This window comes from Pseudomonas sp. On1 (assembly GCF_033783325.1).
The window spans coordinates 1-112,929 of the sequence record NZ_JAWPOA010000003.1 but is presented as its reverse complement, the minus strand read 5'-3'; the positions used below and the strand labels follow the sequence as shown (position 1 = coordinate 112,929).

107 protein-coding genes, 2 tRNA genes and 3 pseudogenes (1 of these 112 only partly in view) are annotated in these 112,929 nt (G+C 63.3%); 75 read left to right on the top strand and 37 right to left on the bottom strand.

Annotation, left to right across the window (positions count from 1 at the left end; translation table 11 throughout):
• The 3 genes from R5C80_RS03885 to paaY all read right to left on the bottom strand — a co-directional run.
• Positions 1–770, bottom strand: the 5' portion of a protein-coding gene (locus R5C80_RS03885) for an RHS repeat-associated core domain-containing protein (RefSeq protein ID WP_319049818.1). 115 nt of this gene lie to the left of the window's left edge; the window shows 770 of its 885 coding nt (coding positions 1–770); its start codon is at positions 768–770; its stop codon lies off the left edge, out of view.
• A gap of 115 nt (positions 771–885) precedes the next feature.
• Positions 886–1,809, bottom strand: a complete 924-nt coding sequence (paaX, locus tag R5C80_RS03880; RefSeq protein ID WP_110604706.1) for a phenylacetic acid degradation operon negative regulatory protein PaaX — start codon at positions 1,807–1,809, stop codon at positions 886–888.
• A gap of 59 nt (positions 1,810–1,868) precedes the next feature.
• On the bottom strand, positions 1,869–2,468 hold the full coding sequence (gene paaY / locus R5C80_RS03875) for a phenylacetic acid degradation protein PaaY (protein WP_094009904.1): 600 nt from the start codon (positions 2,466–2,468) through the stop codon (positions 1,869–1,871).
• A gap of 340 nt (positions 2,469–2,808) precedes the next feature.
• Here paaY and paaF point away from each other — a divergent pair, with 340 nt between their 5' ends.
• The 16 genes and pseudogenes from paaF (at position 2,809) to R5C80_RS03795 (ending at position 18,692) form a co-directional block, all read left to right on the top strand.
• Positions 2,809–3,582 (top strand): 2,3-dehydroadipyl-CoA hydratase PaaF, encoded by a 774-nt coding sequence (gene paaF, locus R5C80_RS03870; protein ID WP_110604707.1) that lies wholly within the window; start codon positions 2,809–2,811, stop codon positions 3,580–3,582.
• Between the two features lie 31 nt (positions 3,583–3,613).
• Complete coding sequence (gene paaG / locus R5C80_RS03865) at positions 3,614–4,408, top strand: 2-(1,2-epoxy-1,2-dihydrophenyl)acetyl-CoA isomerase PaaG (protein WP_263158223.1); 795 nt, start codon at positions 3,614–3,616, stop codon at positions 4,406–4,408.
• Positions 4,409–4,410: 2 nt separating this feature from the next.
• Complete coding sequence (gene paaH, locus R5C80_RS03860; RefSeq protein ID WP_263158224.1) at positions 4,411–5,928, top strand: 3-hydroxyacyl-CoA dehydrogenase PaaH; 1,518 nt, start codon at positions 4,411–4,413, stop codon at positions 5,926–5,928.
• Positions 5,921–6,370 carry a hydroxyphenylacetyl-CoA thioesterase PaaI gene (gene paaI / locus R5C80_RS03855; protein ID WP_263158225.1) on the top strand — a complete coding sequence of 150 codons (450 nt, stop codon included), beginning with the start codon at positions 5,921–5,923 and terminating at the stop codon, positions 6,368–6,370. The genes paaH and paaI overlap by 8 nt, the downstream gene beginning before the upstream one ends.
• On the top strand, positions 6,363–7,583 hold the full coding sequence (pcaF, locus tag R5C80_RS03850) for a 3-oxoadipyl-CoA thiolase (protein WP_319049817.1): 1,221 nt from the start codon (positions 6,363–6,365) through the stop codon (positions 7,581–7,583). The genes paaI and pcaF overlap by 8 nt, the downstream gene beginning before the upstream one ends.
• Positions 7,584–7,677: 94 nt before the next feature.
• Positions 7,678–8,997, top strand: a complete 1,320-nt coding sequence (gene paaK / locus R5C80_RS03845) for a phenylacetate--CoA ligase PaaK (protein ID WP_263158227.1) — start codon at positions 7,678–7,680, stop codon at positions 8,995–8,997.
• A 214-nt stretch (positions 8,998–9,211) separates the two neighbouring features.
• Positions 9,212–10,201, top strand: a complete 990-nt coding sequence (paaA, locus tag R5C80_RS03840) for a 1,2-phenylacetyl-CoA epoxidase subunit PaaA (RefSeq protein WP_263158229.1) — start codon at positions 9,212–9,214, stop codon at positions 10,199–10,201.
• Between the two features lie 26 nt (positions 10,202–10,227).
• Positions 10,228–10,509, top strand: a complete 282-nt coding sequence (gene paaB / locus R5C80_RS03835; RefSeq protein WP_023631078.1) for a 1,2-phenylacetyl-CoA epoxidase subunit PaaB — start codon at positions 10,228–10,230, stop codon at positions 10,507–10,509.
• An 8-nt stretch (positions 10,510–10,517) separates the two neighbouring features.
• Entirely contained in the window at positions 10,518–11,276 is a 759-nt protein-coding gene (paaC, locus tag R5C80_RS03830) for a 1,2-phenylacetyl-CoA epoxidase subunit PaaC (protein WP_263158231.1), read from the top strand.
• A complete protein-coding gene (gene paaD, locus R5C80_RS03825; RefSeq protein ID WP_038706123.1) occupies positions 11,263–11,787 on the top strand; it encodes a 1,2-phenylacetyl-CoA epoxidase subunit PaaD in 525 nt (174 codons plus the stop codon). Before paaC ends, paaD begins: the two co-directional genes overlap by 14 nt.
• Before the next feature lie 15 nt (positions 11,788–11,802).
• Positions 11,803–12,879 carry a 1,2-phenylacetyl-CoA epoxidase subunit PaaE gene (gene paaE / locus R5C80_RS03820; RefSeq protein ID WP_263158233.1) on the top strand — a complete coding sequence of 359 codons (1,077 nt, stop codon included), beginning with the start codon at positions 11,803–11,805 and terminating at the stop codon, positions 12,877–12,879.
• Between the two features lie 77 nt (positions 12,880–12,956).
• Entirely contained in the window at positions 12,957–13,265 is a 309-nt protein-coding gene (locus tag R5C80_RS03815; RefSeq protein WP_023631978.1) for a DUF485 domain-containing protein, read from the top strand.
• Positions 13,256–14,824: pseudogene (locus tag R5C80_RS03810) on the top strand (cation acetate symporter); the annotation flags it as partial. The gene R5C80_RS03815 and the pseudogene R5C80_RS03810, both read left to right, overlap by 10 nt.
• Before the next feature lie 35 nt (positions 14,825–14,859).
• On the top strand, positions 14,860–16,092 hold the full coding sequence (locus R5C80_RS03805; RefSeq protein WP_319049816.1) for an OprD family porin: 1,233 nt from the start codon (positions 14,860–14,862) through the stop codon (positions 16,090–16,092).
• Between the two features lie 38 nt (positions 16,093–16,130).
• A complete protein-coding gene (gene paaZ / locus R5C80_RS03800) occupies positions 16,131–18,179 on the top strand; it encodes a phenylacetic acid degradation bifunctional protein PaaZ (protein ID WP_263158236.1) in 2,049 nt (682 codons plus the stop codon).
• 201 nt (positions 18,180–18,380) lie between these two features.
• On the top strand, positions 18,381–18,692 hold the full coding sequence (locus R5C80_RS03795; RefSeq protein WP_046855646.1) for a hypothetical protein: 312 nt from the start codon (positions 18,381–18,383) through the stop codon (positions 18,690–18,692).
• Positions 18,693–18,709: 17 nt separating this feature from the next.
• Here R5C80_RS03795 and R5C80_RS03790 read toward each other — a convergent pair whose 3' ends face one another.
• Complete coding sequence (locus R5C80_RS03790) at positions 18,710–20,329, bottom strand: hybrid sensor histidine kinase/response regulator (protein WP_110604717.1); 1,620 nt, start codon at positions 20,327–20,329, stop codon at positions 18,710–18,712.
• Between the two features lie 106 nt (positions 20,330–20,435).
• On the opposite strand from R5C80_RS03790, the gene R5C80_RS03785 reads away from it, so the two are divergent.
• On the top strand, positions 20,436–21,050 hold the full coding sequence (locus R5C80_RS03785) for a LuxR C-terminal-related transcriptional regulator (RefSeq protein ID WP_023632602.1): 615 nt from the start codon (positions 20,436–20,438) through the stop codon (positions 21,048–21,050).
• A gap of 146 nt (positions 21,051–21,196) precedes the next feature.
• The gene (locus R5C80_RS03780; protein ID WP_158659514.1) at positions 21,197–21,364 is read left to right on the top strand and encodes a hypothetical protein; all 168 of its coding nucleotides are present in this window, start codon (positions 21,197–21,199) and stop codon (positions 21,362–21,364) included.
• Between the two features lie 79 nt (positions 21,365–21,443).
• On the opposite strand, the pseudogene R5C80_RS03775 reads toward R5C80_RS03780, so the two are convergent.
• Both R5C80_RS03775 and R5C80_RS03770 read right to left on the bottom strand, forming a co-directional pair.
• Positions 21,444–21,662 (bottom strand): annotated as a pseudogene (locus tag R5C80_RS03775) (DUF6555 family protein); the annotation flags it as partial.
• A gap of 102 nt (positions 21,663–21,764) precedes the next feature.
• Positions 21,765–21,974, bottom strand: coding sequence for a general stress protein (locus R5C80_RS03770; protein ID WP_023632601.1), 210 nt, complete (start codon positions 21,972–21,974; stop codon positions 21,765–21,767).
• Between the two features lie 324 nt (positions 21,975–22,298).
• On the opposite strand from R5C80_RS03770, the gene R5C80_RS03765 reads away from it, so the two are divergent.
• Complete coding sequence (locus R5C80_RS03765; protein ID WP_263158240.1) at positions 22,299–26,429, top strand: CheR family methyltransferase; 4,131 nt, start codon at positions 22,299–22,301, stop codon at positions 26,427–26,429.
• Positions 26,430–26,475: 46 nt separating this feature from the next.
• Here R5C80_RS03765 and R5C80_RS03760 read toward each other — a convergent pair whose 3' ends face one another.
• The 3 genes from R5C80_RS03760 to R5C80_RS03750 are packed head-to-tail and all read right to left on the bottom strand — an operon-like array spanning position 26,476 to position 27,585.
• Positions 26,476–27,027, bottom strand: a complete 552-nt coding sequence (locus R5C80_RS03760; protein ID WP_160291366.1) for an ATP-dependent Clp protease proteolytic subunit — start codon at positions 27,025–27,027, stop codon at positions 26,476–26,478.
• A gap of 14 nt (positions 27,028–27,041) precedes the next feature.
• The gene (locus R5C80_RS03755; protein ID WP_038706118.1) at positions 27,042–27,437 is read right to left on the bottom strand and encodes a low affinity iron permease family protein; all 396 of its coding nucleotides are present in this window, start codon (positions 27,435–27,437) and stop codon (positions 27,042–27,044) included.
• Between the two features lie 13 nt (positions 27,438–27,450).
• Positions 27,451–27,585 (bottom strand): hypothetical protein, encoded by a 135-nt coding sequence (locus tag R5C80_RS03750; protein WP_023631811.1) that lies wholly within the window; start codon positions 27,583–27,585, stop codon positions 27,451–27,453.
• A gap of 157 nt (positions 27,586–27,742) precedes the next feature.
• Here R5C80_RS03750 and R5C80_RS03745 point away from each other — a divergent pair, with 157 nt between their 5' ends.
• The 6 genes from R5C80_RS03745 (at position 27,743) to R5C80_RS03720 (ending at position 32,872) form a co-directional block, all read left to right on the top strand.
• A complete protein-coding gene (locus R5C80_RS03745; protein WP_318864933.1) occupies positions 27,743–28,660 on the top strand; it encodes a DUF72 domain-containing protein in 918 nt (305 codons plus the stop codon).
• Positions 28,657–29,430, top strand: coding sequence for an endonuclease/exonuclease/phosphatase family protein (locus tag R5C80_RS03740; RefSeq protein ID WP_038706117.1), 774 nt, complete (start codon positions 28,657–28,659; stop codon positions 29,428–29,430). The genes R5C80_RS03745 and R5C80_RS03740 overlap by 4 nt, the downstream gene beginning before the upstream one ends.
• Positions 29,427–30,629 (top strand): cardiolipin synthase ClsB, encoded by a 1,203-nt coding sequence (clsB, locus tag R5C80_RS03735; protein ID WP_263158245.1) that lies wholly within the window; start codon positions 29,427–29,429, stop codon positions 30,627–30,629. The genes R5C80_RS03740 and clsB overlap by 4 nt, the downstream gene beginning before the upstream one ends.
• The gene (locus R5C80_RS03730; RefSeq protein ID WP_023631784.1) at positions 30,629–31,588 is read left to right on the top strand and encodes a lysylphosphatidylglycerol synthase domain-containing protein; all 960 of its coding nucleotides are present in this window, start codon (positions 30,629–30,631) and stop codon (positions 31,586–31,588) included. Before clsB ends, R5C80_RS03730 begins: the two co-directional genes overlap by 1 nt.
• Positions 31,589–31,615: 27 nt before the next feature.
• Positions 31,616–32,044 (top strand): hypothetical protein, encoded by a 429-nt coding sequence (locus tag R5C80_RS03725; RefSeq protein ID WP_318864930.1) that lies wholly within the window; start codon positions 31,616–31,618, stop codon positions 32,042–32,044.
• Between the two features lie 453 nt (positions 32,045–32,497).
• The gene (locus tag R5C80_RS03720; protein ID WP_023631697.1) at positions 32,498–32,872 is read left to right on the top strand and encodes a DUF2784 domain-containing protein; all 375 of its coding nucleotides are present in this window, start codon (positions 32,498–32,500) and stop codon (positions 32,870–32,872) included.
• Here R5C80_RS03720 and tam read toward each other — a convergent pair.
• A complete protein-coding gene (gene tam, locus R5C80_RS03715; protein WP_110605668.1) occupies positions 32,849–33,625 on the bottom strand; it encodes a trans-aconitate 2-methyltransferase in 777 nt (258 codons plus the stop codon). The genes R5C80_RS03720 and tam overlap by 24 nt on opposite strands.
• 138 nt (positions 33,626–33,763) lie before the next feature.
• A complete protein-coding gene (locus R5C80_RS03710) occupies positions 33,764–35,173 on the bottom strand; it encodes an amino acid permease (RefSeq protein ID WP_023631699.1) in 1,410 nt (469 codons plus the stop codon).
• Between the two features lie 438 nt (positions 35,174–35,611).
• Between R5C80_RS03710 and R5C80_RS03705 the strand changes: the two genes are divergently transcribed.
• Positions 35,612–37,036 carry a PLP-dependent aminotransferase family protein gene (locus R5C80_RS03705; protein ID WP_038705872.1) on the top strand — a complete coding sequence of 475 codons (1,425 nt, stop codon included), beginning with the start codon at positions 35,612–35,614 and terminating at the stop codon, positions 37,034–37,036.
• An 84-nt stretch (positions 37,037–37,120) separates the two neighbouring features.
• On the opposite strand, the gene R5C80_RS03700 is transcribed toward R5C80_RS03705, so the two are convergent.
• Genes R5C80_RS03700 through R5C80_RS03690 form a run of 3 tightly spaced genes read right to left on the bottom strand, consistent with a single transcriptional unit; the run spans position 37,121 to position 40,705 of the window.
• Complete coding sequence (locus tag R5C80_RS03700) at positions 37,121–38,143, bottom strand: histone deacetylase family protein (protein ID WP_319049815.1); 1,023 nt, start codon at positions 38,141–38,143, stop codon at positions 37,121–37,123.
• On the bottom strand, positions 38,143–39,384 hold the full coding sequence (locus tag R5C80_RS03695) for a Zn-dependent hydrolase (RefSeq protein WP_038705871.1): 1,242 nt from the start codon (positions 39,382–39,384) through the stop codon (positions 38,143–38,145). The genes R5C80_RS03700 and R5C80_RS03695 overlap by 1 nt, the downstream gene beginning before the upstream one ends.
• Before the next feature lie 16 nt (positions 39,385–39,400).
• Entirely contained in the window at positions 39,401–40,705 is a 1,305-nt protein-coding gene (locus tag R5C80_RS03690) for an MFS transporter (RefSeq protein ID WP_038705870.1), read from the bottom strand.
• A gap of 259 nt (positions 40,706–40,964) precedes the next feature.
• Here R5C80_RS03690 and R5C80_RS03685 point away from each other — a divergent pair, with 259 nt between their 5' ends.
• Positions 40,965–41,882, top strand: a complete 918-nt coding sequence (locus R5C80_RS03685; protein ID WP_023629914.1) for a LysR family transcriptional regulator — start codon at positions 40,965–40,967, stop codon at positions 41,880–41,882.
• A gap of 62 nt (positions 41,883–41,944) precedes the next feature.
• On the opposite strand, the gene R5C80_RS03680 is transcribed toward R5C80_RS03685, so the two are convergent.
• Positions 41,945–42,685 (bottom strand): hypothetical protein, encoded by a 741-nt coding sequence (locus tag R5C80_RS03680; RefSeq protein ID WP_038705869.1) that lies wholly within the window; start codon positions 42,683–42,685, stop codon positions 41,945–41,947.
• A 429-nt stretch (positions 42,686–43,114) separates the two neighbouring features.
• Between R5C80_RS03680 and R5C80_RS03675 the strand changes: the two genes are divergently transcribed.
• From R5C80_RS03675 to R5C80_RS03635, 9 genes are all read left to right on the top strand, one after another.
• A complete protein-coding gene (locus R5C80_RS03675; protein WP_319049814.1) occupies positions 43,115–46,510 on the top strand; it encodes an Ig-like domain-containing protein in 3,396 nt (1,131 codons plus the stop codon).
• Between the two features lie 169 nt (positions 46,511–46,679).
• The gene (locus R5C80_RS03670; RefSeq protein WP_023629912.1) at positions 46,680–47,642 is read left to right on the top strand and encodes an SCO family protein; all 963 of its coding nucleotides are present in this window, start codon (positions 46,680–46,682) and stop codon (positions 47,640–47,642) included.
• A gap of 202 nt (positions 47,643–47,844) precedes the next feature.
• Entirely contained in the window at positions 47,845–51,075 is a 3,231-nt protein-coding gene (locus R5C80_RS03665; protein ID WP_319049813.1) for a DEAD/DEAH box helicase, read from the top strand.
• 99 nt (positions 51,076–51,174) lie between these two features.
• The gene (locus R5C80_RS03660) at positions 51,175–52,452 is read left to right on the top strand and encodes a bifunctional O-acetylhomoserine aminocarboxypropyltransferase/cysteine synthase (RefSeq protein WP_023629910.1); all 1,278 of its coding nucleotides are present in this window, start codon (positions 51,175–51,177) and stop codon (positions 52,450–52,452) included.
• Positions 52,453–52,514: 62 nt separating this feature from the next.
• Entirely contained in the window at positions 52,515–53,279 is a 765-nt protein-coding gene (locus R5C80_RS03655) for a hypothetical protein (RefSeq protein ID WP_263158473.1), read from the top strand.
• Positions 53,280–53,551: 272 nt separating this feature from the next.
• On the top strand, positions 53,552–54,418 hold the full coding sequence (locus R5C80_RS03650) for a hypothetical protein (RefSeq protein ID WP_319049812.1): 867 nt from the start codon (positions 53,552–53,554) through the stop codon (positions 54,416–54,418).
• 223 nt (positions 54,419–54,641) lie between these two features.
• The gene (locus R5C80_RS03645) at positions 54,642–55,952 is read left to right on the top strand and encodes a hypothetical protein (RefSeq protein WP_181425918.1); all 1,311 of its coding nucleotides are present in this window, start codon (positions 54,642–54,644) and stop codon (positions 55,950–55,952) included.
• A 165-nt stretch (positions 55,953–56,117) separates the two neighbouring features.
• On the top strand, positions 56,118–57,872 hold the full coding sequence (locus tag R5C80_RS03640; protein ID WP_110605676.1) for a flavin monoamine oxidase family protein: 1,755 nt from the start codon (positions 56,118–56,120) through the stop codon (positions 57,870–57,872).
• Positions 57,869–59,548: an alpha-keto acid decarboxylase family protein gene (locus R5C80_RS03635; protein ID WP_094010384.1), complete on the top strand. Its 1,680-nt coding sequence runs from the start codon at positions 57,869–57,871 to the stop codon at positions 59,546–59,548. The genes R5C80_RS03640 and R5C80_RS03635 overlap by 4 nt, the downstream gene beginning before the upstream one ends.
• A gap of 84 nt (positions 59,549–59,632) precedes the next feature.
• Here the strand turns inward: R5C80_RS03635 and R5C80_RS03630 are convergent, their stop codons facing one another.
• Entirely contained in the window at positions 59,633–59,929 is a 297-nt protein-coding gene (locus R5C80_RS03630; RefSeq protein ID WP_181425919.1) for a DUF3077 domain-containing protein, read from the bottom strand.
• Between the two features lie 368 nt (positions 59,930–60,297).
• Here R5C80_RS03630 and R5C80_RS03625 point away from each other — a divergent pair, with 368 nt between their 5' ends.
• The 14 genes from R5C80_RS03625 to R5C80_RS03560 all read left to right on the top strand — a co-directional run bounded on the left by R5C80_RS03625 (position 60,298) and on the right by R5C80_RS03560 (position 76,159).
• Entirely contained in the window at positions 60,298–61,203 is a 906-nt protein-coding gene (locus tag R5C80_RS03625; RefSeq protein WP_023629779.1) for an AraC family transcriptional regulator, read from the top strand.
• Between the two features lie 236 nt (positions 61,204–61,439).
• A complete protein-coding gene (locus R5C80_RS03620; protein ID WP_094010387.1) occupies positions 61,440–62,750 on the top strand; it encodes an ABC transporter substrate-binding protein in 1,311 nt (436 codons plus the stop codon).
• A 71-nt stretch (positions 62,751–62,821) separates the two neighbouring features.
• Entirely contained in the window at positions 62,822–63,745 is a 924-nt protein-coding gene (locus R5C80_RS03615; RefSeq protein WP_038705865.1) for a carbohydrate ABC transporter permease, read from the top strand.
• A gap of 10 nt (positions 63,746–63,755) precedes the next feature.
• On the top strand, positions 63,756–64,589 hold the full coding sequence (locus R5C80_RS03610; protein WP_046856056.1) for a carbohydrate ABC transporter permease: 834 nt from the start codon (positions 63,756–63,758) through the stop codon (positions 64,587–64,589).
• Positions 64,590–64,643: 54 nt separating this feature from the next.
• Entirely contained in the window at positions 64,644–65,756 is a 1,113-nt protein-coding gene (locus R5C80_RS03605) for a sn-glycerol-3-phosphate ABC transporter ATP-binding protein UgpC (protein ID WP_319049811.1), read from the top strand.
• Positions 65,757–65,767: 11 nt separating this feature from the next.
• Positions 65,768–67,237 (top strand): mannitol dehydrogenase family protein, encoded by a 1,470-nt coding sequence (locus tag R5C80_RS03600; RefSeq protein ID WP_319049810.1) that lies wholly within the window; start codon positions 65,768–65,770, stop codon positions 67,235–67,237.
• Positions 67,238–67,253: 16 nt separating this feature from the next.
• A complete protein-coding gene (xylB, locus tag R5C80_RS03595) occupies positions 67,254–68,744 on the top strand; it encodes a xylulokinase (RefSeq protein ID WP_319049809.1) in 1,491 nt (496 codons plus the stop codon).
• A 41-nt stretch (positions 68,745–68,785) separates the two neighbouring features.
• On the top strand, positions 68,786–69,730 hold the full coding sequence (locus R5C80_RS03590; RefSeq protein ID WP_319049808.1) for a carbohydrate kinase: 945 nt from the start codon (positions 68,786–68,788) through the stop codon (positions 69,728–69,730).
• A 176-nt stretch (positions 69,731–69,906) separates the two neighbouring features.
• A complete protein-coding gene (gene hxsD, locus R5C80_RS03585) occupies positions 69,907–70,206 on the top strand; it encodes a His-Xaa-Ser system protein HxsD (protein WP_319049807.1) in 300 nt (99 codons plus the stop codon).
• Positions 70,203–71,690, top strand: coding sequence for a His-Xaa-Ser system radical SAM maturase HxsB (hxsB, locus tag R5C80_RS03580; RefSeq protein WP_319049806.1), 1,488 nt, complete (start codon positions 70,203–70,205; stop codon positions 71,688–71,690). Before hxsD ends, hxsB begins: the two co-directional genes overlap by 4 nt.
• 5 nt (positions 71,691–71,695) lie before the next feature.
• Positions 71,696–72,925 (top strand): His-Xaa-Ser system radical SAM maturase HxsC, encoded by a 1,230-nt coding sequence (gene hxsC, locus R5C80_RS03575; protein WP_263158486.1) that lies wholly within the window; start codon positions 71,696–71,698, stop codon positions 72,923–72,925.
• The gene (gene hxsA, locus R5C80_RS03570) at positions 72,922–73,530 is read left to right on the top strand and encodes a His-Xaa-Ser repeat protein HxsA (RefSeq protein ID WP_319049805.1); all 609 of its coding nucleotides are present in this window, start codon (positions 72,922–72,924) and stop codon (positions 73,528–73,530) included. Before hxsC ends, hxsA begins: the two co-directional genes overlap by 4 nt.
• A 311-nt stretch (positions 73,531–73,841) precedes the next feature.
• Positions 73,842–74,264, top strand: coding sequence for a hypothetical protein (locus tag R5C80_RS03565; protein ID WP_319049804.1), 423 nt, complete (start codon positions 73,842–73,844; stop codon positions 74,262–74,264).
• 71 nt (positions 74,265–74,335) lie between these two features.
• Positions 74,336–76,159, top strand: coding sequence for a hypothetical protein (locus R5C80_RS03560; protein WP_319049803.1), 1,824 nt, complete (start codon positions 74,336–74,338; stop codon positions 76,157–76,159).
• A 97-nt stretch (positions 76,160–76,256) separates the two neighbouring features.
• Here R5C80_RS03560 and R5C80_RS03555 read toward each other — a convergent pair whose 3' ends face one another.
• Positions 76,257–76,466: a hypothetical protein gene (locus R5C80_RS03555; RefSeq protein WP_319049802.1), complete on the bottom strand. Its 210-nt coding sequence runs from the start codon at positions 76,464–76,466 to the stop codon at positions 76,257–76,259.
• Positions 76,467–76,749: 283 nt separating this feature from the next.
• On the opposite strand from R5C80_RS03555, the gene R5C80_RS03550 reads away from it, so the two are divergent.
• Both R5C80_RS03550 and R5C80_RS03545 read left to right on the top strand, forming a co-directional pair.
• Positions 76,750–77,313 carry a hypothetical protein gene (locus R5C80_RS03550; protein ID WP_319049801.1) on the top strand — a complete coding sequence of 188 codons (564 nt, stop codon included), beginning with the start codon at positions 76,750–76,752 and terminating at the stop codon, positions 77,311–77,313.
• Positions 77,310–77,699 (top strand): hypothetical protein, encoded by a 390-nt coding sequence (locus tag R5C80_RS03545; protein WP_319049800.1) that lies wholly within the window; start codon positions 77,310–77,312, stop codon positions 77,697–77,699. The genes R5C80_RS03550 and R5C80_RS03545 overlap by 4 nt, the downstream gene beginning before the upstream one ends.
• 109 nt (positions 77,700–77,808) lie before the next feature.
• Here R5C80_RS03545 and R5C80_RS03540 read toward each other — a convergent pair whose 3' ends face one another.
• Positions 77,809–78,117, bottom strand: a complete 309-nt coding sequence (locus R5C80_RS03540) for a DUF3077 domain-containing protein (protein ID WP_203647240.1) — start codon at positions 78,115–78,117, stop codon at positions 77,809–77,811.
• Between the two features lie 76 nt (positions 78,118–78,193).
• Positions 78,194–78,430 carry a hypothetical protein gene (locus R5C80_RS03535; RefSeq protein WP_319049799.1) on the bottom strand — a complete coding sequence of 79 codons (237 nt, stop codon included), beginning with the start codon at positions 78,428–78,430 and terminating at the stop codon, positions 78,194–78,196.
• 472 nt (positions 78,431–78,902) lie between these two features.
• Here R5C80_RS03535 and R5C80_RS03530 point away from each other — a divergent pair, with 472 nt between their 5' ends.
• Positions 78,903–79,994, top strand: coding sequence for an HNH endonuclease signature motif containing protein (locus R5C80_RS03530; protein ID WP_319049798.1), 1,092 nt, complete (start codon positions 78,903–78,905; stop codon positions 79,992–79,994).
• A gap of 117 nt (positions 79,995–80,111) precedes the next feature.
• On the opposite strand, the gene R5C80_RS03525 is transcribed toward R5C80_RS03530, so the two are convergent.
• From R5C80_RS03525 to thrS, 11 genes are all read right to left on the bottom strand, one after another.
• Positions 80,112–82,391, bottom strand: a complete 2,280-nt coding sequence (locus R5C80_RS03525; RefSeq protein ID WP_319049797.1) for a DEAD/DEAH box helicase — start codon at positions 82,389–82,391, stop codon at positions 80,112–80,114.
• Positions 82,388–83,122, bottom strand: a complete 735-nt coding sequence (locus R5C80_RS03520; RefSeq protein ID WP_160291159.1) for a hypothetical protein — start codon at positions 83,120–83,122, stop codon at positions 82,388–82,390. The genes R5C80_RS03525 and R5C80_RS03520 overlap by 4 nt, the downstream gene beginning before the upstream one ends.
• Positions 83,123–83,334: 212 nt before the next feature.
• Positions 83,335–83,411 (bottom strand) — tRNA-Pro (locus tag R5C80_RS03515).
• 102 nt (positions 83,412–83,513) lie between these two features.
• Positions 83,514–83,870, bottom strand: coding sequence for a MerR family transcriptional regulator (locus R5C80_RS03510; RefSeq protein ID WP_023629031.1), 357 nt, complete (start codon positions 83,868–83,870; stop codon positions 83,514–83,516).
• Positions 83,851–84,153 carry an integration host factor subunit alpha gene (gene ihfA, locus R5C80_RS03505; protein WP_009394049.1) on the bottom strand — a complete coding sequence of 101 codons (303 nt, stop codon included), beginning with the start codon at positions 84,151–84,153 and terminating at the stop codon, positions 83,851–83,853. Before ihfA ends, R5C80_RS03510 begins: the two co-directional genes overlap by 20 nt.
• Before the next feature lie 4 nt (positions 84,154–84,157).
• Positions 84,158–86,539 carry a phenylalanine--tRNA ligase subunit beta gene (pheT, locus tag R5C80_RS03500; protein WP_319049796.1) on the bottom strand — a complete coding sequence of 794 codons (2,382 nt, stop codon included), beginning with the start codon at positions 86,537–86,539 and terminating at the stop codon, positions 84,158–84,160.
• A 31-nt stretch (positions 86,540–86,570) separates the two neighbouring features.
• Positions 86,571–87,587: a phenylalanine--tRNA ligase subunit alpha gene (gene pheS, locus R5C80_RS03495; RefSeq protein WP_023629191.1), complete on the bottom strand. Its 1,017-nt coding sequence runs from the start codon at positions 87,585–87,587 to the stop codon at positions 86,571–86,573.
• Between the two features lie 111 nt (positions 87,588–87,698).
• Positions 87,699–88,055, bottom strand: coding sequence for a 50S ribosomal protein L20 (rplT, locus tag R5C80_RS03490; RefSeq protein WP_003250671.1), 357 nt, complete (start codon positions 88,053–88,055; stop codon positions 87,699–87,701).
• A gap of 27 nt (positions 88,056–88,082) precedes the next feature.
• Entirely contained in the window at positions 88,083–88,277 is a 195-nt protein-coding gene (gene rpmI, locus R5C80_RS03485; RefSeq protein ID WP_003250667.1) for a 50S ribosomal protein L35, read from the bottom strand.
• Positions 88,278–88,340: 63 nt separating this feature from the next.
• A complete protein-coding gene (gene infC / locus R5C80_RS03480) occupies positions 88,341–88,892 on the bottom strand; it encodes a translation initiation factor IF-3 (RefSeq protein WP_023629190.1) in 552 nt (183 codons plus the stop codon).
• Positions 88,892–90,814, bottom strand: a complete 1,923-nt coding sequence (gene thrS, locus R5C80_RS03475; RefSeq protein WP_110605561.1) for a threonine--tRNA ligase — start codon at positions 90,812–90,814, stop codon at positions 88,892–88,894. The genes infC and thrS overlap by 1 nt, the downstream gene beginning before the upstream one ends.
• 336 nt (positions 90,815–91,150) lie before the next feature.
• On the opposite strand from thrS, the gene R5C80_RS03470 reads away from it, so the two are divergent.
• The 3 genes from R5C80_RS03470 (at position 91,151) to R5C80_RS03460 (ending at position 93,380) form a co-directional block, all read left to right on the top strand.
• Positions 91,151–91,453, top strand: coding sequence for a hypothetical protein (locus R5C80_RS03470; RefSeq protein WP_110605562.1), 303 nt, complete (start codon positions 91,151–91,153; stop codon positions 91,451–91,453).
• Between the two features lie 162 nt (positions 91,454–91,615).
• A complete protein-coding gene (locus tag R5C80_RS03465) occupies positions 91,616–91,828 on the top strand; it encodes a cold-shock protein (RefSeq protein ID WP_007956027.1) in 213 nt (70 codons plus the stop codon).
• 124 nt (positions 91,829–91,952) lie between these two features.
• Entirely contained in the window at positions 91,953–93,380 is a 1,428-nt protein-coding gene (locus tag R5C80_RS03460) for an ATP-binding cassette domain-containing protein (protein ID WP_319049795.1), read from the top strand.
• On the opposite strand, the gene thpR is transcribed toward R5C80_RS03460, so the two are convergent.
• Positions 93,344–93,889: an RNA 2',3'-cyclic phosphodiesterase gene (gene thpR, locus R5C80_RS03455; RefSeq protein ID WP_038705854.1), complete on the bottom strand. Its 546-nt coding sequence runs from the start codon at positions 93,887–93,889 to the stop codon at positions 93,344–93,346. The two genes, R5C80_RS03460 and thpR, sit on opposite strands and share 37 nt — an antisense overlap.
• 216 nt (positions 93,890–94,105) lie before the next feature.
• Here thpR and lpxO point away from each other — a divergent pair, with 216 nt between their 5' ends.
• From lpxO to R5C80_RS03430, 5 genes are all read left to right on the top strand, one after another.
• Positions 94,106–95,005, top strand: coding sequence for a lipid A hydroxylase LpxO (lpxO, locus tag R5C80_RS03450; RefSeq protein ID WP_023632669.1), 900 nt, complete (start codon positions 94,106–94,108; stop codon positions 95,003–95,005).
• A 139-nt stretch (positions 95,006–95,144) separates the two neighbouring features.
• The gene (locus R5C80_RS03445; protein ID WP_038705853.1) at positions 95,145–95,489 is read left to right on the top strand and encodes a carboxymuconolactone decarboxylase family protein; all 345 of its coding nucleotides are present in this window, start codon (positions 95,145–95,147) and stop codon (positions 95,487–95,489) included.
• A 78-nt stretch (positions 95,490–95,567) separates the two neighbouring features.
• Positions 95,568–96,137: a GNAT family N-acetyltransferase gene (locus R5C80_RS03440; protein ID WP_023633214.1), complete on the top strand. Its 570-nt coding sequence runs from the start codon at positions 95,568–95,570 to the stop codon at positions 96,135–96,137.
• A 142-nt stretch (positions 96,138–96,279) separates the two neighbouring features.
• Positions 96,280–98,109 carry an SLC13 family permease gene (locus R5C80_RS03435; protein ID WP_038705852.1) on the top strand — a complete coding sequence of 610 codons (1,830 nt, stop codon included), beginning with the start codon at positions 96,280–96,282 and terminating at the stop codon, positions 98,107–98,109.
• Positions 98,110–98,224: 115 nt separating this feature from the next.
• A complete protein-coding gene (locus R5C80_RS03430; RefSeq protein WP_094010413.1) occupies positions 98,225–99,643 on the top strand; it encodes a GGDEF domain-containing protein in 1,419 nt (472 codons plus the stop codon).
• A 1-nt stretch (position 99,644) separates the two neighbouring features.
• Here the strand turns inward: R5C80_RS03430 and R5C80_RS03425 are convergent, their stop codons facing one another.
• Positions 99,645–100,406 carry a sulfite exporter TauE/SafE family protein gene (locus tag R5C80_RS03425; protein WP_023631840.1) on the bottom strand — a complete coding sequence of 254 codons (762 nt, stop codon included), beginning with the start codon at positions 100,404–100,406 and terminating at the stop codon, positions 99,645–99,647.
• Between the two features lie 101 nt (positions 100,407–100,507).
• Between R5C80_RS03425 and R5C80_RS03420 the strand changes: the two genes are divergently transcribed.
• Positions 100,508–101,425 (top strand): LysR family transcriptional regulator, encoded by a 918-nt coding sequence (locus tag R5C80_RS03420; protein WP_094010414.1) that lies wholly within the window; start codon positions 100,508–100,510, stop codon positions 101,423–101,425.
• Between the two features lie 121 nt (positions 101,426–101,546).
• Here the strand turns inward: R5C80_RS03420 and R5C80_RS03415 are convergent, their stop codons facing one another.
• On the bottom strand, positions 101,547–101,738 hold the full coding sequence (locus R5C80_RS03415; RefSeq protein WP_031315428.1) for a hypothetical protein: 192 nt from the start codon (positions 101,736–101,738) through the stop codon (positions 101,547–101,549).
• Positions 101,739–102,348: 610 nt separating this feature from the next.
• Between R5C80_RS03415 and R5C80_RS03410 the strand changes: the two genes are divergently transcribed.
• On the top strand, positions 102,349–102,909 hold the full coding sequence (locus R5C80_RS03410; protein ID WP_319049794.1) for a cysteine hydrolase family protein: 561 nt from the start codon (positions 102,349–102,351) through the stop codon (positions 102,907–102,909).
• Here R5C80_RS03410 and R5C80_RS03405 read toward each other — a convergent pair whose 3' ends face one another.
• The 3 genes from R5C80_RS03405 to R5C80_RS03395 all read right to left on the bottom strand — a co-directional run bounded on the left by R5C80_RS03405 (position 102,910) and on the right by R5C80_RS03395 (position 104,585).
• A complete protein-coding gene (locus R5C80_RS03405) occupies positions 102,910–103,251 on the bottom strand; it encodes an SH3 domain-containing protein (protein WP_319049793.1) in 342 nt (113 codons plus the stop codon). It lies immediately after the preceding gene.
• A gap of 59 nt (positions 103,252–103,310) precedes the next feature.
• Complete coding sequence (locus tag R5C80_RS03400) at positions 103,311–103,802, bottom strand: GNAT family N-acetyltransferase (protein ID WP_023631241.1); 492 nt, start codon at positions 103,800–103,802, stop codon at positions 103,311–103,313.
• A 78-nt stretch (positions 103,803–103,880) separates the two neighbouring features.
• A complete protein-coding gene (locus R5C80_RS03395; protein ID WP_023631240.1) occupies positions 103,881–104,585 on the bottom strand; it encodes an SDR family oxidoreductase in 705 nt (234 codons plus the stop codon).
• A 103-nt stretch (positions 104,586–104,688) separates the two neighbouring features.
• Here R5C80_RS03395 and R5C80_RS03390 point away from each other — a divergent pair, with 103 nt between their 5' ends.
• From R5C80_RS03390 to R5C80_RS03360, 7 genes and pseudogenes are all read left to right on the top strand, one after another.
• On the top strand, positions 104,689–105,036 hold the full coding sequence (locus tag R5C80_RS03390; protein WP_319049792.1) for a LysR family transcriptional regulator: 348 nt from the start codon (positions 104,689–104,691) through the stop codon (positions 105,034–105,036).
• Positions 105,037–105,600 (top strand): LysR substrate-binding domain-containing protein, encoded by a 564-nt coding sequence (locus R5C80_RS03385; RefSeq protein WP_319049880.1) that lies wholly within the window; start codon positions 105,037–105,039, stop codon positions 105,598–105,600. It abuts the gene before it with no gap.
• Positions 105,601–105,716: 116 nt separating this feature from the next.
• Positions 105,717–105,857: pseudogene (locus R5C80_RS03380) on the top strand (alpha/beta hydrolase); the annotation flags it as partial.
• A gap of 298 nt (positions 105,858–106,155) precedes the next feature.
• Entirely contained in the window at positions 106,156–106,341 is a 186-nt protein-coding gene (locus R5C80_RS03375) for a hypothetical protein (RefSeq protein WP_102682584.1), read from the top strand.
• A gap of 531 nt (positions 106,342–106,872) precedes the next feature.
• The gene (locus tag R5C80_RS03370; protein WP_319049791.1) at positions 106,873–107,829 is read left to right on the top strand and encodes a nucleoside-specific channel-forming protein Tsx; all 957 of its coding nucleotides are present in this window, start codon (positions 106,873–106,875) and stop codon (positions 107,827–107,829) included.
• Between the two features lie 97 nt (positions 107,830–107,926).
• The gene (locus R5C80_RS03365) at positions 107,927–108,742 is read left to right on the top strand and encodes an alpha/beta fold hydrolase (RefSeq protein ID WP_023629164.1); all 816 of its coding nucleotides are present in this window, start codon (positions 107,927–107,929) and stop codon (positions 108,740–108,742) included.
• 108 nt (positions 108,743–108,850) lie between these two features.
• The gene (locus R5C80_RS03360; protein WP_319049790.1) at positions 108,851–109,180 is read left to right on the top strand and encodes a DHCW motif cupin fold protein; all 330 of its coding nucleotides are present in this window, start codon (positions 108,851–108,853) and stop codon (positions 109,178–109,180) included.
• Between the two features lie 221 nt (positions 109,181–109,401).
• Here the strand turns inward: R5C80_RS03360 and R5C80_RS03355 are convergent.
• Positions 109,402–109,489, bottom strand: a tRNA-Ser gene (locus R5C80_RS03355).
• Between the two features lie 146 nt (positions 109,490–109,635).
• Between R5C80_RS03355 and R5C80_RS03350 the strand changes: the two genes are divergently transcribed.
• The 5 genes from R5C80_RS03350 to R5C80_RS03330 form a co-directional block, all read left to right on the top strand.
• A complete protein-coding gene (locus R5C80_RS03350; protein ID WP_028692373.1) occupies positions 109,636–110,307 on the top strand; it encodes a Bax inhibitor-1/YccA family protein in 672 nt (223 codons plus the stop codon).
• A 212-nt stretch (positions 110,308–110,519) separates the two neighbouring features.
• Positions 110,520–111,899 carry a nucleobase:cation symporter-2 family protein gene (locus tag R5C80_RS03345; RefSeq protein ID WP_038705848.1) on the top strand — a complete coding sequence of 460 codons (1,380 nt, stop codon included), beginning with the start codon at positions 110,520–110,522 and terminating at the stop codon, positions 111,897–111,899.
• Between the two features lie 85 nt (positions 111,900–111,984).
• Entirely contained in the window at positions 111,985–112,377 is a 393-nt protein-coding gene (gene tusD / locus R5C80_RS03340; protein WP_023632843.1) for a sulfurtransferase complex subunit TusD, read from the top strand.
• A gap of 1 nt (position 112,378) precedes the next feature.
• Positions 112,379–112,738, top strand: coding sequence for a sulfurtransferase complex subunit TusC (tusC, locus tag R5C80_RS03335; RefSeq protein ID WP_023632844.1), 360 nt, complete (start codon positions 112,379–112,381; stop codon positions 112,736–112,738).
• The coding region (locus R5C80_RS03330; RefSeq protein ID WP_319049789.1) for a DsrH/TusB family sulfur metabolism protein at positions 112,738–112,929 on the top strand (192 nt) is incomplete at its 3' end. The genes tusC and R5C80_RS03330, both read left to right, overlap by 1 nt.

The window sequence follows — 112,929 nt, the reverse complement described above, 5'->3', positions numbered from 1 at the left end:
TGCCCGGAAGCATCGAGCTCCTCCAAGAGCTCGCTCAGAGCTATTGGGTTGTTGATAAGCGCAATGTCCACTCCCGAAGCCTTGGCCATACGTTTTACCGACATTCTGAAAGGTGCTCTTTCATAATCCTTGATAGGCTCGGCAGATCCCTTGTTCGGTACCAGTTCACGCAACTCATAGTTTCCAACACGCTTTCCCGATGGATAGCTCTGTACTACGGGCCGATCACCTTTTATGAACGATGGTATCGATTTCACACTTGCTGGATCATTCCTAACAACGGCAGTGAATCCGTTTTGGGTAAAGAAATTGATCTGAGCATTCCACGGAGCTACGAAATTCGCAGGTGCGTCGTAGCCCGACGCCATGGGACCAGCCACCCGTTTGCCATGTGAAATTACTTTCAGTTTTCCACTCGCCGCTCCCCCACCTGCGTACAGGGAGTAAGAGCCAGGCACATGACCGCTCGGATCGGTCCGATTGACTGGATCCCCACCACAGTACGCATAGGCATTGACTCCCCCTGCACCAAACGGGCTGAAACTGTCGGGTGAACCAAAGCGCATGAGCCGAGGGTTGTAATGCCTATAGCCGTTACCTAGCAAATAGACATCTACATTCATCTCACAATACTGGCCGGTGAAGCGCAGCCGAGAAACGCTCTGTTTATCGTCGCCGTAGACGGTGTATTGCTTAGGGTGATCGTCGGATAGCACGATCGAACCTTGCTGATCTGTGGCTAGAATCGAGGAGACGCTTTGACGGAGCATTGACCGAGCCCGACTCATCTTCGACATTCCACCTGCCATGGGTACGCAGGCAATCCTTGCAACAGATCGCAACACCGGCAACTGACAGAATTGCCAGGTCGCCATCGGTCACAATTCAACCAAGCCCGCCAAAGCGCTTGAAGTAACTCTCGTTGGCATCCGGCAACGGCCCATCCGCCGTTTCCAGCGCACTGGCCAGGTATTCCTCCGCCCTGCCCTGCACCAGCCGGTACAGGTTGCGGCACAGCTGCCGCGCCGCGCGCCCTTCCCAATCCCCCGGCAACAGCTCGTCCGGCAACTGCGGATCACGCAGCAGCAGGCGGCGGTACTCGTGGATCAGCAGCGTGCGCGCCAGGAAGCAGTCCTGCGGGCTTGGCGCGTCCAGGTCCTTCATCGCCTGCCACAACGGGCGGAACAGGCGGATGAACTCGCTGTAGTGCTGGCCCAGTTCCTCGATGTTCCAGCTTTCCCGCACCTGGGCGCGCAGGGCCTTGGAGGCCAGCACTTCCTGGGCGTGGGTCTCGAAGACGATGCAGTCGTCCTCGGCATCCTGCTCGCGCAGGGTGGCGGCCAGGTCGGCACGGTCGGTGCGCGGGCAGCCCAGCAGGTTCGCGCCCATGACGCCGAAGCCTTGCCACTCGAGCTCTTCACGCACGGCCTTGCGTTTGGTGGCGTCGAGCTGGGCCAGCAGCACCAGGGTCCAGGCGCCGTTCCAGGCCGGCAGGCTGGCGCTGTAGACGCGCTTGAAGGCTTTTTCGAAGCGCCGCCGGCCGGTGCCGGTGAGGCTGTAATAGCTGCGCCGACCGACCTTTTCGGCGGTCAGCCAGCCTTCCTTGGTCAGGCGGAAGATCGAGGTGCGGATCAGCCGCTCGTTAATGCCCATCGGCTCCAGCAGGTTGATCAGGCTGCCCAGCCAGACCGTGCCGCCATGGGGTTCGATGGCATCGCCGTAGAGAGTGATGATCAGGGAGCTGGCGCGGATCGGCGTCTGCTCTTGGAAACGGGTGATCAGGTGATTCAGGGGGGCAAGGCTGCTCATGGGGGAACGAGGCGCGGCTAAAGCCTCGACTATACCTGCCTGCCGCGACCGCGCAAGGCTCATGCACCGCCCTCGGCCTTGGGCCTGAAGCCGGAGTCGCCCATGCGCGGGCGGTCCTGCTCCGGCGCGGTCAATGGCGGGCATTCCACCAGCGCGCTCAGGCAACGCCGGGCGAGGCTGTGGTATTCGGCGGTACCGCGCTGTTTCCAGGCCAGTTCCTGGTCGCTGAGCGGGCGCTTGGCCACGGCCGGCGCGCCGACCACCAGGTGTTGCTGCGGGCATTCGAAGCCGGCCTTGACGAAGGCCGTGGCGGCGACGATGCAGCGCGGGGCGATATGCGCGGCGTCCATGACCACCGCGTTCATGCCGACCAGGGCATCCTCGCCGATCCGGCAGCCGTGCAGCACGGCGCCATGGCCGATATGGCCGTTGCGCTCGACCACCGTGTCGCCGCCGGGAAAACCGTGCATCACGCAGGTGTCCTGCAGGTTGGCGCCCTCTTCCAGGATGATTCGCCCGAAATCGCCGCGCAGCGAGGCCAAGGGGCCGATGTAGCAGTTTGCGCCGACCAGCACGTCGCCGATCAGCACGGCGCTGGGGTGTACGTAGGCGCTGGGGTGGACCACGGGGGTCAGGCCGTCGAGGCGGTAGCAGGGCATGGGTCTGGCTCTCGATATGATTTAGAAGACTTGGCGATCCTGTATCAGATCAAATCACTTAGTCAATGCCTTGCCGGTGTATCGCTTTCCTCACCAAGCTTCAGACCAGTGAAGACCTCATCACTGGGCAAAGCTGCCCCCAATATCAGCTATGAAAGCAAGGCGGCGTGGGAGCGGGCTTGCCCCGCGATAGCGTAACTCGCATCACATCAAGATACGAAATTATAATTTCGATGTTGATTTTATGTATCGCATTGAACATATACTTGCCCCAGCACCACGAACAATTCCAAGAAAAGCCGGCCCCAGCCGGCGCCGAACGTGCAGCCCGAGGTATCCCATGCCAAGCAACCTCATCGTGCAGGCCCCGGCGGACGGTGTCCGTCTGATCACCCTGCACCGCCCGCAAGCCCTGAACGCCCTGAACACAGCGCTGCTGGAAGAGCTGGCCGCAGAACTGAATGCCGCCGACCAGGATCCGCAGATCCGAGCCGTGGTCATCACCGGCAGTCGCAAGGCCTTCGCCGCCGGCGCCGATATCAACGAAATGGCCCAGCGCGACCTGGTCGGCATCCTCGACGACCCACGCGTATCCCACTGGCAGCGCATAGCCGGCTTCGGCAAACCCCTGATCGCCGCCGTCAACGGCTTCGCCCTCGGCGGCGGCTGCGAACTGGTGATGTGCGCCGATATCGTCATCGCCGGAAGCGACGCCCGTTTCGGCCAGCCGGAAATCAACCTCGGCATCCTCCCCGGCGCCGGCGGCACCCAGCGCCTGCTGCGCGCCGTGGGCAAGCCGCTGGCCATGCAGATGGTCCTCGGCGGCGAGGCCATCGGCGCCCGCCATGCCCTGCAGGCCGGCCTGGTCAGTGAAGTCACCGAGCCCGAACTCACCGTCGAGCGTGCCCTGCAGGTGGCCGTAGCGATCGCCGCCAAGGCGCCGCTGGCGGTGCGCCTGGCCAAGGAGGCGCTGCTCAAGGCCCAGGACATGGACTTGGCGAGCGGCCTGCGCTTCGAGCGCCACGCCTTCACCCTGCTGGCCGGCACCGCCGACCGCAACGAAGGCATCCGCGCCTTCCAGGAAAAACGCCCGGCCCGATTCCAAGGGCTGTAAGCCTTCCACCGACTGACGGAGCGAGCCAGTCATGTCTTTCCAGCACATCCTGTTTTCCATCGGCGACGACGGCGTTGCCCTCCTCTCGCTCAACCGGCCCGAGCAGCTCAACAGCTTCAATACCGCGATGCACCTGGAGGTGCGCGAGGCCTTGAAGCAGGTACGCCACAGCGAACGCGCCCGGGTACTGCTGCTGACCGGCGAAGGCCGTGGCTTCTGCGCAGGCCAGGACCTGGCCGACCGCAATGTCGCGCCCGGCGCCGAGCTGCCCGACCTTGGCCAGTCCATCGAGCAGTTCTACAACCCGCTGGTGCGCAGCCTGCGCGACCTGCCGCTGCCGGTGATCTGCGCGGTCAACGGCGTGGCCGCCGGTGCCGGGGCCAACCTGCCACTGGCCTGCGACCTGGTGTTGGCGGCACGCTCGGCGAGCTTCATCCAGGCGTTCTGCAAGATTGGCCTGGTGCCGGACTCCGGCGGCACCTGGTTGCTGCCCAGACTGGTCGGCATGGCCCGGGCCAAGGCACTGGCCATGCTGGGCGAGCGCCTGAGCGCCGAGCAGGCCGAGCAATGGGGGCTGATCCACCGGGTGGTGGACGATGCCGCGCTGCGCGACGAGGCACTCGGCCTAGCGCGTCACCTGGCGGCCCAGCCCCCCTACGGCCTGGCCTTGATCAAGCGTGCCCTCAACCAGAGTTTCGACAACCGCTTCGATGAACAGCTGGAGCTGGAGCGCGACCTCCAGCGCCTGGCCGGGCGCAGCGAGGACTACCGCGAAGGCGTCAGCGCCTTCATGAACAAACGCACACCCGTGTTCAAGGGGCGCTGATCATGGCCGCACTCGACAATGACGCCCTGGTGGCAGTGATCGGCGCAGGCGCCATGGGGGCCGGCATCGCCCAGGTGGCGGCCCAGGCCGGCCATCCCGTGCGTCTCTACGATACGCGCCCCGGCGCCGCCGAGCAGGCGATCGAAGGCATCGATCGCCTGCTCGGCAGGCAGGTGGAAAAAGGCAAGCTTGCGCCTGACAGCCGCAGCGCGATCCGCGACCGGCTGCAACCCGTGGACAGCCTCGACGCCCTGGCCGACGCCCATCTGGTGATCGAAGCCATAGTCGAACAACTGCCTGTCAAACAGGACCTGCTGCGTCGGCTTGAAGGCCTGTGCGCCACGGACTGCATCCTGGCCAGCAACACTTCCTCGCTGTCGATCACCAGCCTCGCCGCCGGGCTCAAACACCCGGAGCGGGTCATTGGCATGCACTTCTTCAACCCGGCGCCCTTGATGGCGCTGGTGGAGGTCGTCTCCGGGCTGGCCACCGCGCCGAGCCTGGCGGCCACGCTTTACGACACCGCCCGCGCCTGGGGCAAGCAACCGGTGCATGCCCGTTCGACGCCGGGCTTTATCGTCAACCGCGTGGCCCGGCCCTTCTATGCCGAAAGCCTGCGCCTGCTGCAGGAAGGCGCCGCCGACTGCGCCACCCTCGATGCCCTGCTGCGCGACGCCGGGGGCTTTCGCATGGGCGCCTTCGAACTGACCGACCTGATCGGTCACGACATCAACTACGCGGTGACCTGCTCGGTATTCGAAGCCTTCTATGGCGATTTCCGCTTTCAGCCGTCGCTGGTGCAGAAAGAGCTGGTCGATGCCGGGCGCCTCGGGCGCAAGACCGGCCAGGGCTTTTATGACTACGCCGAGGGTGCCGAACGGCTGCAGGCCGCGACATTGACCAGCCAGACGTCTGTCGAACGCTGCACGGTGGAAGGTGACCTGGGTACCCTGCAGCCCCTGGTCGAGCGCTTGCGCGCCAACGGTGTCGGCGTCACCGAACGCGCCGGCACCGGCCTGCTCCGTGTGGGAGATGCCACCCTGGCGTTGTCCGATGGCCGCCTGGCCAGCCAGCGCGCCCGCGAGGACGGCTTGCGCAACCTGGTGCTGCTGGACCTGGCCCTGGACTACGCCAGCGCCCCGCGCCTGGCCATCAGCCACGGCGCCGAATGCAGTGCCATGGCCCTGGACCAGGCCGTCGCCCTGCTTGCCCGGGCCGGCCTGAGCGCCTGCCCGGTGGCCGACCTGCCCGGCCTGGTGGTGCTGCGCACCGTGGCCATGCTCGCCAACGAAGCCGCCGATGCCGTGCTGCAAGGCGTCGCCACCCCCGGCGACATCGACCTGGCGATGCGCGCCGGGGTCAACTACCCGCGCGGGCCGCTGGCCTGGGCCGACCAGCTGGGCATCGGCTACACCCTGAACGTGCTCGACCACCTGCAACGCAGCTACGGCGAGGAACGTTACCGGCCGTCCCTGTTGCTGCGCCGCACCCACGCCGAAGGAGGCCGCCTGCATGGCTGATCAATCCGCACACGCTTTGGCCCGCGCCTGCGCCGAGGCCATGTTCGGCCGTGACGCCGCCAGCCAGGGCCTGGGCATCGAACTGCTCGAAGCCGGCCCCGGCAGCGCCCGCCTGGGCATGACCGTGCGCGCCGACATGATCCAGAGCCACGGCACCTGCCATGGCGGCTACCTGTTCGCCCTGGCCGATTCGGCCTTCGCCTTCGCCTGCAACAGCTACGATGAAGCGGCCGTGGCCCTGGGTTGCAGCATCGACTATGTGGCCCCGGCGCGGCTCGGCGACCGCCTGCAGGCCAGCGCCAGCGAACAAAGCCGCAAAGGCCGCACCGGCAACTACGACGTGCGCATCGAGAACCAGCAGGGCGAGCTGATCGCCCTGTTCCACGGCAAATCCTACAAAGTGCGCGGCACCGTGCTGTCGCCGGAGACCTCAAATGACTGACGCCAGCCTGCCCCACGCGCTGATCATCGATGCCGTGCGCACCCCCATCGGCCGCTACGGCGGCGCCCTGTCGAGCGTGCGCCCCGACGACCTTGCCGCGGTGCCGATCAAGGCGCTGATGGCGCGCCATCCCGGGCTGGACTGGGCGGCGCTGGACGATGTGATCCTCGGCTGCGCCAACCAGGCCGGCGAAGACAACCGCAACGTCGCGCGCATGGCCGCCCTGCTGGCCGGGCTGCCGATCGAGGTGCCCGGCACCACGATCAACCGCCTGTGCGGCTCGGGCCTCGACGCCATCGGCAACGCTGCCCGCGCCCTGCGCTGCGGCGAAGCCGGGCTGATGCTGGCCGGCGGCGTCGAGTCGATGTCGCGGGCACCCTTCGTCATTGGCAAGTCGGAACAGGCCTTTGGCCGCAGCGCGCAACTGTTCGACACCACCATCGGCTGGCGCTTCGTCAACCCGTCGATGCAGGCGCAATACGGCATCGATTCGATGCCCGAAACCGCCGAGAACGTCGCCGAGCGCTTCGACATCTCCCGCGAAGACCAGGATGCCTTCGCCCTGCGCAGCCAGCTCAAGGCCGCCGCCGCCCAGGCCAATGGCCGTCTGGCCCAGGAGATCGTCGCGGTGGAGATCCCGCAGCGCAAAGGCCCGCCCAAACGCGTCGAGCACGATGAACATCCACGAGGCGACACCACCCTGGAACAACTGGCGCGCCTGGGCACGCCGTTCCGTGAGGGCGGCAGCGTCACCGCCGGCAATGCCTCGGGGGTCAATGACGGCGCCTGCGCCCTGCTGCTGGCCAGTCCACGGGCCGCGCAACGCCACGGCCTCAAGGCCCGTGGCCGGGTGCTTGGCCTGGCGGTGGCCGGCGTCGAGCCACGCCTCATGGGCATCGGCCCGGTGCCGGCGACCCACAAGGTACTGGAGCTGACCGGCCTGGCGCTGGCCGACATGGACGTGATCGAGCTCAACGAAGCCTTTGCCGCCCAAGGCCTGGCCGTGCTGCGCGAGCTGGGCCTGGCCGACGACGATCCGCGGGTCAACCCCAACGGTGGCGCCATTGCCCTGGGCCACCCGCTGGGCATGAGCGGCGCACGACTGGTCACCACCGCCCTGCACCAGCTGGAGCAGACCGGCGGCCGTTACGCCCTGTGCACCATGTGCATCGGCGTCGGCCAGGGCATCGCCCTGGTGATCGAGCGCCTCTGATCAGCCGCCAGAGACGCCACGCGACGCGGGCAGTATGCTGCCTGCCATGACACTCAGGGCCCCGGCCCACGACAAGAACAACTCGAGTGAAACCATGAATCTCTACCACGATGCCGACCGCGCCCTGCTCGACCCGATGGAAACCGCCAGCCTCGACGCACTGCGCCAGCACCAGCTGGAGCGCCTGCGCTGGAGCCTGAACCACGCCTACGCCAATGTGCCGCTGTACCGTCAGCGCTTCGACGCCTGTGGCGCCCATCCCGACGACCTGAAATCGCTGGAGGACCTGGCCCGCTTCCCCTTCACCGGCAAGAACGACCTGCGCGACAACTACCCCTACGGCATGTTTGCCGTGCCCCAGGACCAGGTGGTGCGCCTGCACGCCTCCAGCGGCACCACCGGCAAGCCGACGGTGGTCGGCTACACCCAGAACGACATCGACACCTGGGCCAACGTGGTGGCGCGCTCGATTCGCGCCGCCGGCGGGCGCCGCGGCGACAAGGTGCATGTCTCCTACGGCTACGGCCTGTTCACCGGCGGCCTGGGCGCGCACTACGGCGCCGAGCGCCTGGGCTGCACGGTGATCCCCATGTCCGGCGGCCAGACCGAGAAGCAGGTGCAGCTGATCCGCGACTTCCAGCCGGACATCATCATGGTCACCCCCTCGTACATGCTCAACCTCGCCGACGAGATCGAGCGCCAGGGCATCGACCCGCACGACCTCAAACTGCGCCTGGGCATCTTCGGCGCCGAACCCTGGACCGACGAACTGCGCCGCGCCATCGAGCAGCGCCTGGGCATCGACGCCCTGGATATCTACGGGCTGTCGGAAATCATGGGCCCGGGCGTGGCCATGGAGTGCATCGATACCAAGGACGGCCCGACCATCTGGGAAGACCATTTCTACCCCGAGATCATCGACCCGGTCACAGGCCAGGTGCTGCCGGACGGCCGGCTCGGCGAGCTGGTGTTCACCTCGCTGAGCAAGGAAGCGTTACCGATGGTGCGCTACCGCACCCGCGACCTCACCCGCCTGCTGCCGGGCACGGCGCGGCCGATGCGGCGCATCGGCAAGATCACCGGGCGCAGCGACGACATGCTGATCATTCGCGGGGTCAATGTGTTCCCGACGCAGATCGAGGAGCAGGTACTCAAGATAAAACAGCTTTCCGAGCTATATGAGATCCACCTGTATCGTAATGGAAATCTCGACAGCGTCGAGGTGCATGTTGAACTGCGCAGCGACAGCCAGTACCTCGACGAGGGCCAGCGCAAGCAAGTGGTGGGTGAACTGGCGAAGCAGATCAAGACCTACATCGGCATCAGCACGCAGATCCAGTTGCAGCCGTGCGGCACGCTGAAACGCTCGGAAGGCAAGGCCTGTCATGTGTATGACAAGCGCCTGGCCAGCTGACCGATAGCGGTTACTGGAAAGCCCCGGCCAAGTTCCGGGGCTTTTTTTCGCCTGGCCGAACGTTATCGCGGGCAAGCCCGCTGCCACGCCCGGCCAACTCATGCGAAAGCGATACACAAATCGTATTTGATACATCAAATACTGTTTGATGTTGTGTTTTGTATCGCTTATAAATGACCCACGCCCCAAGCAGCCCATCAGCGGGAGCACGACCATGTACGCACAGCTCGTAGAAACCGGCGTCAAGCGCCTGAAGACCCTGGAAGAGATGTCGCCCGAAGAGCGCGTCTTCCAGGAGAAGATCGACGCCGAGATCAAGATCGAAGCCAAGAACTGGATGCCCGAGGCCTACCGCCAGACGCTAATCCGCCAGATTTCCCAGCACGCCCATTCCGAGATCGTCGGCATGCTCCCGGAAGGCAACTGGGTCACTCGCGCCCCTTCGCTCAAGCGCAAGCTGCAGTTGATGGCCAAGATCCAGGACGAGGCCGGCCACGGCCTGTACCTGTACAGCGCCATGGAAACCCTTGGCGCCGACCGCGACGAAGAGATCGCCAAGCTGCACAGCGGCAAGGCCAAGTATTCGAGCATCTTCAACTACCCGACCTTGAGCTGGGCCGACATGGGCGCGGTGGGCTGGCTGGTGGACGGCGCGGCGATCGTCAACCAGGTGGTGCTGCAGCGCACCTCCTACGGCCCCTACTCCCGCGCCATGATCCGCATCTGCAAGGAAGAAAGCTTCCACCAGCGCCAGGGCTACGAACTGCTGCTGACCATGATGCGCCACGGTACCCAGGCGCAGAAGGACATGGTCCAGGACGCCATCGACCGCCTGTGGTGGCCGGCGCTGATGATGTTCGGCCCCAGCGACGAACATTCGCCCAACAGCGCGCAATCCATGGCCTGGAAGATCAAGCGCCAGAGCAACGACGAACTGCGCCAGCGCTTCATCGACCAGACCGTGCCGCAGCTGGAACTGCTCGGCTGCACCGCTCCCGACCCTGAGCTCAGGTGGAACGCCGAACGCGGCCATTACGACTTCGGCCAGATCCAGTGGGAAGAGTTCTACGAGGTGCTCAAGGGCAACGGCCCATGCAACCAGGAGCGCGTCGCCACCCGCCGCAAGGCCATCGAAGACGGCGCCTGGGTACGCGAGGCCGCCGTGGCCTATGCGCGCAAGCAACACAACAAGAACGCCGCCTGAAGCGGCCATCGATGCGGAGATCGAGCATGTCTGACTGGACCCTCTACGAAGTATTCGTGCGCAGCAAGCACGGCCTGAACCACAAGCACGTCGGCAGCGTGCATGCCGCCGACGCCGCCATGGCCATCGAGAACGCCCGCGAGCTGTACACCCGCCGCAGCGAAGGCGTGAGCCTGTGGGTGGTGCCCTCGGCGCTGATCACCGCCTCTTCGCCCGACGAGAAGGACCCATTGTTCGCCCCGGCGGACGACAAGGTCTACCGCCATGCCAGCTTCTACGAGCTGCCCGCCGAAGTCGGACACATGTGAGGCCCGCCATGCACAAGCAAGCACTCATCCAATACCTGCTGCTGCTCGGCGACAGCGCCCTGGTCCAGGGCCAGCGCCTGTGCGAGTGGTGCGGCAAGGCGCCGGCGCTGGAAGAAGAACTGGCGCTGATGAACGTCGGCCTCGACCTGGTGGGCCAGGCGCGCAACTGGCTGGACTATGCCGCCGAACTGTTGGACGACGGCCGCGACGCCGATGCCCTGGCGTTCCGCCGCGACGAACGCGCCTATCGCAACCTGCTGCTGGTCGAGCAACCCAACGGCGACTACGCCGTCACCATGCTCAAGCAGTTCCTCTACGACGCCTGGCACCATGCCACGCTCGAAGGGCTCACGGCCTCCAGCGATGAACGCATCGCCGGCATCGCCGCCAAGGCCCTGAAAGAAGTCACCTACCACCTGCGCCGCTCCGGCGAGTGGGTGCAGCGCCTGGGCGGCGGCACTGAAGAAAGCCGTCGGCGCATGCTCGAAGCCATCCCGACACTGTGGCGCTTCACGGTCGAATTGAGCGTGGCCAACGACGGCGAAGTCCAGCTGGCCAATGCCGGTGTCGGCGCCGACCCGGCGCGGATCGCCCAGCACTGGCTGAACAACGTCACGGCCATCTTCGCCTCGGTCGACCTGCCCCTGCCCAAGGCCGCCAGCCACTTCTACCTGGACGGGCGCAAGGGCCTGCACAGCGAACACCTCGGCCTGCTGCTGGCTGAAATGCAGTTCCTGCCGCGAGCCTACCCCGATGCGACCTGGTGAGCTGATCGCCGGCGACCGCGGCGCCAGGGCCTTGCGCGATGGCGACCTGAGCCGGGCCTGGGCGGTGCTGGCCGAGGTGATGGACCCGGAAGTACCGGTAGTCAGCGTGGTCGACCTGGGTGTCGTGCGCGACCTCGACTGGCGCGCCGGCCACCTGCACCTGGTGGTCACCCCGACCTACTCCGGCTGCCCGGCCACCGAGGTGATCGAGAGTGACATTCGCCAGGCCCTGGAGCAGGCCGGTTTCGCTGAGCCTGCGCTGGAGCGTCGTCTCACCCCGGCATGGAGCACTGACTGGATCAGTGCGCAAGGCCGTGAGCGGCTGCGCGCCTACGGCATCGCCCCACCCGAGGGCAGCGCCAACCTGCGCGGTGCGGCACCCAGCGTGTGTTGCCCGCAGTGCGGCAGCGCCGATACCGAACTGCTCAGCCAGTTTGGCTCCACCGCCTGCAAGGCCCTGTACCGCTGCCGCGCCTGCCTGGAACCGTTCGACTATTTCAAATGCCTTTGAGCCGTGGAGAATGCCATGAGCCAGTTTCACAGCCTGACCATCAAGCAAGTGCGTCAGGAGACCCGCGACGCGGTGTCCATCGCCTTCGACGTGCCCGCGCACCTGCGCGATGAGTTCCGTTTCACCCAGGGCCAGTACCTGGTCATGCGCACCCAGCTCGATGACGAGGAAGTGCGCCGTTCCTATTCGATCTGCAGCGCAGTGCAGGATGGCGAGCTGCGCGTGGCGGTCAAACGCGTGCCTGGTGGGCGCTTCTCGGCCTTCGCCAACGAAGTGCTCAAGGCCGGTCAGCAGCTCGAAGTGATGCCGCCCTCGGGCAACTTCTTCGTACCGCTGGACCCGGCGCGCCGGGGCAACTACCTGGGCGTGGCCGCCGGCAGCGGCATCACCCCGATCCTGTCGCTGGTCGCCACCACGCTGGCCACTGAACCAGACAGCCGCTTCACCTTGCTGTACGGCAACCGCGCCAGCAACAGCGCGCTGTTCCGCGACCGCCTCGAGGACCTGAAGAACCAGTACCTCGAGCGCCTCAACCTGATCTTCGTGTTCAGCCGCGAGCAACAGGACGTCGACCTGTACAACGGCCGCATCGACGCCGACAAGTGCGGCCAGCTGTTCTCCCGCTGGCTCGACGTGACCTCACTCGATGCCGCCTTCATCTGCGGCCCCCAGGCCATGACCGAAACCGTGCGCGACAGCCTGCAGGCCAACGGCATGGACAAGGCGCGCATCCACTATGAACTGTTCGCCGCCACCGGCAGCGAAGCCCGCCGCGAGGCCCGTGAAGCGGCCCGCGAGCTGGATTCGGCAGTCAGCCAGGTGACCGTGATCAGCGATGGCCGCGCCCTGGCCTTCGACCTGCCGCGCAACACCCGCAGCGTGCTCGACGCCGGCAATGCCATCGGCGCCGAGCTGCCGTACTCGTGCAAGGCCGGGGTGTGCTCGACCTGCAAGTGCAAGGTGATCGAGGGCGAGGTGGAGATGGACAGCAACCATGCCCTGGAAGACTACGAAGTGGCCGCCGGGTACGTGCTGTCGTGCCAGACCTACCCGCTGAGCGACAAGGTGGTGCTCGACTTCGATCAGCTCTGACACCGAGGCGCCCTCAGCAACACCGCAACACCCGCGTGACCTGAAAAACAATTACAACAGCCAGAGAGAACGCTCCCATGACACCCGAACACATCGAAACCATCAGCAACCACCCCGCCTTCGTGCAACTGATCAAGCGCAAGCGCCGCCTCAACGGCAGCCTGACCCTGACCATGTTTGTCGCCTATTACGGCTTCGTCCTGCTGGTGGCCTTCGCCCCAGGCGTGCTCGGCCAGTCCCTCAGCGGCGGGGTGACCAGCGTCGGCATGTTGGTGGGCGTGCTGATGGTGCTGCTGTCCTTCGCCCTCACCGGCATCTACATGCACCGCGCCAACCGCGTCATCGACCCGCTCAACGAAGTGGTCAAGCAGGAGTGCGCGCGATGAACTGGACCGCCATCTCGATGTTCCTGGTGTTCGTCTGCTTCACCTTGCTGGTGACCCGCTGGGCGGCCCTGCGCACCCGCTCGGCCAGCGACTTCTACACCGCCGGCGGCGGCCTCACCGGCATGCAGAACGGCCTGGCAATCGCCGGCGACATGATCAGCGCCGCGTCCTTCCTGGGCATCTCGGCAATGATGTTCATGAACGGCTACGACGGCCTGCTGTATGCCCTGGGCGTGCTCGCCGGTTGGCCGATCATCCTGTTCCTGATCGCCGAGCGCCTGCGCAACCTGGGCAAGTACACTTTCGCCGACGTCGTCTCCTACCGCCTGGCCCAGGCTCCGGTGCGCCTGACCTCGGCCTTCGGCACCCTGGCCGTGGCGCTGATGTACCTGGTGGCGCAGATGGTCGGCGCCGGCAAGCTGATCGAGCTGCTGTTCGGCATCAACTACCTGTACGCGGTGATGCTGGTGGGTGCGCTGATGGTGCTGTACGTCACCTTCGGCGGCATGCTCGCCACCACCTGGGTGCAGATCATCAAGGCGGTGATGCTGCTCTCCGGCACCACCTTCATGGCGTTCATGGTGCTCAGGCATTTCGGCTTCAGCACCGAGGCAATGTTCGCCAGCGCCGTGGCCGTGCACGCCAAGGGCCAGGCGATCATGGCGCCGGGCGCGCTGCTGTCCAACCCGGTGGACGCCATTTCCCTGGGCCTGGGCATGATGTTCGGCACTGCCGGCCTGCCGCATATCCTAATGCGCTTCTTCACCGTCAGCGACGCCAAGGAAGCGCGCAAGAGCGTGTTCTACGCCACCGGCTTCATCGGCTACTTCTATCTGCTGCTGATCGTCATCGGTTTCGGCGCCATCGTCATGGTCGGTACCGAGCCGTCCTACCGCGACGCCACCGGGGCGATCATCGGCGGCGGCAACATGGTCGCCGTGCACCTGGCCCAGGCGGTGGGCGGCAACCTGTTCCTCGGCTTCATCTCGGCGGTGGCCTTCGCCACCATCCTCGCCGTGGTCGCCGGCCTTGCGCTGTCCGGCGCCTCGGCGGTATCCCACGACCTGTACGCCTGCGTGGTGCGCAAGGGCCAGGCCAGCGAGCAGGAAGAAATGCGCGTATCGCGCCTGGCCACCTTGGGGATCGGCCTGTTCGCGGTGCTGCTGGGGCTGCTGTTCGAGTCGCAGAACATCGCCTTCCTCTCCGGCCTGGTGCTGGCGGTGGCCGCCTCGGTCAACTTCCCGGTGCTGCTGCTTTCGATGTTCTGGAAGGGCCTGACCACCCGTGGCGCGGTGGGCGGCAGCCTGGCCGGGCTGGTCTCGGCGATCGTGCTGGTGGTGCTGGGCCCGGCGGTGTGGGTCAACGTGCTGCACAACGAACGGGCGCTGTTCCCCTACAGCAACCCGGCACTGTTCTCCATGTCGCTGGCCTTCCTCGCGGCCTGGGCCTTCTCGGTCACCGACGGCTCGCAGCGGGCGCACGAAGAGCGTGGGCGCTACCTGGCCCAATTCATCCGTTCGATGACCGGTATCGGCGCCGCCGGTGCCAGCAAGCACTGACTTCAAGAACAATAACAATGTCGGGTACAACAACAATGAACCGCATGCACCTCAAGTCAGCCGCCTGGCTGGCCACCCTCGCCCTGCCCTTGCCGGCCATGGCGGACTTTATCGCTGACAGTCACGCCCGCCTCGAACTGCGCAACCACTACATAAACCGCGACTTCCGCCAGAGCAACGCCCCGCAGAGCAAGGCCGAGGAATGGGGCCAGGGCTTCACCGCCCGCTTCGAGTCGGGTTTCACCGAGGGGCCGGTTGGTGTCGGGGTGGACGCCATGGGCCAACTGGGCATCAAGCTCGACTCCAGCCGCGACCGACGCAACACCGGCCTGCTGCCCTACGGGCCGAACAGCATGGAGCCGGTGGACGACTACAGCGAGCTGGGCCTGACCGCCAAGCTGCGGGTCTCCAAGAGCACCCTGCGCATGGGCACGTTGCAGCCGATCCTGCCAGTGGTGGTTTACAACGACACCCGCCTGCTGGCTTCGACCTTCCAGGGTGGCCTGCTGACCAGCCAGGAGCTGGACGGCCTGACCTTAAACGGCGGGCGCCTGACCAAGGCCAACCTGCGCGACTCGTCCGGGCGCGATGATATCGGCTACGGCGCCGCCAGCAGCGACCACTTCGACTTCGGCGGCGGCAGCTACGCCATCACCCCGCAGGCCAGCATCAGCTACTACTACGCCAAGCTCGAAGACATCTACCGCCAGCAATACCTCGGTTTTCTGCATACCCAGCCCTTGGCCGAGGGCATCAGCCTGCGCAGCGACCTGCGCTACTTCGACAGCCGCGGCGACGGCGCCGAGCGCGCGGGCAACATCGACAACCGCAACTTCAACGCCATGTTCACCCTGGGCGTGAAGGCCCACAAGTTCACCGCCACCTGGCAGCAGATGTCCGGCGACAGCGCCTTCCCGTTCCTCAACGGCGGTGATCCGTACACCGTCAACCTGGTCACCTACAACACCTTCACCCGCGCCGGGCTCGACTCCTGGCAGCTGCGCTACGACTACGACTTCGTGGCCATGGGTATCCCCGGGCTGAGCTTCATGACCCGCTACACCGACGGCCGCCACGCCGAAACCGCCACGCTCAGCAATGGCCGCGAGCGCGAACGCGACACCGACATCACCTACGTGATCCAGAGCGGTCCGTTCAAGGACGTCAGCCTGCGCTGGCGCAACGTCACCTTCCGTTCCGGCAATGGCCTGACCAATGCCGTTGACGAAAACCGCCTGATCATCGGCTACACCCTGGCGCTCTGGTAAGCGCGCCCCCTGTCTATCAGAACAGCAAGGAGAACAGCATGTCCGCCGCCCCTACCCTGCAAAGCTTCATCGCCGGCCGCTGGATCGGCCAGCACGGCGCCCAGGCCCTGCGCAGCGCCCTCGACGGCCACGTCCTGGCCTACAGCCACGAGGAACGCCCGGACTTCGCCGAGGCCGTGGACTTTGCCCGCGTCCAGGGCCTGAAGCAGCTGCTGGCCATGGATTTCCAGCAGCGCGCCGCCCGCCTCAAGGCCCTGGCGCTGTACCTGGCCGAGCGCAAGGAGCAGCTCTACGCCCTGTCCCATCACAGCGGCGCCACCCGCGCCGACAGCTGGATCGACATCGAAGGCGGCAACGCCACGCTGTTCGCCTATTCGAGCATGGGCCGCCGCGAGCTGCCCTCGGGTAACCTGGTACACGAAGGCCCGGCGATCCCCCTGGGCAAGCAAGGCCATTTCGCCGGCAGCCATATCCTGGTGCCGCGTGCGGGCGTGGCCGTGCATATCAACGCCTTCAACTTCCCGATCTGGGGGATGCTGGAGAAATTCGCCCCGACCTTCCTGGCCGGCATGCCGTGCATCGTCAAGCCTGCCACGTCCACCAGCTACCTGACCGAGGCCGTGGTACGGCTGATGAACGAATCGGGCCTGTTGCCGGCCGGCAGCCTGCAACTGGTGATCGGCAGCACCGGTGACCTGCTCGAGCGCCTGCAGGGGCAGGATGTGGTGACCTTTACCGGCTCCGCCGACACCGCAGCCAAGCTGCGCGTCACCCCGAACCTGATCCGCAACTCGGTGCCGTTCAACGCCGAGGCTGACTCGCTGAACTGCGCCATTCTTGGCCCGGACGTGAGCCCTGACAGCGAGGAGTTCGAGCTGTACATCAAGGAAGTGGCGCGGGAAATGACCACCAAGGCCGGGCAGAAATGCACGGCGATCCGCCGCGCCATCGTCCCGGCCAGGCACATCGACGCGGTGGCCACTCGTCTGCGCGAACGCCTGCGCAAGGTGGTGGTGGGCGATCCTTCGGTGGAAGGCGTGCGCATGGGGGCGCTGGCCTCCCATGACCAGCAGCGTGATGTCACCGAGCGCGTGCGCCAGTTGCTGGCCACCTGCGAGCAGCTGCTGGGCGCCAGTGACGGTTTCACCCCGGTCGGCGATGGCGTGGCCGAGGGCGCGTTCTTTGCCCCGACCCTGCTGCTGGCCCGCGACCCGCATGCCGAGGGCGGTCCCCATGATATCGAGGCGTTCGGCCCGGTCAGCACGCTGATGGCCTACGACGACCTCGACGAGTCCTTGGCCCTGGCCGCCCGCGGCAAGGGCAGCCTGGTGGCGAGCCTGGTCACCGCCGACCGCGCCGTGGCGGCCAAGGCCATCCCGGTGGCGGCGGCCTGGCACGGGCGGCTGCTGGTACTCGACAGCGAGGCGGCCAAGGAGTCCACCGGGCATGGTTCGCCATTGCCGCAGCTCAAGCACGGCGGCCCCGGTCGTGCCGGCGGCGGCGAGGAGCTGGGCGGCCTGCGCGCGGTCAAGCACTACCTGCAGCGCGCCGCGGTGCAAGGTTCGCCGAGTATGCTGATGGCAGTGACCGACGAGTACGTGCGCGGCGCCGAGGTGATCGAAACCGAAGTACACCCGTTCCGCCGCCATTTCGACGACCTGCGCATCGGCGAGTCGCTGCTGACCCACCGTCGCACGGTGACCGAGGCCGACCTGGTCAACTTCGGCTGCCTGTCGGGGGATCACTTCTACATGCACTTCGACGAGATCGCCGCCAGACAGTCGCAGTTCGGCAAGCGCATCGCCCACGGCTACTTCGTGCTGTCGGCGGCCGCCGGGTTGTTCGTCAGCCCCGGCGAAGGGCCGGTGCTGGCCAACTACGGGCTGGACACGCTGCGTTTCATCACCCCGGTGGGCATCGGCGACACAATCCAGGCGCGCCTGACCTGCAAGCGCAAGATCGACCAGGGCAAGACCAGCCCGCAGGGGCAGCCACAAGGGGTGGTGGCCTGGGATGTGGAGGTGACCAACCAGCTGGGTGAGCTGGTGGCCAGTTATGACATTCTGACCTTGGTGCTCAAGCGCTGACTGCCAGTGGGCGGCGAGATGCCTGCATGCAGTCAGGTGGAAGGCATCCCGCAACCCAATCAAGGCAAAATGCCACCTCGGACATCCGCCCTACATCGCGCAACGCCGCCTCAGCGCTATAGTCGGCCCAGCGTCCCACCGCCAGCCCCCTTCCTGGCGGCGCGGGCGCGGTACCGAGAACAATGCCAAGGAAGCAACGCGATGATCCTCAAGTCCTTCCCTTTCAAGTCCCTCGTCCTGCTCGCCGGCCTGGCCGCCGTGGCCGGCTGCCAGACCGCCAGCCCCAGCGCCGACACCCTCAAGCAACGCACCGAGGTCACCCTCGGCGTGCCCGTGAGCAAGGTCAGCAACCTGCGCAGCGACTCCAACACCACCTACTTCACCGCCAGCACCAGCAAGGGCCAGTACGACTGCCAGGTGCCCAGCGGCGGCCTGGTGGCCGTGGCCGGCATGGGTATCTACACGCCATCCCCCACCTGCTGGAAAGAAGGCCAGGCGCCGGTCTTCCAGTGATGGTCGAGGGCGCCGGCCTAGACCACCGGCGCCGCCACGCTCTCACGCAAACCCCGCAGCGCCGCACGCAGCTCCGCCGGTCGCACCGGCTTGGCCAGTACCGCGATACCCCGTGCCTGCAGGGCGCCCTGCAGCCTGTCGATATCATGGCCGGTCATGATCAGCGCCGGCACTTCGGCGCCGCGTTGCGCGCGCAACTGGTCGATGCAGTCGATGCCGGTGGCCTGTGGGCCCAGGTCGTAGTCGGCAACGATCACATCGCAGTCACTGGCCAGGCCAAAGGGCGAGCTCTCGGCCTGCACCTCGCACCCCCAGCGTTGCAGCAAGGCACTGGTGGCCTGCAGGACGTTGTGGTCATCCTCCACCAGGCACACCCGCAAACCGGTGAGCATGCCGGCCTGCACGGCCTGGTCGGCAACGGCCCGTGGCACTTGTGCCGGCACCTTGGGCAACCCTTGCAAGGTCAGCGTGGTGCCATGCCCCTGGCGCGAGCGCAGGCTGACCGCCAAACCCATCAGTTGCCCCAGGCGTTTGACGATGGCCAGCCCCAGGCCGACGCCCTCGACGTCCTTGTCACGTGCCTCGCGCACCCGGTAGAACTCTTCGAACACGTGACCCTGGTGCTCCTCGGCAATGCCCCGGCCCTGGTCGCAGACGACGATGGCCAGCCCCTCGCCGCGTGGCCGCACGCCGATCAGCAACGGGCGCCCGGCGGCGTACTTGAAGCTGTTCGACAAAACGTTCTGCACCATGGTCGCGAGCATCCCCGGGTCGGCGCGTGTCCAGTGGCGGCTGGGCACCAGGCGCATCTCGACCCCGGCCCAGCGCGCCGCCTCGCTGTTCTGGCGCAACAACTCGCGCAGGAAGCCGTCCACGGCGAAGGTTTCGCACTTCGGCTGTACGCGGCCGTTGTCCAGGGTGTACAGGTCGAGGATCGAGCGGAACAACTGCGAGACGTTGAGCAGCGAGCGGTCGATGCTGTCCACCAGGCGCCGCTCTTCCTCGCCCAGCCGCGCTTCGCGCAGGCAGGCGGTGAACAGGCCGATGGAATGGATCGGCTGGCGCAGGTCGTGGCTGGCCTGAGCCAGGAAGCGCGACTTCTCGCGGGTCGCCGCCTCGGCCAGGGCCGTGGCCTTGCGCGTGCGCTCGAGCAGCAGGTGGGCATAAAACGGAATCAGGGTGCTGGTGGTCAGCAGCATCGGCAGCAGGAACGGCTGTTCCTGCCAATAGGGGGTCAGCTGCCACACCACAACCAGCGCGGCCAGGGCCAGCACGGTGGCGATGGCCAGGTAGCGCGAGCCGAAGCGCATGCCGTTGCCCAGGTTGATCCAGACCATCACCGCATACAGCGGCAGCGCGGTTTCACCGCCGACCACTAGGCCGAAGCTGGTGCCGGTGTAATCGCCCAGCATGCCGAAGATGCGCCGCGCCGGGTAGTGCCCGGGCCAGCGCTTGATCGCCTGGCGCATGCCGATCGACACCACGACGAATCCAGCGTAGTAGAGCAGCACCGGCAGGTAGGTGGCAGGCGAGCGGCCCGGCAGGAAACCCAGCAACGCCACGTAGCTGATCGCACAGGAGGCGACGATGATGCGCAGGTTGGCCTGGTCCAGCTCGTTGTTCTTCTCGAACTTCATGGGTAACGTCCTTGTGCGCCAGTCGGCATTTGCGGCACGCTGCGTGGGAAAAAACCGCAGGTGACTGCTAAATTAGCATGTGTCGGCTGACAGGGAGTTCCACGACGTGAGTTGCCGCATCATCGTGGCGGATGACCATCCGCTGTTCAGGGAAGCCATGGTCAACACCGTGCGGCGCATCCTGCCCGAGGCGCGCCTGGAGGAAGCCGGCAGCCTGGCCGATGTGCTCAGGCTGGCCAGCATGGGCGAGACGCCCGACACCCTGATACTCGACCTGCGCTTCCCCGGCCTCACCTGCATCGGCCGCCTCGCCGAACTGCGCCGCCAACTGCAGCGCACCACGCTGATCGTCGTGTCGATGGTCGACGACCCGGAGGTGATCTGCGCAGTCATGGCCGCCGGCGTCGATGGTTTCATCGGCAAGAGCGTCAGCCCCGAAGCCATCGGCGCGGCCATCCTCGCCATTCGCGACGGCGAAGTGGTGGTCGACTACGCGCCCAGCGGGTTGCTACCGCAACTGGAAGCCCCCAGCGAGCTGGAACAGCTCACCCACCGCCAGCAGGACGTACTGCGCCTGATCGCCCAGGGCAAGACCAACAAGGAGATCGCCCGGGCACTGGACATCTCGCCATTCACCGTGCGCATCCATGTGTCGTCGCTGCTCAAGACCCTCAATGTGCCGACCCGCACGGCCGCCGCGGTGAAATATTCCGGAAACTGAGCGACCGCTGGTCGGCGCACCGTGGCATGCAATCGACCCTTCAAGCGCTTTGCAACCTCCCAATCCATGAGGGTGGCGATGTTCACGCCTGTGTTCGGCCTGCCCGAGCGTGGGCCGTTTTTTCACTCTGAGGAGAGGATGACGACATGAGCACTCAACACTGGATGGGCGGTGGCGATGTGCAGAGCGACTGGCCGGAACTCGAGCCAGACCGCCGCAATGATCAGGCCGACGACCCGGATGCCGACCCGAACCTGACCGAGGAAGAGAACCGCCCTGGGGTACCGGCCAGCGACCCGGAGTCAGGCGCCTGAGTGTGCATGGCAGTGAAAGAGCGGGCCAAGCCCGCTCTTTCACTGAAGTCTATTAGCTGGCCAGGTCCACGCCGGTTCACACCCTCCAGCGCACCTCGGTTATCCCATGCCGTTCGGCCATGGGCCGGCTGACTTTCTTGATGCGCTCGCGTCCGAACTTCGGAATGATCCCCAAACCCGCGTCGCAACTCGCCCAATGCCAGGCCTCGGCATTGTCCATGTGTTCCTGGCGGATGATGAAACGTCGTGGCTGACCGTGCAGCAGGTATTCGATGGTAAACAGCTGGGGACTTGGCATTGACGCAGGCCCTCCTCTTCTCCATGGATGACTTTCTGACAGATCACGTCGTTCCATGAAAATTCAAAAAATGTCCACAACAGCAAGGGAGGGCCCGCAAGGTCACGAACCGCTGGTGCTCCCGTGGCTGTTGCGACCACCCTTGCGGCCGGCCTCGGAGGCGCGGGCGCGGTCATTGGCGAAGTTGCCGCCAGAGTTGCGGCCACCCTTCTGGCCCGCCCGCGAGGCCCTTTCACGGTCGTTGGCGAAGTTGCCGGGGTTGGTTTCCTTGGTGCCGCCGCGTTGTCCGGTCTGATCCTGGTCACGAGCCATGACGTTTCTCCTTTACGCTGGATTGGACGTGCCGCGCGAAGATGCCGTGCACTTAATTACGAACAGGGGCGCAAGCCAACGGCTCATTTGTTGTACCGAGGTTCTGACCGACGGCACTTATCCGCCTGGCCAAGGGTCACAGCTCTGACTACTGACGGTGGACGAAGGAGACGCCCCCATGCACCGTGCTTGCCGACCGCTTACCCTCGTATACCGGCCCTTGCTCGGCGCCAACCGCTCGTCGCCGGGATGAACAGCAGCCTATAATCTGCGCCCAGTGCCCGACCAAGCGGGCCATTTCCAGGTCCGTACAAGGCTGATGCCATGAAGTCCTCCAGCAAAACGTCCCTCGCCTCGCCGCACAATCCGGCACTCAGCCCGAGCCACCTGGATTTCCCCGTGGTCGGCATCGGCGCCTCGGCCGGCGGCCTGGAAGCAATCCGCACCTTTTTCCGCCACACCCCGCAGGACTGCGACATGGCGTTCGTGGTGGTGCTGCACCTGTCGCCGGACCACCAGAGCCAGGCCGACCGGATCATCCAGGCGGTGACCGGCATGCCTGTGCGCCAGGTCAGCGAACCAGTACCGATCGAGCGCAACCATGTCTATGTGATTTCGCCGGCCAATCGCCTGTCGACCAACGACGGTTACCTGCGCGTCAGCCCGGCCAAGCGCAGCCGTGGCGACCATGTGGCCATCGACCTGTTCTTCCGCGACCTGGCCGATGTACACAAGGATCATGCATTCTGCGTGGTGCTGTCGGGCACCGGCAGCGACGGCGCCGTGGGCCTGTCGCGGATCAAGGAACAGGGCGGCGTGACCCTGGTGCAAGCCCCCGAGGATGCCGAATACCCCGAGATGCCCCGGGCGGCGCTGGCCACCGGCATGGTCGACCTGGTGCTGCCGGTGGCCGAGATGCCCGCCCGCCTGGTCGAGATGTGGCGCACCGCCCGCCAGGTGAAGTTGCCGCGCATCGACGACGACAGCCTGCCGCCCGCGCTGGGCGAGCGCGAGGGCGACCCGGCGGCGTGCGACCCGCTGCTCGACGAAATCCTGTTGTCGCTGCAGGACAACACCGGCCACGACTTCAGCCATTACAAGCGCGCCACCGTGCTGCGCCGCCTGGAGCGGCGCCTGCACGTGACCGGCCAGACCGACCTGGCCGGCTATCGCGACTACCTGCAATGCCATCCGGACGAATCACGGGCGCTGCTGGCCGACATGCTCATCGGCGTGACCAACTTCTTCCGTGACCGCGAGGCCTTCGAGGCCCTGCAGCGCCATGTGATGCCAGGCCTGGTGAACCGCGAAGGCAACGAAGAGCCGGCCAGCGAGGTGCGTGTTTGGTCGGCTGGCTGCTCGACCGGTGAGGAGGCCTACAGCCTGGCCATGCTGGTAAGCGAACAGCTGGGGATCGAACGACGCAGTGCCCAGGTGCAGATCTTCGCCACCGATCTTGACGACCGCGCCATCGGCATCGGTCGCGGCGGGCAGTATCCGGACGCCATCGCCACGGATGTGTCGCCGGCCCGGCTGCGCCAGTTCTTCCTCAAGGAGGACCAGCATTACCGGGTGCGCAAGGAAATCCGCGAAAAAGTCCTGTTCGCCCGCCACAACCTGCTGTCCGACCCGCCGTTCTCGCAACTGGACCTGATCGTCTGCCGCAACCTGCTGATCTACCTCGACCGGGAGGTGCAGCGCGATATCCTGCGCCTGTTCCACTTCGCGCTACGCCCGGGCGGCTATCTGTTCCTGGGCAGCTCCGAATCCACCGACCTTGCGGCCGACCTGTTCGTCGCCGTGGACAAGCGCAACCGCATCTTCCGCGCCCGTGAAGTGGCGGCCGTGCGTCATCCGGCGCGCCTGCAAGCCCCCGAGCCTGCGCTCGCTCCGGCGCCGGCCCGGGCACGCGCCGCCCGCAAACTGTCCTATGCCGAAATCCATCACCGCGCCCTCGCCCGCTGCACGCCGCCGAGCCTGGTGGTCGATACCGAGGGCAATATCTTGCACATGAGCGAGGGCGTGGGGCGCTATCTGCGCCATGCCGGCGGCGAGCTCAGCCACAACCTGCTCAACCTGGTCCTCACGCCGCTGCGTCCGGCCCTGCGCAGCACCTTGCTGCAGGCCCAGGGCAGCGGCCAGGCGGTAACTTCGCGCACAGTTTCCCTCGACCTCGACGAGCATACCGAAGGGGTACGCATCCTGGTCCAACCGCACCAGGACGAACCCAGTGGCAGCGAGTGCCTGCTGGTGGTTTTCCAGAGCGGCGAAGCCGACAACGCGATCACCCGGGCACCCGGCGTCGAACAGACCGAAGGGATGCTGTTGGGCAACCTGGAGCGCGAACTGCACCGCACGCGCCTGCAGTTGCAGGAAACCATCGAGCAGTCGGAGTTTTCCAGCCAGGAGCTGACCGCCTCCAACGAAGAGATGCAGGCGATCAACGAGGAGCTGCGCTCGGCCAGCGAGGAGCTGGAAACCAGCAAGGAAGAGCTGCAGTCGATCAACGAAGAACTGCTGACGGTCAACTACGAACTCAAGATCAAGGTCGAGGAAACCGACAAGGTCAACGACTACCTGAGCAACCTCATCGCGTCCACCGACATCGCCACGGTGTTCGTCGACCGCAACCTGTGCATCCGCTGGTTCACCCCGCGCGCCACCGATATCTTCAGCATGCTGCCGGTGGACACCGGGCGCTCGCTGCTCGACATCACCCATCGCCTCGACTATCCGGGCCTGGCCGACGACGCCCGGGCGGTGGTCGAACGCGAGACCACCATCGAGCGCGAAGTGGTCGGCCACAACCAGCACTGGTACCTGGCCCGCCTGCTGCCGTATCGGGCCAGCGAGCGCAACGTCGACGGCACCGTGCTGACCTTCATCGACATCAGCCAGAGCCGCGCCGCCGAGGAACGCCTGCGCCAGGGCGAGGAGCGCATGCGCCTGGTCGCCGAGAGTACCCATGATTTCGCCATCATCCTGCTTGATGAGCAGGGCCTGATCACCGACTGGAACACCGGCGCCGCGCTGATCTTCGGCTATGGCAAGGATGAGGTGCTCGGCCATCATTACCAACTGATCTTCACCGAGCAGGACCGGGCCAGTGGCTTGCCCGAGCGCGAACTGCGCAGTGCCCGCCTGCACGGTCGTGGCCAGGACGAGCGCTGGCATGTGCGCAAGGACGGCAGCCGCTTCTACTGCAGCGGTGAAGTGTCGCGCCTCAAGGGCAGCAGCCTGCGCGGCTACGTCAAGATTGCCCGCGACCTGACGGGGCACAAGCGTCTGCACGATGAACAAAGCAAACAGCTCGCTGAATCGCAGAACACCAGCCACATGAAGGACGAGTTCTTCGCGGTCATGTCCCACGAGCTCAAGCACCCGCTCAACCTGATTCAGCTAAATGCCGAAATCCTGCGCCGGTCCCCGTCGGTAAAGAGCAACGGTGTCGCCAGCAAGGCGGTCGGCACTATCTGTGAGGCGGTCTCGAGCCAAGCGCGAATCATCGATGACCTGCTCGATGTCGCGCGTATCCGCACCGGCAAGCTCAAGCTCAAGACCCAGGTGCTCGACCTGTGCGCGGTGCTGCAGGCCATCCAGGCCGTGCTGGCCAACGAGCAGCACGCCTGCGAGGTGCGCCTGGCGCTGCCCGCCGACGGCGCACCGGTGTACGTCGAGGCCGACAGCACCCGGCTCGAGCAGATCGTCTGGAACCTGCTCAACAATGCGCTGAAATTCAGCCCCGCCGGCAGCGAGATCCGCCTGGCGCTGGCCCGCCAAGGCAACCAGGCGCGCCTGGAGGTCATCGACCAGGGTATCGGCCTGACCGACGAAAGCCTGGAAAGCGTCTTCGACCTGTTTTCCCAAGCCGCGCCACAAGCCTCCGGCAACCACCGCGACGGGCTCGGTATCGGCCTGTCGCTGGTGCGCCAGCTGGTGGAAGCGCATGGCGGCACGGTCAGCGCGACGTCCGCCGGCCTGGGTTGCGGCGCCACCTTCACGGTGTGCCTGCCGTTGTCCGACCCCGGACAGCAGGCCCAGCCGGATACCAGCGACGACAACATCGAGGGCCGCTTGAACGGCGTCAGGGTGTTGCTGGTGGACGACTCGGTGGAAATCCTCGAGGTGATGCAGCAACTGCTGGAAATGGAAAGCGCCGAAGTCGAGGCCTACAGCAACCCGCAGGCCGCACTCGAGGCGGCCGCCCATGGCCGCTATGACATCATCCTCTCCGATATCGGCATGCCGGTCATGGACGGCCACGCCCTGATCAAGGCCCTGCGTGGCCTGGAGCACCTGCGCTATACCCCGGCCATCGCCCTGACCGGCTACGGGGCCAGCGCCGACCAGTACCGCTCGCGCCAGTCGGGCTTCGACCGGCACCTGAACAAGCCGGTGGGCTACGACGAGCTGATCGAGGCGATCGAGGGTCTGAGCGGCTCGCTACCCTACTGACGCCCTACCCGCCCCGGCCCGCCTGTGGCCGGGGCGCCGTCGTGCCTCAGGCATGGACGCTCCACTGCACGGCAGCGGTCTCGATCGGCAGTTCGTCCACGGCGTGGATCATCCCGCTGTCGAGCGCTTCCTGGGGGCCCAGGATCCGTGGATAGGCCATCAGGTAGCGCGGCACATCGAGCCGCTCGCTCGCACCCTCGGTGCGCTCGGCGACAATCTGCGCATACAGGCGCAGGTCATAGTCCAGGCTCATCGCGTATTCGGCCATCCGTGAGTGGTCCACCGAGCCGTGCAGGGTCCAGTGGAACGGGTGGAACAGGAATTTGCTGTAGGCGCAGGCGGTACGGTGGCTGCCGGCCAGGAACAGGATGTTGCCCATCGATTCGACCGTGCCCAGGTTGTGGGTGTGCACCGGCACCGGCAGTGAGCGCAGGAAGTTGTACAGGGTGAAACCGTAGCTGCATTCGCCGCCCATGGTGGCGATGTTGATCTGCAACACCTCGGCGCCCTGCTGCAAGGCCTTGGAACAGGTGTTGATGAGGTTGCCGCAAGTCGCGGAATTGATCGGGCCGGTGTAGTGGATGATGTGTCTGGCCATGCCGTCCTCCAGGGTCAGTCAAGGGTGTCCTTGGCCGGTGCGTCGTTGCCCGGCGCCGCTTGGTCGTGCTCGCCCAGTTGCTGGTACTGCTTGCGCAGCGCATGCAGTTCGGCCGGGCCCATGTCCTCGAGGTCGAGCAGGGCCTTGTGCGCCCGCTGGGTGGTGCGCAGCAGTTCGTCGATCTTGATGTGCAGTTCGTCGTTGTCGCGGTTCTGGGTGTTCTGGATCAGGAACACCATGAGGAAGGTGATGATGGTGGTCGAGGTGTTGATCACCAGTTGCCAGGTGTCGTTGAAATGGAAGAGCGGCCCGCTCACGCCCCAGGCGATGATCAGCATCAATGCGATGACGAAGCTCGCCGGGCGCCCGCTGCGGTTGGCCAGCCATTGGGCGAAACGATCGAATTTCATGGCTAGCGCTCCCTCAGGCCGGCTGCCGGGTTTCTCCGGGCAAGCCCTCGATGTCAGGGTCGTCCGGCAGCACCTCGGGTTCTTCATCGTCTGCCTCGGTCGGTGCTGGCGGCGCCTGCACGTCTCCCGGTTCTGTCTCGCTGTTCATCGGCGTTGCCTCCATTGGCTGCTTCCCTCTGTGGTGGAGGGCCGGATGGCAGGCAAAGTTCCAGATTTTGCGCCACCGGCCACTCGTCACTCCTGCTGAACCCTGACGCCGCGATGCCGGTCGCTAGTCAAGAGTGCACGAACGAAAGGGAGCCCTCGTGAGCGAGATCCGCATTGGCATATCCGGTTGGCGCTATGGCCCATGGCGCAAGGACTTCTACCCCAAGGGGCTGCGCCAGGACGATGAGCTGGCGTTCGCCTCGCGGGCGGTGAACAGCATCGAGATCAATGGCTCGTTCTACGCGTTGCAGACCCCCGAGCGCTACCGACAGTGGCGCGATGAAACACCGGAAGGCTTCGTCTTTTCGGTGAAGGCGCCGCGCTACATCACCCATGTGCGACGGCTGCGCGACATCGACGAGCCGCTGGCCAACTTCTTTGCCTCGGGGTCATTGCTGCTGGGTGACAAGCTGGGGCCATTCCTCTGGCAGTTTCCTCCGAACATGAAGTTCGACGCCGAGCGCATCAGCGATTTTCTCGCCCTGCTGCCCCGCGACCGTAAGGCCGCGCGCGCCTGTGCCCGGCAGGCCGCAGAACGCTTGCAGGACAACGGTGGTAGCGCCATCCGCGGCAATGCGCGCTTGCGCCATGCCGTGGAGATCCGCCATCCGAGCTTCCTCTGCGAAACCTTCATCAACCTGCTGCGCAAGCACAAGGTCGCGCTGGTGGTCGCCGACAGCGCCGGCAAATGGCCTTATGTCGAGGAAGTCACGGCCGATTTCGTCTACCTGCGCCTGCACGGCGATGTCGAGCTCTACAGCAGCGGCTACAGCGCCAGCGCCCTGCGCCGCTGGCGCCTGCGCATCCAGGCCTGGGCCGCGGGCGGCCAGCCGGAGGATGCCCAGCGCATCATCCGGCGCGCTCCGGCGAAACGCGCCTCGCGGGATGTGTATTGCTACTTCGACAATGACCAGAAGGTACATGCCCCCTACGATGCCCGCCGCCTGCTGGGCAAGCTGGGCCTGGACGGCGAGCTGGTGACCGAACCCGGCGTCGAGCCGCAGGAGTCGCTATGAACGGCACCCTGCCCGCCCCCGACCGCATCATCGACAACGTCACGGCCGTAAACCGTCTGACGGTGCTTACCCTTAACGTGCACAAGGGCTTCACCCTGTTCAACCGCCGTTTCATCCTGCCCGAGCTGCGCGAGGCGGTGCGTGCCACCGGCGCCGACCTGGTGTTCCTGCAGGAGGTGCACGGCAGCCATCAGCGCCATGCCGAGCGCCATCCGACCTGGCCGCAGACTCCGCAGTACGAGTTCCTCGCCGACAGCATGTGGCCGCAGTTCGCCTACGGGCGCAATGCGGTCTATCCCCATGGCGACCATGGCAACGCGCTGCTCTCCAAGTTCCCCATCCGCGCCTACGACAACCTCGATGTGTCCATCCATGGGAACGAGGAGCGCGGCCTGTTGCACTGCCAGCTCGAAGTGCCCGGCCATGAGCAGGTGCATGCGATCTGTGTGCACCTGGGCCTGCGCGAGGAGCACCGCCAGCGTCAGGTCGACTTGTTGCTGGCCTTGCTCGAGCGCCTGCCGCCGGAGGAGCCGGTCATCGTCGCCGGTGACTTCAACGACTGGCGCCTGAAGGCCGATGCGCGGCTGTCGGTATCGCTGAGCGAAGCCTTCGGCACGCCGGCGCGCAGTTTTCCCGCGCGCCTGCCGCTGCTGCGCCTGGACCGCATCTACCTGCGCAATGCCCAGGCGTGCGAGGCACGGGTGTTGTCCAGGTACCCCTGGTCGCACCTCTCGGACCATGCTCCGCTGGTAGCGCAGGTGACGCTATGAAGCAGGCCTGGAGCGACGGCAACCACGTCGAACTGCTGATCAACGGCGAGCAGTACTACCCGCGTGTGTTCGAGGCGATAGCCCAAGCCCGGGAGGAGATCCTCCTGGAAACCTTCATCATCTACGACGACAAGGTCGGCCAGCCGCTGCGCCTGGCGCTGATCGACGCGGCGCGCCGTGGCGTGCGGGTGGAGGTGGCGGTTGATGGCTACGGCACCGCCGACCTGCCTGACGAGTTCATTGCCTCGATGACCGAGGCCGGGGTGCGCTTCCATGCATTCGACCCGCAACCGCGCCTGGCTGGCATGCGTACCAACCTGTTCCGGCGCCTGCACCGCAAGATCCTGGTGATCGATGGCGAGCGCGCGTTCATTGGCGGTATCAACTACAGCGCCGACCATCTCGGCGACTTCGGCCCGCAGGCCAAGCAGGACTACGCCGTGGAAGTCACAGGCCCGGTGCTGGCCCAGGTGCACGCTTCCAGCTGCCGCATGCTCGCCCCCGTGCTGGGCGGGCCAAGCTCAGTGGTGCCAGGCGGTGACGTCGCAGGTTCGATCAGCGCCGTGCTGGTGGAACGCGACAATCGTCGCCATCGCACCGACATCGAGGCGTGCTACCTGCAAGTCTTCCGTGAAGCCCGGCAACGCATCGTCGTGGCCAACGCCTATTTCTTCCCCGGCTACCGATTGCTGCGCGAGCTGCGCAACGCTGCCCGGCGTGGCGTGGCGGTGACCCTGATTCTCCAGGGGCAACCGGACATGCGCTGGGTACGCGCATTGTCGCGCCTGCTCTACAACTACCTGTTGCGCGACAATGTGCAGATCCATGAGTACTGCCAGCGCCCGTTGCACGGCAAGGTGGCGCTGGTGGACGACGAATGGTCCACCGTGGGATCGAGCAACCTCGACCCGCTGAGCTTGTCGTTCAACCTCGAAGCCAACCTGATGATCCGCGATCGTGCCTTCAACGAGGGGCTGTACCGGCATTTAAGCGAACTGAGTGCCGCGCACTGCAAGCGTGTGACCTTGGAGCGTATGGTGCGTGGCTACTGGTGGCGCGCGCCGTTGATCTTCCTGGGCTTCCACATCACCCGCTACTTCCCGCGCATCGCCGGCTGGTTCCCCGCGCACCGGCAGCGTCTGCAGTCGCTGCAGGCGGACAACCAAGCGCCGGTGGACTTCAACGGGGGCAAGACCTGATGGCCAAGCCACGCTGGAAGACCTGGGGCATGCGGCTGCTCACCCTGCTATTCCTGGTATTGATACCGGTGCTGCTGTTCACCCTGGCACGCAACCTGGACTGGAACGAAGTCCGCCAGTCGCTGCTGGCCTACCGGCCCTCTACCCTGGCCCTGGGGCTGTTGCTGGCCCTGTGCAGCTACCTGGTGTTTGCCAGCTACGATCTGCTCGCTCGCGCCTACACCGGCCACCGCTTGCCGGCCCGCCAGGTGCTGCCGGTGGCCTTCGTCTGCTATGCGTTCAACCTCAACTTCACCACCTGGGTCGGCGGCGTGGCCCTGCGCTACCGCCTGTATAGCCGGCTGGGGCTGGACACCGCGACCATCACCCGCATTCTCACCCTGGGGCTGTTGACCAACTGGATGGGCTATGTGCTGCTGGCCGGCACGGTGTTCGCCCTGGGCTTGGTCAAGCTGCCGGCAAGCTGGGCGGTGGGCGCCGGCGGCCTGCGCCTGATCGGTGTGCTGATGGTGGCGGTTGCAGCCGCCTACCTGCTCGCCTGTGCCTTCGCCAAGCGACGTACCTGGCATCTGCGCGGACATGAAGTGACCCTGCCGAGCCTGCGCCTGGCGTTGTGCCAGGTGGCGCTGGGCGCGAGCAACTGGGCGTTGATGGCGGCGCTGATCCACCTGCTGCTGCCGCCGGAGCTGTTCTATCCGTCGGTACTGGGGGTGTTGCTGATCAGCTGCGTGGCAGGGGTGGTGGCGCATATTCCTGCCGGGCTGGGGGTGCTGGAGGCAGTGTTCCTTGCCCTGCTGCACGGGCAATTGGGCCAGGGCACGCTGGTGGCCGCATTGCTGGGGTATCGGACGCTGTACTACCTGATCCCGCTGTTGCTGGCGGTGATCACTTACCTGGTTCTGGAGAAGCGCGCCAAGGCCCTGCGCCGACAGGCCGGGCCAGCCCTGGACAAGCGTTGAGGGCCCTATCGGCCCGGGAGGTTCGTCATGCGGTTCATTCTGTGTGTGGCATTGCTGGGCAGCCTGCTCAGCGGGCAGGTGCTGGCCGAAGGTTGCGACGTGGTCACCCGCTCGTCCAGCGAGGCGGTCAAGCCGGTGCAGCAGCATACCTGCTACAGCTACGGCAACATGCCTGCCGAAGCGATTGCCTGGTCGTGCAGCAACGAGAGCAAGGAGATGCTCAACAGCCAGAAACGCAAGGTCGAGCGTTGCGCCGATGGCAGCGTGGGCAGCTGCATCGCCCCGCTGTCCCAGGAGACCCTGGCCAATCCTGATGCCGCAGGGCGCGGCGAGCCCTCGACCCGGCCGGCCGTGCCCAAGGATGCGCGGATCATCACCTACTACTACGACACCCCAAGCCTGGGGCAGGCGCGCAGTGATTGCGAACGCAACAATGGGATCTGGCAGACGCATTGACGCGAACGCGTGGGGCCGTCGCCGTTGCCGTTGCCGTTGCCGTTGCCGATCAAGAGTCTACCCCCGAAGCCCGCGAGCGACAGCTGCGCCAGCCCAGGCGCCGCCCGTAACTTCGCGACTTCAGGAGGCCGAACGCAGGTCTTGCGGAGGGAGGTGACGGGCATGGATGCCCGTCAAGCGCTGCGCCCCAGGATGGGGCGTTCAGCGCGGTCCTCCCGGGAGCAAGGCCGGAGTGAGGGAACCCCGGAGCGAAGCGTAGGGGCCGTATGAATGGAGCGAGCGGCTTTGCCTACTTTGGCCAAGACCAAAGTAGGCCGCCGTAAGGGCGGAAAGGTGAATAAGCGTCGACATAGCAAATGAATGCGCATACAACTATCAAAACAATCACCCCAAACTCAAGAACGAAAAACCGTGACACACTAACCCATCTCCCCCAGCAAGGCCCCACCCACCATGTTCCACCGCCTGGCCGCCGACACCCTGGTCCTGTTCCACCTCTCGTTCATCCTGCTCGTCCTGTTCGGCGGCCTGCTGGTGCTCTGGCGCCGCCGCGCCCTGCTGATCCACCTCCCCGCCCTAGCCTGGGGCCTGGCCGTGGAAGGCCTGCACCTGGAATGCCCCCTGACCGACTGGGAAAACCACCTGCGTAAAGCCGCCGGCGACGCCGGCTACCACGGCGGTTTCGTCGAACACTACATCTGGCCCGTGATCTACCCCGCCGGCCTGACCCCACAGATCCAGCTGTGGCTGGGCACCATCGTGCTGGCGCTCAACCTCGGCATCTACACCTATGTGCTCTGGCGCCTAACGCGTGGCCACCACAAATAGCCGCGGGAACGGCAACAACACCCGGCCGTCGCTGGCCGCCGGGTAGTCATGCTGCATGGCCTGCAGATACAACTGCAGAAAATCCGCCTGCTCCTGCTCATCCAGCCGCGCCAGGTAAGGCCGCAACGCAGAGCCCTTGAACCACTCCACCACCGCCTCGGCGCCACCGATCAAGGGGTGGTGATAGGTGGTGCGCCATACATCCACCCGCGCGCACAAAGGGCTGAGCAAATCGTAGTAGAAACCCGCGTTATGCCGCGGCGGCAGGCTGAAGTCAGCGAACCTGTCGGCCCAAGGCCCCTGGCTGGCAATCTCGCGCAAGCGGCGATGAGCCGGCTCGTCGAGGTTGTCCGGCGTCTGCACCGCCAGGCTCGCACCCTCGTTCAGCTGCCGCACCAGATGCGGATAGAGGCTGGCATGGTCCGGCACCCACTGCAGCGAAGCGTTGGCGAGAATCAGGTCCTGGGGCACCAGGGCCGTCCAGCCGGCGATCTCGCCAATCTCGCAACGCACGCGTGGAATGCTCAAGCGTGGCCGCTGCCGAGCCTTGTCGACCATGTCCGGATCGCTGTCCAGGGCGACGACCTGCGCATCGGGGCAACGTTGCAGCAACACTTCGGTGGAGTTGCCCGGACCGCAACCAAGGTCGGTGGCGTGGCGCACCGGGCGCGTCGGCACGGCGGCAAGCAGGTCACGTACGGCGCGGGTGCGTTCGTCTTCGAACAGCGAATACTGGGTGGCGGACCAGGACATGGGACGACTCCTTGTAGGGCAATTGCGTGCAGCATAAGCCATGTCGGCACCGCACAACGTAGGGATGATCCGATTGGCGAAAACGAAAACGGCCGGCCCCTTGACGGAGACCGGCCGTTGCGCGAGGCGCTACCGTATTCAGTGACGCTTGGCGGTACGCATCTGGTGCACCACGCCCATGGCCACCACGATGGCTGCGGCGATGCCGGTGGAGATCACCAGGATCTGGTAGTCAGGCATGAAAGCCATGGTCACCAGCGCCGCCACGATGAACACGATCACCAGGTAGGTCAGCCACGGGAACAGCCACATCTTCAAGCGCACTTCCTTGCCCTCGGCCACCAGCTTGCGACGCATGCGCAGCTGCGAGAAGGCGATCACCAGGTACACCAGCAAGGCGATCATGCCGGTGGTGTTCATCAGGGTTTCCAGTACGTCCTTCGGGCGCAGGGTGTCGCTGAAGTTGATCAGCGCGCAGAACACCGCCACCAGGCACGAGCCGATGATCGCGTTCACCGGTACGCCAGTGCCGGTACGGGTGAACTTGAACAGGCGCGGCGCATCGCCACGCTGGGCCAGGGAGAACAGCATGCGCGAGGCGGTGTAGTGGCCGGAGATCAGGCAGCTGCTCACCGAGGTCAGCACCACGAAGTTCATCAGCACTTCGGCATAGGGAACACCCAGCAGTTCCAGGGTGCGGCGGTAGGCGCCATAACCGGAGACGCCCAGGTGCGAGTCGTTCCACGGCACCAGGCAGACGATCAGGAAGATCGAGCCGACATAGAACAGGCACACCCGCCAGACCACCGAGTTGGTCGCCTTGACGATCTGGGTGGCCGGGTCCTTCGCTTCAGAGGCGGCGATGGTGACGATCTCGGCGCCGAGGAAGGCGAACATCACCCCCAGCAAGGCGCCGATTACCGTGGTGATGCCGTTGGGCATGAAGCCTTCGGCGGTCAGGTGGCTGATGCCGCGTACCTCGCCGAACTGCCAGACGTTCATCACCGCGGCGGTGCACACCACCAGGAAGCAGACGATCGCCACCACCTTGATCAGCGCGAACCAGAACTCGAACTCGCCGTAGTGCTTGACGTTGAAGAAGTTGACGGTGATCAGCAGCAGGGTCGTGGCCAGCACGAACACGTTGACGCTCACGTCGGGGAAGAAGCCGTGCAGGATCTTGCCCGCCACGTAGGCCTCCCAGGCCATGAGGATCACCCAGTACCACCAGTACAGCCAACCGATGGTGAAACCGGCCCAGCGGCCGATGGCGCGGTCGGCGTAGGTGGAGAACGAGCCGGTGTCCGGCGAGGAAGTCGCCATTTCACCCAGCATGCGCATGATCAGCACCACCAGGATGCCGCCGGCCAGGTAAGCCAGGACAGCGGCCGGGCCGGCGCTGTGGATCACGCTGCCGGAACCGACGAACAAGGCGCCGCCGATCACCCCGGCGATGGACATCATCGTCAGGTGGCGCGACTTGAGCGAGGCACTGAGCTTGCTCTCGTGCCCATCCTTCGCGGTGGTGGATGTGGATGTAGCGTCCATCAGTTATTTACCCCGTGCTTCTTTTTATCCAAGGAAAAACTGTGAAACCCCGATGGTTATCGGTCTCACCTGTACATCAGTGCTACTGCGGGCAGGGAGGTGTGCGCGAGCACACGCAGGCCATCCGTGGCGGCCTGCTTACGCGGCCAGAGGCGACCCTCTGGACGAACTGAACCATGCTGGGAACGGACGAGCAGCGTCCGGCCACGCGGGAAGAAGGTGCGAGGCGGACCTCGACGGTAAAGCAGCGATGTTGTGATTATTCATGGCGCTGTCATGTGCTGTGTTGGCTATATCTGACACGTAATGTAAAAATGTCGAACACATTGAGCCATGCACAGCGGCATGAAAAACGCACTGCACTGTACAGGCCGCCGATGCAATACACCCGCTGTGCCCCGCAGGCGCCTGGCGTCGCGCACACCTGAAGGCCCCCGAATGCTCCAGCTACACCCGGACTCCTCCACCCCGCTGGTCAACCAGATCATCGACGGCTTGCGCGCGCTGATCGACGACCAGACCCTCAAGCCCGGGGCGAAGGTCCCGTCGATCCGGGCGTTCGCCTCGACCTACTCGGTGAGCACCTTCACCGTGGTCGAGGCCTACGACCGCCTGGTGGCCCAGGGGTTGCTGGTGAGCAAGGGCAATGCGGGCTTCTTCGTCAATCGTGCGGCGAACGAGCTGCTGGACAAGCACAGCGTCGAGGCCGATACCAGCCGCCCCACCTTCAACTCGGAGTGGTACCTGCAGCAGATCTTCGAGATCCGCCAGCTGCCGTTCAAACCGGGTTGTGGCTGGCTGCCCAACGATTGGATGTACGAGGAAGGCTTGCGCCGCGGCCTGCGCCAGGTCGCCGGTAGCCCGCTGGAGCTGTCCGGCTACGGCGACCCCATGGGCCTGCCGGAATTGCGCGCATTGACTGCGCAGAACCTGCAGCAGGAACTGTCGATCGTCGCCAACCCGGCGCAACTCATGCTCACCCACGGTGCCAGCCAGGCCCTGGACCTGGCCGTGCGCACCCTGGTGCGCCCCGGCGACGTGGTGCTGGTGGACGACCCCGGCTACCCCAACCTGATGAGCATCCTGCGCACCCAGGGCGCCACCCTGGTGGGCGTGCCGCGGACCCCGGCCGGCTATGACCTCGACCAGCTCGAGCGCCTGCTGGCCCACCACCGCCCCACGACCTTCTTCACCCAGCCGCACCTGCACAGCCCGACCTGCTCGCGCACCCCGCTGGCGCAGCTGCACCGCCTACTGCAGTTGGCCAGCCAGCATGGCTTCCGCCTGGTGGAGAACAACCTCTACGCCGACATGATCGCCGACCCGCTGCCCTGCCTGGCGAGCCTCGACCACCTGCAGCAGGTGGTGTACGTGGGCAGCTATTCGAAAAGCATCTCGCCCAACGTGCGCGTCGGCTACCTGCTGGCCAACCCCGAGCTGACCCAGCAACTGCTGCACCTGAAGATGCGCTCGGGCCTGACCACCTCGCAGGTGATGGAGCGCGTGGTGTACGCCGCGATCATCGACGGCCGCTGGCGCAAGCACCTCAAGCGCCTGCGCCAGCGCCTGGCCGAGGCGCACCAGGATGTTGGCCGGCACCTGCATCGGCTGGGTTTCGAGCTGTTCATCGAGTCGGACGAAGGGATGTACATCTGGACCCGGCATCCGGCCATCCCCGACAGCGCCGCCCTGCTCGACGATGCGCTGGAGAAAGGCATCATGCTCGGGCCCGGGCAGTTGTTCATGGTCGATGCCAAGGCCACTGGGTGGATGCGCTTCAACGTGGCGTTCAGTACCGACCCGGCGATGTGGGAGTTGCTGGAGAAGGTGTTGGTGAAGCATGTGCGCCGGGGCGGGGTGTAATACCCATACCAACGCAATCGCGGGCCAAGCCCGCTTCCACCGTGGCGATTCAACCTGTGGAAGCGGGCTTGCCCCTCGACAGGCTTAACGCCAATCGCGCTCCTCGCCGAAGAATGCCCGAGCATTCGCCTCCAGGCTCTCCAGGTGGTACCCGCCCTCCTGCACGATCAGACACGGCAAACGCAACCCACGAATCTGTTCACCCAGCCGGGCGAACCCTTCGGTAGTCACCGCCACCTTGCTCTGCGGGTCCAGCTCGTAGATATCGAAGCCCAGCGAAAGCACCAGCACCTCGGCGCCGAAGTCCTTCAGCGCTTGCAACGCAACCTCCAGCTGCGCCATGAAGTCCGCTTCACTCGCCCCGTGGGCCATCGGCAGGTTGAGATTGCAGCCCTCTCCTGCTCCGCTACCGCGCTCGTCGGCAAAGCCCGCTACTCCTGGATAGAAATTGGTCGGGTCACCATGCACCGAGACGTACAGCACGTCGTCCCGCTCGTAGAAAATCTCCTGGATGCCCTGCCCGTGGTGCATGTCGGTATCCAGGATCGCCACGCGCTGGTAGCGGCCGCGCAACACCTGGGCCGCGACGGCGGCGTTGTTGACGTAGCAGAAGCCACCAGCGGCATCGTACCGGGCATGGTGCCCCGGCGGACGACACAGGGCGTACGCCGCGAGTTCGCCATCAAGGATGGCCTGGGCCCCGGCGACGGCGCTCTGTGCCGACCAGTAGGCGGAGCGCCAGGTATGCTCCCCCACCGGGCAACTGCCATCGGCCAGGTAACGTCCGGCCTGCGCAAGAATGCCGCGCAGCGCGTTGGGTTCGCGAACGAAGATGTTGGACATCACCTCGTCGCCCCAGTCCTCGGGCACCTCCTTCCAGCGCGCATGAGCTTCTTCGAGGAACGCCAGGTAGGCTTCGCCATGCACCGCCTTGAGCGGAGCAAGGCCGGCATCTTCGGGCTTGCGGATATCGAAGCCAAGGTCCTTGGCGGCCTGCAGCAGGCGCTGGGCGCGCTCGGGGACTTCCTGCGGGGTGCGCATGGCGCCGCGCGAGTAGTAGCTGCGCGGGTGGTGTAGCAATTGTTCCGGGTGGAAATAGCAGCGCATCAGGCTTCTCCTTCGACAACCTGGCCGGCACGGGCCAGCACGGCGTTGAGCAATACATCGGCGCCCTGGCGGGCATCCTCGGGCAGCACATCCTCGGCCTCGTTGTGGCTCAGCCCACCGACGCAGGGGATGAACACCATCGCCGTGGGGCAGTAGCGCGCCAGCAGGATCGCGTCATGGCCGGCGCCGCTGACGATGGACTGCTGGCTGTAGCCCAGGCCATCCACCGCCTGCTGCACGGCGGCCACGCAGTCGGCGTCGAACGGGGTGGCCGGGCTGACCCAGTGGCGCTCGATGCGCACCGCCAGGCCACGCTGGCTGGCGATGGCCTGCAACTGCAGGCTGATATCGCGCTCCATGGCGTCGATGGCCTCGTCGCGGTGATGGCGCAGGTCGAGGGTGAAGCGCACCAGGCCGGGAATGGTGTTGCGCGATGACTTGGCGATGCTCAGCTCACCCACCGTGGTCAGGCCCTCGGGGGCGAAGTCGCTGGCCAGTTGTTCGATGGCCTGGATCATCCGTGCCACGCCGTACAAGGCGTCCTTGCGCAGCTTCATCGGCGTGGTGCCGGCATGCGCGGCCATGCCCTCGACGGTGACATCGAGCCAGCGGATCGCCTGGCCGCCGCTGACCACACCGATGCTCCTGACGTTGTCCTCGAGGATCGGGCCCTGCTCGATATGCGCCTCGAAATAGGCGTCAACCTTGCCGCCCAGCGGGCGTTGGCCGGCATAACCGGTGCGCGCCAGTTCATCGGCGACGCTGATGCCGTCGGCATCGCGGATCGCCAGGGCCTGGGCCAGCGGCAAAGTGCCGGTGAACACCGCCGAGCCGAACATGGCCGGGGTGAAGCGGGCGCCCTCCTCGTTGGTCCACACCGCGATCTCCAGCGGCTTGCGGGTACGGATACCCAGGTCGTTCAGGCGGCGCACCACTTCCAGCCCGGCCAGCACGCCGTAGACGCCGTCGAAACGCCCGCCCTCGGGCTGGGTGTCCAGGTGGCTGCCCATCATCACCGGCGCGGCATGCGGGTCGCTGCCCTCACGGCGGGCGAACAGGTTGCCAATGGCATCCACGCTCAGGCTCAGACCTGCCTCGCGGCACCAGCGGCCGAACAGTTCACGCCCAGCCTTGTCCTCGTCGCTCAGGGCCAGGCGGCAGCTGCCGCCACGGGCGGTGGCGCCGATTTCGGCCATGGCCATCAGGCTCGCCCACAGGCGATCGCCATTGCTTTTCAACATTGCGGATACTCCAGATTCAGGCCAGCTCGAGCTGCCGGCCAAGGGCGTAGCGGCGCGCCAGCGCCAGCACGCAGACCAGGGAAGTGCAGGCGATCAGGCTGTAGAAGACCGCCATCGGCCACCATTGGCCGCTGAAACTGTGGGCCAGCCAGGTACCGATGAGCGGGGTCAGGCCACCGGCGATGGCGCCGCACACCTGATAGGCCAGGGAGATGGCGGTGTAGCGCACGCGGGTGGCGAACATGCCGCTGACGTAGCCTGCGATCACTGCATAGAACGACGCCATGCACGCCGCCGCCAGGGCGATGCCGAGCACGATCAGCGGGCCTTCGCCGCTGCTCACCAGCACGAACATCGGGTACGGCGAGGCCATCGCCAGCAGCGCCATCAGGGCCAGGAAGCGCGTGGCACCAAGCCGCTCCGACAGCCACGCCGCCAACGGCTGCACGCAGAACTGGATGATCGCCACGAAGAACAGGCATTCGAGGATCAGCGAACGCTCCAGGTGCAACTGCTGGGTGGTGTAGCTGATCATGAAGGTATTGGTGAAATAGACCCCGGCGATGCCCAGGGTGTTGGCGCCTATGCACAGCAGCAACGGCCGCCAGGCGCTGCGCAGCACTTCCAGCACCGGTGCCTGCTCCTTGCGCCGGGTCTGTTCGGCCTGCTCACGGCTGGCGAGGAACTCGGGCGACTCGTTGACCCCCAGGCGGATTGCCAGGCCCACCAGCAGCAACAGCGCGCTGGCCAGGAACGGCAGGCGCCAGCCCCAGCTCATCAGGTCGTCTTCCGGCAGGCGGGTGACCGCGCTGAAAGCCAGTAGCGACAGGATCAGGCCTGCCGGGCTACCCAGCTGGGCGAACGAGGCGAAGAAGTTGCGTCGGCCCTTGGGCGCATGCTCCCCGGCCATCAGCACCGCCCCTCCCCACTCGCCACCGACGGCGATGCCCTGGACCACGCGCAACAGGACCAGCAGGACCGGCGCGCTGGCGCCGATCTGCGCGTAGGTCGGCAGCAGGCCGATGGCGACGGTGACCACGCCCATCATCAGCAAGGTGATGATCAGCGATTTCTTGCGCCCGATACGGTCGCCGATATGGCCGAAGATGATGCCGCCCAAGGGCCGGGCGAAGAAGCCCACGGCAAAGGTGCCGAAGGCAGCCATGGTGCTGAACAGGCTGTTGTCGGAGGGGAAGAACAAGGCACCGAACACCAGCGCGGCGGCGGTGGCGTAGATGTAGAAGTCGTACCACTCGATCATGGTGCCGATGAACGCGGCGGCGGCGGCACGGCGCGGTTGTGGCGAAGCGGCGGGCTTCATGGGGTGGCTCCTTTGGTTGTTTTTCTGGCAGGAGTTGTCGGGTCACGGTGGCGCTCTGACGGCGCCTGGGCGGCCGCATCGCGGGGCAAGCCCGCTCCCACCAGGCCTGGGTCTCCGTCAAGATCTGGAGGCAGCTGTGGTAGCGGGCTTGCCCCGCAATGAGGCCTGCACTGCTGGAGATCATTCATCGCGGGCGCCTATAATTCAATTTTCTATTTATTATTCGAACTATTAACCACGCTTATCATCGAGCCCGACAATGCCCGACCGCCTGCTCAACGACCGCCTCGACTGGAACCTGCTGCGCACCTTCCGCGTCATCGGCCAGGAACTGTCGATCAGCCGCGCCGCCGCCCGCCTGCACCTCACCCAGCCCGCCGTGAGCCAGGCGCTCAAGCGCCTCGAGGAGCAACTCGGGCGCCAGCTCATCGCCCGCCGTGGGCCGCGCTTCGTGCTGACGGAGGTGGGCGAGCAGCTGTTCCAGCTGGCCGGCGAGGTGTACGGGCAGATGTCACAGATCGGCGGCCTGCTGGAGCAGCCGGCGGACGAACTGGTGGGCAAGGTGCGCCTGTTGATGATCAGCCGTATCGTCAACGAACGCTTCGACGACTTCCTCGCCGACTTCCACCGCCAGCACCCTCGGGTTGAGCTGGAGATCGACGTGATGCGCAGTTCCGACATCGTCGCAGCCCTGCAGGAAAAAACCGCCACCGCCGGCCTCAGCCTCAACCGCCGACCCCAGCCACGGCTGGAGCAGCGGTTGTTCCTGCGCCAGCGCTACGCGTTCTTCTGCGGCAAGCACCACGCGCTGTTCGGCCAGATGGAAGGCGACCTGCAGCGGGAGAATTTTGTCAGTTTCACCAGCGACCAGATCGGCGGCATGCTCTCGCCGCTGACCATCTTCCGCGACCAGCAGGGCTTCGCCGGGCGTATCGTCGCCTCGTCGCCGAGCCTGGAAGAAGTGCGCCGCCTGGTGATCGCCGGCTTCGGCATCGGCTGCCTGCCCGAGCATGTGGTGGCGCCGGATGTGGACGCAGGGTTGTTGTGGAAACTGCCGCCGCAGGAGGGCATTGCCGACGTCGACATCCACCTGTTGTGGAACAGGGACCAACGCATGAGCCGAGCGGAAAGCCTGTTCATAGAGGCCTTGCTGTCGGCCGCAACGGCGGTGATCTAGCGGGCAACCCTGTAGGCGGACAGCGGTCGAGCGTCAGGCCTGCCCAAGTTCGCGGTGATCGCCTACAGGCTCTGCGGTACCCCGGCCACCCGTGCCCGCCCCCACCAGGCATACGCAAGCGCCAGCCACCCCAGCCCCAGCGCGGCGAACATCGCCACCACCACCTGGCTGTAACGCGCCAGCAACGCCGGGAACCCCGTCACTTCGCGAACCACTTGGATATCGGCGCTGCCGTCGGCATCGCGAATACTGATTCCTGCCTGGCGAATCTGTGAATAATCGGCGTCGAAGTACACCCACACCTTGCTCTCGCTCACCCCGTCGATGGCCGGCAGGTCGATGCTGCTGGTCGGGGTCGGCACCAGCGTGTCGTTGCCGGCCGCATCGCGCACCTGCACCAGCCCCTTGGCCGGCAGACGTATGTGCACGGCCTTGAGCGGTACTCGGGCGGGGTTGGACAACTCGATCAGCAAGCCGGTGCGGTGATCCACAAGACCTGCTTCGAAGGGCCTGGCGAACAGTTGCAGGTAGGGGGCCTGGGCCAGATCCACCAACTTGTCGATCTGCGGATGGCTGAGTGTGCCGGCGCTGATTGCGCTGATCTGCGTGTGAAGCCGCTCATACTTGAGCAGGTCGTTGGCCTCGCTGATGCGTTCGCTGAATTGGCCCGGGTAGGTGAGATGGGCGTATGTCAGGCGCGCCTGCAGCCGGTCGTCCTCACGCAACGTCACATAGAGCGTGGCGGCGACGGCGACCAGGACCAGCAGGCCCACCATGGATTTACCGACTTTTTCCCAACTCACCTTGAGGTTCCTTAGTTTGGCGGGTGACGAGAGGCAATGGCTGGCAAGGGTGCCAAGAACAGGGGATTCGGGCAAGGGGCACTGCTGACGGCCCGCCAGCCACCGCGCCGCCAGCCTCAGCCGGGCCGCCCACCACCAACCGCGGGCTTGGCGATGACAGCGCCCAGGCCCATGAGGTAAAGCAGACCCCTTGCCCGGCCGCTTGGGCGGGAGGTGGGGCACATTCCCCACCCAGCCCTGGGTGTCTTCCCCCAGGTTTGCGGCAACTGCCTCAGCAGGCCTTTTTCGCGACCTTGCAACATCTTGAAACACGTGGCGTTTGGCCATTTTCCGCTTGGCACAGCCGTTGCTGGCCCCCTCTACAGGGCACATCGCCACTCACTGAAAGTGGCAATAGATGCCAGCCTGTACAACACGGGGCATACGGTAATGAAGAATTCAACTGCAACATCGACCCAAGTGTTCAGGTTGTCCGCCATCACGGCGCTGCTGCTCAGCCTGGGGCTGGCCAACGTGTTCGCCGGGTCGCTCGACGACGTGAGCCAACCGCCGCCCACCGATCCGTCCGCCTTCAGTGACCCAGCCGCCGATCCGCTGGCCCAGGCGGCGGCGCTGGAGACCTTGAAGAGCATGCCGGAAGCCAACGAGGGCTCGCTCGAATTGACCGACGGGGTCTACGGCACCCGCGCCACGGTGACCAGCAACAATGCCCTGCCCCCCGCGCAGCAGACTTCACGCAACTATCCCACGAACGGCAAACCCAGCCCCTTGTTCGGCGCCGAGCCCTTCACCCAGCAGTTGCTGCTGTTCGAAGAATTCGGCCCGGAGAAACTCGACCCGGCCACTGCGCCCTACACCCTCACCTTCCCGCCCCCCGTAATCGGTGCCGCGCCCGCGCAGGATCCGGATTATGTGGCGCGCAGCAGCCCCAACGGCAACGCCCTGGAGGCCTTCCTCACCCAGCCAGGGCTGACACCGTTCCCGTCACAGTACGCCAACGTACTCGACCGCAACCCGTGGAAGGCGCAGATCGAGATGTTCCTCAACCGCACCGGGGTCGGCTCGCCCGCCGAAGGCCGACCGCCAGGAAAGGGCTGGTCGCACCAGCGCTGGAACGAGTTCTACCCCCAGGCCGCGTTCAAGACCGCCCAGGCCGGGGCGCGCATCAACCAGGGCCTGCGCGACCGCAAGCAGTTGCACAACTATGCCAAGGGCGAGTTCGCCCCGGGCGGGCTGTACTACCAGACCTCCGACATCCCCACCACCCTCGGCACCACCAAGGGCATCGATACCCGCTTCCACCCGAAGATGCCCCTGCAGGGCCACAAGGCACTGTGGACCTTCGACGGCACATTCCCGGTCAAGCTGCTGATGGTGCGCTATGGCCAGCCGGTGCTGATGCGCCACTACAACGCCCTGCCGATCGACCTCTCGGCCAACAACGGTTTCGGCCTGCACACCATCTCCACCCACGAGCACAACGGCCATTCGCCGGCCGAGAGCGACGGCTTCGCCAACGCCTACTTCTTCCCCGGCCAGTACTATGACTACCGCTGGCCGATCCAGCTGGCCGGCTACGACACCATCAACACCCGCGCCCAGGACCCGCGCGCCGCCTTCCCCTGCGCGCCGGGCGAAACCCTGTACGTCAACGATGCCTCCCCGGGCCTCAAGACCTGCGAGAACGGCAGCATCAAGATCCGCGGCGACTGGCGCGAGACCATGAGCACCCACTGGTTCCACGACCACATGCTCGATTTCACCGCGCAGAACGTCTACAAGGGCAACGCGGTGATGATGAACTACTACTCGGCCATCGACCGTGGCAACGAGGCCCTGGAGGATGGCGTCAACCTGCGTTTCCCCAGCGGCGCGGCGATGCCGTGGGGCAACCGTGACTACGACGTCAACCTGGTGATCGCCGACAAGGCCTGGGACGCCAACGGCCAGTTGTGGTTCAACCCGTTCAACACCGACGGCTTCCTCGGCGACCAGATCCTGGTCAACTGGCAGTACCAGCCCAAGCTCAAGGTGCGCGCGCGCAGCTATCGCTTCCGCATTCTCAACGGCTCGGTGTCGCGCTATTTCAAGTTCGCCGTGGTCCGTGAAATCGCCGGCAACGCTGGCGAGTTCAAAGGCCCGAGCGGCTCCAACGTCTCCTATGCCCGCGTGCCGTTCCACATGATCGCCAACGACGGCAACATCATGGAACACGCGGTGCCGTTCGACGGCACCCTCGACCTCAACGGCGACGGCAACTTGCAGGACAACAACGCCATCCTGCCGCTGCAGGGCATCGCCGAGCGCTACGACATCATCATCAATTTCGCCAAGAACGGGATCAAGGTCGGCGACAAGCTGTACTTCGTCAACCTCATGGAACACGACACCGGCAAAGGTCCGAAACAGGCCATCGCCTTGGCCGACGTGCTGTCGCAAAAATACAAGGCCGTGATCAAGCAGACCAGCAAGGGCCCGGAATGGGATGGCGGCGACCCGGTGGTCGGCAAGTTCATGCAACTGATCGTGCAGCCCTACACCGGCCAGGACCTGAGCATGGACCCGAGCCTGTATGAACCGGCCAAGCCCGGCAAGGCTGCCGGCCTGGTGATGATTCCCCTGCCGATCAACCGCAATAGCGCCAGCGACCAGGTCAAGATCAAGGCCGCCCGCCACCGAGAGTTCATCTTCGGCCGCTCCGACGGCACCGACAGCGCGCCCTGGACCATCAAGACCGACGGTGGCTTCGGCTACAGCATGGACCCACGCCGCATCGGCGCCGCTCCGCAACTGGCCAACGAAGCCACCGACGGCGGTTTCAGCGGCGACGGCACCCTCGAGGTGTGGAAGATCAAGAACGGCGGCAATGGCTGGAGCCACCCGGTGCACGTGCATTTCGAGGAAGGGGTGATCCTCAGCCGTGACGGCAAGGCGCCGCCGGAATGGGAAAAATGGGCGCGCAAGGACGTCTATCGCATCGGCCCGGACGCTGATTCGTCGGAAGAAGTGGAAATGGCCATTCGCTTTCGCGAGTTCGCCGGCACCTACATGGAGCACTGCCACAACACCCAGCACGAAGACACCTCGATGCTGCTGCGCTGGGACCTGGAACACCCCGGCCAGTTCCAGATGATGCCAACGCCGCTGCCTGGTTGGGATGGCGTGGAATACGTCAATTCCGCCGCCCTGCCGACCTTCCGCACCTCGAGCAGTGGCTCGGGCAACGACAGCAACAAGCCGCCGGTGGCGGTCAACGACAGCGCCGCGACCATGGCCGGCAAGCCGATCGTGCTCAACGTGCTGGCCAACGACACCGACCCCGACGGCAACGTGCCGCTGAGCGTCAGCAGCCTGGCCCAGCCCGACTCCGGCCAGGGCACGGTCGCCAGCAACGGCACCCAGATCACCTACACCCCACCGGCCACCGTGACCACGGGATTCACCGCCAGCTTCACCTACGCCGCACGCGACGCCAAGGGCCTCGAGTCGCTGGCCCCGGCTACGGTAAACATCGCGGTTTCGCCCGCAGTGCCAATGGACGAGATCCAGGTCAGCAGCGCTTCGGTGCAGTTGCGCAGCAACAACCGCTGGACCTGGGAGGTTTCGGGCACCACCTCGGTGGCTGCCGGCAACAGCATCCGGGTGACCAGCAACACCACCAGCGGGCCGCTCGACCTGGGCCTGGCCACGTTGAGCGCCAGCGGTTCCGGGGCGCGCTGGAAATTGTCGGTGACCACCACCGGCAGCGGCCCGGTCTCGCCACCGGCGGTAACGGTCAAATCGGCGCTGGGGCAGAGTGTGACGGTACCGTTGAGCATCAAGTGAAAGAAGGCCGGGGGCGCGCTGCGCCCCTTTCGCCGCGGTTCGTCGCCACGACAAGCCGGCTCCCACAGGTATTGCGCATGCCTTGTGATCGGCGCTGTACATGTGGGAGCTGGCTTGCCAGCGATGGCCTGCATCGCAGGCCCCATCAGATATCCAAGAGGGTAAGACCATGCCCCACACCTGGCGTCTGCTGCTCCCCCTGCTGATCATCCTCAGCCTGCCTTGCGCCCTGCCCCCGACCAGCGCCAGCGCTGACCCCGACACCCCCTGGGGCGCCGATTACTTCCCCAACATCCCCCTGCTCACCCAGGACGGCCAACAGGTGCGCTTCTTCGACGACCTGATCAAGGACAAGGTGGTGGCCATCAACTTCATCTTCACCGGCTGCGGCGACTCCTGCCCGGTGGAAACCGCGCGCCTGCGCCAGGTACAGAAGCTGCTGGGCGAACGCGTCGGCCAGGACATCTTCATCTACTCGATCAGCATCGACCCCTACAACGACACCCCTGCCACCCTCAAACGCTACGCCGAGAAATTCGCTATCGGCCCGGGCTGGACACTCCTCACCGGCGAGGCCGCCGACATCGAACAACTGCGACGCAGCCTGGGCCTGTACATCGAGGGCCTGGAGAATGGCCGCAGCAAGGACCACAACCTCAGCCTGATCATCGGCAACCAGGCCACCGGCCGCTGGATGAAGGCCTCGCCCTTCGAAAGCCCGTACATCCTCGCCGACCGCCTGGCCAACAGCCTGCACAACTGGAAAACCGCCAGCGCCCAACACCGCGACTACACCCAGGCCCCCGACATCCGCCCGCCCAGCACAGGCGAGCAACTGTTCAGGACCCGCTGCTCGTCGTGCCACACCCTGGGAGACGCCGAGCCTGGAGCCACCCATGGCATCGGCCCGGACCTGCTCGGGGTGACCCGGCAGCGTGAAGAGGCTTGGCTCAAGCGCTGGCTGATGGAGCCCGACCAGATGCTCGCGGAGAAAGACCCCTTGGCGATGCTGCTGTTCGCGCAGTACAACCAACTGGCGATGCCCAACATGCGATTGGGGGAAACAGAAGTGGCGGCGCTGATCGGCTACCTCGAAGAGGAAACGACACGCTTGCAGCGCCCCGCTCAGTGACCACCGACCTTAGCGTAAAGCCACTACCAATATCATATGGCTACCAATACACGCTAAGCTTGCGGCCAGCCTGAGCATCCGCGCAAGCAGGCGGGACGCCTGTTCATTGCTGCGGATGCCTTCAAGCGCTGAAACTACCGCCACTCACTTTGAACCACCATCGCTTGGCGCAAAGCCAAACAAATCGCTGACAAGGATGTTGATGAACTCTTCAAGCATCGTGCGTTATTGGCACGCCGTCGAGCTCCTGCAGCCGCAGGCCGCCCCGAAGAAAAAGAAGCGTAACAAGGATTACGAACCATTCTTCCAGGACCTGCCGATCACCGCCCGCTCGCTCCCCTGGTCAGCGACGAACGTGCTGGGTCGACAGCGGCTGCCAAACAAGCGGGTCTGGAGTCACACGCTTTACGCCCATCTCTACGACAGCCTGCACGTCGCTCGCCGACTCGAAGCGCTGTACGGTGCGGATCAAGGCTACAAAGAGCCGCAAACCAGAGAGTCGGCTCTGTTCTCGCTGAAATTCGACGAGTTGGGGCAGATGGTCGTCGACAGCTTCGTACTGTCCAGCGAAGCATGGTTCCTTGGCTGCGCTATCCACAAGCGAGACTGGACATCGGGCTTCGAAGACACGCAGAACGCTTTGCGCGAGGACAGCAAGCGCCTGCTCGGTGGCGTGGTGAGCGCTGACGCCCTGGAAGAAATGACCTGGCAGGTTCGACATCATCTCGGGCTGGACGAGTTCTTCGGTGCCCAGAACCGTCAGCATCGCTTCCGCTCCCAGCCGGTCGATCCGAAGCAACCCGAGCAGGAAGACGATCCCCTTAACAGTTTCCTGCTCGACGACCTGGTCAAGGTAGCTAGCGCACTTGATCAGGGCCACGTCAGCCCGCCACTGGCACGTTACCTGACAGAGCAACACAGCGAACCGCGCTTGCATCTGGATAGCCGCGATGCCGACCTGCCCTTGATTCGATGCCTGGCCCCCGCTCGCTATCCCAAGGGTTGCTGGCCGGCAGACCGCCATCTGGGCTTGGTTCACTCACAACAAGTGGCGATCAACAGCCTGCTCGAGACCCTGGGAGACAGCCATGGGCTGATGGGGATCAATGGCCCGCCTGGCACTGGCAAGACCACTCTGTTGCGAGACCTGATCGCAGCAGTCGTCACCGAACGAGCGGACGTACTGGCGTCATTCGAAAAAGCCTCCGACGCCTTCCTGCAGGATGGCCGAGAGGTAGCCAGCGACGGAGGCACCTGCCGAACGACCTACGCGCTGCATCCAGACCTGCTGGGGTTCGAAATCGTCGTCGCCTCCTCGAACAATGGCGCCGTCGAGAACATCACGCTCGAGCTGCCACAGCAGGACAAGATCGATGCCTCCTGGCTGCCGCAAGCCGCGTATTTCAGCGAACTGGGAGGGCTAGTCAGCGGCCAGCCAGCCTGGGGGCTGGTCTCCGCCGCGCTGGGCAGCAAGGCCAAGCGCAAGCAGTTCGTGGAACGTCTTCTTGATGGCAGGCGCCCTGCAAAGACGTCGAAGGCGGGGCTCCCCGTCGAAGCCGCAGAGCTTGAGGACGACAACGACGACATGGATGGCCTCGGCGCTTCGAGCGCACCTGCACCACAGCCCCCCTCTCCCGAGCTGCCTCCTGTGCAGGGCATGACAGCCTGGTTGAACGAGCGCATACCGCGCAGCAAGGCACTGACGACCACCGAAAAAGCCAGGGTCTGGCAGAGCGCTATTGCCCGCTATCGCCAGGCTACTCAGGCGGAGCAGGCTGCTCGCGCCCAGCTCGACAGGTTACTCACACAAATCGATGCCGTAGTCGCTGCCCGCCAGCAGGTCAAACAGGCTGAACAGGCTCGCCAGACTCACGTCGAAGCGCTTCGCTCGCTTTCCGATCGGCAACGCGAAGTCGAAAGCAGCACGCTACAACCGGCCCGTGAACAATTGCGCCAGGCGCTGCAGGCGATTACCGCACACAGTGCAGAAAAACCCGGCCTATTGGCCAGCCTGCTGAGCCTCTGGGGTGCCCGTCGAGCCTGGGCCGCACGACAGCGGCTACTGGACAGCGGCCACGCCCTGGCACGCGAAGCATTCGCCAGTGCCGAGCGCCAGGTCCAAGAGCTGTGCGCACGCCGAGACGCAGCGGCTCAACAACTGGCGCAGGACGAACAAGCCATCGCCCAAGCCATAGATCTGGCTACCACGCAGATCGAAACTACCCGCAGCCTTGCCCTTGCTGGCGAGGCCAGGCACTTGCTGACTTGGCTTGAGCGTGGCGAACTCGATCGCAGCGCCAGCACCGAACTGCGCGAACCCTGGATGCTTGACGGCTGGCGGCAGGCCAGGGCCAACGTGTTCATCGAAGCGCTGGCGCTGCACCGCACTTTCTACGAACTCGAGCCCACTCGCCTGAAGGCCAACCTCGATTTCATTACCAGCGTGATCTGCAACGGCCATTTCGCCGGGATGTCACCGAACGCCCTGCGCTGCGCTTGGGCATCGCTGTTCATGCTGGTACCGGTACTGAGCAGCACTTTTGCTTCCTTCGCGCGTTCGTTCGGCAGCTTCGGCTGCGGCGAGATCGGCTGGTTGCTGGTGGATGAAGCCGGGCAGGCCACGCCACAGGCAACGGTCGGCGCCTTGTGGCGCTCACGCAGGGCGGTACTGGTTGGCGACCCCTTGCAGCTCAAGCCTATCGTCACTGTTTCCGACGCGGTCCTTGAATACATGCGCAACAAGTATCAGGTGAACGCGCACTGGCTGCCCAATCGCTACAGCGCCCAAGGCCTGGCCGACCTCGGCACCTCTTGGGGACGCATGGCCGGCCCCAGGGCTGGAAAGCGCTGGATAGGCCTACCTCTGGTGGTGCACCGCCGCTGTGACAAACCTATGTTTGATCTGGCCAACCTCATCGCCTACGACAATGCCATGGTATACGGCACGCTTACCCCTAGCCCAGACAAGGAAACGCCCGCCAGCCTGCCCACGGGGTGGATTCATGTGGCCGGCCCTTCAAGTGGCAATTGGGTAGAGAATGAAGGCATTGCGCTCGAACGCCTGCTTGCCAAGCTCGATGTCGACGGTGTGAAGCGCTCTGATATCGCCGTGATCACGCCATTCCAGGACGTGCGCAACCAGCTCAAGGGCCGCCTTCCAGAGAAGATGGTGCACGGCACGATCCACACCATGCAAGGCAAGGAGGCCGCCGTCGTCATCCTCGTGCTTGGCGGCAACAGCGAGCAACGCGGTGCTCGCGACTGGGCCGTTGAACAGCCAAACCTGCTCAACGTGGCGGCTACCCGCGCCAAACGCCGGCTTTATGTGATTGGCGACTACCACGATTGGTCTACACGCCTGCACTTGCGGGATGTCATGCATTGGCTGCCACTGCTCAACAGACAGCCGGTAACGATCAACGCGCCCGCCTGACAACCGCTGACAGCGGTCTCGGGAGGCTCGCCCCTTGACCGCCGTGTCGCCATGACTCCATGCTCGTCCGCTTCCACCCCACGCTCAAGGAATGACCGCATGAAGCTGGAAACACTCGCCATCCACGCGGGCTTCAGCCCCGACCCGACCACCAAGGCGGTGGCCGTGCCGATCTACCAGACCACCTCGTTCGCCTTCGACGACACCCAGCACGGGGCCGACCTGTTCGACCTCAAGGTGGCCGGGAACATCTACTCGCGCATCATGAACCCCACCAACGATGTGCTCGAACAGCGCATGGCCGCCCTTGAAGGCGGGGTGGGTGCGCTTGCGGTGGCCTCGGGCATGGCCGCCATCACCTACGCCATCCAGACCGTGGCAGAAGCCGGCGACAACATCGTCTCGGTGGCCAAGCTGTACGGCGGTACCTACAACCTGCTGGCGCACACCCTGCCGCGCCAGGGCATCACCACCCGCTTCGCCGCCCACGACGACATCGCCGCCCTCGAGGCACTGATTGATGATCGCACCAAGGCGGTGTTCTGCGAGTCCATCGGCAACCCTGCCGGCAACATCGTCGATATTGCCGCGCTGGCGGAGGCCGCCCACCGCCACGGCGTGCCGCTTATCGTCGACAACACCGTGGCCACGCCTATCCTCTGCCGCCCGTTCGAACACGGCGCCGATATCGTCGTGCACTCGCTGACCAAGTACATCGGCGGCCACGGCACCAGCATCGGCGGCATCGTCATCGACTCGGGCAAATTCCCCTGGGCCGATCACAAGCAACGTTTCGCCCTGCTCAATACCCCCGACCCGTCCTACCACGGCGTCACCTACACCGAAGCTTTCGGCCCTGCCGCCTTCATCGGCCGCTGCCGCGTGGTGCCGCTGCGCAACACCGGTGCCGCGCTGTCGCCGTTCAATGCCTTCCTGATCCTGCAAGGCTTGGAGACCCTGGCCCTGCGCATGGAGCGCCATACCGAGAATGCGTTCAAGGTTGCCCGCTTCCTGCAGGAACACGACCAGGTGGCCTGGGTGAAGTACGCAGGCCTGCCGGACCACCCCGAACATGCCCTGGCCCAGCGCTATACCAGTGGCAAACCGGCGTCGATCCTCTCGTTCGGCATCAAGGGTGGCCAAGCGGCCGGGGCCCGCTTCATCGATGCGCTGCAATTGGTGGTGCGCCTGGTGAATATCGGCGACGCCAAGTCGCTGGCCTGCCATCCTGCCTCCACCACCCACCGCCAGTTGAACGATGAAGAGCTGGAAAAAGCCGGCGTACCACGGGACATGGTGCGCCTGTCGATAGGTATCGAGCACAGCGACGACATCATCGCCGACCTTGCCCAGGCCCTGGAAGCCAGTCGCGGCTGATCCACCCGCGCCCCACCTGATACCGACGGCGGGCGCCTCTTGCAGGACCGGAACCGCGCGCAATGACCCTCTTCTACCTGAAACTCCTCGTCACCCCGCTGCTGATGTGGGCCATCTCTCTCGCCTCACGGCGCTGGGGAGGCCTGCTCGGCGGCTTGCTGTCCGGCCTGCCGATCACCTCGGCCCTGGTGATGACCTTCCTGTGCCTGGAACAGGGCAGCGCGTTCGCCCTGGGCGCGGTGCCGGGTGCGTTGGGCGGCCTGGCCGCGGTGCAAGCCACCTACACCTTCTACTTGTTCGCCACGCGTAGGGTCAGCATCACTGCGGCGGTATCCCTGGCGATCCTGTTCTATGGCCTGGCGGCCTACGCCTTCACTCACTGGGGTGGGCTTTACCTTTCGGTCGGCGTGGCGCTGCTGCTGATCGGCGTGCTGATCCGCGCCAGCGGCCGCGAGCCCAGGCCAGATACGCTTGCCCGGCCTCGGCACCGCTATTGGGAGATCCCCCTGCGCATGGTGTCCGCCACCGCGCTGCTGATGCTCACCACCAGCCTGGCCAGTTGGCTGGGGCCGGCGACCAGCGGGATGTTGGCGCCGATCCCGGTAATTGCCTGGCCGTTGGTGGTGTTCGCCCATGTACAGGGCGGCCGCGCCGGGATGGCAGCGATGGTGCGGGGCAATGCGATTGGGGCGGTGGGGGTGATTGCGTTTTATCTGGCGATGGCGGGGTTGCTGGAGCGGTTGGGAGTTGCCGTGACCATCAGCCTGGCGATGACCATTGCCGTGATGATGACTTTCACGCTGGCTACAGCATTGCGCCGAGTTTGAGCTTGTGGCGCGAGCCTGATCAGGATGCTTACCAGCCTTCCCCGTCCGGGCGCCCTGATAACGAAGACAACCTACCAGTGACAAATGATGCCAAAACGATACCATCCCGTCCTGGCACTTGAACCCGCCAGAGACCCGCTCGAGACAGCATCAACGCAACGTCTCCCCAGTCAGCGATACAGGCAACGGCACGGAGCAACACAGTGGCATCAAACGCTTTTGAAACACTGGGACTGGCTATCAGGTCCCATTTCATCCCCGCTCATTGGACCGTGGAAAACCTGCAGCAAATCCCCTTCACCGGCACCCTCGTAATGTGGATGCTCTTTTTCGCCATCGCAACGATCATCCCTATGAAACTGCGTACGACACGTGGCCAGTTCATGGGTTTTATCGTCGCCACGGCGGGGGCCATCATCATCAGTTTCAGTACCGTCTCAACGGGTCTGAAGACCAAGGAGCACCTAACCTACCGCCAGACGCATCTCGAACGACTCCACGAAGCCTTCAAGACCCCACCACTGAATGCCGAAGAAGCCGCGTTGAGGCGAGAGCAGATCAACGCTGCCGAAACCGACATCTTTCATGACAAGATCACCATCGACCTCACTGGATTCATGCTGAGCTTCGCTGCAATGACCTTGGGCGGTCTGGGAGCAGGCCTGGTGACGGCTGCTGTCACGGCGACACGCAGCAGAGAGGAGGAAGAACAGCTTGAACGACTGCCATTCATGAAGCTGTTGGATCTGTTGCGGTACTTGTCCAGCTACGTGCTGGTGAGCGCTCCGGTCATCGCCTTGGCGACATGGCTGACGTCCCGATTGACCTGCACACCCAGCGGACCGGTAGACAGCATGCGCAGCGCTATCGTGGCTGGATTCGCGATCTCATGGGTAATGGCAGCCGTGGCCTATTCACTGGCCTACATCCTGGCGCAAAACAAACCACTGCCGTTTGTTCCTGTCATTTTCGGAGCATTGACTGCAGCCCTCTACCTTATGACCCTGTCCCTGAGTCTTTCCGTGCTGGCCCCTGGATGGCTGCTCGTCCTTTGCCTGCTCTGCCTCCCGCTCTATGCCAGGATCAGAAGAAGATTCTACAGTCCACTACGTCGTATCGGCCAGCCCGGACACCGCTAGGGTCTTTACGAACGTGTCTGCGCGAAGGCCAGCCAAGGCGAAACGGGGGAAGAAGCGGAGTGTACTGGGAGTACATGAGCACTCCGGCCCCCGTTTCAACGCAGTATGGGCGAGTGCAGATGCATTTCGTACAGAGCCCAAAGCCATGCAGCCCGCCCCCTCGAATCATTGGCGACGCAAACTAGTCGTCAGCACACGCTCAACTGATGACATGGAGCACAAGATGCTTGCAACCACTTACCTGAAACTTCCCGTAGTCGAGCAATTCGTTGACTGGCTGGCCGGCAACCTGGACAACGACACTCTCTCCCACCGCTACCACAACCGCCGTACCGGCCCCTGGCAGTGCGCGAGTCTTCATGACGCCTACTGCCAGTACACCTGGCCCGCGTCGACGGGCACCACCTTCGATGACAATGCGGTCGACCTCGACAAGTGGAAAAGCGCCTTGCAACACGCACTTACCCCACTACCAGACGATGCTGCTGCCTGCGCCGCGACCACTGGAGTGATGGGCTGGGGCGGTGTGCAGGCGGGCAATGTGCTCTGGCTGCACACCAATCAGACAGGCCTGGCAAAGACGCTGATCGAGGTGCGCAATGCGCTGGACTCGGGAAACATCGACACCCTTGCGCACTCGCTGCGTTTCAATGCAGGGATGACCAAGGTGTATTCGTTGCTCTGCCGAAGCCTGATCATCTACGACAGCCGTGTGGCCGCGGCGTTGGGATGGGCAGTGACCTTGTTCTGTCAGGACAGGCAACTGACAACGGTCCCGGCGGCACTGGACTTCCCCTGGGCACCGGCAAAGAACGCGCCGGACGCCGCCAATCCGAAATGGCGCAACCCTTCCACTGCGGGGCTGATCTTCCAGTCCTTGAAATCCGGGGTGTTACACGCGAAATGGAACATGCGCGCAAGTTGGCTTCTCGAAGCGGTGCTGGCGCACGCAAAAGCGCAGACCAGCCAGTTCGCAGCCTTGCCTGGACAAACACGATTGCGCGCTGTAGAGGCTGCGTTGTTCATGATCGGCTACGACTTGCCGACATGCGCCAGTGCCCTACCCGCGCCGACGGTAAAACGCCGCTGCGCAATGACGACCTTGGGTGACGACTGGCATGAATGCCTGACAAAAGGCCACAGGGTGAATTTTCATTACCGCATTACCTCCAAGGGCGTCAGAACCCAGCCAGGGCGGCTGTTTCCAATCGCAACGATCAACGCCACGCTTGAATACTTGCGCGCAAACCTGAAGGGGGCACCTTTTCCCTTGGCCAATCATGCCGTGAAGGCTCGCCAGCCTAGTGCTGCGCTTGGCCTGGGACATGCCTACTTCGCAACCACCGGCCGCAACCCACCCGACACCAGCAAACTGGCAGCCGTACTGGAGGACCTGCAACTGATCCAGCGAGTGGCCGTGCCGGGTAATGGCAACCTGCACTGGCGCATCAGCCCAGCGTTGCTCGCCACCTCCGATGGGATCGATATCACACCCTGGGTCGACGAGTTCCTGAAGGTACAGTCGGAAGTCTGAATGGTTGCTGGCAGCCCCCGCCAGAACTCACCTATACAGACCTGCAATCACGCGATTAACGGCCATCCATAAATTCGATGATGGCAAACTGGCATTCCGCCAAACCTCGACAATACTGGCTCGTCACATGGATTCCTTGCCCACAACAACAAAAGGGAATTTGCGATGAGCCAGCCCCAACCCTTGGACGTCGCCATCATCGGCGGCGGTGTCTCCGGTACCTACAGCGCCTGGCGCCTGCAACAGGCCCATGGCGACAGCCTGCGTATCCAGTTGTTCGAATATGGCGACCGCATCGGCGGGCGGCTGTTCAGCGTCAAGCTGCCCGGCTTGCCCAATGTGGTCGCCGAGGTGGGCGGCATGCGCTACATGCCCGGCGCCGACGGCCATGTCATGGTCGACACCCTGGTGCAGCACCTGGGCCTGCCGAGCAAGGACTTCCCCATGGGCAACGAACTGCCCAAGGACGCGCCCATCGGCGCCCAGGACAACCTGTTCTACCTGCGCGGCCAGCGCTTCCGTTTCCGCGATTTCGTCGAGGCGCCGCACAAGATTCCCTACGACCTGGGCTGGACCGAGCGCGGCTACAACCCCGAAGACCTCCAGGTCAACGTGATGAACAGCATCTATCCCGGGTTCGACAAGCTGAGCCTGGCCGAGCAGATGCAGGTACAGGTATTCGGCAAGCCGATCTGGCGCTACGGTTTCTGGGACCTGCTCTACCGCGTGCTGAGCAACGAGGGCTACCAGTTCATGAAGGACGCCGGCGGCTACGAGGCCAACGTCGCCAACGCCAGCGCCGTGACCCAGCTGCCCGCCACCGAATACAGCGACGCCACCGTGTTCCGCACGCTCAAGGATGGCTTTCAGAGCCTGCCGCTGACCCTGGCCCAGCGCTTCAGCGAACAGGCCGGCGGCCTGGTGCCCGCCGACCAGCGCATCCAGATGAACCGCCGCCTGGCCGCCCTGAGCTACAGCGATGACACCGAGTACCCCTACCGCCTGCACCTGCGCCACACCGAGACCGTCAACGGCAAGACCCACGACCTCGAAGGCGAGGACATCGTCCACGCCCGCCAGGTGATCCTCGCCCTGCCGCGCCGCGCGCTGGAGCTGATCGACTCGCCGCTGTTCGACGACCCGTGGCTCAAGGACAACCTCGGCTCGGTGCTGGTGCAGTCGGCGTTCAAGCTGTTCCTGGCCTATGAGCAACCCTGGTGGCGCAACCTGGGCCTGGTGGCCGGGCGTTCGGTCACCGACCTGCCGATCCGCCAGTGCTACTACATGGGCACCGAGTGCGATCAGGCCGGTGGCGAAAACACCTTCAACTCGCTGCTGATGGCCTCCTACAACGACATCGGCACCGTGCCGTTCTGGAAAGGACTCGAAGACGGCCCCGAATTCACCGGCTACACCCCGCGCAGCCTCGAAGGGCGCATCGCCAATGACGCGGTGGTGCCGCGCACGCAGTTCCAGATCAGCGACGAGATGGTGCGCATCGCCCAGCGCCAGGTCACCCAGCTGCACGCCCAGGTCGAGCTGCCGGCGCCCTACAGCGCCGTGTACCACGCCTGGGACGCCGACCCCTACGGTGGCGGCTGGCACGAGTGGAAGGCCAACTACCGCCTGGACCTGATCATCCAGAAGATGCGCCACCCGGTTAAGGACCAGCAGGTGTTCATCGTCGGCGAGGCGTATTCCTATGGCCAGGGTTGGGTCGAGGGCGCGCTGACCACCGCCGAGTCCGCCTTGCAGGAGTTCTTCGAACTGCCGCGCCCCAACTGGCTGCCGGCCAGCTACCAGCTGCTGCCGACCCCGGCACCGGAAGAGATCGACTACGCCACCCCGCCCATGCCCAGCCACGCGCCGCAGGTGCTCGAAGCTATCACCCAGGCCATCTGCGCGGGGGTCAAGCCATGAGCACTTTTACCGTGGCCGACTACCTGCTGACCCGGCTCAAGGAGCTGGGCCTGGACAAGGTGTTCCAGGTGCCTGGGGATTATTGCTCCAGGTTCATGAGCGCGCTGGACGCCTTCGACGGCATCGATGCCGTGGGCGAAATCTACGAGATGGGCGCCGCCTACAGCGCTGACGGCTACGCCCGGGTGCACGGACTGGGCGCGGTGTCGCTGCAGTACGGGGTGGGCACTTTCAGCGCAGTTAACGCCATCGCCGGGGCCTACGTGGAGCGCAACCCGGTGGTGGTGATCTCCGCCAGCCCCTCCACCAGCGACCGCCTCAAGGCCAATGCCCAGAACGTGTTGTTCCACCACTCCACCGGCAACTTCGAGGCCGACCGCAACGTGCTGGAGCAGGTGACCGTGGCCTGCGAGATACTGTCCGATCCGCACCGCGCGCCGTGGCAGATCGACAACGCGCTGATCGCGGCGCTCACCCACCGCCAGCCCATCTACCTGGAGGCCTATCAGGACATCTGGGGCGCCGAGGTCAGTCGCCCCCACGGCCAATTGACCCCCGCCCCGCGCCCGTCCAACCCCCAGGCTTTGCAAAGCCTGGTCGAGGCCAGCGTGCAACGCCTGGCCACGGCGCGCCAGCCGCTGGTGCTGCTGGGGGTGGAGATCATTCGCTACGGTTTGCAGGACGCCGTGCAACGCCTGATCGACAGTTGCGGCCTGCCCTTCTCCACCACCCTCGACGCCAAGACCGTGCTCGACGAAAGCCAGGCGCCATTCATCGGCACCTATGCCGGCCCCGCCTCCCGCCCGGAAACCTCGGCCCGGGTGGATGCCTGCGACTGCATCCTGGCCATTGGCGTGATCTTCACCGACGACTACCTGGACCTGCTCAAGGCCCGCTATGGCGAAATCGTCCAGGTCAACTGCGAACTGGCCCGCGCCGGCGCCGACTACTACCCCAACGTGCGCCTGCCCGACTATGTCGAGGCCCTGCTCAAGGCCCTGAAGGTGGATACCCAGTTCCCCCGCCCTGGCACCGCCCTGGCCGCCTCGCGCCCGCTGCTGGGCAGCGGCGCGGTGCCCAGCGCGCTGAGTTATGCGAGCTTTTTCGACAGCCTGGTGAACTTCGCCCACGAGCATCGCCTCTGGCAGACCAGCACGCTGATCCTCGGTGAAAGCTCGTCGCTGTATGTGGCCAGCAACATCAACGGCATGCCCCGCGGCAGTTTCATCTCCGATGCCATCTGGGGCTCGCTCGGCCACGAGACCGGCTGCGCCCTTGGCGTGGCGCTGGGCAGCGGCCGGCGCCCGGTGGTAGTGGCCGGCGATGGCGGGTTCATGATGGTCAGCCAGTCGCTGGCAGCACTGGCGCGCAATAAGGTCAATGCGGTGGTGTTCGTGATGAGCAACCAGGTGTATGCGATCGAGCAGGCCTTCGTCGACCCTGATGCGTTCACGCCAGAAGGTGAATTCGCGCCGTTCGACACCTTGCCCGCGCTGGACTATACAGCGCTGGCCTGCGGCTATGGCGCGCTGGGGTATCGGGTGGAAACGGTGGACGAGCTGGAACGCTTGCTGCCGCAGCTGCTGATGGTTGTGCAGCGGCCAGTACTGGTGGAGGTGAAGATTGCCGAGAAAGACTTTGCCGAGCAGATCAAACGGTTAGCCGGGCTGAGTTGATTGCACGGTTGATCGCCACACCTGCCGCCAAACAGTTAGCCGCTTTCGACTGCTCGAAAGCGGCTATTGCGCTGACAGCGCGGCTCAACTGTCGCCCTTCCCCTCGCTCACCGGCAGCTGCCCATCAATCATCGCCTTGGCGATCCCGCTGAGGTAATACGTTGCCCGCATAAGCGTCTGCGCCTCTTTCGGCTTGCTCAACGCCTGCTGCGTGAGCGCGGTGATGCAGCCCAGAATGATCGACGTTTCCTGCAACACCTCGGCCGTCGGCAACCCCGGTACAGCCTGCACCCAGTCGCGTACCGACCGACGCCGGGTACGGCCAACCAGGCTAACGATGTTCAGTACGTCTTTGCCCTTTGCTTGTTCGTCCTTGTCCATGACCCCACCCCCGAAAAAATGAAAGAGCCCGCCGCGTTTCATCGTCTGGCGCCAACGGGCCAAACCGCACGATCCTTGCACGGTGTTCTGCCCAAAGGCCCGGCCAACCCCGAACGGCGAAACACGACGAGCAGGGCGAGACTAAAGGGCCTACCCACTCGCTACAACGGCCCGGCAGGTGGAAAAGCTACCTTTAGGAAATGGACTACACGAACAGCGGAAGAATGGCTGTAGGACCTACAAAATCCGCCTTGAACAAGCACCCGCATGGGACGGTCGCAGCGCATACGCCTACAGCTTTCTGCTCTGCCCTGCTCCGCCACTTCAGGCTAGGATGTCACCTCGCCCCGCCAGGCCCAGCCACTGCCATGCCCAGAACAAGCAAAGTCACTGACCCGTCCTACGAACTGATGGACGACCATGAAGGCGCCTCGCTGATCTACCGCCAGCATGGCTTCCCCAGCCCGCTGGTGCGCTGGCATTTCCACAAGGAATACGAGCTGCACCTGATCGTCGCCAGCGCCGGCAAGGTGTTCATCGGCGACTACATCGGCAACTTCGCTCCCGACACCCTGTTCCTCACCGGCCCCAACCTGCCGCACAACTGGATCAGCCAGGTCGGCCCCGACGAAGTGGTGGGCAAGCGCGACATGCTGGTCAACTTCACTGACGAGGTACTCGAGGACGGCAGCCAGGTGTTCGCCGAGCTCACCCAGCTGGCTCCGCTGCTGGCCCGGGCACGCTATGGCATCGAGTTCCGCGACCCGGCACTGATAAACGAGAGCCGCCAGCTGCTGCAACGTATCGCCGACAGCCGCGGCATGACCCGCCTGGGATACTTTTTTATCCTCATGGAACAGCTCGCCGCCTGCGATGACTACCAACTGCTGTCCACCGTCACCTCTTCGCAACTGGCAGACGAACACAATGTCGAGCGTATCAACCGGGCGGTGGACTACATCTTCCAGCACTACGCCCAAGACCTGAGCCAGAACGAGGTGGCCGAGCACCTGGGCATGACGCCGACCTACTTCTCGCGGTTCTTCAAGCAGGCCGCCGGGCGCGGCTTCGTCGAGTTCGTCAACCGGCTGCGGGTGAGCAAGTCGTGCGAGCTGCTGGCCAAGGGCGAACTGCCGGTGACCGAGGTGTGCTTCGAATCGGGCTTCAGCAACCTGTCGAACTTCAACCGACGCTTTCTGCAACTCAAGGGCATGACCCCTTCGGACTACCGCAGCCTGGTGACCCAGCGCCTGACCGAGCAGAACCGCGCCTGAGCCTTGAGGCTGCTTTGCAGCCCATCGCCGGCAAGCCGGCTCCTACCCCGACCGCAGCGCCTTCAAGCCAGCGCCATCCCCGTGGGAGCCGGCTTGTCGGCGATGGGGCGCGCAGCGGCCCCTGTTCAAGCACTGCAAAAAAGTATCAGCCAAGGTGCAGGCGAGGCTTTGTCGGCGTCGCCGTGCACGGGTGTAATCAGCGCCGAGCGATACAAAAACAATAAGGGAGTTCACTGATGAACGACTCGATCAAGGCCTGCCTGGCCGCCGCCTGCCTCAGCCTGCCGCTGCATGCCCAGGCCGCCGACACCCTGACCATCGCCACGGTCAACAACAATGACATGATCCGCATGCAGCGCCTGGCCAAGGTGTTCGAGCAGCAGCACCCGGACATCCAGCTCAAGTGGGTGGTGCTTGAAGAGAACGTGCTGCGCCAGCGCCTGACCACCGATATCGCCACCCAGGGCGGCCAGTTCGACGTGCTGACCATCGGCATGTACGAAGCCGCGCTGTGGGGTGCCAAGGGCTGGCTGGCGCCGATGACTGACCTGCCCGCCGACTACAACCTCGACGACGTGTTCCCCTCGGTGCGCAACGGCCTGTCGGCCAACGGCACGCTGTACGCCCTGCCCTTCTATGCCGAAGCCTCGATCACCTACTACCGCAAGGACCTGTTCGAGCAAGCCGGGCTGAGCATGCCCGAGCAACCCACCTGGACCCAGCTCGGCGAGTTCGCCGCCAAGCTCAACCACCCCGATCAGGGCCAGTACGGCATCTGCCTGCGCGGCAAGGCCGGTTGGGGCGAGAACATGGCGCTGATCGGCACCGTGGCCAATGCCTTCGGCGCGCGCTGGTTCGATGAGCAATGGCAACCCGAGTTCAGCGGCAGCGAGTGGAAGAACGCGCTGAACTTCTATGTGAACACCCTCAAGCAATACGGCCCGCCCGGCGCCTCCAGCAACGGCTTCAACGAAAACCTCGCGCTGTTCAACAGCGGCAAGTGCGCGATGTGGGTCGATGCCAGCGTCGCCGGCTCGTTCGTCACCGACAAGACTCAGAGCAAGGTCGCCGACCAGGTCGGCTTCACCTTCGCGCCCAAGGAGGTCACCGACAAGGGCGCCACCTGGCTGTACTCCTGGGCACTGGCGATCCCCACCAGTTCCAAATCCAAGGACGCCGCCAGGACGTTCGCCACCTGGGCCACCTCCGAGGCCTACGGCAAGCTGGTGGCCGAGAAAGAAGGCGTGGCCAACGTGCCGCCCGGCACCCGCGCCTCGACCTACAACGACGCGTACCTGGCCGCCGCGCCATTCGCCAAGGTCACCCTCGAATCACTCAAGCGCGTCGACCCCAACCACCCCACCCTCAAGCCCGTGCCCTACGTGGGCATCCAGCTGGTGACCATCCCCGAGTTCCAGGCCATCGGCACCCAGGTCGGCAAGCTGTTCGCCGCCGCGCTGACCGGGCAGATGAAAGTGGACCAGGTGCTGGCCTCGGCCCAGCAATCCACCGAACGCGAGATGAAGCGCGCCGGTTACCCCAAGTAACCCGCAACGCCCCCCGACCGCGCCGAACCCCGGCGCGGTGACCGCCCCTTTTTGCTGCACACGGAGTCGCCATGAACACATCGGCCCTCGACACCCCGAGCCTCGCCACCGCACGCCCCGGCAAACGCCGCGTCGGCCCCGGCTGGTTCCTGGTCAGCCCTTCGGTGGCGCTGCTGCTGTTGTGGATGATCGTGCCCCTGGGCATGACCCTGTATTTCTCGCTGATCCGCTACAACCTGCTGTACCCCGGCGAAAACCAGTTCGTGGGCCTGGAGAACTTCGCCTTCTTCGTCACCGACGCCGGCTTCATGCCCGGCGCCCTGAATACCCTGACCTTGGTCGGCAGCGTGCTGGCGATCAGCGTGGTGCTCGGCGTGCTGATCGCCGCGCTGCTGGAGGCCGGCGAGTTCTGGGGCCGCGGCGTGGTGCGGGTGCTGCTGATCTCGCCGTTCTTCATCATGCCCACGGTCAGCGCGCTGCTGTGGAAGAACCTGATCTTCCACCCGGTGTCGGGCATCCTCGCCGCCGTGTGGCGCCTGTTCGGCGCGCAACCGGTGGACTGGCTGGCGCACTACCCGCTGCTGTCGATCATCCTGATCGTCTCCTGGCAGTGGCTACCGTTCGCCATCCTGATCCTGATGACCGCCATGCAGTCGCAGGATCTGGAACAGAAGGAAGCCGCGCGCCTGGATGGCGCAGGCCCCTTGGCGATCTTCTGGCACCTGACCCTGCCGCACCTGGCGCGGCCCATCGCCGTGGTGGTGATGATCGAGACCATCTTCCTGCTGTCGGTATTCGCCGAGATCTTCACCACCACCAGCGGCGGCCCCGGATACGAGTCCACCAACCTCGCCTACCTGATCTACAACCAGGCGCTGCTGCAGTTCGACGTCGGCATGGCCTCGGCCGGTGGCCTGATCGCCGTGCTGATCGCCAATATCGCCGCCATCGTGCTGGTCCGCATGATCGGCAAGAACCTCACCGCGCGCAGCTGAGGAGCCCGCCATGCTGACACTCAAGCAAACCCGCACCCTGAAAAATGCCCTGCTCGGCCTGCTGTGCTGGGCCATCGCCCTGGTGATCTTCTTCCCGATTTTCTGGATGCTGCTGACCAGCTTCAAGACCGAGCTGGACGCCTTCGCCACGCCGCCGCAGTTCATCTTCGCGCCGACGCTGGAGAACTACCTGCACATCAACGAGCGCAGCGACTACTTCGCCTACGCCTGGAACTCGGTACTGATCTCGTTCTCGGCGACCCTGCTGTGCATGCTTATCGCCGTGCCGGCCGCCTACTCGATGGCCTTCTTCGAAACCCGCCACACCAAGCGCACGCTGCTGTGGATGCTGTCGACCAAGATGTTGCCGCCGGTGGGCGTCTTGATGCCGATCTACCTGCTGGCCAAGCAGTTCGGCCTGCTCGATTCGCGCCTGGCGCTGGTCATCGTCTACACCCTGATCAACCTGCCGATCGTGGTGTGGATGGTGTACACCTACTTCAAGGATATCCCCGTGGACATCCTCGAAGCGGCACGCCTGGATGGCGCCGGCACCTGGCAGGAGATCGTCCGCGTGCTGCTGCCGATCGCCCGCGGCGGGCTGGCCTCGACCCTGCTGCTGTCGTTGATCCTGTGCTGGAACGAGGCGTTCTGGTCGCTGAACCTGACCTCGTCCGCCGCCGCCCCGCTCACCGCGCTGGTGGCCTCCTACTCCAGCCCCGAAGGGTTGTTCTGGGCCAAGCTCTCGGCCGTCTCGACCCTGGCCTGCGCGCCGATCCTGATCTTTGGCTGGATCAGCCAGAAGCAGCTGGTGCGCGGGCTCTCCTTCGGTGCCGTGAAATGATTTCCCGCCATTCCCACGCCAATTCTGTTCTCGCCTCTGACAAGGACACCCACCATGGCTGACCTGAAAATCCGCAACCTGCACAAAGGCTTCGATGGCCACGCCATCATCAAGGGCATCGACCTGGACGTGCGCGACCGCGAGTTCGTGGTGTTCGTCGGCCCCTCCGGCTGCGGCAAGTCCACCCTGCTGCGCCTGATCGCCGGCCTCGAGGTGGTCAGCAGCGGCAGCATCACCCTCGACGGCGCCGACATCACCGACACCGCCCCGGCCAAGCGCGACCTGGCCATGGTGTTCCAGACCTACGCCCTGTACCCGCACATGACCGTGCGCAAGAACCTGTCGTTTGCCCTGGACCTGGCCGGCGTCGCCAAGCACGAGGTCACCGCCAAGGTCGACAACGCCGCGCGCATCCTTGAGCTGCAACCGCTGCTCGAACGCAAGCCGCGCCAGCTCTCCGGCGGCCAGCGCCAGCGGGTGGCGATCGGCCGCGCCATTGTGCGCAACCCGAAGATCTTCCTGTTCGACGAACCGCTGTCCAACCTCGACGCCGCCCTGCGCGTGCAGATGCGCCTGGAGCTGGCGCGGCTGCACCAGGAGCTGGCCGCGACGATGATCTACGTGACCCACGACCAGGTCGAGGCCATGACCCTGGCCGACAAGGTGGTGGTACTCAACGGCGGGCGCGTCGAGCAAGTGGGCTCGCCGCTGGAGCTGTACCACCATCCGGCCAACCTGTTTGTCGCAGGGTTTCTCGGCACGCCGAAGATGGGCTTCCTGCGTGGGCACCTGAGCCGTAACCAGGGCAACCAGTGCGAGGTCGCCCTCGAATGTGGTGCGCGCATCGCCCTGCCGCTGTGCGCGGGCGAGCTGCATACCCGCAGCCAGGTGACCCTGGGGATCAGGCCCGAGCACCTGAGCATCAGCCCGGTGTGCCAGGGCGCGCCGGGGTCGCTGCAGGTGACGGCCGATGTCAGCGAGCGGCTCGGCAGCGACAGCTACTGCCATGTGCGCGCCGCGTCCGGCGAGATGCTCACCGTGCGCGTGCGCGGCGACTTCGCGCCGACCTTCGGCGAGGCCCTGGAGCTGACCTTCGACCCCACCCACTGCCACCTGTTCGACAGCAACGGCCAAGCCCTCGACAAGCGCCTGCAGCAGGCGGCCTAAGGACCTTCAGGATGAAACTCAACCAACACAACCTCCCCCGCCTGGCGGTCGCCCGCCCCAGCTACGACCCAAGCCAATTGCGCCAGGGCATCGTGCACATCGGCGTCGGCGGCTTCCACCGCGCCCACCAGGCCGCCTACACCGACGCCCTGATGAACCTGGGCGAAGGCCTCGACTGGGCCATCTGCGGCGCCGGCCTGCGCCGCGAAGACCGCGCCATGCGCGATGCCCTGGCCGCGCAAGACCACCTCTACACCCTGTTTGAACTGGGTGACCAACCCGACACCCAGGTCCGCGTGATAGCCGCGATCAACGGCATGCTGCTGGCCGAGGACGGCGCCGAAGCGCTGCTGGCCAAGCTCGCCGAACCCGCCATCCGCATCGTCTCACTGACCATCACCGAAGGCGGCTACTGCATCGACGACAGCACCGGCGAATTCCGCGCCGACCTGCCGCAGATCCAGCACGACCTGGCCAACCCGCAAGCCCCGCAGAGCGTGTTCGGCTTCCTCTGCGAAGCCCTGCGCCGCCGCCGCGAGGCCGGCAGTGGGCCGTTCACGGTGATGTCCTGCGACAATCTCCCGCACAACGGCGACGTCGCCCGCAAGGCCCTGCTGGCCTTCGCCCACCTGCAGAACCACGACCTGGCCCGCTGGATCGACGGCCACGTCAGCTTCCCCAATGCCATGGTCGACCGCATCACCCCGATGACCAGCCCCACCCACCGCCAGCAGCTGCTCGAGCGCCACGGCGTCGACGATGCCTGGCCGGTGGTGTGCGAGCCGTTTTTGCAATGGGTGGTGGAAGACAGGTTCGTCGCCGGCCGCCCGGCCTGGGAACAGGTCGGCGTGCAGTTCACCGACGACGTCACGCCCTATGAAGAAATGAAGATCAAGCTGCTCAACGGCAGCCACCTGGCCCTCACCTACCTGGGCTTTCTGCAAGGCTACCGCTTCGTCCACGAAACCCTCGCCGACCCGCTGCTGCAGCGCTACATGCGCACCTTCATGGACCAGGACGTCACCCCGCAACTGGCCCCGGTACCGGGCATCGACCTGACGCGCTACAAGCACAGCCTCACCGAGCGCTTCGCCAACCGCGCCATCGCCGACCAGCTGGAGCGCGTGTGCTCCGACGGCTCGTCGAAATTCCCCAAGTTCATCGTGCCCACCGCCAACCGCCTGATCGCCGACGGCAAGCCCCTGGAGCGCGTGGCCCTGGTGGTGGCCGCCTGGGCCCTGTACCTGCGCGGCGAAGACGAGCACGGCAACCGCTACAGCATCCCCGACCCCCGCGCCGCCGATTGCCAGGCCCGGGTGGCGCAGCGCGACGGCCTGGCTGCCCGGGTGCTCGGCGACGAGGCGATCTTCGGCACGGCGATCCCCGCATCCAAAGCCTTCGTCAGCGCCTTCGAGCGCCTGTACGACAGCTTGCGCGAAGTCGGCGTGAGTGAAACCCTGCGCCAGGTCCTCGGCGACTGAGACGGAGGCTTTCGAAATGGACGGACTGTTCCTCGGCATCGACTGCGGCACCCAGGGCACCAAGGCCCTGGTGCTGGACGCCGGCAGCGGCCAGGTGCTGGGCCTGGGCAGTGCCGCCCATGCGCCGCCCCAAGGTCGCGATGGCCGGCGCGAGCAGGATCCGGCCGACTGGCTGCAAGCCCTGCGCACGGCGGTGTCCGCTGCGTTGCGCGATGCCGGTGTGGATGGCCAGGCCATTCGCGCACTGGCGGTGTCCGGCCAGCAACACGGCCTGGTGCTGCTCGACGCCCAAGGCCAGGTGCTGCGGCCGGCCAAGCTCTGGTGCGACACCGAAAGCGCGCCTGAGAACGCGGAGTTGCTCGATGCACTCGGCGGCGCCCAGGGCTCGCTCGAACGCCTCGGGCTGGTGATCGCGCCAGGCTATACCCTGTCCAAGCTGCTGTGGACCCAGCACCAACATCCCGAACTGTTCGCCCGCCTCGCCCATATCCTGCTGCCCCACGACTACCTGAATTACTGGCTGACTGGTCGCGTCTGCACTGAGCCCGGCGACACCTCCGGCACCGGCTACTACGATGTGCGCCGCCGCGCCTGGGCGACTGATGTCCTTCAGCACATCGAGCCGGGCGAGCGTCTTTTGGCTGCGCTGCCTGAGCTGGTCGAATCCGGCGATTGCATCGGCACCCTGCGCGCACAGGCCGCCACTGCCCTCGGCCTGAGCCCACAGACCTGGGTAGCCACTGGCGGCGGCGACAACATGCTCGGCGCCATCGGCACCGGCAATATCGCCCCCGGCATGATCACCCTGAGCCTCGGCACCTCCGGCACCCTGGCCGCCCACGCCGACCAGCCCCACGTCAGCGCCCAGGGCGAAGTGGCGACCTTCTGCGCCTCCAGCGGCGGCTGGCTGCCATTGATCTGCACCATGAACCTCACCAGCGCCTGCGCCCTGGTGCGCGACCTGCTGGAACTCGACCTCGACCGGTTCACTGAGCTCGCCACCCAAGCCCCGATCGGCGCCGACGGCCTACTGATGCTGCCCTTCTTCGACGGCGAACGCGTGCCCGCATTACCCGAAGCCACGGCCAGCCTACACGGCATGACCAGCGCCAACCTGACCCGCGCCAACCTCTGCCGCGCCGTGCTCGAAGGCACCTGCTTCAGCCTGCGCTACGGCCTCGACCTGCTGCTTGCCAGCGGCCTGCAAGGCAGCGAAATCCGCCTGGTCGGCGGCGCGGCGAAAAGCCCGCTTTGTCGCCAGATACTGGCCGACCTGCTCGGCCTGCCGGTGGTATGCCCCCAACAGACCGAAGCCGCCGCCCTGGGCGCCGCGATCCAGGCCGCCTGGAGCCTCGGCCGCCAGCTGGGCCAGGGCGACAGCCTCGAAACCCTGTGCAAACGCTGCGTCGCCCTCGACGAAAGCACCCGAACCCTGCCCCGCCCGGCGCAACAGGCCGAGTACGAGGTCGCCTATCAACGCTACCGGGATCAACTGCCTGCGCACTGAGCACAGGTATCCTGCCCTTATCAATCGTTCTGGAGAACTGCATGTATCTGGTGTGTGGCGAGGCCCTGTTCGATGTGTTCAGCCTGGAAAACAGCAGACGCAGCAGCGAGCTAGGGTTTACCGCGATTGCCGGCGGGTCGCCGTTCAACGTCGCTGTCGGCCTGCGCCGGCTGGGCGTGGAATCGGCGTTGTTCGGCGGGTTGTCCAGCGACTACCTCGGTGCCCGGCTGCGCCGGGTGCTGGAAGAGGAACGGGTGGACTGCCGCTACGTGGTGACCAGCGCTGCGCCGACCACCCTGGCCATGGTCGGGCTGGATGCCAATGGCTCGGCGCAGTATCAGTTTCGCGGTGAAGGGTGTGCGGATCGGCAGGTGATGCTGGAGCATTTGCCGGTGCTGGATGAGCGTGTGCGGGGGTTGCATGTAGGCTCGTACACCCTGGTGGTGCAGCCCGTGGCCGATACGCTGATGGAGCTGGTGAAGCGCGAGCGGGACCGGCGCTTGATCAGCCTTGATCCGAATGTGCGGCTCAATCCGCAGCCGGATGTGGCGCTGTGGCGGCGGCAGGTGGAGGCGTTTGCTGGGCATGCGCATGTGATCAAGGCCAGTGAGGAAGACATCGGCATCCTCTATCCAGGTCGGGAGGCGCGTAACGTGGCCCGAGGCTGGTTGAACGAGCGGTGCCGGCTGGTGTTCATCACTCATGGGGCTCACGGTGCCAGCGTGCATTGCGCGCATGGGTCATGGCAGCGGCCGGCGGATACTTCGTTGCCGGTTAGCGACACCGTAGGCGCCGGTGACACCTTCCAAGCCGCCGTGCTCGCCTACCTGGCTCGCCTAGGAGCAGACAACCCGGCCGCGATAGCGATGCTCCCCCATAAAACCATCGATGCAATCCTCGCCTACGCAATCCGTGCCGCAGCGATCACCTGCTCCCGAACAGGCCCGAACCTGCCCTTTGAGCATGAATTACCACCGACATTCTGAGGATCATCCATAGCCTGGGAAGCTTTCATACAACGCTTCCCACTCTCATCATTTTTCCCATACCGCCTATCAAAATCCTGACTGAATGTATGCAAATGTAAAAAAATATGATGGCACTATGCCTCGTTAGCCGGCAAAATCCATACATTCCCAATGGATTTGAAGGACCGGTTCCAATGACATGGCCAGTCATTCTGAAACTCGACAGCGCAGCTTATTCCCTCAGCGTGGTGCAACGAACCGCCTACGCCTTGGCTGACACAGTCGCGATTCAGATCGGCATTGAAGCTGACCAGATCAGCCTCACTGCCTTCCCTGCTAAAGCGAAAGTCATGCTGCCTCAGGAGCAGGCGCATTTGCTGATCCTCCAGCATTTAAATGACTTTGCCCTACGTGATCACATCAACCGTGAGACAGCTGGGTTGCGTGAGGTGCTGGCTCGAGCAGCGCTTGCTGGATGCGGGGTTTCGCGGTGACACTGATTGCGACCGACGCTAACGGCTACCGTCTGCTGCCCTTCCGCTTCATGCGCCTGAACACCGCAAATGACCGCGACATTTTGCTCACCTCCGATACAGGCGAGTATCTGTACGTGAACGACGCGCAGTTAAGGGCCCTCAGTTACTTCGACATAGAAGCAGGCACATCTTTTTACAAGGACCTGCTAGCTCGCCATTTCATCTACGAACCGACACGCCACGATCCTTTTCCCGAAATGGCGGCGCAATATCGCAGCCGCAAGGACTTTCTTTTCCAGGGGCCAGCCCTGCACTTGTTCGTTGTAACGCTACGCTGCAACCACACCTGCCAGTACTGCCAAGTTTCGCGCGCACCGCTGGGTGGCTCGGGCCATGACTTATCGGAAGCGGATGCACTCGCTGCCGTTGATCGCTTGTTCGAATCGAACGCTCCCGCCCTGACGGTAGAGTTCCAGGGCGGCGAGCCACTTCTGGCCTTCGAACGTGTACGCCAGATTGTCGAATGGGTAGCTGTACGAAACCTGGTCGAGCAACGGGATATTCAGTTCGTCATAACCACAACGCTGCACCACCTGACGGACGAAATACTCGACTTCGCAAAACAGCACAGCATCCAGTTCTCGACTTCCCTCGATGGACCGGCGCCCTTGCACAATGCCAACCGCCCGACGCCTTCACGGGACTCTTACGAGCGCACCGTGGAAGGCATCAAACGGGTCCGCGAGCATCTTGGACACGACGCAGTCTCCGCGCTGACAACGTTGACCTCTCGAAGCCTCGAACAGCCTGAAGCTATCGTCGACGAGTATGTAAAGCAGGGCTTTTCCAGCATTTCACTTCGACCGCTCAGCCCTTACGGGTTTGCCTCCAAGAGTGCACATCGCCTTGACTATCCGATTGAGCAGTACCTGACCTTCTACACCAAGGCTCTGACCTATCTGCTGAAGATCAACCAGCAAGGGTCCTACCTGTCGGAGAGCTACACCAGCTTGCTGCTGAAGAACATCCTGACACCCTTCTCATCTGGCTATGTCGACCTGCGCTCACCCGCCGGCGCGGGTACAGCGGCGCTGGTCTACAACTATGACGGTTACGTCTACCCGTCGGACGAGGCTCGGATGCTGCTGGAGATGGGCGAGGACGGTTTAAGGTTGGGCACAGTCCAGCAACCCTTGTCAGAACTTTTGGCCTCACCCGTTATGGAGGCGCTGCTTGCCAGTGGCGTCGCGGAGGCATTGCCGGGCTGTTCGGATTGCGCATTGGTTCCCTACTGCGGGGCAGACCCGGTCGAACATTATGCCCGCCAAGGTGATCCGATCGGACATCGGTTGTTCAGCAGTTTCTGCAAGAAGAACATGGGGCTGTTAAAGCACTTGTTCGCCTTGCTTCGCGACGGAGATGACAACGTTCAAAGGGTACTGCTGTCCTGGTTGAACAGGCGCTCATATAGCGATGCTTCCTTCCCAGGCTACAGGGGCTAAGGACGATGTTGCGCAAAGATACCCACTTCGAAATTCAACACCTGAATGAACCAAAGCTGCTCAAGGTCATCACCTTGGATGAGTTCATTGAGCAAGGTGTCGCAGTTTGCGCCGGTGCCGCGCAATTCAATGATTTGCTGCTCTGGCTACCCAACAAAGATCTTGAGCGAAATCCACATCTGGTTTCATTGCCAGTGGGCGGCTTCCTGACCCCAGAGTCACTCGCTAGCCCCTTCGACAACGGCAGGCTGCACCTGCATTCCCCCAAAGATCCGGATGTCGTTCAACCTGGCGATGTCATTGCCATTACCCCTGGCAATGCATTGGTAAGAGTGCTCTATCGACGCGGATCAGACAGTAACCTGCTGTTCATGACGGATCGTTGCAACAGCCTCTGCCTGATGTGCTCACAACCGCCTAAAGATATTGATGACCGTTGGCATATCGAGGAAAACCTTCGACTGATCGACCTGATGGATGCAGGCGAGGAAAACCTGGGGATCAGCGGCGGAGAGCCCACACTTTATCGTGATGGCCTGCTTGAGATTCTGGCCAAGTGCAAAACCGTTTTGCCGCAGAAGTCCATACATGTGCTGAGCAATGGACGGCTGTTCAAAGATCCGAGCTGGATCGCAGCCCTCGCGGCCCTAGGCCACCCACAGTTGAGTTGGGGCATCCCGCTGTATGCCGACAACGCAGTCGACCATGACCATGTAGTTCAGTCCCCGGGCGCCTTCAGCGAAACCGTGCAAGGTCTCTACAACCTCGCACGCGCTAACCAGATCATTGAAATACGTGTGGTGCTCAGTCGCCTGACCACACCACGCTTGCCTGAACTAGCCCATTACGTGTTCAGGAACCTCCCATTCGTGCGGCACGTTGCGTTGATGGGTATCGAAAGCACTGGTCTGGCCAGAAAGCACTACGAGGAGTTGTGGATTGACCCGCTGGATTATCAAGAGGCATTGAGCCAAACCGCATATTTCCTCTTCAACCGCGGGATGCCGGTTTCGATCTACAACCTGCCCCTGTGTGTGATCCCACCCCACCTCTCACGATTCGCCCGCCAGAGCATCTCCGACTGGAAAAACCTGTTCATCGATACCTGTCAGCAATGCGCTGCCGTCAAACATTGCTCAGGGTTCTTCAAATCCCACACTGACCGCTGGCAGAGCCGCGGCGTACGACAACTATCGACCGAGGCCTTTAGCGCCTATGCAAGGAGTGCACAGTGAAATTGCTCGACCGCTGGAAAATCCTGATCAGTGGCATCACCTTGTTGCCTATGGCTGGTACCACATTGGCACAGGCAGGCCATACACCGCTCGCCGATGCGAACTGGCAACCGAACGACAAGCTGCAGCCCCCCGTCTTTGCCGATACGCTGAATGCCGCAGACGCAGTGAACATTTATGCGGCACATCGCTCGCACAGCTCACATCGATCCCATAGCTCCCACAGCTCCCATTACAGCGGGTCCGGTGGCTATAGCGCGCCTCGCTACTACAGCCCGCCCGCAACCAGCACACGGAGTTACAGTGCGCCAAGTACCTCGCACAGGACTTCAGGTAGCAATAGCCTTTATCAGTCGACCGGCACTGCTCCCGGAGCGAGCCCGGGTACGTCAAAGACCCGCGCGACCAACGAACAGAAAAGCAACCTGGTCAAGCGCGTACAGACTGCACTTATGGTTCGCCAGTACTATCAAGGCACAATTGATGGGGTCATGGGCAAGGCTACTCGTGGCGCGTTAATGGCCTTCCAAATGGATAGTGCACTGACCGTGAATGGCAGGATGGATACACCCACTCTCAATTCACTGGGGATCAAGATTCCATGAAGGCAAGGCTCACCTGACAACCCCGAGCGGTATTACCTTTTGCCCAGCAATATTTAGTTGCCCAGGGACTACAACATTTAAAGAAACGAAGGCACGTTCCGCGAAGGGCAATCGTCACCATCGAAATCATCGTGGGAGCGGGCTTTGCCCTGCGATGCAGGCGACACGCGGTATGACACCTGCAGCAACCCTAATTGCAGTTGCAGGACCGCCGTGGATCGTTACACGGGTAAGTCCAAAGGATGATGTCATTCGGATATCAAGCCACGCTAATCTAGGATGACCACCAGCGAACAACAAGGAAGGACGCCATGCAGCACATTACCCAGGTCGATAACACTCTTTGGGCACTGATCAGCCGCTTGCAGGGCACGGAGCTGCAAACACCCTCCAACGCCAGCAATACCCGTTTCAGGATCGCGGCGGTCAACAACGACAACGTAGAAGTGGTAACCGGCGCCAACAACAGCTCGGTCACCCTAACCCGCGCGGCTTTCCAGCAGACGCTGGACTACCTGGCCAGTAACCGTCATTTCGGTGAAGCACGCGCTGTGGAGATTGGTTCCAGTCACACGCCCGCCAACGCCGGCCCGCTCTGCCACGCTGCTCGTCGCCAACCCGATGGTCGTCCAGGCACCGTCGTCATCACCTACATCCTGCCGATACTGGAGCACTGCCAGGCTGTCGCCATTGAGCGCGACGCCAGGCCGACCAGCACCTGGTTGGTGCCTTGAGCCCACCCCACTTTGTACGGGGGCACCAGCTCCCTTTGCCCGATACACCGTTCAAAAGGTAAGGACACACGATGGCAACCTCAGGAATCGATTGCGACGACGACTTGTTCACCAGCCTCATCAGCGCCACGCCCGAAGAAGTGGACATTCTGGTGGACATCATCACCGACTTCTCCCGGGGCCGCGCCGGCCTGGATGCGGACATCAAGAAGCAGCTGGTACAGGCCAAGTACAGTTCGCGAGCGGCGGGCTACACCGAGCAGCAGCTCGACCTGCTGGGCCATGAGCTGCAGCAGTTCGGCGGGCATTCGGCAATGAACCTGGCCCGTCGCCTGTTGAAGAAATCGGCGGTGCCCTACGCCGAGATCGTCAACGACGTGTACCAGAAGCTCAACGGCAGCGGCGCAACCAGCGTGGCGGACAAGGAACGCCAGATCGCCCTGGCGCTGTTCGGCGCCGGCTGGCGGGAGCTACCGGCCAGCGAGCGTTTCGAGCGGGCCACCAGCACCAAGGTGCTGACCGGGCTGTTCAAACTTGAAGAGGCGCTGCCCAAAGGGGCCGCCAGCATGATCGGCCTTTCCGCCTCGCGCAGCGCGGCACTGTTCACCATGGCGGCGACCACCGGATTGCGCCTGAACCCCTTTGGCGCCGCCTTCACTGCTGGCGTGGGCCTGCATAGCAGCGTAGCTGAAGCCTACCGCGTGACCGTGCCCTTCGTTGCCCAGATGGGCTGGATCCGCCTGCGCCGGGAGTCGCCCGCCACGCCCCAGGCCACACGCTCCGACACCCAGCCAGTGGCCACATCTTCCCAGACCACTGCCGACCTGGTGATCCAAGACGGCCAGGGCGGCACATTGCTCAAGCTCAACGTCGTGCAACGCCCGCCCGCAGGTACCCACCGCCCGCTGCCAACCGACCACATCAGTGCGCTCAACCCGCTGCTGGCCAATGTGCCCGGCTTGGCCGCTATGGGCGAGCTGGCCAGCGGCAACTACGTGATGTGCAGCCTGCCGTTCGAGACACTGACAAAAAACGCCAACGGCGACGGTAGCGTCCGGGCCTTCGTGCGAACCGGCGGCAAGATCAGTGAACAGGCCAGCCTGTCGCTCCCTGAAGACCTGCAGAACGTGCTGCTCAGTGGCGCGGTGTGGAACGCAGTGTCCTCGGCGGTGGGCCAGAAGCACCTGCACGACATCAACGAAAAGCTGGACGTCATCAAGCGTCAACTGGATGCCGTGCAGCACGATCTGGACGAAAAGCAGTGGGAAAAGCTGACCGGGATGTTCGAGTACACCCAAGGCGTGCTCGATCACTATGCGCAAGAAGGCATCGACAGCACTGCCCGCCAGACTCTGGAAAATCATCATAGCCAGATCACCTCCCTGGCCCAGTACTTCGCTCGCAAGATGAGCGAAGAACTGAAGCGCGCCCAGGATGTGCAGGCTGACAAACTGTTCGGTGTGGACAGCACCCGCCAGGCATTGCAGGACAGCCTGACGAAGATGGAGGGTTGGGTCAGCGGTTACCTGCAAACCGCACAGTTGCAAGTGGTCAGCAGTGCCTTGCGCTACCTGGCCGAGCCACTGCAACGCTATCGCGCCCAGGCGACCAAGGCTCTCGAAAGCCTCGGCCAGCTGGATGAAATCGGCAACCAGAGCCGTAGCATCTACAGCTCGCAGATGGAACTGACCAGCTCACGCATGTTCAGCCTCGACGCCTCGCTGAAACAGAGCTTCACGGCACAACTGGACGGCCTGACCAGCGCCTTGGTCCAAGGCCCGCGGGACACCCAGCAACTACAGCAGTCGTTGTTCGATCAAGGGGAGCGTCAGATACTGCTGCGTTATGAGAACGGACAGATCGCTGAAGCCCAACTGCTGGAACGGGCGGTCTGAAGACAACCAACGTAGCCTTTGGCGTAAGCGAAACGAAGGATGCCATAGGCAGGACCGGGGGCGCGCGTGCAGAAATTGTCTGCTGACGATCACGCTCTCAACCTTCGAACAGCACGGTGCGCTTGCGATTCGCTTGTGCCCGTGCCCGAAGATCAGCCATGCGACTCAGCAACGATGCAGGGATGGGCTGGAGACGTTCCGGGTTATCGGTAATGTCCGTGTGCACAAGCTCAAGAATGGTTTCTTGGGCCTCCTGTGCTTCGCGTTTGATGGCTAAAAGAGCCACGCTCCCCTTTGATTCGGACATGTTTTGCTCCTTCATCCGGACCATGCGACGACTGCCGCATGTGCGATCTGACCAAGGGAATGTACAGCAGAATTACTCGAGAGAAATGAAGGGCAAGCCCACCGTTGCATGGTTTCAGAACGGGACTACATACCCATTGCCGTTCGATCAACACAGGCGCTTGCTCTACACCGCACCTGAACGCCGCAGGCCTTTGGCCATTAGCACAAGTGCCCTAATCGACCCTCCTCCCTTATGCCTCGTATAGTCCCCCTTGGATTACAAAAAACCGGGAAAGGACGCCATGGGTTACAAACTTCCACCCCTCTGCCAGTGGCTGGCCATCCTGGCCCTGGCCTGCAGCACCCCGGCCCTGGCCGAACAAGCCGCAGGCGACTACTGGATCATCTACGGCAAAGGGGAACGCTTGCACAACGAGGTCTACGTCGCCAATGCCGCCGGCATCCTGCAAAAGCCCGGCGGGGTGCAATCGGCCCAGGTCATGCAGCTGTTCGAAGACCCGGCCTTCCCGACCCTCGCCGCCTACGAGGTGCAGGTCAAATGCAAACAGCGCCAGATCCGCCTGGACAGCGCCCGGGCGATACGTCGCTTCGACGGTGCCGTGCGCGATGTGAAAACCAACGCCAAAGACTGGGTCGCACCAAAGGACTACTGGCTGCAGCGCACCTTCGCCTTCGTCTGCGCCCCCGACAACCGTGCGCGCAACCAGATGCTGTCGATCGGCAAGATGCCGGCGGCGAAGATGGTCGCCACCATCCAGGCCATGTTCATCCAGTTGATCGGCGTCCAGGCCAACAGCCAGGCGGTGCAGGAGCTGGACGACATGCTGGCGAACACCCCACGATGAACACGCGCCCTCTGCTGATCCTTGGCCTGTTGCTGCCGACGTTGGCCGGCTGCATCCCGACCCTGCCCGAGCTGATGGCGGGCAACCAATGGCAAGGCCGCGACGCCAAGCAGGCCATCGACTTCTTCGGCCCGCCCATGCGCATGGAGCCGTTGCCCGACGGCGCTGGGGTGCAGTTGGGCTGGTACCGCGATACCACCTACGTGCAAAAGGAAGTGGTCGGCAGCACCGCCGAGATGCAAGGTAACGTGATGGTCCACACCAATTACTGGGACGACGTGGCCCATCCTGGCGGCTGCACGATCCTGATGTCGGTGAACAAGGCGCGGCAGATCAACGACTTTTCCACCAAGGGGCGCTGTAATGGCGTGAACCTGGCGCCATAGCGACTCGGCGAAACGTGGCAGCGGACTTGTTGGAGCGAACTCGTGAGAGCGGGCTTGCCCCGCGATAGCGCCCGCCCAGGCAACCAGCCCCCAGCCAGATACCCTCCCCCTACTCAGCCCCCCGCCCAACCATCAACCCATGATTCACATCCTGGGCCAACGCCTTGGCCATACCACTGAGGTAATGCACCGCCGTCAGCAGCGTAGGCAGATGATCAGTCTCCACCATCGCCAGATCACTGATCTTGTGCACCGCACACATCAGCACGGTCGCCTGCTCCACCGCATGGTCCAGCGGATGCCCCGCCACCACGCGGAACAGCGGGTCTTGCACACTCACCTGCGCGCCTTCGCCGAAATGCCCGACGCCGGTGGTGGCGAGTTTCTTGATGCGCGGGATTTGCAATTCCTTATCCATACCATTCCTCCTGCGGCCCCGCGAACAGCGCGGGGCCTGATCGGTAAACATCAAATGCGAGCTCAGGCTCGCCAGATCAATGCCGGGATTGCACGCGGCTCAGCGCCACTTCCACCAAGGTGCGGGCGCTGTCGATTTCGTGCATGGCGGCAAGGGTCAGGACCTGGCCTGGGGGTTTGGCATGGAGCAGGACGGTCTGCTGGCTAACGGTCAGGGCGCAGACGAGGTATTCGGAGATCTGGACCAGAGGGTCTTCGAGGGTGTGGGTGGTGTATTTGTCGTGTAGAGGTGGATCGGGGACTATTTTCAGCATGGTAGAGCTCCTATTTTCAAATGGAGCTACCGTTCTCTGCTGTCAAACAGAAAGGTGGCAGCTGTACGCGGGTTGACAGACCGGGAAAATAGGAAACCGGCGCACCGAAGTGCCCCACGTACAGCCACCATAGACGGCCATGCACGCGCGTTACTATCTTCCCAGTCTGTCAAAACCGGTCGCTGAATTTGCAGCGACTTGACGAGACTAGATGGGTGATGCAGCGGCTGCAACGGGCTGTAAGGGGGTAGAAGTATGTTTCGGAAACGGACTACAGAGAAGAGGGAAAATCCGATTCCGTAGACCCTGGGCACACCTGCTGCCACAACGAATATGAACCTGAAACGCATACGAACTCGCGCGCGGACGCTACGATCGCAGTGGCGCTTTGCCAGTTTTTCTTGAACCGTTTGATCACTTTGGCGACGATGGGGAAATTTCCTACAAACATCGGCGACAAAGGGCAGCGCACGTGGCGATCAAAGCTGTATCGAAGGAACGTATTGATGAGGCTTTGCTGGAATTTGACCGCGACTTTAGAGGAAGACGAGAGTGGCATGGTTGGGAGACGAACCCTGCCCACCGCTACGCGATCGCTGTAGGGGGTACATCGTACCCAGCAAAGAAAATAGTCTCCTTGGCTACCTGCATCGCAGTTAGCCAAATCCCGGGCGGACATCTCACAAACCGCTATTTAGAAAAACGTGGGTTTACCCTCATTGAGCTGCAGAGCATTGGTCTAGAAACAGTCCTGCAGTTCGAGCCTGGGGCCATTTACGATCGCGTGAGTGAAATCAACGGACCATTCGGGGGTAGCCGACAAAGCGGCATAGCTGCATCCGCTACCCACCCGGCGATTTTCTTGTTTACTGGCGATAGTGGCGAGCAATACGGCTACGCCGACCGCTGGGACAACGGTGCGTTTCTCTACACTGGTGAGGGGCAGCGTGGACCTATGACATTGAACCGTGGCAACAGAGCTGTCGCTGAGCATGCTGAGACAGGTCGTGCGCTTCATCTGTTCAAATCGCTCGGCAAAGGAAAAGGTAATCGCTATATAGGTGAGTTCTGCTGCGCCGACGTCTTTGAACGAATCCAACCGGATGTTGATGGCGAAGATCGTACTGCTCTGGTTTTCAGATTGGTGCCTGTGGGCAGCCCAGAGCTGAACATCGAAACTGAGTTGGAGACAGAGGTTGAACTCGCAGATTCGTTAGCTGCTGCTCGAATAGCTGCTCTGGCAGCCTGTAAGCCGGTAACTAATGCAATGGACCAATCAGCGCCCCGCAAAATTTACCAACGCAGCCGAACGGTAGCTCACTATGTCCTTATGCGTGCCAAAGGCTTATGTGAAAGCTGTGACAAGCCAGCTCCTTTTTTTAAGAAAGATGGAACCCCATACCTGGAACCGCATCATGTAAATCGGCTCTCCGATGGTGGCCTCGACCACCCTCGGTACGTAGGTGCTATCTGCCCATCTTGCCATCGCGAAATCCACTCGGGTGTGCACGGTGTGTCGCTTAATGAGCAGTTGAAGAAGCGACTTAATGTAATTGAAGGCTAAGTTGATTGATAACGCCGCCAATACCTAAGGACGCACCATGAGTCTCTGGGGCGAACTCTCATCGCCTCAAAACAAATAAAGACTCCACCTAATAAAACACCGCCCATCAAGAGCACACTATGGGCGGTACCACTCGGTCATATCTTGTATGTGCTGTGGAGCAGAAGCTATGGCTGAGGAAAAGACTATTTCTTTTTCATTGACAAAAGAAACATAATCAGAAATTTCAGACACACTATCTGGAGGAAACCCATATCTCATAAGCAGCATGTGCATCACATTATTTGTGCCATACCTTAACAACTCAACCATCTTTTGAGCACGAGCATCACTCGTTAACTGACCATAAATCCTAAATGACGCTAAAAAAACATCCGACAGAGAAAACGATATTACTTGATCCATATAATCATAAGTATCAAACACAACGGCATCATAACTCACATTTCGAGCAGGCACATCGTAAAACAGCGAAAACTTATTAGTCAGAGTTGAGTCAGGAAGTTTATTTGCTGGCTGAGCAAAATCAGCATTACCCTGTCGCCCCGAATCACGCCTGGATATATTACTGAAGCGAATTCCTGCAATCTCTCTAAATGAGCGACCACCTACAGCCAATAAGAAAATCATTATTGCGGTTTTAAAAACCTCCTCCTCTCCAGGATACAAAAGCCGATTTATTGAAGAAGTGAAGATAATTTTTAAATTTTCTCTAACAGCCAACCTATACGGCTGACTTTCCTTTCCAGACAAACCCTTCCTAATTTCGCCATTCTCGTACATTATATCAAGCACCTTTCGACACGCCTCTAAGACGGGAGAGGTAGAAAGACGCTTTACTTTAGTTTCCGGCAAATTGTAGTCATCATCAAACGATCCGTCTCTAATCGAATCAATCACCTCTTTTACATCTGCATCATCACCCTCATATTCTTTATCCAGGATAGATACTTCGCTTAGCGAGTACGTATCATTCAAACGCTCCGTATATAGCTTTGGGCTTTCCGTAAAAACATAACCATAGTCATATTTTTTGAGCCCAGTAAGCCTGCCAGCCCTTCCAATAAGATTCTTGAAAGATAGTGACTTGTCACTTCCTTCGCCCACCATCCTCATGTTTTGCAACCAGAGGATATCAAATGGCATATTGACACCCTGCGCTAAAGTGCTAGTTGCGAAACATATTTTCGCATGCTTGCCTCGTATAAACCTCTCAACTAAAAATCTAACCTCCAATGGAACGGAGCCGTGATGTATAACAACACCTTTCTTAAGCAGCGCCACCAGTTTTGAGCGATGATCCCTTACATCAGCCCCTAGCATGTGTTCCACAGCCTTAATTATTTCTAAAGCTTCCTCATCGACTACATCAGGGAATCCCTCTATGTACTTATCAAAATCAATAGAAAACTTGTCATTATAAATTGACGCCTTGGACACAAATATCAAAATAGAATGCTTCCCATTAAAAGCAAATTTCTCAAAGCCCCCTTCAAACTCACAGGCTTTATTTAGCAGATACCCCTTATCTTCAAATGGCGAGAAATAGTAATCTTTTTTGTTCGCATGTCTAAATACGCTGATCTTCCCAACTGCTCCGTGCGTATATGATCTAGCGTATCCTTTGTCCATTGGAATGCTGTGCTTCTTGAACTGTGCTACGGGATTTTCAACAAAAGGATGCGCAAAAATTAGTTTCGCTTTCGGAAAAACTTTTGATACCCGTCTAACAAGAACATCAAAGTCAACACCTCGCGCCTTTTCTTCAGATACCTGTGCCTCATCAAAAAAGAACACATTGACCTTTAGCTTATGGCCCAATGAAAACAGCTCGCGAGCTCGCTCTGGCGTTAGAATAAATATTCTTCTTAAATTCCGACTAGTGAAGATCGAGTCAATAAATGAAGATACCATCACAGACTTATCGCCAGCAAAGCGTTCTCTGACAGTACTCATATACTCTGCAATTAACGCGCGCGAAGGAACCACAATAACTGCATCACCACTCTGCTCGGCTATAAAATCGCGAATAGAATACGACTTCCCTGCAGATGTCGGCGCAGATATTGAAACAAATTGCTTTTCTTCAATTGCACGCCTTACACTAGCCTGCACAGGAGTTAACAGCTCACCAAAATCTTTCTTATGCTGCGCCCCGACAGATGACATTAGTAAAGCATAGAGACTATTGGGAGAGCCCACCTTATAAAAAAGCCCGATTGCCGATATTATCGACTCCTCCAACTCGAAAAAAACATCCTTATGAAATTCTTTATAGAGGGCCAAACTTTCAAGCATTTCTGAACGCACGGGCCCTTCTTCATGCAAAGCCCGAAGCAAATTAGAAATATCTGCATATGGATCCGGAGAGTTCTTTATATCGGCTATATTACTCACAAGTCCTCCTTGACACCAACAAGGTAAAATCCGCTTACACTATTCTCACCCACGAACGCCTTTGCCGACTCCAGCGCATTCTTGAATATCAACATGGGATTATCGGAGTTAACCGAAAATGCCGCTACAACCCCAAATTTTTCATCATCTAGATTTGATATTGAAATTGGACAAGCCAGCTTCTCAAGATGAGCACGATCTCGAAAATGCTTCTCTACTTTAATAAAGTCCGAAGCCTGACCAATAGCCAGCCCATGGGGATTCGAACTCCCTGAATATTTTGCCTCACCGAAGTTTATGAAATTCGATCCGCAAACCGTATGAAAGTCAAAACCTTCATTCTGTTTAAGTTGCGGCTTCCACAGCTCAGCGATTGGTAAACGCGTGTGTTCAAACACCTGCTCTAGAGCCCTGGCCGAACCTATAGATACCATCAGCTCACCAAATTCAGCCCCTATAGTTCCTTCCGAGCTAGTTTTTCCAAAAACTTCGACCAAGGCAGCCGCTGTTTCTCTAACGGTATAGTCATACTGCCTTCGAACACCTCTATCCAAGGACATCATCCAAGAAGTATCAAGTACTGTACCTGTTAACTTCTCAGAAAAGTCTTTTAAACTACGAACATTGACGAGGCAGATTTTTACATCTCTGTAACCTAGAGATTCTGCAATTTCGTAGTATGAACACCCCCACTCCAAGTCGGATTTTTCGTCCCCCAGCACCAACCCCATATTGCCTCCATTCAAGGATACGCGGCTTTCAAAACTGCAACAAAGCTATAGGCATCATAATGCCATTACATACGGATCCAATCCTGATGTAAAGACAGACCCTATCGATTAAATTTGAGCAGCTGGAACAAAATTGGGGACAGCTAAAAAGCTAAGACAGTAAAAAACGAAAAAGCCCAGTCGTTTCCGACTGGGCTTTTCCGTTTCAATAATGGTCGGGACGGAGTGATTCGAACACTCGACCCCTTGCACCCCATGCAAGTGCGCTACCGGGCTGCGCTACGCCCCGACAAGGCGGCTCTCAATGTTGCTGAGAACGAGAAGAAATGTACCCTAACCTTTTGATTAATGGAAGCTTTTTTTCAAAAAACTTTCCATTCGTCGGCTCTGGTCACTTCTTGAGCACCACCAACACATCCTCCAACTCCGCAATCATCTGCCGAATCAGCTGTTTGTACTGGCTGGACTCATCCTTGACCTCATCACTGGAGAGCCGCAGTCGCGCCCCGCCAATGGTAAAGCCCTGGTCATACAGCAAAGCGCGGATCTGGCGGATCATCAGCACGTCCTGGCGCTGATAATACCGCCGGTTGCCACGGCGCTTCACCGGGTTGAGCTGCGTGAATTCCTGCTCCCAGTAGCGCAGCACGTGTGGCTTTACCGCACAGAGCTCGCTGACTTCACCGATGGTGAAGTAGCGTTTGCCCGGGATGGGGGGCAGCTCGTCGTTATGGCTTGGTTCCAGCATAGGCCTCTACCCGGGCTTTCAGCTTCTGCCCTGGACGAAAGGTGACGACGCGGCGCGCGGTGATCGGGATCTCTTCCCCTGTTTTAGGGTTGCGGCCCGGCCGCTGGCGTTTGTCGCGAAGGTCGAAGTTGCCGAAACCGGACAACTTGACCTGCTCGTTGTCTTCAAGCGCGTGCCGAATTTCTTCGAAAAACAGCTCGACCAGCTCCTTGGCCTCACGCTTGTTAAGCCCCAGCTCCTCGTACAGCCTTTCGGCCATCTCAGCTTTCGTCAGAGCACCCATGCCGTTATTTCCTTAACGTGGTGTTCAACCTTTGTTCAAGCGAGGTGAGGATGGTTTGCAGGGTTTCATTCACCTCATCGTCGTTAAGAGTGCGCGATGGATGTTGCCAGGTCAAGCCGACCGCCAGGCTTTTTCTATCAGGATCAATGCCTTTACCCTGGTAGACGTCAAACAGCCTGAGGTCTGTGAGCCATTCGCCCGCATTGTCACGAATTACTTCAAGCACCGAGCTAGAAGCTACATCACGTCCTGCGATCAAAGCCAGGTCACGACGTGTTTCCGGGAACTTGGACAGCTCGCTGAACTTCGGCAGGCGGCCTTCAACTACATCGCCGAGCACCAGCTCGAAGACGAACACCGGGCGGTCGAGGCCGAGGGTCTTGGCCAGCTCGGGGTGGATGGCGCCGAGGTAGCCGACTTCCTTGCCGTCGCGCTCGATGCGGGCGGTCTGGCCGGGGTGCAGGGCCGGATGTTTGCCGGCGGCGAAGGTGAAGTCGCTCAGGGCACCGGAGCAACCCAGCAGGGCTTCCACGTCGGCTTTGACGTCGAAGAAGTCGATGCTGTCGCGGCCGTTGGCCCAGCCTTCCGGCAGACGGCTACCGGTAACGACGCCGGCGATCATCGGTTGCTGCTTGAGGTCACCGAGCTGGCCGACGAAGCGCAGGCCGCTTTCGAACAGGCGCACGCGGTCTTGCTGGCGGTTGAGGTTGTGCTGCATGGCCTTGACCAGGCCCGGCCACAACGAGGCGCGCATGGCGGCCATGTCGTTGGAAATCGGGTTGGCCAGCAGCAGCGGCTCCACACCTGGGGTGAACAGCTCGAACAGTTTCGGGTCGATGAAGCTGTAGGTGATGGCTTCCTGGTAGCCGCGGGCAACCAGCAGACGGCGCAGGTTCGGCAGCTCGCCACGGGTTTCCGGGCGGGCTTGCGGGGCCAGGCGAGCCTGCGGGTAGCGGACCGGCAGGTTGTTGTAGCCGTACAGGCGGGCCAGCTCTTCGATCAGGTCGACTTCCAGGCTGACGTCGAAGCGGTGGCTTGGAACCGTGACGGTCCACTCCCCTGCCCCGTTAGCGCTGGTGTTCAGCTCCAAAGCGTTGAGCAGTTGCTCGACCTGGGCGGCTTGCATTTGCATGCCGAGCATCTGGGTGATGCGTTCGTCGCGCAGGGTGATCGGCGCGATGTTCGGCAGGTGCTGCTCGCTCACGGCTTCGACGATCGGACCGGCTTCGCCGCCGACGATCTCCAGTACCAGGGCGGTGGCGCGCTCCATGGCTTCACGGGCCAGTTGCGAATCCACGCCGCGCTCGTAGCGGTGCGAGGCGTCGGTGTGCAGGCCGTAGGAACGGGCCTTGCCGGCGACGGAGATCGGCTCGAAGAAGGCGCTCTCGAGGAACAGGTCGCGGGTCTTCTCGGTGTTGACGCCGCTGTGCTCGCCACCCATTACGCCGGCAATGGCCAGGGCGCGGGTGTGGTCGGCGATCACCAGGGTGTCGGCGCGCAGGGCAACTTCCTGGCCGTCCAGCAGGACGAGTTTCTCGCCCTCCTCGGCCATGCGTACGCGGATACCGCCGTTGATTTCGGCGAGGTCGAAGGCGTGCATCGGCTGGCCGAGTTCGAGCATCACGTAGTTGGTGATGTCGACGGCGGCGTCGATGCTGCGCACGTCGCTGCGGCGCAGGCGCTCGACCATCCACAGCGGGGTCGGCTTGCTCAGGTCGACGTTGCGGATCACGCGGCCCAGGTAGCGCGGGCAGGCGGCCGGGGCGCTGACTTCGACCGGGCGTACTTCGTCGTGGGCAGCCGGCACGGCTGGTACCACCGGGCGGGTGACCGGCACGTCGTACAGGGCGCTGACGTCACGGGCAAGGCCAGCGATGGACAGGCAATCGCCGCGGTTCGGGGTCAGGCCGATCTCGATGCTGGCGTCGTCCAGGTTCAGGTACTGACGGATATCCTGGCCAACCGGGGCGTCGGCGGCCAGTTCCAGCAGGCCGTCGTTCTCTTCGCTGATCTGCAGCTCGGCAGCCGAGCAGAGCATGCCGAAGGATTCGACGCCGCGCAGCTTGGCCTTCTTGATCTTGAAGTCGCCCGGCAGTTCGGCGCCGATCATGGCGAACGGGATCTTGATGCCTGGGCGGGCATTCGGAGCGCCGCAGACCACCTGGAAGGTCTCCGCGCCGTTGCTTACCTGGCACACGCGCAGCTTGTCGGCGTCCGGGTGTTGTTCGGTGGTGAGGATCTCGCCCACCACGATGCCGCTGAACTGGCCGGCAGCGGGGGTCACGCTGTCGACTTCGAGGCCGGCCATGGACAGGCGGGCGACCAGTTCGTCACGGGAGACTTGCGGGTTTACCCAACCGCGCAGCCACTGTTCACTGAATTTCATGCTGTTCTCCTGAAAGTTGCGTCGATTGGGCCTAGCGGAATTGAGCCAAGAACCGCAGGTCGTTGTCGAAGAACAGACGCAAATCGTTGACGCCATAGCGCAGCATGGCCAGGCGCTCGGCGCCCATGCCGAAGGCGAAGCCCTGGTACTCTTCCGGATCGATGCCGGACATGCGCAGCACGTTCGGGTGGACCATGCCGCAGCCCATCACTTCCAGCCAGCCGGTCTGCTTGCACACGCGGCAGCCCTTGCCGGAACACATCACGCACTGGATGTCGACTTCGGCGCTCGGCTCGGTGAAGGGGAAGAACGACGGGCGGAAGCGCACGGCCAGTTCTTTCTCGAAGAACACCCGCAGGAACTCTTCGATGGTGCCCTTGAGGTCGGCGAAGTTGATGCCGCGATCGACCAGCAGGCCTTCGACCTGGTGGAACATCGGCGAGTGGGTGATATCCGAGTCGCAACGGTACACACGGCCAGGGCAGACGATGCGGATCGGCGGCTGGGTGCTTTCCATGGTGCGCACCTGGACCGGCGAGGTGTGGGTGCGCAGCAGCATGTTGGCGTTGAAGTAGAAGGTGTCGTGCATCGCCCGGGCCGGGTGGTGGCCGGGGATGTTGAGCGCTTCGAAGTTGTGGTAGTCGTCTTCGACCTCAGGGCCTTCGGCGATGCCGTAGCCGATGTGGGTGAAGAACTGCTCGATGCGCTCGAGAGTACGGGTGATCGGGTGCAGCCCGCCGGTGGTCTGGCCACGGCCTGGCAGGGTCACGTCGATGCATTCGGCGGCCAGGCGAGCGTTGAGCTCGGCCTCTTCAAAGGCGGCCTTGCGTGCGTTGAGCACGTCGGTGACGCGTTCCTTGGCGTCGTTGATCAGCGCGCCGACCTTGGGGCGCTCTTCGGCTGGCAGGTTGCCCAGGGTCTTCATCACCTGGGTCAGCTCGCCTTTCTTGCCGAGATATTGGACCCGGATCTGTTCCAGGGTAGTGATGTCTTCAGCGCGTTCCACGGCCTCGAGGGCTTGGGCGACCAGCGCGTCCAGGTTTTCCATGTACAGACTCCAGATACGAAAATAGGGGAAGAGCTTTTGAAGGCTCTTCCCCTATCCGATGACGTTTTACACCCGACGGCGCAGGCGCCGCCGGATGATTGTCGTGGGTACTTAAGCCAGTACGGCTTTAGCCTTCTCGACAATCGCAGCAAACGCCGCTTTTTCGTTCACTGCCAGATCAGCCAGAACCTTACGGTCGATTTCGATCGACGCTTTTTTCAGGCCAGCAATCAGACGGCTGTACGACAGACCGTTGGTGCGGGCACCGGCGTTGATACGAGCGATCCACAGTGCGCGGAACTGACGCTTCTTCTGGCGACGGTCGCGGTAGGCGTATTGGCCTGCCTTGATGACCGCTTGCTTGGCAACGCGGAATACGCGCGAGCGTGCACCGTAGTAGCCTTTAGCCAGTTTCAGAATTTTTTTGTGACGCTTACGAGCGATAACGCCGCGCTTAACACGAGCCATGAGTAACTTCCTCTATCTTAACCAGAATTAACGAACGCGCAGCATGCGCTCGACTTTTGCCACGTCAGACGGGTGCAGCAAGCTGGCACCGCGCAGTTGACGCTTACGCTTGGTCGACATTTTGGTCAGGATGTGGCTCTTGAAAGCGTGCTTGTGCTTGAAGCCGGAAGCCGTCTTCAGGAAGCGCTTCGCAGCACCGCTCTTGGTTTTCATTTTTGGCATGTTGGAACTCCGCATTCGAATAAAAATTACACAATAATCATCAGGCCTGCCGTGCCCGGGAGATTACTTCTTCTTTTTGGGGGCGATGACCATCATAAGCTGGCGTCCTTCCATCTTCGGATGCTGCTCAACGGTGCCGTATTCCACGAGGTCAGCTTCGACCCGCTTCAACAGCTCCATGCCCAGCTCCTGGTGGGCCATCTCACGGCCGCGGAATCTCAGAGAGATCTTGGCCTTGTCCCCATCGCTAAGGAAACGTACCAGGTTGCGTAGTTTTACCTGGTAATCCCCTTCTTCCGTCCCTGGACGAAACTTGATTTCTTTGATCTGGATCTGCTTCTGGTTCTTCTTGGCTTCGTTGGCCTGCTTCTTCTTCTCGAAGAGGTGCTTGCCGTAGTCCATCACCTTGCAGACGGGCGGTTGCGCGTCTGCAGAGATTTCCACCAGATCCAGCTTCGCTTCATCAGCGATACGCAGCGCTTCATCAATCGAGACGATGCCAATCTGCTCGCCGTCAGCACCAATTAACCGAACCTCGCGTGCCGAGATATTCTCGTTGATCGGGGCTTTCGGTGCAGTTCGTTTATCGTTTCTCATTTCACGCTTAATAGTCATTACTCCGATTCTTGGCGACCACGCCGGGAAACCGCTTGCGACAGCAGCTCAGCGAACTGCGCGACGGGCATCGAGCCCAGGTCTGCGCCTTCGCGGGTGCGCACAGCGACGGTTTGCGTTTCGACTTCGCGATCCCCTATAACCAAAAGATAAGGGACCCGCAGCAACGTATGCTCGCGGATTTTAAAGCCGATCTTCTCATTTCTCAAGTCCGACTTGGCACGGAATCCGCTACCATTCAGGGCTTTTTCCACCTCGAGGGCGAAATCGGCCTGTTTGTCGGTGATGTTCATGATCACGGCCTGGGTCGGGGCGAGCCAGGCCGGGAACACGCCGGCGTAGTGCTCGATGAGCATGCCGATGAAGCGTTCGAACGAACCGAGGATGGCGCGGTGCAGCATCACCGGGCGCACGCGGCTGTTGTCTTCGGCGATGTAGCTGGCGTCCAGGCGCTCGGGCAGGTTCGGGTCGTACTGCAGGGTACCGCACTGCCAGTTACGGCCCAGGCAGTCGCGCAGGGTGAACTCGATTTTCGGGCCGTAGAAGGCGCCCTCGCCCGGCTGGTATTCCCACTCCAGGCCCGACTCGTTCAGGGCGTCGGCCAGCGCGCCTTCGGCGCGGTCCCACAGCTCCTCGGAGCCCACGCGCTTGGCCGGACGGGTCGACAGCTTCATGGCGACGTCGGTGAAACCGAAGTCCTTGTACACGTCCAGGGTCAGCTTGATGAAGTCGGCGGCTTCCTTCTTCACCTGATCTTCAGTGCAGAAGATATGCGCGTCGTCCTGCACGAAGCCACGCACGCGCATGATGCCGTGCAGCGCGCCGGACGGCTCGTTGCGGTGGCAGGCGCCGAACTCGGCCAGGCGCAGCGGCAGGTCGCGGTAAGACTTCAGGCCCTGGTTGAACACCTGCACGTGGCACGGGCAGTTCATCGGCTTTACCGCGTAGTCGCGGTTTTCCGACGCGGTGGTGAACATGTTCTCGGCGTAGTTGGACCAGTGGCCGGAACGCTCCCAGAGGATGCGATCGACAACCTGCGGGGTCTTGATTTCCTGGTAGCCGTTTTCACGCTGGACCTGGCGCATGTACTGCTCGAGCACCTGGTACACGGTCCAGCCGTTGGCGTGCCAGAACACCATGCCCGGCGCTTCTTCCTGCAGGTGGAACAGGTCGAGCTGCTTGCCGATCTTGCGGTGGTCGCGTTTTTCGGCTTCTTCGATGCGCTGGATATAGGCGGCCAGCTGCTTCTTGTCGGCCCAGGCGGTGCCGTACACGCGTTGCAGCTGCTCGTTCTTGGCATCGCCGCGCCAGTAGGCGCCGCTCAGCTTGGTCAGCTTGAAGGCTTTCAGGAAGCGAGTGTTCGGCACGTGCGGGCCACGGCACATGTCGACGTATTCTTCGTGGTAGTACAGGCCCATGGCCTGTTCATCCGGCATGTCCTCGACCAGGCGCAGCTTGTAGTCTTCGCCACGCTGGGTGAACACGTCGATGACTTCGGCGCGCGGGGTCATCTTCTTGACGACGTCGTAGTCCGTGTCGATCAGCTGCTGCATGCGCTTTTCGATGGCGGCGAGGTCGTCCGGGGTGAAGGGACGCTCGTAGGCGATGTCGTAATAGAAGCCTTCGTCGATCACCGGGCCGATCACCATGCGGGCGGTCGGGTACAGCTGCTTCACTGCGTGGCCGATCAGGTGCGCGCACGAGTGACGGATGATCTCCAGTCCCTCTTCATCTTTAGGGGTGATGATCTGCAGGGTGGCGTCGTGGTCGATCTTGTCGCAGGCATCGACGAGCTTGCCGTCGACCTTGCCGGCCAGGGTGGCCTTGGCCAGGCCTGCGCCGATCGAGGCGGCGACTTCGGCTACGGATACCGGCTGGTCGAACGTGCGTTGACTGCCATCGGGAAGAGTAATAACGGGCATGGCGCCTCCTCTCCTAGTGGTGACCCCTACCAAAGGTCACGTGGGTTGGGATGAGCCAGTACAAGATCCGCCCTGCCTTTCCCGCGGGAAAGCCTGCCTCACAGTGGCAGAGACCTTTCGGCCTGCCAGGGACGAACCAGAGTGACTGGAAGGTATAAAAAGAAATGCGCCCGCACAGGGCGTGGCGTAAGGGAGGCATGCTAGCACGGGGCTAGAGCGGCCGGCAGAAATATTTGGAATTTACGCCGTGGCGGTGAACTCTTGCGGAAAATTTCCTATCAGACTTTCTGAAGCAACCTACTCTTGATGAGATCATTAACCAAGGAGTGTCCGGTTATGCGACTTCAGTCCCTTCTGGCTGCCTGCGCCGCAAGCGCCCTGCTGCTGCCCCTGGCTGCCAACGCAGGCAATTTCCCCGCCGGCAAGGAAGCGTCCTATATGACGCAGTGCCAGGATGTGGCGAGCGCCAAGGGCGTGGATGCGGCAATGGCCAAGAAGCACTGCGAGTGTGGTGCCCAAGCCATTAAAAAGAATTTCACTGACAAGGAGATCGAGGACCTCGACAGCAAGGACGGCGTAGACGCCAAGCTGATGCAGAAGGCTCAGCAGGTGGTCGAGGCCAGCTGCACCCGAAAATAGGCCGGTTTTCCGGCGATCCGTCGCATCTTTTGCCCTGGATCAACATCCGGCGAAGGTAATAGGCGCTAGATGCGAAGAATTAGACTATAGTGTCGTCGGTGCCACTGAAGCTTAGGCGACACTGCACCCCGATAAAAAATCATGTTTCTGGAGATTCACCCCATGTCCAATCGCCAAACCGGCACCGTCAAGTGGTTCAACGATGAAAAAGGCTTCGGCTTCATCACTCCTCAAGGCGGCGGCGACGACCTGTTCGTACACTTCAAGGCTATCGAAACCGACGGTTTCAAAAGCCTGAAAGAAGGCCAAACTGTTTCCTTCGTTGCCGAAAAAGGCCAGAAGGGCATGCAGGCTGCGCAGGTTCGTCCGGAGTAATTTTCGGATAGCTGCAAAAAAACCCGCCCTTGTGGCGGGTTTTTTATTGGGCGCCTGCCACGGCAGGCTGGGCCCATGTGCGCTGCCGATCAAGCGCGACAGTGGCCAGGAGGGCCACCATCCCATGGCAATGATCGAACTACACGGCCTGGGCTTGTTCCATGGCCGCAAACACCTCTTCAGCGAACTCGACGCGCGCATCGAATGGGGGCAGCGCATCGCCATCATCGGCGACAATGGCAGCGGCAAGTCGTCATTGCTGCATTTGCTGCAGGGCGGCCTGGCACCCAGCGAGGGGCACATGGAGCGCCACGGCGGTTTGCGTGTCGGCCATGTGGCACAGGTACTGGGCGGCGAGTCGTCGCTCAGCGGCGGCCAGCGTGTCAACCAGGCATTGAGCCAGGCACTGGCCCTAGACCCCGACCTGCTGCTGCTGGACGAGCCGACCAACCACCTGGACGCCGCCAACCGCCGCTCGCTGTCACGCATGCTCGAGCATTTCCACGGCACCCTGGTGCTGGTGACCCACGACGTGGCGCTGATGAACCAGACCTGCGACACGCTCTGGCACTTGCACAACGGGCGCCTGGACGTGTTCAACGGCAGCTACGCCGACTACATGGCCGAGCGCGACCTGCAGCGCGGCTTGCTCGACAAGCGCATCGCCGAGGTGCGCCGCGCCCGCGACGACGCCCACGACTCGCTGATGCAGGAACAGGCCCGCGCCGCCGGCGCCCGCAAGCGTGGGGCCAAGGCGATCCAGAACAGCAAGTGGGCTACAGTGCGCTCGCCGACCAAGCTGGGCCGCGGGAACACCACGGCCGGGCGCAAGCAAGCGCAGATCCTGCAGCAACAGCGCGAGCTCGGCGAACAGCTGGCCGAACTGCGCCCGGAGCCGGTGATCGTGCCACGCTTCCATCTGCCGGCGACGGGCCAGTCATCGCGGGTGCTGATCCAGGTGCGTGACGGCTGTGTGGGCTACGCAGACACAGCGGTGCTCAACGGCATCGACCTGCAGCTGGACGGCGGCGAACGCCTGGCCCTGACCGGCAACAACGGCAGCGGCAAGTCCACCCTGGCGCGGGCGATCCTCGGCGATCCACGGGTCTGGCGACGCGGCGACTGGCTGCTGCCGGCGCCCGAGCAGATCGGCTACATCGACCAGCACTACGCCACCCTGCCTGCCGACGCCAATGTGCAGGAAGCCCTGTCGCGACAAGTGCCGGATTGGCCGCTGGAACAGTTGCGCGCCCACCTTGCAGACTTTCTGTTCCGCCATGCCGATGCGGTGCAGGCGCCGGTGGCGGGCTTGTCCGGCGGCGAAAAGGCGCGCCTGTCCCTGGCCTGCATCGCCGCGCGGCCGCCGCAGCTACTGATCCTCGACGAGCCGACCAACAACCTCGACCTGCGCATGCGTGCCCACCTGCTGGAAGTGCTGGTGGTTTACCCCAACGCGCTGCTGGTGATTTCCCACGACCGGGACTTCCTCGACGGCCTGGGCATCGACCGTCACTTTCACTGCGTCAGGGACCACTCGGCCAAAGGCCAGTAGCGGCCCTTGCGTGACTCGTACAGGGTGAAGTGGCGGGCGACGAGGTGGAACGCCGGCGCCTCGCCCGCCTCCGGCAATGGCTCGCGAAAATCCCGGGACAGGGTCAGGTGCGGCCGGTACTCACGCACCGACGGCTCGATGCCCAGCGGCAGCAGCGCCTGCTGCAAGTCGTACACCAGCTGGCGCAGGGCCAACGGCGCCTGCGCCGGCGCCAGCACCAACGCCGAAGCCCGCGGCCATACCTGCAACTGGTCCAAGACCAGGCGCAGCTTGGCTTCAGGAAGCCGCAGTGCATCCACTACGGCGCACACCGCCGGCACCTGGGCGGCATCGACATCGCCCAGGAACAGCAAGGTGACATGGAAGTTCTCGCTCGGCACCGGCTTGCCGCTGCGCAAGCCCAGGCCACGCCGCCACTGGCTGATGCCACGGCGCTGTTCTTCGCCCAGTGACAGGGCGAAAAACAGCCGCTTGAAGGGAGCCCCGCTGGGGCGTACATCCTGGATCATCGGGAGTTCCTTGCTGGATGGACGTCCACCCGATTGTAAACGCCGGGTCGCCAGAAAATACCCGCACATACGGATGAATCGTTTGCGCAAGCTGTAGGCCATGCCACCTAAGTCGGGCGGTTTTGTCGTAACAATAAGTACAAACCCGCGCCACGATTGTTTATGCTGGCTGGCTTACGCCATGGCGCATGGCCATTTTTCGACAAGTAAACGTCCATGAAAATTGCACTCGTACTGATCTTCGTCCTCTCGATCGCCTATGTTCACCTGCGCGGTCGGGTACGTCACAAGCTGACCCGCCAGCTGGGCGACCACTCCAGTTTCCTGGCCCCGGTCAACGCCTTCCTGTACCTGTTCTCCAAGCACCCGGCCAAGCCTTACCTGCCGGTCAGTGCCTTCCCCGAGCTGCAGGTGCTGCAGGACCACTGGCAGGAGATTCGCAAGGAAGGCCAGCAACTGCTGCAGGCCGGCGAGATCAAGAAGTCCGACAACTATGACGATGTCGGCTTCAACTCGTTCTTCAAGACCGGCTGGAAGCGCTTCTACCTGAAGTGGTACGGCGAGAGCCACCCCTCGGCGATGACCCTGTGCCCACGCACCACCGAGCTGCTGCAAGGCATCGGCACGGTCAAGGCGGCGATGTTTGCCACCCTGCCGCCGGGCGCCAAGCTGGTGCGCCACCGCGACCCCTACGCCGGCTCGTACCGCTACCACCTGGGCCTGGACACGCCCAACGACGATGGCTGCTACATCGACGTGGACGGCGAGAAGTACTCGTGGCGCGACGGTGAGGGCGTGGTGTTCGACGAGACCTACATCCACTATGCCGCCAACACCACCGAGCACAACCGCATCATCCTGTTCTGCGACGTCGAGCGCCCGCTCAAGTACCGCTGGGCAGCCGCGTTCAACCGCTGGTTCAGCCGCAACGTGATGGCCGCCGCCGCCGCGCCCAACGACGCCAATGACAAGACCGGCGGCATCAACCGCCTGTTCACGCGCATCTACAAGATCCGTGAGCGCGGCAAGGCCATGAAAAAGCGCAACCGCACCCGCTACTACCTGGAGAAGTGGGCAGTGGTCGCGGCGCTGGTACTGGTGTTCATCTACATCTGATCCGGACGTCGTCCTCGCGGGGCAAACCCGCTCCTGCCAACAGTGGGAGCGAGCTTGCCCCGCGCGTGTTTTCCCCGCTGCAAATCCCGTCTTCGACTAGCCTGAAAGCTCCTGTTGCCAACCTGACAAGGTGAAGACGATGAGCATGATGGACTGGGACGCCTACCGTAAGCAGTTGATGGCCGGCATCGGCGATCTCAAGCAACTGTCCCCCGATACCGTGGCCGGCTACATGACTGCCAGTGGCGCCGGGGCCAAGACCAACCACCTGGACGCCAAGACCCGCGAACTGATCTCCCTGGCCGTGGCCGTCACCACCCGCTGCGACGGCTGCATCGCCGTTCACTCGCAGCAGGCGGTCAAGCATGGCGCCACCCGCGAGGAGATCGCCGAGGCCCTGGGGGTAGCGGTGGCGATGAACGCCGGCGCGGCACTGGTCTACTCGGCCCGGGCCCTGGACGCGGTGGGCAAGACCGGCGCCTGACACACCAAGGCGTCGCCGCCCTTGCGCGACGACGCCGCGCCACCCAGACTTGGCGGCCCAGCCCGTGCAGGAACCGCCATGATCCAGATTCGCCCCATGACCCCGGAAGACTTCGAGCGCTTCTGGCCGACCTTCCAGGCCATTGTCCAGGCTCGCCAGACCTACGCCTTCGACCCCGCCCTGAATATCGACCAGGCCCGCACGCTGTGGCTGGAGAACCCGTTGCGCACCCTGGTGGCCGAGGCAGACGGCGAACTGCTCGGCTCCTACTTCCTCAAGGCCAATGCCGCCGGCCCTGGCGGGCATGTGGGCAACTGCGGCTACATGGTGTGCGAAAACGCCCGTGGCCGCGGCGTGGCCAGGCTGATGTGCGAGCATTCGCAGAAGCTCGCCCGCCAGGAGGGCTTCCTGGCCCTGCAGTTCAATTCGGTGGTGGCGACCAACGAAGTGGCAGTGGCGCTGTGGCACAAGCTCGGCTTCGAGACTGTCGGCCGCCTGCCCAAGGCCTACCGCCATGGCGAGCTGGGCCTGGTCGATTGCCTGGTGATGTACAAGTGGCTGGCCGACGAGCCGGTGGTGGAGAAACCGCCGCTGTTGATCGGGCGCAAGAACATCGAGGCGCGGGTGTCGCGGCGGCGCGGCCGCTAGCGACTGCTCCAGCGGGCCGCCCCTGCCCCTTGCCGGGTCATCACCCGGCAAAACACTGCAGCACGTCAACGACGCCGTCGCGTCAAGCTGCCACACTAGAGCCATTGCCTTTCGTGCCTGTGTGAAGGAACACCCCCTCCCCATGAACCATGAGCTGCTCTGGGTCCTTGGCCTGCTGGCCGTCGTCGTCGTCCTGTTCATCCTCAACCGCCCGCGCATGGACGTGGTCGCCCTGCTGGTGATCGTCGCCCTGCCGCTGTCGGGCATCCTCACCGTGGAGCAGGCCATGGCCGGCTTCAGCGACCCCAACGTGGTGCTGATCGCCGCGCTGTTCGTGATCGGCGAAGGGCTGGTGCGCACCGGCATCGCCTACCGCATCGGCGAATGGATGAGCGAGCGCGCCGGCAACAGCGAGGCGCGCCTGCTGGTGCTGCTGATGGTGGCCGTGGCCGGGCTGGGCTCGGTGATGAGCTCCACCGGCGTGGTGGCGATCTTCATCCCGGTGGTGCTGAGCATTGCCGCGCGCCAGCAGCTTTCGCCCAGCCGGCTGATGATGCCACTGAGCTTCGCCGGCCTGATCAGCGGCATGCTGAGCCTGGTGGCGACGCCACCGAACGTGGTGGTGCACAGCGAACTGGTGCGCCACGGCGAACAGGGCTTCGGCTTCTTCAGCTTCACCCCTTTCGGCCTGGTGGTGCTGGTGCTCGGGATCGGCTACATGCTGCTGACCCGCCACTGGCTCAACGGCGAGGTGCGCAAGGACGGCCGGGTCGAGAGCCGCCGCACCTTGCTCGACCTGGTGCTGGACTACAAGCTCAACGGCCGCGAGCGGCGCCTGCGCATCCGCCCCCATTCGCCGCTGATCGGTCATACCCTTGGCGAGCTGGAACTGCGCACCCGCCACGGCGCCAACGTGATCGGCATCGAGCGCCAGCACAAGTTCACCACCAGGGTGATCAGCGCCGACTCCGGCACCCTGCTGCAGCAGGGCGACGTGCTGTTGCTGGACTTGTTCGCCAACCGCGACGACCTGCGCAGCCTGTGCCAGACCATGCTGCTCGAACCGCTGCACTTCAAGGCCGCCTACTTCATCGACCAGTCCCAGGAGCTGGGCATGGCGGAGATCTCGCTGCCGCCCGGCTCGCAACTGATCGGCAAGAGCATCCTCGAACTGGCCTTCCGTACCCGCTACGACCTCAACGTGGTCGGCCTGCGCCGTGACCAGCAAGCCATCGAAGGGCAACTGGTGGAAGAAAAGCTGCGCCTGGGCGACACCCTGCTGGTGGTCGGCCCGTGGAAGGCTGTACGCCAGCTGCAGGGCAAGCCGCGCGACTTCCTGGTGCTCAGCCTGCCGGCGGAAATCGACCAGGTCGCGCCGGCGCGCGCCCGAGCACCCTATGCACTGATCAGCCTGGCGGTAATGGTCGGGCTGATGGTCAGCGGCCTGGTGCCCAACGTCATCGCCGCGCTGATCGGCTGCCTGCTGATGGGCGCCGGGCGCTGCATCGACATGAACAGCGCCTACCGCGCCATCCACTGGCAGAGCTTGGTGCTGATCGTCGGCATGCTGCCCTTTGCCCTGGCTCTGCAGAAGACCGGTGGCATCGACCTGGCCGTCGGTGCGCTGGTCGGTGCGCTCGGCGGTGCCGGGCCCAGCGTGATCCTTGCCTGCCTGTTCGCCGTGACGGCGCTGATCGGGCTGTTCATCTCCAATACCGCAACTGCGGTGCTGATGGCTCCGGTGGCGGTGAGCACTGCGCAGCAGCTGGGCATGTCGCCCTACCCGTTCGCCATGACCGTGGCCCTGGCGGCATCGGCGGCGTTCATGACGCCGGTGTCGTCGCCGGTCAACACCCTGGTCCTGGGGCCCGGTCAGTACCGCTTCGCCGACTTCGTCAAGGTTGGCGTGCCGTTCACCCTGCTGGTGATGCTGGTGACCGTGCTGATGGTGCCGTGGGTATTCGGGCTGTAATCGTCGGCACGAACCGCGCTGATTGCGGCGAATTGACATCAAATGACCAGTTGAAAGACACTGGCATGACATCGTCCCAGGTGCCTACAGCCGTTTTCCTGGATTCTGTCTTCGCTTGCCGGTCGAGCCCATGGTGTCTCCAGTCCCGTCGCGCCTGCTGCCCCCGCTGATCCTGTTCGGCTTGACCCTGGCGCTGACGCTGGGCGGCATCCTCGCCCGCCCGATCGAGTCACTGTCGCTGTTCTGGCCAGTCAACGCGGTGCTCGCGGGCGTGCTGCTGCGCAATTCCCGCCAGGCCAACCCCGGCGGCTTCGCCCTGATCTACCTGGCCATGGTCGCTGCCGACCTGGCCTGTGGCAGTGCCTGGCGTCCGGCCGTGTGGTTCAATCTGTGCAACCTCGGCGCCATCGCCACCATCTGGTTCCTGATGGCTCGGCTGCCACGCGTGCATCGTCGCCTGCGCACCCCGCATGGTACTTTGTGCCTGTTCGGCGCCTGCGCCGCTGGGGCGATTGTCGCCGCAAGCCTGGCCTGCGTGATGGCCGCGCCGTGGTTCGAACAATCGCTGCGCGCCACTTGGCTGGCCTGGTTCAGCGAACAGTTCTCCACCAGCGTGCTGGTGCTGCCGGTGCTACTCACCGCGCCATCACCCAGAGCCTTGACGCGGCCGGGCAGTGCCAGCCAAACGGTGCGCCTGGCGCCGTTGCTGGTGCTGCTGGCCTCGCTGAGCGTCAGCATCGTCTTCGGCGGCCCCGGCGCCATCGCCTTCCCGATTGCCGCGCTGTTGTGGTGCGCGCTCAGCTATTCGCCCTTCCTCGTCTCGTTGCTGGCCCTCACCTCGGGCAGCACCTTGATCGTCGCTGTAGCGCAGAACCTCATGCACTTCAACATCCCGCAGAGCGAGACAGGGGTCACTACCTTGATGTCGGCGCGCCTGGGCATCGCCATGTTGGTGCTCGGCCCCTTGGTGCTGGCCTGCGTCAGCAGCGCCAACCGCAGCCTGATGGCGCGCCTGGCGCATCAGGCGACCATCGACCACCTGACCGGTGCCCTCAGCCGCAGCGCCTTCATCCGCCGTGCCCACGCCCTGCTCGACAACCGCGAGCAAGCGCCGCTGACCTTGATGATGCTCGACATCGACCACTTCAAGACCATCAACGACCAGCATGGCCACGCTGTCGGCGACCAGGTGCTGCGCCAGTTCGCCACGACCCTGCAGGACCAGTTGCACGACGGTGAACTGTTCGCCCGCCTGGGCGGCGAGGAGTTCGTCATCGTCGTGCCGGGGCTGGCGCCGGAGCTGGCCAGGTTTACCGCCGAGCGCCTGCGCCGGGCGGTGCAGGACCAACACATCGCACAGCCCGGGCAGCCGCTGCGGATCACCGTGAGCATCGGTGTGAGCGGGTGCGCTGCCGACACCCTGGCACCCAGCCTCGACGAGCTGCTGGCCAGCGCCGACCAGGCGCTCTACCGGGCCAAGGCCCAGGGCCGCAACCGCGTCGAACAGGCCGACGGGCAGCGCCAGGTGGTGTGAGTCAACCTGCCAGCAGGTCCCAGCTCAGTTTGGCGATCAGCACGCACAGCAGCACCAGGAACAGCCCTCGCACGAACCCCGCGCCCTTGCGCACCGCCAGCCAGGTGCCGGTCAGCGCGCCAAGGACATTGAACAGTGCCATCGGCAGTGCAATGGCCCACAGCACATTGCCCGACGGGATGAAGAACACCAGCGCGGCCAGGTTGGTGGCGATATTGACCAGCTTCGCCGAGGCCGAGGCATGCAGGAAATCCAGGGCAAAGAAACGGATGAACAGGAAGATCAGGAAACTGCCGGTGCCCGGCCCGAACAGCCCGTCATAGAAGCCGATGGCGCCGCCGATCAGCACCGCCAGGCATTGCTCCTTGCGGCCGATGGCCATGGGTTTGTGCAGGGTGCCGAAATCCTTCTTGCAGAACGTGTAGATGGCCATCAGCACGATCAGCACCAGCACCATCGGCCGCATCACGCTTGCCGGCACCAGGGACACGGTGGCCGCGCCGAAGAACGACATCACGAAGGCGCTCAGCGCCGCCGGCACTATCAACCCCCAGTCCAGCTTGACCTTGCGGATGAAAGAACGCGCCGCGAACGAAGTCCCGCACACCGAAGCCAGCTTGTTGCTGCCCAGCAGCGCCGCCGGCTGGGCATTGGGCAGCACGTTGAACAGCGCGGGGATCTGGATCAACCCACCGCCACCGACGGCAGCGTCGATCAGGCCAGCGGCAAAGGCAAACAGCGAAAGCAGGGCAATATCCATCATCTCGGGGGACCAGGCGGCACAAAACAGGCTGCCAGACTAATCAAAGTGGTGCTGTTGTGTTGAAATGCCACATTGCAAAAACTGCAACAAGGAGCTCCCGCATGGCCCTGGACATGCTGCGTGAAATACAAGCGTTCGTCAGTGTTGCGCACAAGCGCAGCTTCGTCAGCGCCGCCCGCGCGCTGGGTCGTTCGCCCAGCGCGGTTACACGGGCCGTACAGGCCTTGGAGGACAACAGCGGCGCCAAGCTGCTCAACCGCAGCGCCAGCGCAGTGTCATTGACCGAAGCTGGCGAACGCCTGCTGCCCCACGCCGAACGCTTGCTGGATGTGCAACGGGATGCCGCCGACGAATTGGCCGCGCTGACTGGCAACGCCCAGGGCTGGATTCGCCTGGCCGCGCCCGAAGTGCTAGCCCAGCATGTATTGCCGGGAGTGCTGGCCGAGTTCTCTCGTCGCCACCCCCATGTCACCCTCGACGTGCAGTACAGCGACCAGGCCCTGGATCCGCTGCAGGGCAAGCTGGACTTTGTGATCCGCGGAGCCTTCCCGCAGTCCAGCGAGCTGATTGGCTATCCACTGTGGCGTTACCGCCGCCACCTGTACGCCAGCCCCGACTACCTGGCCCAGGCTGGCACCCCCCAAGGGCTGGAAGACCTGGAACGGCATGCACTGATCCTGCATACCGCGCCGCGCATCCTCAAGGCCTGGCATTTCAGCAAGAACGGGCGTATCTCCAGCCTGCGCCCACGGCCACGTCTGCGACTGGGTTCGGGGGCCGCAGTATTGCAAAGCACGCTGGCGGGGGCCGGCATCGCGCGGCTGGCGGATTGGCTGGGGGAGCCGGAGGTACGCGCCGGACGGCTGGTGCGGGTCTGCCCTGACTTTCACCTGACATCCAGCACGGGGCACGACCCGCAGATGCATGCCGTATACCCCGCCGGCGACCTGCCAGCGCGGGCTCGCGACCTGTTGCAGGCACTGCGCGATGGCCGTCCGCGCCTGGGGGAACAGCCCTGAACAGGGCTGCTCAATTTCTGCTCAATCTAACAGAGTGCTTGCCAATACTGGCCTGTAGCGTTTTATCCACAGACCTACCCACGATTTTTGTGGACAGTTTCCGCAAGGCTTGAAGGAAAAATTACAAACGCAGCAAAGCCACGTTGGCCAGCTTGACCAACTCGATCCATTCGCTTGCACTGATCACACCGGAACGCTCCAACTCTTCGGCACGGCGCAGTGCCTGATCGTAATCCTCTTCGTGGAGGATGCCCTCGCCGAGAAAACGACCGCGCCACTCCAGCATCGCTGCAGTGCCTTTCTTGCATTCCATAGTGTGTATTGTCTCCAAGGCAAGTGAATAGCCCGTGTGCCCGGGCCCTTTGATTGGGGGCGGGAGATTACACGAGCGCCTTGAACTTGAGAACGACATGCAGCTACCGCTTGTCTAGACGACCGCGGTCTTTGGCGGGGAAGCCTGGAGGGAAGGGTCTGGCCCGCCATTGCGGCAGGCGGGCCGGGACAGGAAAAATTGCGGCTCAGCTTGGCGGAATGGTGCCCAGCAGGCCAATCATGATAGTCAGCAGCAGAAAACCACCCAGAAACAGCGCGAGCTTGCCCATCGGAACCTCTACAGTGTAATGACGTAACGGCGGGGCTGGCCGCTGCGGTAGTGCAGCAGGGCAGCCTGCCCAGCGCACACCGGATTGGAAGGCTGGGCCTGAACGTATTGTCCGGCAGCGGCTGATACGGTTACAGATTCAGGTTCGCGGAAAAAAAGCGGATCAGATGGTAGCCGACCATCGCGGGGCACTCGCTCCCACGCGTGTGCACAACCTGAGGTCAACGCGCTTGGCGTGGGAGCGGGCTTGCCCCGCGATACATCCGCGCAGGCAGCACACCTGTGCTACGGTCCGAAGCCCAGACAAGGAGAACTACCGCAGATGACCGCGCTCGCCAGCAATGCCGCCCTGCTGATCATCGACATGCAGAACGGCATCAACCACCCTCGCCTGGGCCGTCGCAACAACCCCGAAGCCGAACAGCGCATCAGCGAACTACTGGCCTTTTGGCGCGCGAGCATGCGCCCGGTGGTGCACGTGCGGCATATCTCCCGCGATCCGGATTCGGTGTTCCGACCAGGACAGCCTGGCTGTGAGTTCCAGCCCGCCTTCACCCCGCAGTCGAACGAGGCCGTGTTTGAAAAACACCTACCCGATGCTTTTTGCAACAGCGGCCTGGAACACTGGCTGCACCAGCGCGGCATCCAGCAACTGGTCATCACCGGCGTGATCACCAACAACTCGGTGGAGTCGAGCGCACGCTCGGCGGGCAACCTGGGGTTCGCAACGGTGGTGGTGGGCGACGCCTGCTACACCTTCGACCAGCATGATCTGCAAGGCCGGCTGTGGCCGGCAGAGGATGTCCATGCCCTGGCCCTGAGCAACCTGGCCATGGACTATGCGCGCGTGCTGGACAGTGCGGCGGTGCTGGCCGCAGGCTGATCACGCCAGCGCGCGCAGCTTCGTCAGCGGCACCCAGCCAAGCTCGCCATTGCTCACCCGGCGGCACCAGGCCCAGCCATTCAAGGGGCGCAGGCTATCGAGCTGCTGGCCGGGGTCAACGTCCAGTTCATGGGCCGAATAGGCTTCCAGCGCCCTGCCCCGGCCCACGCCCAGCCGTTCGATGAACTGGGCAGGCACCCACCCTGCTGCCTGGCCCTGGCAACTGCACAGGTACCAGTCCTCCCAGTGCTCGTCGCCCTCGTAGCGCTGACCGATCTCCAGCAGCGTGCCACGGGCGAAGGTGATGGGCGCAGGATACTCACTGCGGTGTGTCTCGATCACGACGTACTTCACAGGCCTCTCCCTGGCTGCGAAAAGCGTCGATGCTAGTCGAAGGGCCTCTACAGCACCATGACCATTTCATGCCAGGCCATGCCGCCATGGTCGGAAGCCGACGGGCGTACATAGGCGTAGCCCATCTTCTCGTACAACCCGACATGGCGCTCCTTGCACATCAGGTGGATGGTGGCCTTGCCGCGCTCGCGCATCTGCGCGACGAAGCGCGCCATCAACCGGCTGGCATGGCCCTGGCCCTGGTACGCGGGGTCGAGCACCACCGACATGATCACCACATTGGGCGCCTGGGGGTCATGCCCGACCAGTTCCTTGAAAGCCTCGTCCGACATCACCACCTGGTCGGCGCAACCGCTGTTGATGAAGCCAATCACCTGGCCCTCGGTTTCCAGCACGAGAAAGCCTTCCGGATACTGGGCGATGCGCGTGGCGATCTTTTCCCGGGTGGCGGCTTCGTCGCCTTCATAGGCGCTGGTCTCGATCTGGTAGCAACGGTCCACGTCGCTGGAGGTGGCCTGGCGGAATGTCGGTGTGCTCATGGGCGGAATCCGGATAGCGGGAAACAGGGGCGACATCCTAACGGAAGTCGCCGCCCTGCTACAGGCTCGCCATGTCTCTTACACCGAACGGGTAATACCCCCATCGACCCGCAGGTTCTGCCCGGTGATGTATCCCGCGCCCTCGGAGGCAAGGAAGCTGACAGTGGCCGCGATCTCCTCGGCCTTGCCGTACCGCTCCATGGGAATCCGGCTACGGAATTCCTCCTTCTCCGGCAGGCTGTCGATGAAGCCTGGCAGTACGTTGTTCATGCGGATGTTCTCGGCCGCGTAACGGTCGGCGAACAGTTTGGTAAAGGCCGCGAGCCCGGCACGGAACACGCCGGAGGTCGGGAACGCCGGATCCGGCTCGAAGGTGGCAAAGGTCGAGATATTGATGATGGTCCCGCCCTGCTGCCGCTGCATGATCGGGGTCACCAGGCGGGTCGGGCGCACCACGTTGAGGAAATACACCTCCATGCCTCGGTGCCAGTCCTCGTCGCTGAGCTCGAGCACCGGTGCACGCGGGCCATGCCCGGCGCTGTTGACCAGTACATCGATACGCCCCCATTGCTGCATCACGGTATCGACCAGACGCTGCAGGTCCTCTGCTGACTGGTTGGAGCCCGTCACACCGATGCCGCCCAGCTCGGCGGCCAGGGCCTCGCCCTTGCCCGAGGACGACAGGATCGCCACCCTGAAACCGTCGGCAGCCAGCCGCCGCGCAGCCTCCGCGCCCATGCCACTGCCACCTGCGGTGATGATTGCCACTTTCTGAGAAGACATATGCCGCTCCTTCCGGGAGTTGATCAAGTGGGCCCATGAAGCCAGAATCCGGCTCAACGCACCAATCACGAATACTGGCAGCAGCCTGCAGGAAATCTACTGGATGAGCGCGCCAAAGCGACGCAACGCCCCCGCCATCGTCAATCACCTGGTGGCCTTCGAGGCCGCCGCCCGCCTGGGCAGCTTCCGCGCTGCCGCCGACGAGCTGCATGTCACGCCGGGCGCGGTCGCCCAGCAGGTGCGCACCCTGGAAGACAAACTTGGCCGCCCCTTGTTCGAGCGCCTGCCCCGCGGGCTGCGGCCCAACCGGGACGGCGCCGACTACCTGGCCCGTGTGCGCCTGGCCCTGGAGATCATCGAGGACGCCACCGGCGAACTGCTGGAGCGCGACAACCAGCGCGATCCGCAGCAGGTCCTGCTCAGCACCACCCCCGCCTTCGCCAGCCGCTGACTGATCCCGCGCCTGGGACGCCTGGCCGAGGCGCATCCGCAGGTGGCCCTGATGATCGACGCCTCCGACAGTACCCGCCCCCTGAGCGGCAAGGGCGCGGTGGACCTGGCCGTGCGCTGGGGGGCGCCGCCCTTCGCCGAGGCCTACGCCCTGCCCCTGCTGCCCGGCGTGGCGGTGCCAGTGTGCGCGCCGGGGTTGCGCGGCGCGCACCCTTGGCGGCAAGCCGCGGATCTTGCGCACCACCCGCTGATCTCCGACAGCCACAACAACTGGAAGCGCTGGTTCGACCATTACGCCTTGCCCGGCACACGCTTCAACGGCCCAGTGTTCTCGCAGACCATCCTCGCCATCGAGGCCGCCGAGCAAGGCATGGGCATCGCCCTGGTGCCCCGCCTGCTGGTGGAGTACGCGCTCAAGGCCGGGACCTTGGTGCTGGCCCTGGAAGGCCATGAATTGCACAGCGACGCTGGCTTCCACTTGCTGGCCAGCCATGCACCGCAGGCAGGCTCGGCCGCCGAGCAGGTGGTGCAGTGGTTGCACATGCAAGCGAACAAGCAAGACTGAGCCTGTATCGCTCCACGCGACGGCACTGGGCCTGAGGGCGGCGCGGTCGGAGTGGGAGCAACTGTCTTGAAGGGAGTTTTTTAGAAAGATCCTTTCAGACATAGCTACGCCAGTGACACCCTCCGGCCGACGCCTATGCCAAGCGCTTCACCGGCAAGTACGCCTATCGCCTGGTGAGCGGCGGGATCGGCCACAACCTGCCGCAGGAAGCGCCCGAGGCGTTCGTCAAGGCGGTGGTGGATGCGGACCATCTGTAGGGGTAATTGCAACATATCGTTTCAGTAGCGCGTGTCGGGGTGCCGGGATGCTCGCATTATCGCTACAACCGGTCTTTTGCGCGGCAGGCCTTGTTTTTCGGGGCCTGCCGCAAAATGAGCGGAAGCATCCCGAAACAGTCACCCAAACCATCTTGTAAGACACCTCTTTCGTCTCCGTAGGACGTTTCTACGGGATTGTGAGCCGGTGTATGAATAATCAGTATTGGCGGGAGAATTGAGCTGATACCGTCGAGCCTCACTTACAACGGCACGGATGCCCACGACCAACGAGTACAGCATGGACAACTACGACAGCTCGGCACTTGGACTGCAAAAATGCCTGTTGAACCTGCGAAGGGATCATGCCCGAATGAAGGCGTCAGGAGAGCTGGAAAGAGCGGCGATACTGGCGCAGGTGATCGGGCGGATGGAACAGGGATTGAAGGAGGCTTCCCAGGGGAGGAAGCCCGAGACGTTGCAGTGAAGTGATACCCGGCAAATGGCGATGGGTATGCGGTGTGCTCCGTGCTCCCCATCGCTCAGCCCCGAAGCAGGGTCAACAGCCAGCCGGCATTGCCGAAGGCGCTCGCCGACCAACGTTCAAGTTCCACGGTACGTCGCCCTCATGGCTTAGCTGAAGCCCGCTTCGCCGCGGTTCAGCGGAGGGCGCGGCCTCGGCCTGCTCCTCTGTTCCCTGGGCACACATGCCTCCCGAGGGCGGCGGTCATGCAAGAAAGCATTTTTTGCTGGATTGTTTCAATCGAACGGGTTGTTGCAACACAGAACGATCAGACCCCTCCATGCGTTCATGCGCACGCGCCATGCCTGATTTCGGGGCATTTTTCTAACTCAATGATCAGCTCAAGCGCCGAATCGGCTTGTTATTTCAAAGACCTCGGGTGATTTGGTACAGACTATGCAAACGTTTGCTCCAAACCTAAGAGCGAACAATCGCTGCAGCTTTCGCCACATCGCAGCCCCCAGGGGCTTACCACTGCATGAACAAGGATTTTCAATGCACCGACCGTCTTTACCCGCAACCGCCCACTTTTCTCTGCCTGCCAAACTGCTACTGGGCGCTGTTACGGGACTACTCAGCGTCACCACCCAGGCCCAAGACAATCCCGCAAGCGAGTCGGCTCAGGGCGAGACCTTGAGCCCGGCCGCCGCGCCGGCCAAATCGGGCCCCTACCTGTCGGACTGGTACAACCAGAACTTCACCCTGATCGGCACCAAGGACATCAGTTTCGGCCCCCGCCCGGTCGACGATATCTACCTCGAATACGAGTACTTCGGCCGCAAGGGGCCGTTCGAGCTGTACGGCTACATCGACATCCCGAAGATCCTCGACATCGGCAATAGCCATGACAAAGGCGCGTGGGACCACGGCTCACCGCTGTTCATGGAGCATGAGCCGCGGATCTCCATCGACTACCTGGCCGGACGCAGCCTGGCCGTCGGCCCGTTCAAGGAGTGGTACGTAGCCTTCGACTGGATCTACGACCACGGCAGCAACAGCGCCAACCGCGCCAATACCCTCTTCAGCGGCCTGGGCACCGACATCGACACCCATTCGCGGGTCAACCTGTCGGCCAACTTCTACGGCCGCTACCAGTGGGAAAACTATGGCGCCAGCAACGAGTATTCGTGGGACGGTTACCGGGCCCAGCTCAAGTACATCGTGCCCCTTGGCAAGTTCGACAACGGCGCCTCGCTGACCTATATCGGTTTCACCAACTTCGATTTCGGCTCGGACCTGCACAAGGACAACCCCAACCGCACGGCCAATGCCACGGTATCCACCAACGTGTTGCTGTACGCCTTCACCCACCTGCGCTTCACCCTGGTGGGCCGTCATTTCCACAATGGCGGCAACTGGCAGGACGGCAGCCAGCTGAATTTCGGCGACGGCGATTTCCGCGGTCGGTCCGATGGTTGGGGGTATTACGCCGGGGTTGGTTACCAGTTCTGATTACTTGGGCCATGGAGGCCTACCCTGCTACACGGAGCGATGCCGAGCAGTGGGTTTGCACGGGCGTTGTAGAATCTTTGACTAGATGAGGTGAGCCATGTTGGATTTACCCTACACATCGAGCATCGAAGGCAACACCGTCAGATGGGGAAAAATAGGCACAGGCGCGCCGCTGGTCGCCATCCATGGCACCCCTTTCTCTTCGCAGGTCTGGAGGCGCGTCATACCGCACCTCACTGACCGCAGAACCGTGTATTACTTCGACCTGGTTGGCTATGGCCTGTCTGAAATGCGGGAGGGCCAGGACGTTTCACTGGCGATTCAGAACAACGTCATGACTGCGCTTTTCGAGGAGTGGGGCATCGAGCGCCCCGACGTCCTGGCCCATGATTTTGGCGGCGCTACAGCGCTGCGCGCGTACTACCTGAACGGTCTGCGCTATGCATCCCTCACCATTTTTGATGCCGTAGCCCTGGCACCCTGGGGCTCTCCTTTTGTTCAGCATGTCCGTCAATATGAGGCCGCCTTTTCCGGGATGCCCGACTACATGCACCGCGCGCTACTGGCCGCCTATCTGCAAACCTCTGCGGCCAATCCCCTCAGTGACGAAGCCCTGCAGGTTTACAGCGCACCATGGCTGGGGCCGATTGGCCAGGCGGCCTTTTACCGACAGATCGCACAGATGGATCAGGTCTATACCGAGGAAATTGAACCGCTTTACGGGAAGCTGGATTGCCCCGTGTCGGTGCTTTGGGGCTCGGAGGACGCCTGGATTCCCTATTCCCAAGGGGAGCGTCTTGCTGGGCTTATCTCCCAACAGCCCTGCGTCCGAGTGGAGAACTCAGGCCATCTGATGCAAGAAGACAGGCCGGAAGCGATTGTGGCGGCGGTTTTGAAGCAGATTGGCCTCTGAGACAGGTTCGCTGGGCTGTCTGTATGTTCAAATTCCCAGCGGTCTGTGCCTATCGGCAGAGCGACTTCATCGGTACGGTTCAGGCCTCACTGTTTCTACGAGGTTGTCATGGAACTGACAGCAATCCCGTTTGGTACCACGGACTGGTCAAAGATCGATCCTGTCGCTTATCCGGGCGAGAACGGTACGGCGTATTGGCGTACCTGTCTGTTTGGGGACGTTAGGGTTCGATGGGTTGAGTACACCCCTGGATATGTGGCCGATCATTGGTGCCGGAAGGGGCATATTCTGTTTTGCCTGGAAGGTCGACTGGACACTGAGCTGGAGGATGGTCGGACTTTCACCCTGCAGCCGGGCATGAGCTATCAGGTGGGCGACAATGCGGAGGCGCACCGGTCATCGACGACTATCGGAGCCAAGCTCTTAATTGTGGATTAAACAGATGGCTCTGATTGCACAGCGGGTGGAGCTGGCGCGCAACGGTGCTAACGACAAAATCATTTGCAGAATGCAATCAGGCTGGGTGGTGATGAAAACCTGAGGATCAACTGTGAAATTCTTGGATTCCGGGTCCTTAACTGCTCGTCCCTCCAAGAACGTCCTCCTGGACAATCCCCCCAGAAACGCAAAAAGCCCTGACATTGTCAGGGCTTCAAAAATGGCGGAAGCGTAGAGATTCGAACTCTAGGATAGTTGCCCATCGACGGTTTTCAAGACCGTTGCCTTAAACCACTCGGCCACGCTTCCAGCTGTTTTGCGGCGGCAATAATACCTTAATGTAACAAGCTGTCAAACTCTCTGTGTCGCGGCTTGCGACAGCTCTGATATGCTCTGCACCATACGTTCCACTACCGCAGGTCCCGGACCGCGGTCTCACCCCAAAGGAGTGCGCCATGCGCGAACAGGATTACGCCGTCCAACACGGCCAGCAGGTCGAGCAGCAGGAGGTCAGCAAGGTCCTGCGCAACACGTACAGCCTGCTGGCCCTTACCCTCGCCTTCAGCGGCATCATGGCCTTCGTCGCCCAGCAGATGCGTGTCGGCTACCCGAACATCTTCGTGGTGCTGATCGGCTTCTACGGCCTGTTCTTCCTCACCAACAAGCTGCGTGACTCGGCCTGGGGCCTGGTGTCCACCTTCGCCCTCACCGGCTTCATGGGCTTCATCCTCGGCCCGATCCTCAACCGCTACCTGGGCATGGCCGGTGGCGCCGAAGTGGTCAGCTCGGCCTTCGCCATGACCGCCCTGGTGTTCGGCGGCCTGTCGGCCTACGTGCTGATCACCCGCAAGGACATGAGCTTCCTCAGCGGCTTCATCACCGCCGGCTTCTTCGTCCTGCTGGGTGCCGTGGTGGCCAGCTTCTTCTTCCAGATCAGCGGCCTGCAACTGGCGATCAGCGCTGGCTTCGTACTGTTCTCGTCGGTCTGCATCCTGTTCCAGACCAGCGCCATCATCCATGGCGGCGAGCGCAACTACATCATGGCCACCATCAGCCTGTATGTGTCGATCTACAACCTGTTCGTCAGCCTGCTGCAGCTGTTCGGCATCATGGGCCGCGACGACTGATCGAATCGGTTGCCAGCGCCTCAGGAAAAGCCCGCTTCGGCGGGCTTTTTCGTCCCCGCTGGACAGCAGCGGGCGCCTTACAAACATTGACTTAAAAGTCAGCTTATTAGCGCCTTCCTCCGCGATTGTGCGCCCATCGTGCTTGCCTCTACCGCAATGGCCGTTCTGCCCGTAGAATGCGCTCCTTTTTTCTTCCGGGGCGGCATTTTCCCATGAGTTCACACGAACACGGCCCAGGCGCGGCGGCGCCTGCCAATGAACTGGTCCTTGGCCTGGAGGACAAGCCTCGCCTGCTGATCGGCCTGCTGGCGGCTCTGCAGCACTTGCTGGCGATCATCGTGCCGATCGTCACGCCGGGCTTGCTGATCTGTCAGGCACTGGGCGTGTCGGCGCGTGATACCAACCTGATCGTGTCGATGTCGCTGGTGATCTCTGGCATCGCCACCTTTGTCCAGTGCAAGCGTTTTGGGCCGTTCGGCGCCGGGCTGCTGATCGTGCAGGGCACCAGCTTCAACTTCGTCGGCCCGCTGATCGCCGGCGGCGCGCTGATGGTCAAGCAGGGCACGCCAGTTGAAGGCGTGATGGCGGCGATCTTCGGCGTGGTCATCGCCGGTTCGTTCGTGGAAATGGGCGTGTCGCGCATCCTGCCCTTCGTCAAGCGCCTGATCACGCCGCTGGTGACCGGCATCGTCGTACTGATGATTGGCCTGACCTTGATCAAGGTCGGCTTGATCAGCATGGGCGGCGGCTTTGGCGCCATGGCCAACGGCACCTTCGCCGATGGCGAGAACCTGCTGCTGTCGGGTGTGGTATTGGCGATCATCGTCATCCTCAACCGTGTCCCGGTGGTATGGATGCGCAGCTGCGCCATCGTCATCGCCCTGGCTGTGGGCTACGCCCTGGCCGGCTACCTGGGCCGCCTGGACTTCACCGGCATGCACCAGGCCGCGCTGTTCCAGGTGCCGACGCCGCTGCACTTCGGCCTGGGCTTCTCCTGGTCGCTGTTCATCCCGATGCTGGTCATCTACCTGGTCACCTCGCTGGAGGCCATCGGTGACGTGACTGCGACCAGCAAGGTTTCGCGCCAGCCGGTCGAAGGCCCGGTATGGATGCAGCGGATCAAGGGCGGGGTGCTGGTCAACGGCGCCAATTCGCTGCTGGCGGGCCTCTTCAACACCTTCCCCAGCTCGATCTTCGCCCAGAACAACGGTGTGATTCAGCTGACCGGCATCGCCAGCCGCCATATCGGCATCTGGATCGCCGCCATGCTGATCCTGCTGGGCCTGTTCCCGTCGGTTGCCGGGGTGATCCAGGCAGTGCCGGAGCCGGTGCTCGGCGGCGCGGCCATGGTGATGTTCGGCGCCGTCGCGGCCTCGGGCATCAATATCCTCGCCAGCACCCGCCTCGACCGCCGTGCCCTGCTGATCATCGCCGTGTCGCTGTCGCTGGGCCTGGGCGTGGCCCAGGTACCGGAGTTCCTCGCGCATATGCCGGCGGCGCTGCGCAACGTGCTGGAGTCGGGTGTCGCCACCGGCGGCATCTGTGCCCTGGTGCTCAACTGGTTCCTGCCAGAAAGCAAAGACCAGGCCTGAGCCCCGCCAGCCAGAGCAGAAGCCCGTGCCCACCCGCACGGGCTTTTTGCTTTATCATGGCCGCATTCATTTGCTCGAGCCTTACATGAAATTCGCCATCGCGGTCTTTTCCCCGGCCCATGCGCCCTCCTCGCGCCGCGCCTTGCGCTTTGCCGAGGCGGTGCTGGCCGGCGGGCATGAAATTGCCCGGCTGTTCTTCTACCAGGACGGGGTACACAGTGCTTCGGCCAATATCGTCGCGCCCCAGGATGAGCTGGACGTGGCCGCGCAGTGGCGTGCCTTCGTCAGCGATCACCGGCTCGACGCCGTGGTGTGCATTGCCGCCGCCCTGCGTCGTGGGGTACTCGACGACACCGAGGCCAACCGCTACCAGCGCCCGGCGGTAAACCTGCCGATGCCGTGGGAGCTGTCCGGCCTGGGCCAGCTGCACGAAGCCGCGCAACTGGCCGACCGCCTGGTCTGCTTCGGAGGTGATTGAAATGGCCAAGTCCTTGCTGATCATCAGCCGCCAGGCGCCGTGGAGCGGACCGTCCGCTCGCGAAGCGCTGGATATCGCCCTGGCCGGCGGCGCCTTCGACTTGCCGCTGGGCATGCTGTTCCTCGATGACGGCGTGTTCCAGCTCACCGCCGCACAGCAGCCAGATGCCGTGCAACAGAAGAACCTGGCCGCCAACCTCCAGGCCCTGCCTATGTTCGGTGTGGAAGAATTGTTCGCCTGTGGTCACAGCCTCGCCCGCCGAGGGCTGGACAACGACGTCCTGTCACTGCCGGTGGAAGTGCTCGACAACGCCGCGCTGACCGCACTGATTGCCCGTTTCGACCAGGTGGTGACGCTCTGATGACGACCCTGCATGTAATCGCCCATTCGCCTTTCGGTGACGAGCGCCTGGCCAGTTGCCTGCGTCTACTTGGCCCGCAGGACGCGCTGCTGCTGTGCGGTGACGCCACCTACGCGCTCAAGGCAGGCACCGAGCCCTTCGCTGCCCTGCAGGCCGCCAATCTCGGCGAGGGCGAACAGGCGCTCGCCGAG

What these genes read in the sequence shown, in the direction of transcription:
- paaX (WP_110604706.1), bottom strand. Translation starts at nt 1,809, where the DNA reads ATGAGCAGCCTTGCCCCCCTGAATCACCTGATCACCCGTTTCCAAGAG.
- paaY (WP_094009904.1), bottom strand. Translation starts at nt 2,468, where the DNA reads ATGCCCTGCTACCGCCTCGACGGCCTGACCCCCGTGGTCCACCCCAGC.
- paaF (WP_110604707.1), top strand. Translation starts at nt 2,809, where the DNA reads ATGCCAAGCAACCTCATCGTGCAGGCCCCGGCGGACGGTGTCCGTCTG.
- paaG (WP_263158223.1), top strand. Translation starts at nt 3,614, where the DNA reads ATGTCTTTCCAGCACATCCTGTTTTCCATCGGCGACGACGGCGTTGCC.
- paaH (WP_263158224.1), top strand. Translation starts at nt 4,411, where the DNA reads ATGGCCGCACTCGACAATGACGCCCTGGTGGCAGTGATCGGCGCAGGC.
- paaI (WP_263158225.1), top strand. Translation starts at nt 5,921, where the DNA reads ATGGCTGATCAATCCGCACACGCTTTGGCCCGCGCCTGCGCCGAGGCC.
- pcaF (WP_319049817.1), top strand. Translation starts at nt 6,363, where the DNA reads ATGACTGACGCCAGCCTGCCCCACGCGCTGATCATCGATGCCGTGCGC.
- paaK (WP_263158227.1), top strand. Translation starts at nt 7,678, where the DNA reads ATGAATCTCTACCACGATGCCGACCGCGCCCTGCTCGACCCGATGGAA.
- paaA (WP_263158229.1), top strand. Translation starts at nt 9,212, where the DNA reads ATGTACGCACAGCTCGTAGAAACCGGCGTCAAGCGCCTGAAGACCCTG.
- paaB (WP_023631078.1), top strand. Translation starts at nt 10,228, where the DNA reads ATGTCTGACTGGACCCTCTACGAAGTATTCGTGCGCAGCAAGCACGGC.
- paaC (WP_263158231.1), top strand. Translation starts at nt 10,518, where the DNA reads ATGCACAAGCAAGCACTCATCCAATACCTGCTGCTGCTCGGCGACAGC.
- paaD (WP_038706123.1), top strand. Translation starts at nt 11,263, where the DNA reads ATGCGACCTGGTGAGCTGATCGCCGGCGACCGCGGCGCCAGGGCCTTG.
- paaE (WP_263158233.1), top strand. Translation starts at nt 11,803, where the DNA reads ATGAGCCAGTTTCACAGCCTGACCATCAAGCAAGTGCGTCAGGAGACC.
- R5C80_RS03815 (WP_023631978.1), top strand. Translation starts at nt 12,957, where the DNA reads ATGACACCCGAACACATCGAAACCATCAGCAACCACCCCGCCTTCGTG.
- R5C80_RS03805 (WP_319049816.1), top strand. Translation starts at nt 14,860, where the DNA reads ATGAACCGCATGCACCTCAAGTCAGCCGCCTGGCTGGCCACCCTCGCC.
- paaZ (WP_263158236.1), top strand. Translation starts at nt 16,131, where the DNA reads ATGTCCGCCGCCCCTACCCTGCAAAGCTTCATCGCCGGCCGCTGGATC.
- R5C80_RS03795 (WP_046855646.1), top strand. Translation starts at nt 18,381, where the DNA reads ATGATCCTCAAGTCCTTCCCTTTCAAGTCCCTCGTCCTGCTCGCCGGC.
- R5C80_RS03790 (WP_110604717.1), bottom strand. Translation starts at nt 20,329, where the DNA reads ATGAAGTTCGAGAAGAACAACGAGCTGGACCAGGCCAACCTGCGCATC.
- R5C80_RS03780 (WP_158659514.1), top strand. Translation starts at nt 21,197, where the DNA reads ATGAGCACTCAACACTGGATGGGCGGTGGCGATGTGCAGAGCGACTGG.
- R5C80_RS03770 (WP_023632601.1), bottom strand. Translation starts at nt 21,974, where the DNA reads ATGGCTCGTGACCAGGATCAGACCGGACAACGCGGCGGCACCAAGGAA.
- R5C80_RS03765 (WP_263158240.1), top strand. Translation starts at nt 22,299, where the DNA reads ATGAAGTCCTCCAGCAAAACGTCCCTCGCCTCGCCGCACAATCCGGCA.
- R5C80_RS03760 (WP_160291366.1), bottom strand. Translation starts at nt 27,027, where the DNA reads ATGGCCAGACACATCATCCACTACACCGGCCCGATCAATTCCGCGACT.
- R5C80_RS03755 (WP_038706118.1), bottom strand. Translation starts at nt 27,437, where the DNA reads ATGAAATTCGATCGTTTCGCCCAATGGCTGGCCAACCGCAGCGGGCGC.
- R5C80_RS03750 (WP_023631811.1), bottom strand. Translation starts at nt 27,585, where the DNA reads ATGAACAGCGAGACAGAACCGGGAGACGTGCAGGCGCCGCCAGCACCG.
- R5C80_RS03740 (WP_038706117.1), top strand. Translation starts at nt 28,657, where the DNA reads ATGAACGGCACCCTGCCCGCCCCCGACCGCATCATCGACAACGTCACG.
- clsB (WP_263158245.1), top strand. Translation starts at nt 29,427, where the DNA reads ATGAAGCAGGCCTGGAGCGACGGCAACCACGTCGAACTGCTGATCAAC.
- R5C80_RS03730 (WP_023631784.1), top strand. Translation starts at nt 30,629, where the DNA reads ATGGCCAAGCCACGCTGGAAGACCTGGGGCATGCGGCTGCTCACCCTG.
- R5C80_RS03725 (WP_318864930.1), top strand. Translation starts at nt 31,616, where the DNA reads ATGCGGTTCATTCTGTGTGTGGCATTGCTGGGCAGCCTGCTCAGCGGG.
- R5C80_RS03720 (WP_023631697.1), top strand. Translation starts at nt 32,498, where the DNA reads ATGTTCCACCGCCTGGCCGCCGACACCCTGGTCCTGTTCCACCTCTCG.
- tam (WP_110605668.1), bottom strand. Translation starts at nt 33,625, where the DNA reads ATGTCCTGGTCCGCCACCCAGTATTCGCTGTTCGAAGACGAACGCACC.
- R5C80_RS03710 (WP_023631699.1), bottom strand. Translation starts at nt 35,173, where the DNA reads ATGGACGCTACATCCACATCCACCACCGCGAAGGATGGGCACGAGAGC.
- R5C80_RS03705 (WP_038705872.1), top strand. Translation starts at nt 35,612, where the DNA reads ATGCTCCAGCTACACCCGGACTCCTCCACCCCGCTGGTCAACCAGATC.
- R5C80_RS03700 (WP_319049815.1), bottom strand. Translation starts at nt 38,143, where the DNA reads ATGCGCTGCTATTTCCACCCGGAACAATTGCTACACCACCCGCGCAGC.
- R5C80_RS03695 (WP_038705871.1), bottom strand. Translation starts at nt 39,384, where the DNA reads ATGTTGAAAAGCAATGGCGATCGCCTGTGGGCGAGCCTGATGGCCATG.
- R5C80_RS03690 (WP_038705870.1), bottom strand. Translation starts at nt 40,705, where the DNA reads ATGAAGCCCGCCGCTTCGCCACAACCGCGCCGTGCCGCCGCCGCCGCG.
- R5C80_RS03685 (WP_023629914.1), top strand. Translation starts at nt 40,965, where the DNA reads ATGCCCGACCGCCTGCTCAACGACCGCCTCGACTGGAACCTGCTGCGC.
- R5C80_RS03675 (WP_319049814.1), top strand. Translation starts at nt 43,115, where the DNA reads ATGAAGAATTCAACTGCAACATCGACCCAAGTGTTCAGGTTGTCCGCC.
- R5C80_RS03670 (WP_023629912.1), top strand. Translation starts at nt 46,680, where the DNA reads ATGCCCCACACCTGGCGTCTGCTGCTCCCCCTGCTGATCATCCTCAGC.
- R5C80_RS03665 (WP_319049813.1), top strand. Translation starts at nt 47,845, where the DNA reads ATGAACTCTTCAAGCATCGTGCGTTATTGGCACGCCGTCGAGCTCCTG.
- R5C80_RS03660 (WP_023629910.1), top strand. Translation starts at nt 51,175, where the DNA reads ATGAAGCTGGAAACACTCGCCATCCACGCGGGCTTCAGCCCCGACCCG.
- R5C80_RS03655 (WP_263158473.1), top strand. Translation starts at nt 52,515, where the DNA reads ATGACCCTCTTCTACCTGAAACTCCTCGTCACCCCGCTGCTGATGTGG.
- R5C80_RS03645 (WP_181425918.1), top strand. Translation starts at nt 54,642, where the DNA reads ATGCTTGCAACCACTTACCTGAAACTTCCCGTAGTCGAGCAATTCGTT.
- R5C80_RS03640 (WP_110605676.1), top strand. Translation starts at nt 56,118, where the DNA reads ATGAGCCAGCCCCAACCCTTGGACGTCGCCATCATCGGCGGCGGTGTC.
- R5C80_RS03635 (WP_094010384.1), top strand. Translation starts at nt 57,869, where the DNA reads ATGAGCACTTTTACCGTGGCCGACTACCTGCTGACCCGGCTCAAGGAG.
- R5C80_RS03630 (WP_181425919.1), bottom strand. Translation starts at nt 59,929, where the DNA reads ATGGACAAGGACGAACAAGCAAAGGGCAAAGACGTACTGAACATCGTT.
- R5C80_RS03625 (WP_023629779.1), top strand. Translation starts at nt 60,298, where the DNA reads ATGCCCAGAACAAGCAAAGTCACTGACCCGTCCTACGAACTGATGGAC.
- R5C80_RS03620 (WP_094010387.1), top strand. Translation starts at nt 61,440, where the DNA reads ATGAACGACTCGATCAAGGCCTGCCTGGCCGCCGCCTGCCTCAGCCTG.
- R5C80_RS03615 (WP_038705865.1), top strand. Translation starts at nt 62,822, where the DNA reads ATGAACACATCGGCCCTCGACACCCCGAGCCTCGCCACCGCACGCCCC.
- R5C80_RS03610 (WP_046856056.1), top strand. Translation starts at nt 63,756, where the DNA reads ATGCTGACACTCAAGCAAACCCGCACCCTGAAAAATGCCCTGCTCGGC.
- R5C80_RS03605 (WP_319049811.1), top strand. Translation starts at nt 64,644, where the DNA reads ATGGCTGACCTGAAAATCCGCAACCTGCACAAAGGCTTCGATGGCCAC.
- R5C80_RS03600 (WP_319049810.1), top strand. Translation starts at nt 65,768, where the DNA reads ATGAAACTCAACCAACACAACCTCCCCCGCCTGGCGGTCGCCCGCCCC.
- xylB (WP_319049809.1), top strand. Translation starts at nt 67,254, where the DNA reads ATGGACGGACTGTTCCTCGGCATCGACTGCGGCACCCAGGGCACCAAG.
- R5C80_RS03590 (WP_319049808.1), top strand. Translation starts at nt 68,786, where the DNA reads ATGTATCTGGTGTGTGGCGAGGCCCTGTTCGATGTGTTCAGCCTGGAA.
- hxsD (WP_319049807.1), top strand. Translation starts at nt 69,907, where the DNA reads ATGACATGGCCAGTCATTCTGAAACTCGACAGCGCAGCTTATTCCCTC.
- hxsC (WP_263158486.1), top strand. Translation starts at nt 71,696, where the DNA reads ATGTTGCGCAAAGATACCCACTTCGAAATTCAACACCTGAATGAACCA.
- R5C80_RS03565 (WP_319049804.1), top strand. Translation starts at nt 73,842, where the DNA reads ATGCAGCACATTACCCAGGTCGATAACACTCTTTGGGCACTGATCAGC.
- R5C80_RS03560 (WP_319049803.1), top strand. Translation starts at nt 74,336, where the DNA reads ATGGCAACCTCAGGAATCGATTGCGACGACGACTTGTTCACCAGCCTC.
- R5C80_RS03555 (WP_319049802.1), bottom strand. Translation starts at nt 76,466, where the DNA reads ATGTCCGAATCAAAGGGGAGCGTGGCTCTTTTAGCCATCAAACGCGAA.
- R5C80_RS03550 (WP_319049801.1), top strand. Translation starts at nt 76,750, where the DNA reads ATGGGTTACAAACTTCCACCCCTCTGCCAGTGGCTGGCCATCCTGGCC.
- R5C80_RS03545 (WP_319049800.1), top strand. Translation starts at nt 77,310, where the DNA reads ATGAACACGCGCCCTCTGCTGATCCTTGGCCTGTTGCTGCCGACGTTG.
- R5C80_RS03540 (WP_203647240.1), bottom strand. Translation starts at nt 78,117, where the DNA reads ATGGATAAGGAATTGCAAATCCCGCGCATCAAGAAACTCGCCACCACC.
- R5C80_RS03535 (WP_319049799.1), bottom strand. Translation starts at nt 78,430, where the DNA reads ATGCTGAAAATAGTCCCCGATCCACCTCTACACGACAAATACACCACC.
- R5C80_RS03520 (WP_160291159.1), bottom strand. Translation starts at nt 83,122, where the DNA reads ATGGGGTTGGTGCTGGGGGACGAAAAATCCGACTTGGAGTGGGGGTGT.
- R5C80_RS03510 (WP_023629031.1), bottom strand. Translation starts at nt 83,870, where the DNA reads ATGCTGGAACCAAGCCATAACGACGAGCTGCCCCCCATCCCGGGCAAA.
- ihfA (WP_009394049.1), bottom strand. Translation starts at nt 84,153, where the DNA reads ATGGGTGCTCTGACGAAAGCTGAGATGGCCGAAAGGCTGTACGAGGAG.
- pheT (WP_319049796.1), bottom strand. Translation starts at nt 86,539, where the DNA reads ATGAAATTCAGTGAACAGTGGCTGCGCGGTTGGGTAAACCCGCAAGTC.
- pheS (WP_023629191.1), bottom strand. Translation starts at nt 87,587, where the DNA reads ATGGAAAACCTGGACGCGCTGGTCGCCCAAGCCCTCGAGGCCGTGGAA.
- rplT (WP_003250671.1), bottom strand. Translation starts at nt 88,055, where the DNA reads ATGGCTCGTGTTAAGCGCGGCGTTATCGCTCGTAAGCGTCACAAAAAA.
- rpmI (WP_003250667.1), bottom strand. Translation starts at nt 88,277, where the DNA reads ATGCCAAAAATGAAAACCAAGAGCGGTGCTGCGAAGCGCTTCCTGAAG.
- infC (WP_023629190.1), bottom strand. Translation starts at nt 88,892, where the DNA reads ATGACTATTAAGCGTGAAATGAGAAACGATAAACGAACTGCACCGAAA.
- thrS (WP_110605561.1), bottom strand. Translation starts at nt 90,814, where the DNA reads ATGCCCGTTATTACTCTTCCCGATGGCAGTCAACGCACGTTCGACCAG.
- R5C80_RS03470 (WP_110605562.1), top strand. Translation starts at nt 91,151, where the DNA reads ATGCGACTTCAGTCCCTTCTGGCTGCCTGCGCCGCAAGCGCCCTGCTG.
- R5C80_RS03465 (WP_007956027.1), top strand. Translation starts at nt 91,616, where the DNA reads ATGTCCAATCGCCAAACCGGCACCGTCAAGTGGTTCAACGATGAAAAA.
- R5C80_RS03460 (WP_319049795.1), top strand. Translation starts at nt 91,953, where the DNA reads ATGGCAATGATCGAACTACACGGCCTGGGCTTGTTCCATGGCCGCAAA.
- thpR (WP_038705854.1), bottom strand. Translation starts at nt 93,889, where the DNA reads ATGATCCAGGATGTACGCCCCAGCGGGGCTCCCTTCAAGCGGCTGTTT.
- lpxO (WP_023632669.1), top strand. Translation starts at nt 94,106, where the DNA reads ATGAAAATTGCACTCGTACTGATCTTCGTCCTCTCGATCGCCTATGTT.
- R5C80_RS03445 (WP_038705853.1), top strand. Translation starts at nt 95,145, where the DNA reads ATGAGCATGATGGACTGGGACGCCTACCGTAAGCAGTTGATGGCCGGC.
- R5C80_RS03440 (WP_023633214.1), top strand. Translation starts at nt 95,568, where the DNA reads ATGATCCAGATTCGCCCCATGACCCCGGAAGACTTCGAGCGCTTCTGG.
- R5C80_RS03435 (WP_038705852.1), top strand. Translation starts at nt 96,280, where the DNA reads ATGAACCATGAGCTGCTCTGGGTCCTTGGCCTGCTGGCCGTCGTCGTC.
- R5C80_RS03425 (WP_023631840.1), bottom strand. Translation starts at nt 100,406, where the DNA reads ATGATGGATATTGCCCTGCTTTCGCTGTTTGCCTTTGCCGCTGGCCTG.
- R5C80_RS03420 (WP_094010414.1), top strand. Translation starts at nt 100,508, where the DNA reads ATGGCCCTGGACATGCTGCGTGAAATACAAGCGTTCGTCAGTGTTGCG.
- R5C80_RS03415 (WP_031315428.1), bottom strand. Translation starts at nt 101,738, where the DNA reads ATGGAATGCAAGAAAGGCACTGCAGCGATGCTGGAGTGGCGCGGTCGT.
- R5C80_RS03410 (WP_319049794.1), top strand. Translation starts at nt 102,349, where the DNA reads ATGACCGCGCTCGCCAGCAATGCCGCCCTGCTGATCATCGACATGCAG.
- R5C80_RS03400 (WP_023631241.1), bottom strand. Translation starts at nt 103,802, where the DNA reads ATGAGCACACCGACATTCCGCCAGGCCACCTCCAGCGACGTGGACCGT.
- R5C80_RS03395 (WP_023631240.1), bottom strand. Translation starts at nt 104,585, where the DNA reads ATGTCTTCTCAGAAAGTGGCAATCATCACCGCAGGTGGCAGTGGCATG.
- R5C80_RS03390 (WP_319049792.1), top strand. Translation starts at nt 104,689, where the DNA reads ATGAGCGCGCCAAAGCGACGCAACGCCCCCGCCATCGTCAATCACCTG.
- R5C80_RS03375 (WP_102682584.1), top strand. Translation starts at nt 106,156, where the DNA reads ATGGACAACTACGACAGCTCGGCACTTGGACTGCAAAAATGCCTGTTG.
- R5C80_RS03370 (WP_319049791.1), top strand. Translation starts at nt 106,873, where the DNA reads ATGCACCGACCGTCTTTACCCGCAACCGCCCACTTTTCTCTGCCTGCC.
- R5C80_RS03365 (WP_023629164.1), top strand. Translation starts at nt 107,927, where the DNA reads ATGTTGGATTTACCCTACACATCGAGCATCGAAGGCAACACCGTCAGA.
- R5C80_RS03360 (WP_319049790.1), top strand. Translation starts at nt 108,851, where the DNA reads ATGGAACTGACAGCAATCCCGTTTGGTACCACGGACTGGTCAAAGATC.
- R5C80_RS03350 (WP_028692373.1), top strand. Translation starts at nt 109,636, where the DNA reads ATGCGCGAACAGGATTACGCCGTCCAACACGGCCAGCAGGTCGAGCAG.
- R5C80_RS03345 (WP_038705848.1), top strand. Translation starts at nt 110,520, where the DNA reads ATGAGTTCACACGAACACGGCCCAGGCGCGGCGGCGCCTGCCAATGAA.
- tusD (WP_023632843.1), top strand. Translation starts at nt 111,985, where the DNA reads ATGAAATTCGCCATCGCGGTCTTTTCCCCGGCCCATGCGCCCTCCTCG.
- tusC (WP_023632844.1), top strand. Translation starts at nt 112,379, where the DNA reads ATGGCCAAGTCCTTGCTGATCATCAGCCGCCAGGCGCCGTGGAGCGGA.